The organism is Alcaligenes sp. DN25 (assembly GCF_023674485.1).
Classification (GTDB): Bacteria; Pseudomonadota; Gammaproteobacteria; order Burkholderiales; family Burkholderiaceae_B; genus Alcaligenes; species Alcaligenes phenolicus.
Map to the genome: position 1 here is coordinate 3,938,620 of NZ_CP098408.1, position 115,343 is coordinate 4,053,962.

The 115,343-nt window shown below is 56.6% G+C and carries 97 protein-coding genes and 1 pseudogene (2 of these 98 only partly in view); 25 read left to right on the top strand and 73 right to left on the bottom strand.

Translation table 11 applies throughout. The features are described from left to right. The 3 genes from NBV64_RS18145 to NBV64_RS18155 form a co-directional block, all read right to left on the bottom strand. Positions 1-304: the 5' portion of a putative Na+/H+ antiporter gene (locus NBV64_RS18145; protein WP_009457459.1), read on the bottom strand. It extends 956 nt beyond the left edge of the window; the window shows 304 of its 1,260 coding nt (coding positions 1-304); it begins with the start codon at positions 302-304; its stop codon lies off the left edge, out of view. Between the two features lie 43 nt (positions 305-347). Further along, positions 348-1,292, bottom strand: coding sequence for a 4-hydroxybenzoate octaprenyltransferase (gene ubiA / locus NBV64_RS18150; RefSeq protein ID WP_009457445.1), 945 nt, complete (start codon positions 1,290-1,292; stop codon positions 348-350). Positions 1,293-1,502: 210 nt separating this feature from the next. Beyond that, the gene (locus NBV64_RS18155) at positions 1,503-2,699 is read right to left on the bottom strand and encodes an aminotransferase-like domain-containing protein (RefSeq protein ID WP_250756290.1); all 1,197 of its coding nucleotides are present in this window, start codon (positions 2,697-2,699) and stop codon (positions 1,503-1,505) included. A gap of 295 nt (positions 2,700-2,994) precedes the next feature. On the opposite strand from NBV64_RS18155, the gene NBV64_RS18160 reads away from it, so the two are divergent. The 3 genes from NBV64_RS18160 to NBV64_RS18170 are packed head-to-tail and all read left to right on the top strand — an operon-like array spanning position 2,995 to position 6,252. Next, complete coding sequence (locus tag NBV64_RS18160) at positions 2,995-3,600, top strand: HutD/Ves family protein (RefSeq protein WP_250756291.1); 606 nt, start codon at positions 2,995-2,997, stop codon at positions 3,598-3,600. A gap of 4 nt (positions 3,601-3,604) precedes the next feature. Beyond that, complete coding sequence (gene hutI, locus NBV64_RS18165; protein WP_009457440.1) at positions 3,605-4,834, top strand: imidazolonepropionase; 1,230 nt, start codon at positions 3,605-3,607, stop codon at positions 4,832-4,834. Beyond that, complete coding sequence (locus NBV64_RS18170) at positions 4,831-6,252, top strand: formimidoylglutamate deiminase (protein ID WP_250756292.1); 1,422 nt, start codon at positions 4,831-4,833, stop codon at positions 6,250-6,252. The genes hutI and NBV64_RS18170 overlap by 4 nt, the downstream gene beginning before the upstream one ends. An 11-nt stretch (positions 6,253-6,263) precedes the next feature. Here NBV64_RS18170 and NBV64_RS18175 read toward each other — a convergent pair whose 3' ends face one another. From NBV64_RS18175 to hutU, 4 genes and pseudogenes are all read right to left on the bottom strand, one after another. Continuing rightward, complete coding sequence (locus tag NBV64_RS18175; protein ID WP_031233072.1) at positions 6,264-6,566, bottom strand: helix-turn-helix domain-containing protein; 303 nt, start codon at positions 6,564-6,566, stop codon at positions 6,264-6,266. Further along, positions 6,553-6,933 (bottom strand): annotated as a pseudogene (locus NBV64_RS18180) (type II toxin-antitoxin system RelE/ParE family toxin); the annotation flags it as partial. The gene NBV64_RS18175 and the pseudogene NBV64_RS18180, both read right to left, overlap by 14 nt. 395 nt (positions 6,934-7,328) lie before the next feature. After that, a complete protein-coding gene (hutH, locus tag NBV64_RS18185; RefSeq protein ID WP_060185493.1) occupies positions 7,329-8,864 on the bottom strand; it encodes a histidine ammonia-lyase in 1,536 nt (511 codons plus the stop codon). Between the two features lie 18 nt (positions 8,865-8,882). After that, on the bottom strand, positions 8,883-10,613 hold the full coding sequence (gene hutU / locus NBV64_RS18190) for a urocanate hydratase (protein ID WP_009457426.1): 1,731 nt from the start codon (positions 10,611-10,613) through the stop codon (positions 8,883-8,885). A 315-nt stretch (positions 10,614-10,928) separates the two neighbouring features. Here hutU and hutC point away from each other — a divergent pair, with 315 nt between their 5' ends. Next, complete coding sequence (hutC, locus tag NBV64_RS18195) at positions 10,929-11,618, top strand: histidine utilization transcriptional repressor HutC (protein WP_230940569.1); 690 nt, start codon at positions 10,929-10,931, stop codon at positions 11,616-11,618. 133 nt (positions 11,619-11,751) lie between these two features. Here the strand turns inward: hutC and NBV64_RS18200 are convergent, their stop codons facing one another. Beyond that, on the bottom strand, positions 11,752-12,612 hold the full coding sequence (locus NBV64_RS18200; RefSeq protein WP_250756294.1) for an AraC family transcriptional regulator: 861 nt from the start codon (positions 12,610-12,612) through the stop codon (positions 11,752-11,754). A gap of 132 nt (positions 12,613-12,744) precedes the next feature. Between NBV64_RS18200 and NBV64_RS18205 the strand changes: the two genes are divergently transcribed. After that, positions 12,745-13,299 (top strand): GNAT family N-acetyltransferase, encoded by a 555-nt coding sequence (locus NBV64_RS18205; RefSeq protein WP_250756295.1) that lies wholly within the window; start codon positions 12,745-12,747, stop codon positions 13,297-13,299. Between the two features lie 127 nt (positions 13,300-13,426). Here the strand turns inward: NBV64_RS18205 and NBV64_RS18210 are convergent, their stop codons facing one another. Further along, the gene (locus NBV64_RS18210; RefSeq protein WP_250756296.1) at positions 13,427-14,938 is read right to left on the bottom strand and encodes an MFS transporter; all 1,512 of its coding nucleotides are present in this window, start codon (positions 14,936-14,938) and stop codon (positions 13,427-13,429) included. 169 nt (positions 14,939-15,107) lie between these two features. Between NBV64_RS18210 and NBV64_RS18215 the strand changes: the two genes are divergently transcribed. Further along, positions 15,108-15,989, top strand: a complete 882-nt coding sequence (locus NBV64_RS18215; protein WP_170978614.1) for a LysR family transcriptional regulator — start codon at positions 15,108-15,110, stop codon at positions 15,987-15,989. Between the two features lie 125 nt (positions 15,990-16,114). On the opposite strand, the gene NBV64_RS18220 is transcribed toward NBV64_RS18215, so the two are convergent. Then, entirely contained in the window at positions 16,115-16,606 is a 492-nt protein-coding gene (locus NBV64_RS18220; RefSeq protein ID WP_060185499.1) for a DUF2938 domain-containing protein, read from the bottom strand. Positions 16,607-16,688: 82 nt separating this feature from the next. Between NBV64_RS18220 and NBV64_RS18225 the strand changes: the two genes are divergently transcribed. Both NBV64_RS18225 and cml read left to right on the top strand, forming a co-directional pair. Continuing rightward, the gene (locus tag NBV64_RS18225; RefSeq protein ID WP_009457405.1) at positions 16,689-17,159 is read left to right on the top strand and encodes a helix-turn-helix domain-containing protein; all 471 of its coding nucleotides are present in this window, start codon (positions 16,689-16,691) and stop codon (positions 17,157-17,159) included. Between the two features lie 259 nt (positions 17,160-17,418). Further along, positions 17,419-18,618 carry a CmlA/FloR family chloramphenicol efflux MFS transporter gene (cml, locus tag NBV64_RS18230; RefSeq protein WP_250756297.1) on the top strand — a complete coding sequence of 400 codons (1,200 nt, stop codon included), beginning with the start codon at positions 17,419-17,421 and terminating at the stop codon, positions 18,616-18,618. Positions 18,619-19,135: 517 nt separating this feature from the next. Here cml and NBV64_RS18235 read toward each other — a convergent pair. Together NBV64_RS18235 and NBV64_RS18240 are read right to left on the bottom strand one after the other, a co-directional pair. Further along, on the bottom strand, positions 19,136-20,341 hold the full coding sequence (locus NBV64_RS18235; protein ID WP_250756298.1) for a 2Fe-2S iron-sulfur cluster-binding protein: 1,206 nt from the start codon (positions 20,339-20,341) through the stop codon (positions 19,136-19,138). 5 nt (positions 20,342-20,346) lie between these two features. Beyond that, positions 20,347-21,390 carry an aromatic ring-hydroxylating dioxygenase subunit alpha gene (locus NBV64_RS18240; protein WP_250756299.1) on the bottom strand — a complete coding sequence of 348 codons (1,044 nt, stop codon included), beginning with the start codon at positions 21,388-21,390 and terminating at the stop codon, positions 20,347-20,349. Positions 21,391-21,546: 156 nt separating this feature from the next. Between NBV64_RS18240 and NBV64_RS18245 the strand changes: the two genes are divergently transcribed. Continuing rightward, positions 21,547-22,497, top strand: a complete 951-nt coding sequence (locus tag NBV64_RS18245; protein WP_239054877.1) for a LysR substrate-binding domain-containing protein — start codon at positions 21,547-21,549, stop codon at positions 22,495-22,497. Between the two features lie 339 nt (positions 22,498-22,836). Here NBV64_RS18245 and NBV64_RS18250 read toward each other — a convergent pair whose 3' ends face one another. After that, positions 22,837-24,030, bottom strand: coding sequence for an amino acid aminotransferase (locus NBV64_RS18250; protein ID WP_042485435.1), 1,194 nt, complete (start codon positions 24,028-24,030; stop codon positions 22,837-22,839). A 476-nt stretch (positions 24,031-24,506) separates the two neighbouring features. Between NBV64_RS18250 and NBV64_RS18255 the strand changes: the two genes are divergently transcribed. Next, positions 24,507-25,256 carry a tyrosine-protein phosphatase gene (locus NBV64_RS18255; RefSeq protein WP_250756300.1) on the top strand — a complete coding sequence of 250 codons (750 nt, stop codon included), beginning with the start codon at positions 24,507-24,509 and terminating at the stop codon, positions 25,254-25,256. On the opposite strand, the gene NBV64_RS18260 is transcribed toward NBV64_RS18255, so the two are convergent. The 8 genes from NBV64_RS18260 to NBV64_RS18295 form a co-directional block, all read right to left on the bottom strand. Continuing rightward, on the bottom strand, positions 25,253-26,353 hold the full coding sequence (locus NBV64_RS18260; RefSeq protein WP_009457382.1) for an MBL fold metallo-hydrolase: 1,101 nt from the start codon (positions 26,351-26,353) through the stop codon (positions 25,253-25,255). The genes NBV64_RS18255 and NBV64_RS18260 overlap by 4 nt on opposite strands. Positions 26,354-26,701: 348 nt before the next feature. Continuing rightward, on the bottom strand, positions 26,702-27,808 hold the full coding sequence (locus tag NBV64_RS18265; protein ID WP_035269660.1) for a hypothetical protein: 1,107 nt from the start codon (positions 27,806-27,808) through the stop codon (positions 26,702-26,704). A gap of 26 nt (positions 27,809-27,834) precedes the next feature. Beyond that, on the bottom strand, positions 27,835-28,857 hold the full coding sequence (locus NBV64_RS18270) for a Nif3-like dinuclear metal center hexameric protein (protein WP_009457381.1): 1,023 nt from the start codon (positions 28,855-28,857) through the stop codon (positions 27,835-27,837). Between the two features lie 248 nt (positions 28,858-29,105). After that, positions 29,106-29,456 carry a hypothetical protein gene (locus NBV64_RS18275; protein WP_009457380.1) on the bottom strand — a complete coding sequence of 117 codons (351 nt, stop codon included), beginning with the start codon at positions 29,454-29,456 and terminating at the stop codon, positions 29,106-29,108. 41 nt (positions 29,457-29,497) lie between these two features. Beyond that, positions 29,498-30,442: an ornithine cyclodeaminase family protein gene (locus NBV64_RS18280; protein WP_250756301.1), complete on the bottom strand. Its 945-nt coding sequence runs from the start codon at positions 30,440-30,442 to the stop codon at positions 29,498-29,500. Between the two features lie 11 nt (positions 30,443-30,453). Next, complete coding sequence (locus NBV64_RS18285; RefSeq protein WP_009457378.1) at positions 30,454-30,732, bottom strand: 2Fe-2S iron-sulfur cluster-binding protein; 279 nt, start codon at positions 30,730-30,732, stop codon at positions 30,454-30,456. An 11-nt stretch (positions 30,733-30,743) separates the two neighbouring features. Continuing rightward, on the bottom strand, positions 30,744-31,088 hold the full coding sequence (locus NBV64_RS18290) for a hypothetical protein (protein ID WP_009457377.1): 345 nt from the start codon (positions 31,086-31,088) through the stop codon (positions 30,744-30,746). Next, a complete protein-coding gene (locus tag NBV64_RS18295) occupies positions 31,088-31,396 on the bottom strand; it encodes a 2Fe-2S iron-sulfur cluster-binding protein (protein ID WP_009457376.1) in 309 nt (102 codons plus the stop codon). Before NBV64_RS18295 ends, NBV64_RS18290 begins: the two co-directional genes overlap by 1 nt. Before the next feature lie 202 nt (positions 31,397-31,598). Between NBV64_RS18295 and NBV64_RS18300 the strand changes: the two genes are divergently transcribed. Beyond that, the gene (locus NBV64_RS18300) at positions 31,599-31,790 is read left to right on the top strand and encodes a hypothetical protein (RefSeq protein ID WP_009457375.1); all 192 of its coding nucleotides are present in this window, start codon (positions 31,599-31,601) and stop codon (positions 31,788-31,790) included. On the opposite strand, the gene NBV64_RS18305 is transcribed toward NBV64_RS18300, so the two are convergent. The 6 genes from NBV64_RS18305 to NBV64_RS18330 form a co-directional block, all read right to left on the bottom strand. Further along, positions 31,787-32,821, bottom strand: a complete 1,035-nt coding sequence (locus NBV64_RS18305; RefSeq protein ID WP_009457374.1) for a 2Fe-2S iron-sulfur cluster-binding protein — start codon at positions 32,819-32,821, stop codon at positions 31,787-31,789. The two genes, NBV64_RS18300 and NBV64_RS18305, sit on opposite strands and share 4 nt — an antisense overlap. Before the next feature lie 20 nt (positions 32,822-32,841). Then, entirely contained in the window at positions 32,842-33,321 is a 480-nt protein-coding gene (locus NBV64_RS18310; RefSeq protein ID WP_022983673.1) for a GlcG/HbpS family heme-binding protein, read from the bottom strand. A 31-nt stretch (positions 33,322-33,352) separates the two neighbouring features. Continuing rightward, positions 33,353-34,813, bottom strand: a complete 1,461-nt coding sequence (locus NBV64_RS18315; protein ID WP_060185515.1) for an aldehyde dehydrogenase family protein — start codon at positions 34,811-34,813, stop codon at positions 33,353-33,355. Positions 34,814-34,873: 60 nt separating this feature from the next. Then, positions 34,874-35,608: an iron-containing redox enzyme family protein gene (locus tag NBV64_RS18320; RefSeq protein ID WP_022983674.1), complete on the bottom strand. Its 735-nt coding sequence runs from the start codon at positions 35,606-35,608 to the stop codon at positions 34,874-34,876. A 123-nt stretch (positions 35,609-35,731) separates the two neighbouring features. Then, positions 35,732-37,204: a gamma-glutamyltransferase family protein gene (locus tag NBV64_RS18325; protein WP_250756302.1), complete on the bottom strand. Its 1,473-nt coding sequence runs from the start codon at positions 37,202-37,204 to the stop codon at positions 35,732-35,734. 5 nt (positions 37,205-37,209) lie between these two features. Beyond that, a complete protein-coding gene (locus tag NBV64_RS18330; protein WP_009461936.1) occupies positions 37,210-38,727 on the bottom strand; it encodes a hypothetical protein in 1,518 nt (505 codons plus the stop codon). Between the two features lie 169 nt (positions 38,728-38,896). Here NBV64_RS18330 and NBV64_RS18335 point away from each other — a divergent pair, with 169 nt between their 5' ends. Both NBV64_RS18335 and NBV64_RS18340 read left to right on the top strand, forming a co-directional pair. Then, positions 38,897-39,631 carry a sulfite exporter TauE/SafE family protein gene (locus NBV64_RS18335; protein ID WP_250756303.1) on the top strand — a complete coding sequence of 245 codons (735 nt, stop codon included), beginning with the start codon at positions 38,897-38,899 and terminating at the stop codon, positions 39,629-39,631. 100 nt (positions 39,632-39,731) lie between these two features. Next, entirely contained in the window at positions 39,732-40,439 is a 708-nt protein-coding gene (locus NBV64_RS18340; RefSeq protein ID WP_009461948.1) for a GntR family transcriptional regulator, read from the top strand. Here NBV64_RS18340 and NBV64_RS18345 read toward each other — a convergent pair whose 3' ends face one another. From NBV64_RS18345 to NBV64_RS18355, 3 genes are all read right to left on the bottom strand, one after another. After that, positions 40,440-41,030, bottom strand: coding sequence for a TetR/AcrR family transcriptional regulator (locus tag NBV64_RS18345; protein ID WP_226349680.1), 591 nt, complete (start codon positions 41,028-41,030; stop codon positions 40,440-40,442). A 63-nt stretch (positions 41,031-41,093) separates the two neighbouring features. Next, positions 41,094-42,329 carry a multidrug effflux MFS transporter gene (locus NBV64_RS18350; RefSeq protein WP_009461953.1) on the bottom strand — a complete coding sequence of 412 codons (1,236 nt, stop codon included), beginning with the start codon at positions 42,327-42,329 and terminating at the stop codon, positions 41,094-41,096. A gap of 183 nt (positions 42,330-42,512) precedes the next feature. Next, complete coding sequence (locus NBV64_RS18355) at positions 42,513-43,061, bottom strand: ferritin-like domain-containing protein (protein WP_009461955.1); 549 nt, start codon at positions 43,059-43,061, stop codon at positions 42,513-42,515. Positions 43,062-43,614: 553 nt separating this feature from the next. On the opposite strand from NBV64_RS18355, the gene NBV64_RS18360 reads away from it, so the two are divergent. After that, positions 43,615-44,148: a Chromate resistance protein ChrB gene (locus NBV64_RS18360; RefSeq protein ID WP_250756304.1), complete on the top strand. Its 534-nt coding sequence runs from the start codon at positions 43,615-43,617 to the stop codon at positions 44,146-44,148. Beyond that, positions 44,108-45,358 (top strand): MFS transporter, encoded by a 1,251-nt coding sequence (locus NBV64_RS18365; protein ID WP_425541742.1) that lies wholly within the window; start codon positions 44,108-44,110, stop codon positions 45,356-45,358. The genes NBV64_RS18360 and NBV64_RS18365 overlap by 41 nt, the downstream gene beginning before the upstream one ends. Before the next feature lie 40 nt (positions 45,359-45,398). Here the strand turns inward: NBV64_RS18365 and NBV64_RS18370 are convergent, their stop codons facing one another. From NBV64_RS18370 to NBV64_RS18395, 6 genes are all read right to left on the bottom strand, one after another. Next, complete coding sequence (locus NBV64_RS18370; RefSeq protein ID WP_009461960.1) at positions 45,399-45,785, bottom strand: RidA family protein; 387 nt, start codon at positions 45,783-45,785, stop codon at positions 45,399-45,401. 57 nt (positions 45,786-45,842) lie between these two features. Continuing rightward, positions 45,843-46,817 (bottom strand): Bug family tripartite tricarboxylate transporter substrate binding protein, encoded by a 975-nt coding sequence (locus NBV64_RS18375; RefSeq protein ID WP_250756305.1) that lies wholly within the window; start codon positions 46,815-46,817, stop codon positions 45,843-45,845. A gap of 11 nt (positions 46,818-46,828) precedes the next feature. Beyond that, entirely contained in the window at positions 46,829-47,746 is a 918-nt protein-coding gene (locus NBV64_RS18380) for a fumarylacetoacetate hydrolase family protein (protein WP_250756306.1), read from the bottom strand. Between the two features lie 14 nt (positions 47,747-47,760). Further along, positions 47,761-48,420: a GntR family transcriptional regulator gene (locus NBV64_RS18385; RefSeq protein ID WP_009461966.1), complete on the bottom strand. Its 660-nt coding sequence runs from the start codon at positions 48,418-48,420 to the stop codon at positions 47,761-47,763. A gap of 146 nt (positions 48,421-48,566) precedes the next feature. Then, positions 48,567-49,082: a single-stranded DNA-binding protein gene (gene ssb, locus NBV64_RS18390; RefSeq protein WP_035269622.1), complete on the bottom strand. Its 516-nt coding sequence runs from the start codon at positions 49,080-49,082 to the stop codon at positions 48,567-48,569. Positions 49,083-49,341: 259 nt separating this feature from the next. Next, positions 49,342-50,553 carry an MFS transporter gene (locus NBV64_RS18395; RefSeq protein WP_022983677.1) on the bottom strand — a complete coding sequence of 404 codons (1,212 nt, stop codon included), beginning with the start codon at positions 50,551-50,553 and terminating at the stop codon, positions 49,342-49,344. 111 nt (positions 50,554-50,664) lie between these two features. On the opposite strand from NBV64_RS18395, the gene uvrA reads away from it, so the two are divergent. After that, positions 50,665-53,628 (top strand): excinuclease ABC subunit UvrA, encoded by a 2,964-nt coding sequence (gene uvrA / locus NBV64_RS18400; protein ID WP_250757272.1) that lies wholly within the window; start codon positions 50,665-50,667, stop codon positions 53,626-53,628. A gap of 148 nt (positions 53,629-53,776) precedes the next feature. On the opposite strand, the gene NBV64_RS18405 is transcribed toward uvrA, so the two are convergent. Genes NBV64_RS18405 through NBV64_RS18415 form a run of 3 tightly spaced genes read right to left on the bottom strand, consistent with a single transcriptional unit; the run spans position 53,777 to position 56,601 of the window. After that, positions 53,777-54,901, bottom strand: a complete 1,125-nt coding sequence (locus NBV64_RS18405) for a deoxyguanosinetriphosphate triphosphohydrolase (RefSeq protein ID WP_009461973.1) — start codon at positions 54,899-54,901, stop codon at positions 53,777-53,779. A gap of 5 nt (positions 54,902-54,906) precedes the next feature. Then, positions 54,907-55,995, bottom strand: a complete 1,089-nt coding sequence (gene aroB / locus NBV64_RS18410; RefSeq protein WP_022983678.1) for a 3-dehydroquinate synthase — start codon at positions 55,993-55,995, stop codon at positions 54,907-54,909. After that, on the bottom strand, positions 55,996-56,601 hold the full coding sequence (locus NBV64_RS18415; RefSeq protein ID WP_009461975.1) for a shikimate kinase: 606 nt from the start codon (positions 56,599-56,601) through the stop codon (positions 55,996-55,998). It abuts the gene before it with no gap. A gap of 119 nt (positions 56,602-56,720) precedes the next feature. Here NBV64_RS18415 and NBV64_RS18420 point away from each other — a divergent pair, with 119 nt between their 5' ends. The 4 genes from NBV64_RS18420 to NBV64_RS18435 all read left to right on the top strand — a co-directional run bounded on the left by NBV64_RS18420 (position 56,721) and on the right by NBV64_RS18435 (position 63,821). After that, positions 56,721-59,168 carry a penicillin-binding protein 1A gene (locus NBV64_RS18420; protein WP_250756307.1) on the top strand — a complete coding sequence of 816 codons (2,448 nt, stop codon included), beginning with the start codon at positions 56,721-56,723 and terminating at the stop codon, positions 59,166-59,168. Positions 59,169-59,264: 96 nt separating this feature from the next. After that, positions 59,265-59,399 (top strand): LPS translocon maturation chaperone LptM, encoded by a 135-nt coding sequence (gene lptM / locus NBV64_RS18425; protein ID WP_080655585.1) that lies wholly within the window; start codon positions 59,265-59,267, stop codon positions 59,397-59,399. 41 nt (positions 59,400-59,440) lie between these two features. Next, entirely contained in the window at positions 59,441-60,709 is a 1,269-nt protein-coding gene (gene lysA, locus NBV64_RS18430; protein ID WP_250756308.1) for a diaminopimelate decarboxylase, read from the top strand. 199 nt (positions 60,710-60,908) lie between these two features. Next, positions 60,909-63,821, top strand: coding sequence for an EAL domain-containing protein (locus tag NBV64_RS18435; protein ID WP_250756309.1), 2,913 nt, complete (start codon positions 60,909-60,911; stop codon positions 63,819-63,821). A gap of 643 nt (positions 63,822-64,464) precedes the next feature. Here NBV64_RS18435 and ccsB read toward each other — a convergent pair. From ccsB to NBV64_RS18450, 3 genes are all read right to left on the bottom strand, one after another. Beyond that, on the bottom strand, positions 64,465-65,823 hold the full coding sequence (ccsB, locus tag NBV64_RS18440) for a c-type cytochrome biogenesis protein CcsB (RefSeq protein WP_009459951.1): 1,359 nt from the start codon (positions 65,821-65,823) through the stop codon (positions 64,465-64,467). Positions 65,824-65,838: 15 nt separating this feature from the next. Next, complete coding sequence (locus tag NBV64_RS18445; RefSeq protein ID WP_250756310.1) at positions 65,839-67,881, bottom strand: cytochrome c biogenesis protein ResB; 2,043 nt, start codon at positions 67,879-67,881, stop codon at positions 65,839-65,841. 226 nt (positions 67,882-68,107) lie between these two features. Next, the gene (locus NBV64_RS18450) at positions 68,108-68,812 is read right to left on the bottom strand and encodes a c-type cytochrome (RefSeq protein ID WP_031232587.1); all 705 of its coding nucleotides are present in this window, start codon (positions 68,810-68,812) and stop codon (positions 68,108-68,110) included. Positions 68,813-68,969: 157 nt separating this feature from the next. Here NBV64_RS18450 and yihA point away from each other — a divergent pair, with 157 nt between their 5' ends. Both yihA and hemB read left to right on the top strand, forming a co-directional pair. After that, positions 68,970-69,593 (top strand): ribosome biogenesis GTP-binding protein YihA/YsxC, encoded by a 624-nt coding sequence (gene yihA / locus NBV64_RS18455; protein WP_009459957.1) that lies wholly within the window; start codon positions 68,970-68,972, stop codon positions 69,591-69,593. After that, positions 69,590-70,609 (top strand): porphobilinogen synthase, encoded by a 1,020-nt coding sequence (gene hemB, locus NBV64_RS18460; RefSeq protein ID WP_022983335.1) that lies wholly within the window; start codon positions 69,590-69,592, stop codon positions 70,607-70,609. The genes yihA and hemB overlap by 4 nt, the downstream gene beginning before the upstream one ends. Before the next feature lie 118 nt (positions 70,610-70,727). On the opposite strand, the gene dsbD is transcribed toward hemB, so the two are convergent. From dsbD to NBV64_RS18615, 31 genes are all read right to left on the bottom strand, one after another. After that, complete coding sequence (dsbD, locus tag NBV64_RS18465; protein WP_250756311.1) at positions 70,728-72,653, bottom strand: protein-disulfide reductase DsbD; 1,926 nt, start codon at positions 72,651-72,653, stop codon at positions 70,728-70,730. Between the two features lie 37 nt (positions 72,654-72,690). Then, positions 72,691-73,077, bottom strand: a complete 387-nt coding sequence (cutA, locus tag NBV64_RS18470) for a divalent-cation tolerance protein CutA (protein ID WP_009459966.1) — start codon at positions 73,075-73,077, stop codon at positions 72,691-72,693. A gap of 46 nt (positions 73,078-73,123) precedes the next feature. Continuing rightward, positions 73,124-74,098: an AraC family transcriptional regulator gene (locus NBV64_RS18475; RefSeq protein ID WP_250756312.1), complete on the bottom strand. Its 975-nt coding sequence runs from the start codon at positions 74,096-74,098 to the stop codon at positions 73,124-73,126. A gap of 123 nt (positions 74,099-74,221) precedes the next feature. Continuing rightward, on the bottom strand, positions 74,222-74,767 hold the full coding sequence (locus NBV64_RS18480) for a flavin reductase family protein (protein ID WP_009459970.1): 546 nt from the start codon (positions 74,765-74,767) through the stop codon (positions 74,222-74,224). A gap of 123 nt (positions 74,768-74,890) precedes the next feature. Beyond that, positions 74,891-75,976: an LLM class flavin-dependent oxidoreductase gene (locus NBV64_RS18485; RefSeq protein WP_250756313.1), complete on the bottom strand. Its 1,086-nt coding sequence runs from the start codon at positions 75,974-75,976 to the stop codon at positions 74,891-74,893. 494 nt (positions 75,977-76,470) lie between these two features. Then, a complete protein-coding gene (rplQ, locus tag NBV64_RS18490; RefSeq protein ID WP_003805334.1) occupies positions 76,471-76,857 on the bottom strand; it encodes a 50S ribosomal protein L17 in 387 nt (128 codons plus the stop codon). A 202-nt stretch (positions 76,858-77,059) separates the two neighbouring features. Continuing rightward, on the bottom strand, positions 77,060-78,043 hold the full coding sequence (locus NBV64_RS18495; protein ID WP_003805337.1) for a DNA-directed RNA polymerase subunit alpha: 984 nt from the start codon (positions 78,041-78,043) through the stop codon (positions 77,060-77,062). 153 nt (positions 78,044-78,196) lie between these two features. Continuing rightward, positions 78,197-78,820, bottom strand: coding sequence for a 30S ribosomal protein S4 (gene rpsD / locus NBV64_RS18500; protein WP_009459976.1), 624 nt, complete (start codon positions 78,818-78,820; stop codon positions 78,197-78,199). Positions 78,821-78,831: 11 nt separating this feature from the next. Next, the gene (gene rpsK / locus NBV64_RS18505) at positions 78,832-79,230 is read right to left on the bottom strand and encodes a 30S ribosomal protein S11 (RefSeq protein ID WP_003805343.1); all 399 of its coding nucleotides are present in this window, start codon (positions 79,228-79,230) and stop codon (positions 78,832-78,834) included. Between the two features lie 14 nt (positions 79,231-79,244). Continuing rightward, the gene (gene rpsM / locus NBV64_RS18510) at positions 79,245-79,610 is read right to left on the bottom strand and encodes a 30S ribosomal protein S13 (protein ID WP_003805346.1); all 366 of its coding nucleotides are present in this window, start codon (positions 79,608-79,610) and stop codon (positions 79,245-79,247) included. Positions 79,611-79,646: 36 nt separating this feature from the next. Next, the gene (gene rpmJ, locus NBV64_RS18515; protein ID WP_003805360.1) at positions 79,647-79,760 is read right to left on the bottom strand and encodes a 50S ribosomal protein L36; all 114 of its coding nucleotides are present in this window, start codon (positions 79,758-79,760) and stop codon (positions 79,647-79,649) included. Positions 79,761-79,792: 32 nt separating this feature from the next. After that, positions 79,793-80,011: a translation initiation factor IF-1 gene (gene infA, locus NBV64_RS18520; protein ID WP_003805361.1), complete on the bottom strand. Its 219-nt coding sequence runs from the start codon at positions 80,009-80,011 to the stop codon at positions 79,793-79,795. A gap of 9 nt (positions 80,012-80,020) precedes the next feature. Beyond that, the gene (secY, locus tag NBV64_RS18525) at positions 80,021-81,346 is read right to left on the bottom strand and encodes a preprotein translocase subunit SecY (protein ID WP_003805363.1); all 1,326 of its coding nucleotides are present in this window, start codon (positions 81,344-81,346) and stop codon (positions 80,021-80,023) included. Positions 81,347-81,358: 12 nt separating this feature from the next. Next, on the bottom strand, positions 81,359-81,799 hold the full coding sequence (gene rplO / locus NBV64_RS18530; RefSeq protein ID WP_022983333.1) for a 50S ribosomal protein L15: 441 nt from the start codon (positions 81,797-81,799) through the stop codon (positions 81,359-81,361). An 11-nt stretch (positions 81,800-81,810) separates the two neighbouring features. Continuing rightward, positions 81,811-81,996, bottom strand: a complete 186-nt coding sequence (rpmD, locus tag NBV64_RS18535) for a 50S ribosomal protein L30 (RefSeq protein WP_003805366.1) — start codon at positions 81,994-81,996, stop codon at positions 81,811-81,813. Positions 81,997-81,999: 3 nt separating this feature from the next. Beyond that, positions 82,000-82,521, bottom strand: coding sequence for a 30S ribosomal protein S5 (gene rpsE, locus NBV64_RS18540; RefSeq protein ID WP_003805367.1), 522 nt, complete (start codon positions 82,519-82,521; stop codon positions 82,000-82,002). Positions 82,522-82,533: 12 nt separating this feature from the next. After that, entirely contained in the window at positions 82,534-82,887 is a 354-nt protein-coding gene (rplR, locus tag NBV64_RS18545) for a 50S ribosomal protein L18 (protein ID WP_009459977.1), read from the bottom strand. Between the two features lie 21 nt (positions 82,888-82,908). Continuing rightward, positions 82,909-83,442 carry a 50S ribosomal protein L6 gene (gene rplF / locus NBV64_RS18550; protein ID WP_009459978.1) on the bottom strand — a complete coding sequence of 178 codons (534 nt, stop codon included), beginning with the start codon at positions 83,440-83,442 and terminating at the stop codon, positions 82,909-82,911. A gap of 12 nt (positions 83,443-83,454) precedes the next feature. Continuing rightward, positions 83,455-83,850, bottom strand: coding sequence for a 30S ribosomal protein S8 (gene rpsH / locus NBV64_RS18555; RefSeq protein WP_009459979.1), 396 nt, complete (start codon positions 83,848-83,850; stop codon positions 83,455-83,457). Positions 83,851-83,861: 11 nt separating this feature from the next. After that, positions 83,862-84,167 (bottom strand): 30S ribosomal protein S14, encoded by a 306-nt coding sequence (gene rpsN / locus NBV64_RS18560; RefSeq protein WP_003805371.1) that lies wholly within the window; start codon positions 84,165-84,167, stop codon positions 83,862-83,864. A gap of 10 nt (positions 84,168-84,177) precedes the next feature. Beyond that, complete coding sequence (gene rplE / locus NBV64_RS18565) at positions 84,178-84,717, bottom strand: 50S ribosomal protein L5 (RefSeq protein WP_009459981.1); 540 nt, start codon at positions 84,715-84,717, stop codon at positions 84,178-84,180. A gap of 12 nt (positions 84,718-84,729) precedes the next feature. Beyond that, the gene (gene rplX, locus NBV64_RS18570) at positions 84,730-85,050 is read right to left on the bottom strand and encodes a 50S ribosomal protein L24 (protein WP_003805373.1); all 321 of its coding nucleotides are present in this window, start codon (positions 85,048-85,050) and stop codon (positions 84,730-84,732) included. Between the two features lie 13 nt (positions 85,051-85,063). Continuing rightward, positions 85,064-85,432 (bottom strand): 50S ribosomal protein L14, encoded by a 369-nt coding sequence (gene rplN, locus NBV64_RS18575; protein ID WP_003805375.1) that lies wholly within the window; start codon positions 85,430-85,432, stop codon positions 85,064-85,066. 278 nt (positions 85,433-85,710) lie between these two features. Beyond that, complete coding sequence (locus NBV64_RS18580) at positions 85,711-87,651, bottom strand: bifunctional diguanylate cyclase/phosphodiesterase (RefSeq protein ID WP_031232581.1); 1,941 nt, start codon at positions 87,649-87,651, stop codon at positions 85,711-85,713. Positions 87,652-87,752: 101 nt separating this feature from the next. Beyond that, a complete protein-coding gene (locus NBV64_RS18585; protein ID WP_250756314.1) occupies positions 87,753-88,385 on the bottom strand; it encodes a transglutaminase-like cysteine peptidase in 633 nt (210 codons plus the stop codon). A 425-nt stretch (positions 88,386-88,810) separates the two neighbouring features. Next, positions 88,811-104,062 carry an Ig-like domain-containing protein gene (locus tag NBV64_RS18590; protein ID WP_250756316.1) on the bottom strand — a complete coding sequence of 5,084 codons (15,252 nt, stop codon included), beginning with the start codon at positions 104,060-104,062 and terminating at the stop codon, positions 88,811-88,813. Between the two features lie 175 nt (positions 104,063-104,237). Then, entirely contained in the window at positions 104,238-104,852 is a 615-nt protein-coding gene (locus NBV64_RS18595; protein WP_250756318.1) for a response regulator transcription factor, read from the bottom strand. Between the two features lie 108 nt (positions 104,853-104,960). Then, complete coding sequence (locus NBV64_RS18600; RefSeq protein WP_230940577.1) at positions 104,961-106,247, bottom strand: HlyD family type I secretion periplasmic adaptor subunit; 1,287 nt, start codon at positions 106,245-106,247, stop codon at positions 104,961-104,963. A 71-nt stretch (positions 106,248-106,318) separates the two neighbouring features. Further along, positions 106,319-108,502, bottom strand: a complete 2,184-nt coding sequence (locus NBV64_RS18605; protein ID WP_338129240.1) for a type I secretion system permease/ATPase — start codon at positions 108,500-108,502, stop codon at positions 106,319-106,321. Continuing rightward, complete coding sequence (locus NBV64_RS18610; RefSeq protein ID WP_022983326.1) at positions 108,486-108,707, bottom strand: hypothetical protein; 222 nt, start codon at positions 108,705-108,707, stop codon at positions 108,486-108,488. Before NBV64_RS18610 ends, NBV64_RS18605 begins: the two co-directional genes overlap by 17 nt. Before the next feature lie 43 nt (positions 108,708-108,750). Then, complete coding sequence (locus NBV64_RS18615) at positions 108,751-110,268, bottom strand: TolC family outer membrane protein (RefSeq protein WP_080747981.1); 1,518 nt, start codon at positions 110,266-110,268, stop codon at positions 108,751-108,753. An 849-nt stretch (positions 110,269-111,117) separates the two neighbouring features. Between NBV64_RS18615 and NBV64_RS18620 the strand changes: the two genes are divergently transcribed. The 3 genes from NBV64_RS18620 to NBV64_RS18630 all read left to right on the top strand — a co-directional run. After that, complete coding sequence (locus NBV64_RS18620; protein WP_035269583.1) at positions 111,118-112,545, top strand: NAD-dependent succinate-semialdehyde dehydrogenase; 1,428 nt, start codon at positions 111,118-111,120, stop codon at positions 112,543-112,545. A gap of 106 nt (positions 112,546-112,651) precedes the next feature. Further along, positions 112,652-113,305, top strand: a complete 654-nt coding sequence (locus NBV64_RS18625) for a TetR/AcrR family transcriptional regulator (RefSeq protein ID WP_094198158.1) — start codon at positions 112,652-112,654, stop codon at positions 113,303-113,305. A 211-nt stretch (positions 113,306-113,516) separates the two neighbouring features. Continuing rightward, positions 113,517-115,343, top strand: the 5' portion of a protein-coding gene (locus tag NBV64_RS18630; protein ID WP_250756319.1) for an acyl-CoA dehydrogenase. 519 nt of this gene lie beyond the right edge of the window; the window shows 1,827 of its 2,346 coding nt (coding positions 1-1,827); the start codon lies at positions 113,517-113,519; its stop codon lies off the right edge, out of view.

Consider the following 115,343-nt stretch of genomic DNA (forward strand, 5'->3'; position numbering starts at 1 on the left):
TCACCAGTTCCAGAATCGGGCGGCTGGCGGCAACCACCATGATCGCGAACACGAACATGGGTTCGGTGAAGTTGCGGGTTTCCAGATACTCGATAGCGGACTGCAAATCCACAAAAACGGCCATATAGGCCACCAGCACACAGGCCCAGACGCCAAACACGGCCTCGACCTCGGACAACATGTGCCACAGCCCTGAGTGGCTGCCGCCTTTATTGGCCAGGCGGGCAAATACCGGAACCGAGAAGGTGTGGACGATGGCAATGGCAAATAGCGCCGTTGCGACATACTCAAGAGGAGAGGCCATTCTTCAAACCTTTAAAGCTTTACGTAAATTGCTTGAACACGGATCAAGCCAGGCTGATCGTGCCAGCCAAAGCGGCCACCACCAGCAACACACCAACCCAGATGTTGGCACGGAAAAGGCGCAGGCCTCGTTCGGGATAGCGCACGTCAAACTGCCGCATCTGCCACAGCAGATGAATGCCGATGACGGCCATCACCATGTAATACAAAATCCGCTCGTTCAGCAGAAAACCGCCCACCAGCCAGCAGGCCATGGCGGCGATGTAAAAACCGCTGATCCAGGTTTTGCCTGCCTCGCGGAAACGCAGAGCCGTGGAGTGCAGGCCCAGCTTGGTATCGTCAGCCATGTCGATATAGGCATAGATGGAGTCGTAGCCCACCTGCCACAAAATCGCGCCCACCCACATCAGGATGGCGCCAAAAGGCACCATGTTCTGCGTATCGGACCAGGCCATCAACATGCCCCAGTTAAAGCAGATACCCAGAACCACTTGCGGCCAGTAGGTAAAGCGCTTGCACAGGGGGTAAATCATCACGATCGGGAACAGGGCCAGTGCCAGCCAACGGCTGTACTCATTGATAGCCAGCAGCAGCAAGGCACACACGGCCATCTGCGCCAGCACGAAGATCACCGCCTGACGCATGGTGATCTGGCCGCTGGTCAAGGGCCGGAAACGGGTACGTTCAACCTGATGGTCGAAGTTACGGTCCGCCATATCGTTAAAGCAGCAGCCAATACCGCGCATCAACAAGGCGCCCAGAGAAAAGATCACCAAACGCCACAGGGTAGGAATACCGTCCGCTGCCTGCACCAGAGCGGCCAGAGCGGGCAAGAGGGTCAGCCAGGTGCCCACAGGCCGATCCAGCCTACACAAACGGGCATACGGCCCCCAGGATGCTGGCAAATAGCGAGCCACCCAGTCATTGTTGGGGCGCATATCGGACAGATCAGGACGCGGGGAAGATTCCGAAGCGGATGGAGATGTCATAGAGGTAAAACCTAAATCCAGGCCTCAAGCCATAGACTGAAAACAGGCATACCCTCTGGCAGAGGGTATGCGGTGGATTCCAGGAATCTGTTCATGCTCTGTGAGCAAGCAAAACGCAATGGCCGGCGCTGAAAACCACAGCGCTGGCCGGGCCAGCGCATGAAAAGACGCAGACCCATCAGTCTGCGTCCCTTGCCTGCCAAACGGCGATCAGGCTTCCTTGATGAGTTTACCCAAGATGGCGATGCCTTCGCGAATTTTTTCCTCGGGCACGGTGGCAAAGCTCAGGCGCAGGGTGTTGCGTTTGACGTCCTTGCCGGCGTAGAAAGGTTCGCCCGGAACAAAGGCCACCAGGTTCTCAATGGCCTTTTGCAGCAGGGCCGTCGCATCCACGTGCTCGGGCAAGGTCACCCAAATGAACATGCCGCCTTCGGGACGGGTCCATTGGGCCGTCGTCGGGAAGTTCTTGTCCATGGCTTCCAGCATGATGGCACACTGCTTCTGGTAAATATCGCGCACTTTGGGCAGGTGCTTTTCCAGGAAACCGTTATGTACGGCTTCGTAAACAGCCATTTGCGTCAGTGTGGAGGTGTGCAAGTCCGTGGCCTGCTTGATCTGCACCAGTTTGTCGATGATCTTGGCGGGAGCCACGATGTAGCCCAGACGCAAACCAGGAGCCAGCACTTTGGAGAAGGTACCCAGGCGTATCACGGTAGCACCGGCTTTGCGGCCCAAGGACAGCAGGCTGGGCAGACGCTCGCCGGCGTAACGCAGTTCACCGTAGGGATCGTCCTCGACGATCGGGATATGCGCAGCCGCACATCGCTCCACCAGGTCCTGACGACGCTCCAGAGGCAGGCGCAGGCCGGTGGGGTTCTGGAAGTTGGGCAATGCGTACAGCAAACGGGCGCCCATGGCTTCAGGAGCCGACACGTACTCGGGGATCATGCCCTGGCCATCGGTAGGAATAGCCACGAAAGAAGGGTTGTACACAGACAGAGCCTGCAAAGCGCCCAGATAAGTAGGCGACTCCACCAGCACCTTGCTGCCTTCATCAATGAACAGCTTGCCCAGCATGTCCAGGGCTTGCTGCGAACCGTTCACCAGCAGGATTTCGTCGGCGTCCACAGGGGCGCCTTCGGCGCTCATTTGCTCTGCCAGCCATTGGCGCAGGGGCAGATAGCCTTCCGTCGTGGTGTATTGCAGTGCCACACGGCCCTGCTCGCTCAGTACCTTGTTGAACGCGCTTTGCATTTCCTCGACAGGAAAGCCGACTGGAGTGGGCAGACCGCCCGCAAAGGAAATAATCTCGGGACGCGCAGTGACCTTGAGAATTTCACGAATTGCGGAGCCACTCAGTTTCTGGGCACGTTGGGAAAAGGTAAAAGACTGCGAGAGGGTATCCATGATTCGGGGAAGTCCTGAAGAAGAACGATTAAATACTTCATATGCAAACTTTCCAGCTTGCAATAAATAACGCAGGATGCCGAAAAAACCAGGCATCCTGCACCTTTGAATGAATTATGACTCGGGTTTATTAGCGTATACCTTGCCACCAAGCGGCTTGCAGCGCAAGTAGCTCAAGGGTTTGTGCTCGGGATTTACCCTGAAAAAACAGCCTGCCCCTCCAGACGATCGTCGCGCTTTGTCTATACTCAGCTATTGTATATACAATTAAAAATCCGTCCGGAGCCATGCCACCATGAGCCAGCCCCACCCTGCCACTTTGCTTCGCTTGCTAAACATCAGCAGCCTGCCCGCGCAGCCCTGGAAAAACGGTGGCGGCACCACGCGCGAGGTGCTTTGCCATCCCGAACATTCCGGCTATGAGCACTTTGACTGGCGCATCAGCCTGGCCCAGGTCCAGACCTCCGGCGATTTTTCCCGCTTCCCCGGCATAGACCGACACATCATGTTGATCGAGGGCGACAACATGCAGTTGATTCACGAGCAAGATATCCATGTGCTGCATCCATTCCAGCCCTACGCCTTCGCTGGCGAGGACAAGATGGCCTGTTTGTTACCACTCGGTCCGACACAGGACTTGAACCTGATGCTGCGCCGGGGCCGAGCCCAAGGCAGCTTGCACGCATGGCAAGGACGAAACGACTCCATGAAATTGGCCGCTGGTACGCATTTTCTGTACGCACCGCAAGGCGGCTATCAACTCCAGGCCGACACACACAGCTGGACCCTGGGCGCCGGGCAAGCCCTGACAGGCAGCACACCCGCCCCCTTGTCCCTGCAACTGCAGGCCGACCCTGCTGATGCCCCGCTGGTCTACGCCTATATAGCTCCCACGGAATGAAATGATGAGCTACACACTTTGGACCGATTTACGCCTGGCCCCCACCGCCGACCCCGAGTACGTCATCGAAGATGCCTGCCTGGTTGTACAGGCGGACCGTATCGCCTGGATGGGCCCACGTCATGACCTGCCTGCGCAGTGGCAAGACGCCACTCAAGAACACAAGCTGGGAAACCGCTGGGTCACCCCCGGGCTGATCGACTGCCACACCCATCTGGTCTACGGCGACAACCGCGCCCAGGAATTTGCCTTGCGGCTGGCAGGGGCCTCCTATGAAGAAATCGCCCGTCAGGGTGGCGGCATTGTGTCCTCCGTCAAAGCGACGCGCTCCCTGAGCGAGGACCAACTGCTGGCCCAAGCCCTGCGCCGACTGGATGCCTTGCTGGACGAAGGCGTCACCGCGATTGAAATCAAATCCGGCTACGGTCTGAATCTGGAGAGCGAGCGCAAAATGCTGCGTATCGCCCGCCGTCTGGGCGAGCTGCGCCCGGTCACGGTGCGCACCACCTTTTTAGGTGCCCATGCCCTGCCCCCTGAATTTGCCGGGCAAACCGATGCCTATCTGGATTTGGTCTGCGATCAAATGCTGCCCACTCTGGCACAAGAAGGACTGATCGACGCGGTTGACGTCTTTTGCGAGCGTATTGCCTTCGACCTGAAGCAGTCCGAACGTGTTTTGAAAGCGGCCCAAGCACTGGGCCTGCCCGTCAAGATGCACGCCGAGCAGCTCTCCAATCTGGGCGGCACGGAAATGGCGACCCGCTACCAGGCCCTGTCCACCGACCATCTGGAATACCTGGATGAAGCAGGCGTCATCGCCATGAAAAAAGCGGGAACCGTGGCCGTGCTACTGCCCGGCGCCTACTACTTTCTACGCGAAACCCAGTTACCCCCGATTGAACTGCTGCGCAAACACGGCGTACCGATGGCCCTGTCCACTGACAGCAACCCCGGCACGTCCCCCTGTGCATCCCTATTACTGATGCTGAACATGGGCAGCACGCTTTTCAGGCTGACTGTCCCCGAAGCCCTGGCAGGAGTCACCCGCCATGCTGCTCAGGCCTTGGGTGCCCCTGACATCAGTGGTGAACTCAGCATCGGATCCCGCGCCGACTTTGTCGCCTGGGACATAGACTCCCTGCCCGAACTGGCCTACTGGCTGGGCCTGCCACGCTGCGCCCTGGTCGTATACCAAGGCACAATCAGCCGTGACCTGCGTAAGGAATCGCCATGAGCATCCCCCGAAAACATGAAGCGCTCTGGGCCCCTTGGGCCTATCTGGACGGCCAGTGGCAAGCGAATGTACTGCTGCGCTGGGACCAGGACGGCACACTGACAGACGTTCTGCCCGAAGCCAGTCAGCAGGCTATAGACGCGGCGGGCTTCGTCCACACAGCGCAAGGTGCCGTACTGCCGGGCATGCCCAATCTGCATTCACATGCTTTTCAAAGTGCCATGGCCGGGCTGACTGAATTCCGGGGGCAAGGCCAGGACAGCTTCTGGAGCTGGCGCGACCTGATGTACCGCTTCGCTGCCCGTCTGGAGCCCGAGCACATGCAGGCCATTGCCCAATGGCTCTATATACAGATGCTGAAAGCGGGCTACACCAGCGTGTGCGAGTTCCATTACCTGCATCACCAGCGCGACGGCCAGAATTACGCACCCATAGGCCTGCTGGCCCAAGGCGTCATGGAGGCGGCCAGCGCCAGCGGTCTGGCCATTACCATGCTGCCCGTGCTGTACCAGTACAGCGATTTCGGCAGCAAGGCGCCGCGTCAGGATCAACAGCGCTTTTTGAATAGCCCTACGCAGTTGCTGTACCTGCTGGAGTCTCTGCACAACAGCCACCCCTTGAGTGCTGACCGGCGTTACGGAGTTGCACCCCACTCCCTGCGCGCTGCCAACGTTGGTTCTATCAGTACCTTAATCGACGGCCTGCACAGCCTGCCCTCACGCCACCCGATTCACATTCACATTGCCGAACAGATGGCCGAAGTACTGGCCTGCCGGGACATCAAAGGCAGCAGTCCGGTGGCCTATCTCTATGACAACTTCAATGTGGACGAACGCTGGTGCCTGGTCCACGCCACTCATATTGACGAGCAGGAGCGCAAGCAAATTGCCCGCAGCGGTGCCGTAGCAGGTTTGTGTCCAAGCACCGAGGCGAATCTGGGTGATGGCCTGTTCCCTGCCGCCGCCTTTCTGGCGGAGCAAGGACGAATGGGCATAGGTTCAGACAGCCACATCTGCGTAGACTGGCGCGCCGAACTGCGCTTGCTGGAATATGGTCAACGATTGATCAGCCAGCAACGCAATGTGCTGACTTCGTCCCAACAACCTTTCGTCGCGGACTACTTGTTTGGCACCTGCGCACGTGGTGGCGCACAGGCGTCCGGGCGAGCCAGCGGGCAATTAAGCCCCGGTCATCAGGCAGATTTAATGGTGATTGACCTGGAGCACCCCAGTCTGGCGGGGCTGGATAAGCAGCATTGGCTGTCGGCTCTGGTCTTTTCCGAACGCGCTCACGCCAACCCGATTCGTGATGTATTCGTCAGTGGTAAGGCCTGTGTGACAGAGGGCCATCATCCTCAGGAAGAGGCGGCATTTGCGGCTTATAAAAAAACATTGAGCAGTCTACTGAACAAGGCTTAGGTACAAAAAAATCAAATGATGGCCTGTAAGCCCTTGTCAGCAATGATATTCAGCAGCTTGAGTGCCGGGCCAGTGGGATGGGTTTCACCTTGCTCCCACTTGCGTATGGTCGATGCCGTAGTATGCAAATAAAGCGCAAATATCGGCTGGCTGAACTTCAAGCCTTCTCGCAGCCGCTTGATGTCGGCCGCATCGAACTCCCGAACTGGCGGTGGACAAATTGCGTCAAACTCGCGCATCGTCACCTTGCCGATCGCTCCTGCCTCCTGGAGCGCCTCCAGGTCGCCGCGTAGCGATTCGATGATCTTGCTCACAATGCACCTCCAATAACACGTCAGCCTGCAATGCATTCAACAAGGCTTCAGGCGACAAGCCCAGGAACACCTTCCCTACAAATTGCAGCGCTTTCTTCTCATCCGGCGTGATGTTCCCCTTGTCGCTCTTGGAGAACCCATGCAGGAACACATAACGGCTACCTATTCTGGCCGAAAGCAAGCTGCGATAGCCGCCGCTTTTGCCACCACCAGGGCGAGCTACCCGCTTCTTGTATAAGGCGCCACCCAAGTCCACATCGATCAGACCGCTTTCCATCTCCTGAACTGCCTTGCACAAGGCAATATCAGGCAGCTTCTCGGCCGCCTGCCATCGCGCAAAGTCTTTGCGCTTGAGAACGCGCGTCATATCGACCTCCAAACTATACCCGTATCGGGCACACTTATCAATCTCTCGTCGTGGAGCAGCCAATTCGCCATCCGCTCGCCCATCCCACGCGGGCTTATCCTCCTTGTGAACATAGCGCATGCACATCGCCACAGCCATGTGACTTGTGAGCTTTATATCCATCTTGATTGGCACGCCTCAGTTGGCAATACAGGCCGTCGCTCGATAACAGATACCGTGCCTGCCTACGTAGGGGACGCAGCAGCCGTCGTGTTCACCGTGGACTTATGTCAGCAGGGCGTAGTCCAGAGAAATGCAATGCTGGGTCGCCGTGAAGCAAAAAAATCCCTGGCGTGGGGACCCATGCCAGGGACAAGTTCGTGGAGACAAAAACAATCAGCAGTACTTCATGAAAACTAGAAAAGATCAGCCGCCGTCGCCGCCAGGCTCTCATCCAGCACCAAGGCTTTCAGGGCCTCGATATCGGGAGCCAAGTAACGGTCCTGATCGTAAAAAGGCACGGCCTGACGAATCGCATCCTGCACCTTCTTCAAGCGCTCGGAAGTCAGCAAAGGCGCATGAAAATCAATGCCTTGTGCCGCGCACAGCAATTCAATTGCCACAATCGCGGCCGTGTTCTGTGCCATGTCTTCCAGACGGCGCGCTGCAAAGGTTGCCATGCTGACGTGGTCTTCCTGATTAGCCGAAGTAGGCAGACTATCCACACTGGCAGGATGTGCCAGCGACTTGTTTTCCGAAGCCAGGGCCGCTGCGGTCACATGGGCAATCATGAAGCCCGAATTCAAACCCGCAGAAGGCACCAGGAACGGTGGCAAACCAGAGATGCTGGCATCAATCAACAAAGCGACTCGACGCTCTGCCAAGGCACCAATTTCAGCAATAGCCAGAGCCAAGCCATCGGCAGCAAACGCAACCGGCTCGGCGTGGAAATTACCTCCGGAAATCACCTGATCCGGCTCGCCATTCTTGCCGGGAAACACCAGCGGGTTATCCGTGACAGCATTGGCTTCCGTCAACAGGCTGCGTTCGTTCTGTGTGATCAGATCCTGAATCGCACCCATGACCTGGGGCTGACAGCGCAAGCTGTAGGGGTCCTGCACCTTGTTGTCATTGTCGCGATGCGACTGACGAATCTGGCTGCCAGCCAGCAGCTCCCGGTACAGGCGAGCCGCATAAATTTGCCCCGGCTGTCCACGGACCTCATGGATGCGCGCATCAAAAGGCGCGTCACTGCCTTTGGCGGCGTCCACGCTCAAGGCACCGGCCAGAATCGCATTGCGGAACAAGGTCTGGGTGCGGAACAGGCCGTTCAGGGCCAGGGCCGTAGATACTTGCGTACCATTGATCAGCGCCAGCCCTTCCTTGGCAGCCAGCACAATGGGAGTGATACCCGCCTTGGCCAAAGCCTGCTGGGCTGGCATCCATTCGCCCTGCCACTTGGCCTGCCCTTCCCCGATCAGCGTCAAGGTCATGTGCGACAAGGGCGCCAGATCACCCGATGCCCCCACCGAACCCTTGGACGGGATGAAAGGCACCACGCCCGCATTCAGAATATCCAGCAAGGTCGTAACCACATGCGAACGTATGCCCGAAAAGCCGCGCGCCAAGCTGGCAATTTTCATGGCCATGATCAAGCGGGCCACTGCATCGGACACCGGCTCGCCCACCCCCACGGAGTGCGACAGAATCAGGTTCTTTTGCAGTTGCTCCAGATCATGGTCGGGAATGCGTTGCTGGGCCAGCTTGCCAAAGCCGGTATTGATGCCATAAGCCGGATTACCTTCCCGGATGATCTTGGCCACAATGGCCGAGGACGCATCCATGGCCCCGATCGCCTCTGGTGGCAGAGTCAGAACAGTCGGTTCCTGCCAGATTTGGCGCAGTTGTGCCAAAGTCAGTGCGCCGGGAGAAAGCTCGATACTCTTGCTCATTTATCTGTCCTGTTTTTCTTACTTGATCATGGGCAATGTCAGCCCGAAATTCTTGGCCGTTTGAATCGCCAGCTCGTAGCCGGCATCCGCATGACGCATCACACCACTGGCGCAATCGTTAATCAAGACCCGCTCCAGACGGGCCGCAGCCTGCTCACTACCGTCAGCCACAATCACCATGCCAGCATGCTGGCTGTAGCCCATGCCCACCCCGCCCCCGTGGTGCAGCGAAACCCAGCTGGCCCCGCCGGCGGTATTCAACAAGGCATTCAACAAAGGCCAGTCCGACACGGCATCCGTGCCATCACGCATGCTTTCAGTTTCGCGGTTGGGGCTGGCCACCGAGCCTGTATCCAAGTGGTCGCGGCCAATCACAATGGGCGCTTTCAGCTCGCCCTTACGCACCATTTCGTTAAAGGCCAGACCAGCGCGGTGACGCTCGCCCAGTCCCAGCCAGCAAATGCGTGCCGGCAAGCCCTGGAAAGCAATGCGTTCCTGCGCCATGTCCAGCCAGCGATGCACGTGCTGATTGTCAGGGAACAGCTCTTTGATTTTTTGATCGGTTTTGTAGATGTCCTCCGGGTCGCCTGACAAGGCCACCCAACGGAACGGGCCTTTGCCCTCGCAAAACAAGGGGCGAATGTAGGCAGGCACAAAGCCAGGGAAATCGAAGGCATTGGCCACGCCTTCATCAAACGCAACTTGGCGAATGTTATTGCCGTAGTCCACAACCGGAATACCCATTTTCTGGAAATCCAGCATGGCTTGTACATGAACTGTGCAAGACTTGGCAGCCGCTTGTTGAATGCGGACGTGTTGGGCCGGATCTTTCTGCGCCGCCTGCCACTGTTCCACCGTCCAGCCTGACGGCAAATAGCCATTGAGCAGATCGTGGGCAGAGGTCTGGTCCGTCACCAGATCAGGTTTCAAACCACCCGCTTGGGCACGTCGCACCAGTTCGGGCAGTACATCGGCAGCATTACCCAGCAAGCCAATCGACACCGCTTCCTTGGCGACCGTGTGTTGGGCAATCAACTCCAGCGCATGATCCAGATCCCGCGCCTGTTTATCCAGATAACGGGTCTGCAAACGGAAGTCGATACTGCTTTGCTTGCATTCAATCGTCAGCGATACAGCCCCGGCAAAGGTTGCCGCCAAAGGCTGTGCGCCGCCCATGCCGCCCAGACCAGCAGTCAGAATCCAGCGCCCGGCCAGCGAACCACCAAAATGCTGACGACCTGCTTCAGCAAAAGTCTCGTACGTGCCTTGCACAATGCCCTGGCTACCAATGTAGATCCAGCTACCCGCCGTCATCTGCCCATACATGAACAAACCGGCCTGATCCAGCTCGTGAAACTTCTCCCAGGTAGCCCATTTGGGCACCAGATTCGAGTTGGCCAGCAGCACACGCGGCGCATCGCTATGAGTACGGAATACACCCACCGGCTTGCCGGACTGAATCAGCAAGGTCTGGTCATCCTCCAACTGGCGCAAGCTGGCCAGAATCTGGTCATAGCACTCCCAGTTCCGGGCTGCACGCCCGATGCCGCCGTACACCACCAGATGCTGGGGGTTCTCGGCCACAGCCGGGTCCAGGTTGTTCTGAATCATGCGGTACGCGGCTTCCGCCACCCAGTTCTTGCAGCTGAGCTGGGTACCCGTAGGGGCATGAATCTGCCGCTCAGGATCGAAACGGGGATCGTGGCTGGCCGCCAAAGTGTGATGATCAGGCATGGTGATGTCCTCCATCTGAGGTGTCTCTGGATACGCGCTGGTTCTATCTGGCAGGCTGTTTCCACACCCGAAGGGCAGGTCCTGGCGCCGACAAAACAACGGTTTTCTTGTAAGCTCATGCCAATGTATAGTCATTTTTCCAAGTTGTCTATACATATAAAGAGAGCCTTGCATAAGCCCGTGAATGCGAGCATGGGAATGCATCACTCGCGGCCTGGTACACGACCTCAGATCTGGCCTGCGCGAGACTCTTTTGAGTGTGAACACGTCCTACAGGAAAGCATAAAAATGGATGTCCGCCAGACGAGCCATTCGTCAACTGAACCAAGCATGCCCGCCTACCTGCAAATCAAGAATTTTGTGCTGGAGAAAATCCAGTCCGGCCAATGGCGTGAAGGTGATCTGATCCCCACTGAACTGGCTTTATGCGAACAATTTGGCGTGTCGCGCATGACGGTCAACCGCGCGCTGCGGGAGTTGACGAATGATGAGCTGCTGGTCCGCATCAAAGGCTCGGGCACCTACGTCGCGCAGCCCAAATTCCAGTCCACCCTGATCGAGATACGCAGCATCGCGCAAGACATACGGGAGCGCGGCCACCAACACAGTTGCCAAGTGCTGAGCATGGAGCGGCTGCAGGCCAGCCCGGCTCAAGCGCGGCTATATGGCATTGCACCGGGCGCAGCGCTGTTTCATTCCATTATTGTTCATGCCGAAAACGGCTTGCCTATCCAGTACGAAGATCGTCTGGTGGACGCGCAAATGGCGCCGGATTACATGGAGCAGGACTGGAGCCAGATCACACCTAATGAGTACTTGGTGCGCGTTGCCCCCTTGCCAACCGGCTTTTACAGCATTGAAGTGCTGGTGCCGCCCGCCGGAATCGCGCAGGCCCTGCACATGAAAGAGCAGCAACCCTGTCTGGTGATGGACCGCCGCACTTTTTCCAGCGAGCAGTTCACAACTCACGCCAGGCTGTGGCATCCAGGGGATCGCTACAAATTCACTGGCAAGATGTGAGCCGTAAATCTGCTCTGCCTAGAGTTTGACTCCCAAACGCATCGATCAGGCGCACAGGCTTCTGGCCTCCTGAGTCATACACCATCGCCATTTTCTTGTCGCATTGACCTGGCATGACTAACCCTTGAGCTGATCACTTGCCAAGCACACCGGAACGAGCCTGCTCATGCTGGCGATAGCGGGTCAACGACAAGCCTGTATGGCGCTTGAAGTACCGGCACAGATAAGAGGGATCCTCAAAATTCAGCTGATCAGCAATCTGCCCGATCGCCAGCTGGCTGTAGGAAAGCAGCGCCTTGATCTCCAGAACCACTTGCCTGTCGATCAAGGCCTTGGGGCTGTCGTTAAAAAACTGTTTGCTCAGCTGGGACAGATAAAACGGGGTGATGTTGAGCGCATCGGCATAAAACTTCACCTCTCTGTGCTGCCGGCATTGCTGGCCAACCAGTTCCCAAAACCGCCAGCTGATCATTTCCTGACGGCTGAACGGCTGGCCGCCCTGATACTCGGACGGAATCTGCTGGGCAATATGTAGAAAGAAATTCTGCAGCTGATTACGCAGCATGATGTGCTGATGCAGCGTGCTGGTCTGCACAATCTCGTGCAGTTGCAGCAACCAGGCCGCCAGTAAAGCTCGATCTCTCTGCGGAGGCACACACCGCGGATTGTCGTGCAGGAACACGAACAAGGAATTAGGCAGCTGATAAGCCACTTCTGACGCCAGGTTCTTGGGCATCAACAGAAAAAACACCTTGAAACCGCGTGAGCGCCGTCTCAGCAAGGTAATCGTATCTTCGGCCAGCACCAGCACATCATGGGCCCGTACGACCTGATCCTTGAAGTTCAAGCTCACCAAAGCACGACCCGACAGGCAGATCATCAAGGTCATATAGGCATGACCGAAAGACAAAGGCATTCCCACGCCTTCGGCCAGCGTGGTCTGGCCTGTCAGCCAGCTATCTTTGGCGCTGAATAGTTGTGGAATCTGATGCATGGTGTTCCTCTGCCCTTCATGGCCCGGCAACCGACAGGACTTGCTAAAAGTACCGAAACTACCAAGGTCCTGCTCTGTTCGCCAAACCAGCCAGCTTCTATTCTGTTTTCTGCTGAATGGTGAGTAAAGAAAATGACACTTCAAACAGAAAGACTTATTTTACGCCCCTGGCAGGACACCGATGCCAAGGACTTGTACGAATACGCCAAAGACGAGCGAGTTGGCCCGATTGCAGGTTGGCCGGTGCATACCAGCGTTGAGGAAAGTGCCGAAATTATCCGCACAGTTTTCAATATGCCCGAAGTGTATGCCGTCGAGCACAAAGTTAATGGCCGAGCTGTCGGTTGCATCGGCATCCTGATCGGCAAGAACAGCAACTTCGAGATCGGCGAAGAAGAAGGCGAAATTGCCTATTGGATTGGCGTGCCCTACTGGGGCCAGGGCTTGATCCCCGAGGCCATGCGCGAGGTGATGCGACACGCTTTTGAAACGCTGAAGCTGAAAGCACTGTGGTGCGGCTACTTTGCCAACAATGCCCAATCGCAGATTGCGCAAAGCAAGTGTGGCTTTCGCCATCATCACACCGAAGAAAACAAGTACAACCAGTTCCTGCAGGACTACCGGACTGAGCACATCAGCCGCATTACTGCTGAAGAATGGTTGTCCTTGCCCAAACAACAGGCCTGAACACCCGTCGTAACCCACACCCACGCCGCCGCTGTGGGTGTAGAACGGCCCCCAAAACCTGGATACCTGTCCCAGGCGTTTGGGGCCCGTTCACCTTGGGCATCGCGTGCAGCGCACGCGGTGTCTTCTAGGCCGTTTGCAAAGCGTGCTTGGGCTGTCGCAACAAGACAAAGAGCAGACCGGCAATCAAGGCCGCCAGGCCTGCCAGCGCATGCAGCACCGTCAAAAATGAAGCGGCATAACTGGCAGTCAATTGCGCTTCCAAACCAGGCAGCTGTTGCGCGGCCAACTGCAATTCACCCAAAGCCGCCCGACTGGCCGCTTCCAGAACCGCTGCTTGTGTAAACGTAGTGCTGCCTACACTCAGGTGCTGCTGAATCAAGGTAGCCAGCAGCACGCTGACCACGGCAATGGCCACACCATCCGCAGAGATTCGCACCGTATTGAAGATACCCGTCGCCATTCCAACCCGATCCGGGCTGACCACACTGACCGCCATCCCGTCCATCAAGCCCCAGGGCAAACCGATACCCACGCCGATCAGCAATAAAGGCAGATGCAGGGCTGGACCGCCACCTGCCTCAAAGCCTTCAGCCAGAGTCCATAAACCCACGGCCACCAGAAGCAAACCCAGGCTGGACAAGGTGCCTGCCGATAGCCAGCGAGTCAGCAAGGCCGCCACAAAAGGCACGATCAACAAAGGCGCAGCCAGCCAAACCATCATCTGCCCGGCCTGCAATGCACCGTAACCATCAATACCCATAAAGCGACCGGGCAACAACACAATCAGCACGATGAACAGGAATGCAGGGGCTGCAGCCAAAGCCTGCACACCCACAAAGCCGGGGTCACGAAAGAAACTCAAATCAATCATGGGCTGCGTAACGCGGCGCTCTATGCAGACAAAGCCCACAAAGGCGACAACAAACGCCAGCAGGGTGGACAGCACCCAGCTATCGGACCAGCCCCGTTCCGGGATCAGCAACATGCCATAAGTAAACAGGCCCAAAGCCAGCGTAAAGCTGATGGCACCCGGCCAGTCCAATGCACCCTGCGAGCCGCCCTGACTGGGCTTGGTACTGATCAGAACCAGCAACAAACCGACCACGCCAATAGCCCCGGTCGCGTAGAACACGCCTTGCCATTGCAGCGCCTCCACAATCCAGCCGAAAAACCAGGGACCAAAAGACAGCCCCAGCCCGAAAGACGTGCCTAACAAGCTGAACGCCCGCGCCCGTGCACGTCCTTCAAACAAGGGAGCCAGGGAGGACATGGCAGCGGCAAAAGCGGCGGCACCGCCCAGGCCCTGCATCATGCGCAAAATATCAATCCAGAACACGGAGGGCATGAAAGGAATGGCAATGGTAAAGGCGCAAAACCACAGCATGCCAATCAGCCAGATGCGGCGCTGGCCGTAAATGTCCGTCAGGCTGCCTGACACCATCATGGCACCGCCGTAACTCAGGATGTACGCGTTCATGATCCAGCTCAGCTGGGCGGCACTACCACCTAACTCTGCACTGATGGCCGACAGCACCACTGCCGGGCCGGTGAAGCACAAGGGGATCAATAAAGCCGTTAAACAGGCTGACAATAATTGCAGCCGACGCATGGCCGGCGATGAAGAAGAGGAAAGCATGGTTCTCATTGACTGCTAAAGCGTGCGTGCCCAACAGAAATGAACACGGCGTGAAATACCCGCATGATCGGGGTCGATTTCAGGAGCTTAAGCATCACCCCATCAAAGAAAAATACACTACAGTTATTAATACTTAGGAAATAAATTCTTAAATAGAGTCGGCACCATGATGGAAAACCTGAGCAATATCGGCCTGTTCGTACGCGTGGCGGAACGCCTGAGCTTTTCGGCCGTGGCCCGCGAATCCGGCCTGTCGCCCTCCACAGTAGGCAAGTCCATCGCCCGCCTGGAAGAGCGGCTGAAAGTGCGCCTGTTTCACCGCAGCACCCGCACTCTGGCCCTGACTGCCGACGGCAAGGTTTTTCTGGAGCGATGCAGACGCATCTTGAGTGAAATCGAGGCGGCAGAACTGGAAATGTCCCAAGCCAGTGAAATGCCGCGTGGCACCTTGCGAATCAGCTTGCCGCGCTACAGCGGCCTGTTTCAACAGGCCATCAGCCACTTCATGCAGCGTTATCCGGCTGTAGAACTGGATCTGGACTTTTCTGACCGTCTGGTCGATGTGATTGGCGAAGGTTTTGATGCCGCCATCCGTGCCAGTGCCTTGAGTGATTCAGGCCTGATGCGCCGCCGTCTGTGCACGTTCCGTCGCGTCCTGGCTGCCTCCCCCGAATATCTACAAGAGCATGGTCGCCCCTTGCACGCCAAAGATCTGCAACACCATGCCTGCCTGCACTACCGCTTCCCCAATACCGGGCGGCTGGAACAATGGCCAATTTCCGAAACTCAGGACGTACCCGAGCTGCCCCGCACACTGGTCTGCAATAGCGTGGAAATGCGGGTGCATCTGAGCTTGCAAGGGCAAGGCATCGCTTGCCTGCCAGATTTCACCGTGGGCGAGCATTTAAGCAGCGGACGGCTGCAAACCATTCTGGATGAATGCACCCATAACACCGTGCCACTGTGGATTGTCTGGCCTGCCAGCCGCAACCTGTCGCCCAAGCTGCGCGCCTTTATTGATTGCATGAGCGAGGCGGTTTTCCAGACCTAACCAAACACATACTGCTAGTGCCTCCTGCTCAGTCCCCGGTCAGCTCGGAAGCGGCATCCTGGGACTGGCTGACGCACAAAAAGAGCAGGCCACCCATGACAGAGGCCCCAACAAATGACATCTCCTTAAGCCACCTGCTTGATCAGCAAGGCCGCAAGGTACATGCCCAAACCAAAAACCGCGTGTGTCAGCAGGCTGCGCAAGCGGTTGGTCCAAGGCGTGGGGGTACGCGAGGCCGCCACTCCGGCTCCCATGGCGGGCTGCATGACAAAAAAGGGCATCACGACCGTAGCCATGCCCACCATGACGGCGGGCAACCAGCGGGGATCTTGCAGCCACTCAGTGCCGTAAACCGCAAGCAACAAAAAGGCGAAAACAATGCCCACAGCATAGTGAATGAACCAGCCCCAGGCAGACTCTCCCGCAATCGGCTCAGCCTTGCCGATACTGCTGTGTGCGATCTGGCCACGCAGCAAATGCCCGGCCCAGCGCCCCACCATGGCGTAGTTCAGCGTGGCAACGCCCATCGCCCTTTGAATCAGGCCCCAGATATCCATGAAAATAGTGGCTCCGACTCCGATCAGAATCACATGCACCCATTCATTGATCGACAACATTGGCAATCCTTTCCGTTGATAAGCACTTTGTTTTTTGAGCAATCATAGAAGTTGAAGTCAACTTCAAGTCAACAGGTACAAGATGGATATTTCAGAAGTTGCCAAGCAAACCGGCTTACCCTCCTCCACCGTGCGTTACTACGAGAAAGAAGGCCTGATCCGTGCAGTCAGCGCCCCCGGAGAACGGCGTCGTTTTACGCCCCAAGTACTGGATCAACTGGCCTTGATTGCCTTGGGGCAAGCGGGCGGTTTGTCGCTGGAAGAAATACGGGCCATGCTGCCTCCCGATGGTTCTGCGCAGGTGGACAGGCAATTGCTGCTATCCAAGGCCGATCAACTGGATGCCACCATCAAGCGCCTGAAAGCCATGAGCGAAGGTTTGCGCCACGCCGCGCACTGCTCTGCCGCCAACCATACGCAGTGCCCGACATTCCAGCGTTTGCTGAAAGCCGCCGCCATCCGGGTGAAGAAGAACAAGACCAGCGGCTCCAGAGAAGCGATGTCGCGTCTTGCCAAAACGATGTCGGGCATAAAAACAACCACCACAAGCTGACGCTTCAAGGCTGTAAGAACCTCCCCCTATAATGAGCAATTGTCGCAGCAAGGCCAGGCCAGCCGCCACCTTAAAGTATCCAATCCGCGACACACCAACAAACGATTATGAGAGGAGCCGTCTGCATGACGAGCACTAAGTCAGCAACTGAGTAAGCCGCAACAAGCTCTGGTCTTGTTGCGGCGTTCTGTACTTCCAATCCCGCTGATTGATAACAAACAGACGCCGCCCGATTTCTTTTTCGAGTGGTAATTTTGTTATGTCTTCCTCACGCTCTTCCTGGGCTTATACGCTGCCGGCTGCCCTGCTGCTGATGGCGCCCTTTGACATCCTCGCCTCCCTGGGGATGGATATTTACCTGCCCGTCGTCCCGACCATGCCGGAAATTCTAGGTACGACCCCAGCCATCATCCAGCTGACCCTTAGCCTTTACATGCTGCTATTGGGTGCGGGGCAACTGATCTTTGGCCCCCTTTCGGATCGCATAGGCCGACGACCTGTTTTGCTGACAGGGGCCGCCCTGTTTGTGTTGGCCTCAACCGCCGCTGCCTTGTCCAATTCCGCCTGGGCTTTTGTTGGTTTTCGGGTGCTGCAGGCACTGGGGGCTTCGGCCACCCTTGTGGCCCTGTTTGCCACAGTGCGCGATGTGTATGCAGACCGCCCCGAAGGGGTAGTGATCTATAGCCTGTTCAGCTCCATCCTGGCATTCGTACCCGCCTTGGGGCCTATTGCAGGTGCTCTGATTGCCCGCATGGGAGGATGGCAAGCCATCTTCCTGAGTTTGGCAGCGATGGGGCTCATAGCCTGGATCCATGCGCTGTGCAGATGGCAGGAGACCCGACCTGCCAAACCGCTGCATTCCCAGCAGCGCGCACTGGCCGTCTTCAAGAGTCCGGCCTTCTGGGTCTATACCCTGGGCTTCTCCACCGGGATGGGGACATTTTTTGTTTACTTCTCGACCGCGCCCCGAGTCTTGATCGGACAAGCTGGCTATTCAGAAGTGAATTTCAGCCTGGCCTTTGCCAGTGTTGCCCTGGTGATGATTGCCACCACCCGCCTGTCCAAAACCTTTGTGGCTCGCTGGGGAACGGCCGGGAGCCTGAGACGCGGTATGGGTTTGATCGCCCTAGCCGCCCTGTTGCTGGCAGCAGGACAACTCCTGCTGGAACCCTCCTTTAGCAGCTTTATCCTGCCCATGTGGCTAGCCGCCATGGGCATTGTGATGACGGTATCCGTCACCGCCAATGGCGCCTTGGCCCAGTTCAATGATGTAGCCGGTTCCGCCGTGGCAATCTACTTCTGCGTGGAAAGCCTGATCGTTAGCGTGTTCGGTACCGTAGCTGTGACCTTGCTGGGCGGGGATACGGCATGGCCACTGGTGGTCTTTGGGCTGGGAATGAGCAGTGTGGTTTTGCTTGCATTGATGTTGCTGGAGGCAAGGCCCAAACGCGAGGTTTAAGGTTAAAAAAGGAAGGCTTTCGATAAGCCTTCCCTTCATTTAGATCACCCGTCGTCACTGTTCATGAATAATGTCAGGAGCGAGCTACGGCGGACGACAATGCAATCAGACGTACTCAATTCTGTGTGTCGCCAGCCATCCCCAAACTCAAGTCATACGTCACCCACGCTGTTGCCTGAGTCAAACCATCGTATAGCCTGCGCGCCTATACATTGTCCTGCGCCGTAATCCAGCGCAGGAACGGCCAGCCCGCTTTGCCTACTCCCTGGTGACCTTGCCCGATGCGACACAAAAAGCAGAGGTCCGTGCCTTTAGTGATTGGATAAGCGAGCAAGCCCAGCTATAGCAAGGTAGCCAGCCTATGTAGGACCACCACTTCAACAGTCCTCATGTCCACACCCCCTGCTCCAGACATCGACAATTCGCCTGACTTCCAACAAGGAAGCATATGATTTTTTTGAAAAAAAACCCCGTCCCAAAAGGACGGGGCAAACCTCAACAAGCAATTGAAAAACTCTTAAGGTAATTCCACGGCCACCGGACCACGGGGACGGGAACAGCACAACAAGACTTTGCCCTCTGGCACAGGGTCCAGCGGCTCTTCAAAATAGTCGACCTCGCCCGATACCAGAGTGCACATGCAGGTATTGCACAGACCCGCCCGGCAATTGAAGTCCGGACTCAAGCCCGTTTCTTCCGCCAGATCCAGCAAGGAGGGGCAGTCCTCATGCCATTGGGCCTGGCGGCCATCGGGCAGGAATGTCACCGTCTGCGCCGCATCTTCCGCTGCTGTCGCGGCTCCCCTTACTGCTTCTACAGGCGAATCCAGCTCCAACACATTCGCATCGACACGACTGGAGGGGGCAGGCTGGACCTGATCCTGAACCGCACTGGCTGCAACATCATCCGCCAAGGTGTTTTCCAGCACCGTCGCCGGGCCAAAAAACTCGTAGTGAATGCGCTCACGTGCCACACCCAGACTACGCAGCACACCATAATTGCTCTGCATGAAGGCACTGGGCCCACACAGGTAAAATTCGTAATCATCCAGTGGCAGCCAACGCTGCAACTGCTCACGTGTAATCAGTCCCGTCACATGGTGCAAACCGGCTTGCTCATCATGTTCAGTCGGGTTGCGATAGCAGAAGTAAAGCTGCACGCCTTCGCGTTGTGCCACCAGCTCACGCATCTCATCGGCAAAGGCATGCACCGCGCTGTTATCGCATGCATGAATCACATACACCTTACGCTGGCTGCGTTTAAGTAGACGATGCAGCATGGCCAGCAAAGGGGTCTGGCCCACGCCACCGCTTAGCAACACCACAGGCCGCTGGCTGCTCTCGTCCAGCACGAACTCGCCCATAGGGCCGGCCGCATTCAACACATCACCTGGCTGCACGTGTTGATGCAGCCAGGTGGAAGCCACACCATCGGCCACGTTCAAGCCTGCCGGAGCCTTCTCGTGTTTGACGGAGATACGCAAACGATCCGTGCAGTCTGGGTCCCCCGACACGCTGTAATTACGCAGCACAGTTTGCCCGTCAATCTCCAGACGGAACACCAGATACTGGCCTGGCTGATAAGGTGGCACAACACCGTCCACTGGCTCCAGCACAAACGAAGTAATCACGTCGCTTTCGCGCAGCTTTTCCAGTACCCGATAGTCCCGAAAACGTCGGTTGGCTGCGGCTTCGGTGGGCACAGGTGATGCAGTCGTATTCATCGCACTCAAGCCGTTGTTGTCTCGCTGGCGACAGCTTGTTCAGCCTGGATTATCTGGCTGATCTTGCGACGGAAGCGCAAGGGACCAGAATCCAAGGGCAAGTCCAAAGCGGCAGGACGCTCTTTCAGGGCTTTATGCACTTCTTCCAGAACCACTTTGTCTTCCAGGAAAGCGTGGCGCACGTCTTCGTTGAAAATCTTGGAGATGGCCTCGTCATCCGGGCTGAAATTGCGCAGCTGGAACCAGAAGTAGCGGGTGTGTTCTTCGTCGATAGGCGTCAGGAAGTTATAGGAGTCCATCAGGAAAACGTCCTGGTGGTACTCGCTGGGCTCCTCGGTAGCCGCACCGGCGGGCAGGAAGATGGCCTTGATCACGGCCAGCGACGGGAAACGCACTTCGTATTGCTGCTTGCGGTCGCAATTGCCTTCAAATTTCACAAACTGCTTGTAAAACGGCGCAACTTCCACATTTTTGGACCAGCGCGAGACCGTCACGCCATTGTCCTCAACCTTCACCGTCAAGGGCAGGCCGATGATGTCGGGGCTACCAAACGAGCTTTGGTGTACCCAGGACACGTGCGAAGGGTCCAGCAAATTGTCCGTGACGTACAGGTAATTGCAGTCCAGTTCCATGGCGTCGCCACGGTTCACACCCCATTCGGGATTCTCCCACTCGGGGATGTCGATCAGTTTGGACGGATCAGCCAACTCAGGATCACCCATCCAGACCCAGACCAGGCCAAAACGCTCCGTACAGGGGTAGCTGCGCACCACCGCGCTTCTAGGGATTTGCGCCACACCGGGTGCCTTGGTACAGGAGCCGCTGCAATCAAACGTCAGGCCGTGGTAGCCACATTCCACCTGGTCGCCAATCAAGCGGCCTTTGGACAAAGGCAGGCGACGGTGTGGACAGGAATCTTCCAAGGCCACGGGCTGGCCGTCTTCGCGGCGATACAGCACCAGGTTTTCGCTAAGCATACGCACAGGCTGCAAGCTGCGACCGAGCTGTGTAGCCAATGCGCCTACATACCAGGCATTGCGTACAAACATGATTTACCCCCAACTCTAAATGCGGTGCATGATGGCTGAACGAGCCCATTCATGTTCTCTTGTTTGTCATGATAGTCGCAATCAAATTCAGCCTACTATCCATATCGTTTAGAATTTCTAAAGTTAAATTACTTTTCTGGACGGGGTCTGATCATCATGGATACCTTGCCTCCCTTACGTGCATTGCAAGTCTTTGAGACGCTGGGCCATAGCCAAAGCCTGCAAGAAGCCGCCCGTCGTCTGAAAATTACTCCCGGTGCCATCAGCCAGCAATTACGTTTGCTGGAAGACTCGCTGGGCTGCAGCCTGACTTACAAAGAAGGCAAACGCTTGCGACTGACAGCGGCGGGGGTGCGCTTTCATGAAATCTGTACACAGGCATTTGAGCTATTACGCGACGGCCAGCAAGAAATGGAGCGGTCGCGCAACACCAGCCTGCTTTCGATCAGCGCTTTGCCGTCCATGCTTAAAACCTGGATGGCACCGCTGGCATTTCAATGGCAGGAACAGTACGACCCGGAGCTGACACTGCATCTGAAAGGCAGCCATGCCGAGCCCGATCTGGAAGCCGAGCAAATCGACTTTCGGATTACCTACGGTCAGGCCGCCGCCCGCCCCCGCAGCTTTACCGAGCTGTATACAGACCGTGTCGTTCCCGCCTGCAGCCCGACCCTGCTCCAAGGGCAAGCCGCTTTGCGGCATCCCCGTGACTTATTGAGCTATCCCTTGCTGTCCTCGGACTGGCAGCCACGCTTTACCTCGCCCCCCTCCTGGCGCGACTGGTTTGAGTCCTTGGAGATAGATATAGGCGATACGCCACTGGACCGCTTCCGGGTTTTTTCTCTGTCGCACATGGCGCTGGAGTCTGCGGTGGCCGGTCAGGGTTTTGTATTGGCGCAATGCTCGATGATAGAAAAGGAAGTACGCAGCGGGCAGCTAATCCTGCCCTTCTCCCATTCCTTGCCTCTGCCCTGGCCCTATGTGCTGACCCGACGGGCGGGTGCATTTGAGTCACCTCATAGCCAGGATTTCCATCGCTATTTGTTGAACCGGGCGCGGCAGCAGGAGCAGATCAATCAGGAACTGCTGCTGCAAGCATTAGCCTGAGCAATGTCGCAGCACGACGAAACACGGCTGGATTGCCGATAGACCTTGCTCGCCTGGCCGTGGCTAAGCACTAAACCATTGAGTGCTTCAGCTATATAAGCGCAGGGCTGTTCGATGGCTTAGCTCTACACCGTTCCACTTTTCAGTTCAGGCTCAAGCACCCAGCCAGGTGAGCAAAACAAGTCGAGCGCCTGGATCAGACAAGTACGCATAAGCGCTTTCTACCACGCAATCCACGCAGTTGCGGATGCATTTCCAGCATCAACAAAAAAGCGTGTTTACCGCCCCAGAAGGGGCCATAAACACGCTCTTTAATCCTGCTGGAAAGACGTCAGTGTCTTAGGCCACCACAGCAGCCAGCGACTCCGCGAAGTAATCCACGTTGGACTGGTTCAGACCTGGCACGCTGATGCGGCCCGACTCCAGCACGTACACGCCAAAATCGTCACGCAGTTTCTGGATCTGCTCTTTGGTCAGGCCGGTGTAGCAGAACATGCCTTGCTGTTTGACGAAGTAGCTGCTGTCGTATTGGGGAGCCAGCTCTTTCAGACGATCGTGCACACGCTGACGCATGGCAGCGATACGCTGACGCATGGTTTCCACATCTGCCGTCCACTCGGCCAGCAAGGACTCATCGGACAAGATGGTGGCAATGGCCTGACCACCGTGCGATGGCGGGTTGGAGTAGATGCGACGCACCACGGCCTTGAGCTGACCCAGAACACGATCGGCTTCATCCGCGCTCTGGCACACCACCGACAAGCCACCGCAGCGCTCGGAGTAGTAGGAGAAGTTTTTGGAGAAGGAGTTGGCCAGCAAGAACGTCAGGCCAGCATCGACCATGGCGCGCACGGCGAAAGCGTCTTCGTCCAGGCTACGGCCAAAACCCTGGTAAGCCATGTCCAGGAAAGGGATCAGCTTGCGCTGTTGCAGCACAGGGATCAGTTGCAGCCACTGCTCGTCGCTCAGATCAGCCCCGGTGGGGTTATGACAGCAGGGGTGCAGCAAGACAATGCTGTGCTCGGGCAGGACGGAAATGTCTTCCATCAGGCCGGTGAAATCCAGACCGCGCGTGGCTGGATCGTAATAACGGTAGGTGTGGGTAGGAATGCCCGATCCACGGAAGATGGAGTGGTGATTATCCCAGGCTGGATCGCTGATCCACATTTCACTATTGGGGTAGGCTTCGTGCAGGAAGTCGCCACCCACTTTCAAGGCCCCCGAACCGCCCAATGTCTGAATGGTCGCAACACGACCTTCTTGCAGCACTTTGCTGTCGGCGCCAAAAACCAGTTTTTGCACGGCGCTGCGGTAGGAAGCTAAACCTTCAATAGGCAGATAGCCACGGGGCTGGCCCTTGGCCGCCCATTGTTCTTCAGCCCGGCGAGCCACATCCAGCAAAGGCAGACGGCCTTGGTCGTCGTAATACAAACCAATGGTCAGGTTGACCTTGCGATCGCGCGGATCGGCGTGAAATGCCTCGTTCAAACGGAAAATCGGATCGCCACCATAGGCCTGCAAATGCTCAAACATGCTTGTTCCTTGAAAAATTACGGTTGTGGGCCGCCCGGGCTGATCGCCGGTCTATTCAAATAACCATTGACCTTATACCTTGGGCCTACTTTAGCCAATATCATGGGGCTCTTTTTGCAGCACATGAGCACGCGAGCGATGCGTGAATGCGTCATCAGACTTGTCCCCCCCTTGGCTCGGCACGGCACCTGTTCTTGTCTAGTCGGTGCAGGCTGTCAAACGCCAGCGTCACCTTGAAGTCTGTTCACATTTTCAGCAAACCGAAGCCTCAAGAACGTGAACGCGGTGTACCAGCCTGTCTGCCTGGGCCTTGCCAGCAAAGAATATACATGGCTTTCTGAGGATACAGAACCGTGCACTTGCATTCATTGTGCTTTCGGTCCTCCCGCACTCCCCAGCTGTCACCGCATTGTCATATGCAGATCCCGTCCAAGACCGTTAACATGGGACTTTCACCGTTTCAACAGGAGTCCGCCGTGTCCGTATCGCCGCTGCCCAGTTCCCTATCCTGCCCTTTAGAAGGGGCCAGCAACTTCCGTGATATTGGCGGCTATGCCACAGACTCCGGCTCCTTTCGTAAAGGTCGCGTCTACCGTTCGGACCATTTGGCGGATTTAAGCAGCCAGGACCTGGACACCCTGCAAGAGCTGGGTATTGCCTGCTCACTGGATTTCCGGGGTGCACATGAGCGCAAACGCTCTCCCTACCAGTACAGTTTTCTGACCAGTCATGCGCTGACCGTCGAACCCACCGTATTGCCTGATTTTCTGGACATGCTTGCCAAAGGCGAAGTGGGCGTCAAAGCTGCCTACGGCACCATGAACAAGACCTACACGGAATTCGTGACTGGTCATGCCGCTACGTTTGGACGGGTCTTTGACCAGTTGCTGGAAACCGATACCCCTGTCGTCATGCACTGCACGGCGGGGAAAGATCGCACCGGCTTTGCCGTCGCCCTACTGCACCGCGCCACTGGCGTACACCCTGATGATGTGATGCACGACTATCTGCTGACCAATCAGTTCTTCCGCCGCCCCAATCTGCCCGATAACCGTGGCATCAGCGAGGAAGTGCTGGATATTCTCTGGGGCGTCCAGCCCGAGTTTCTGGAAACCGCCTTCAAGACGATTGATGAAACGCATGGCAATCTGGAGAACTTCCTCCAGAACGCCTTGAAGCTCAGCCCCGCTCGACGCGAAGCCTTGCTGGAACGCTACACCGCTTAAACCACGCCTACGGAGGTCGCTGGTAGTTCCCAGTGACCTTCCAGGCTCAGGGCCGGTCCCATCACATTGCGCCAGGTCGGCAAATCATGCATTTGCGTGAACAAAGGCATGCAATAGCGTGGCTGCACCATGTCCACCAGCCAGCGTAAATCCGTCAAACGCGGATGCACATTCCAGCACAAGGTATGCGTGCCACGTGGTGCATGGGGAGCCACATAGCCGGTGTGAATCAACAAGCGCTCGCCAGACTGGGCATTGGGGTCCGCAACCCGCGCCTGGTGCTCGCGAATCAACTCCCCTGCCTTGCCCTGACAGCCGTCCGGCTCACCGGCCAGCAGCAGGTGCGCTTGCGGATCAAACGTAGCCGCACGCGGCATCAACTCACGCAAGGATTGCTGCACACCCGGCAACAACAAGTCACTGCTTTGGCTGATCATGCGGGTCAGGTTTTCGTAGCAGGACGCGTCCATGCTCCAGTCCTCAAAACCTTGCTGCTGGCGCCACAAGGCAATCTCTATCGCCCGACCTGACGGCGGCACGGGCAACAAGGCAGGATGCGACTCCAGCAAAGACTCCAGAATGCTCCAGGCCACGTGATGAGACTGATCGTACAAACCGTAAGATGCATCCAGCAAAGCCAGATACGCAGGTGGTGGCAAATCGAAGGGGAACAACAGGGATTCGCAGGAAAAGTCCCCGCTATAAAACAGGCCGCCGCCCACATCCAGATGCAACCAGACACCACCCAAAGCATGTCCAGACAAGCCGGTACGCACGGCAATATCGCCGATATAGGTCGTGCCACGGGTTGGCAGCTCACGCCAGATCCGCCCAGCAGGCAGGCTGCGCGCCGTAGAGGCCGTGGCATATATAGGTATGTGTTCAGGCAGCTTGGACAAGGAGCCAATATGATCCTGATGATCGTGCGTCACCAGAATGGCGTCTACCTCCAGCCCTTGATACCAGTCGCACACCTGCCCAGGATACAAAGGCCCGCCGGCATCCAGCAGCAATCGCAAGCCACATGCCTGCACTAAAATGGCGGCTGGCGCTTTGCCTCCATAGCCGCTTAACACCGTCACCAGGGTCTGGTTCATGCTCCGTCCCCTACAAGGCATTCAGGCCAATACATCGCCAAGCCACACCCGGCATCCTGCTTTGCAGCACGGCGCAACACCGGACACAAAAGCAAAGCATCAATAAGCGCAATGGGCCGCAGCGCACGCTGCCGGACAGAAAAAGGCATCAACTTAAAGAACCAGAGTCACCGAGGTGCCCTGCCTTAAAAAGACTACGACAGGCTCAGGTTAAACAAGTGTTCTTTCAGCCCTGTTACAGTTTTATGGCAGTTCGATGGCAGCCACCACGCCTGGAGAAAACAGACAAAATAAAAAAAGAGCGCCAACATCAGCGCTCCTAAAGTGGGGGGAACTACAAACAGGAACTCAGACAATCAAAGGCGTGAGAAACACAGCCAGTACCACTGCCGTCAACAAGCGCATCACAATGCCCAGAACGGCGGCCAGCATGACTTCTTTTTCATTCAGATCCGAGCATTCAGCCCAGACCACCGGAATCTGTCCAAAGACGGCCGACAGCGGCAATCCCGAAGAAGCCAGTACGAAGGAACCCACCACCAGAGATGGATCCAGTGTTGCAGCCATCGCCTGCAACTTGCCCATTGCCAAAGTGGGGCTGACCAGCATCGCCAGCACGCCGGTTTCAGGATGAATATTCAGCGCAAGCAGACCGCGCTCAAGCACATCGCTGATAGGTGCCCAAATGCCGATATGTTCAAGCAAACCAATGACACAGAACACCAGGGCCACAGCCGGGATCAGGATCAGCAGCAACAGTTCCACTCCTTCGCGGGCGGCCTTGAACAGCATGGGCGCAAAATCGATATTCGGTGTGAAACGGGGGGCTGCCAACAGATCCACCGAGCGAACATTGCGGTAAACCAGCCGCGACAGCAATAAGGGAGACAGCAACAAGGGGCCGAAGATCGCAATCAGCACCACGGCAAAAACATTCACTCCGGCAAAGGTCAAAGCCATCATGCCCAGCATGAATGTCGAGAACGACTGCTGAGACTGCACCATCGTGGCTACCGCAATCTTTTGCTCGTCCTTGGTTGCACCAGCCTGCCGCAACAAAGGCCCCGAAATACGACCAGCGGCGTTGATATCGCCAAAAATGTTGTACACGCTGGGAATAATGACGGCCGGATTGATTCCAATGGCCCGCATCGCCGGCATGAACACTCGCATCATGGCATCGGTAAAACCCAAACGCTCCAGCAAGCGTCCAATGATGACGCTGATAATGACAGCCACCCCAACCTGCCCGGTCAAAAATACATCCACCACCACGGGCTTGACCTTGTTGAGCACCGTATCAAACGCGCCCGACAAGGTAGCGGGAAAGAAAAACAGCGTCAGCATGGCGAGCAGCAGCAAGCCCAGGCCCACCGCCTCGATACGCTCCATGGGCCGACGGCCCGCAGGCGCTACATGCACTACTTTGTCTATTTCTATTGTTTTGTTATCCATGTCTCTCTCCGTTCAGGAAGCTGGACCTACTGGAAGCTCAACACGTTCTTGCCCATCAAATGAGCCGTCGAAAAATGCTGGGCGTATTCACGCAGGCGGGCCCCGCCCACCTGGTGCACAGGCGTGGACGTCACCCGATCACGGAACATGACCACCTCGACGCCATCGAGCAAGGCACTCAAGGCATAGGCCAAGGGCAGGCCATTCTCCAGGATCTCCAGCACGTGGCTATTGCCCACCAGGAAATTCAGACCCAATTCACGAGCACATTCGATAAGCGCATGACCGTCGTAGACCCGGCTGATAGAGGCCAGCACCGTGTCAACGCCCGGGTTCTCGGCCACCGCCTGACGCAGATGGTCGGGGCTGAATCCCGTATGCGGAAAAATGTGCAAAATACGACCGACGCGACTGTTGCGCTCCCCTAGCCGAATCGCACCACGCGTCAAGGTGCTGGTCTCCAGAATGTGTTCATTGCCCTTGATGCGGCGTTCGGCCTGCAAGACCTGATCCTCCAGATCCAGCCCCATGAAGCCGTCAAGCCGATCCAGCATGTCGCCCAAAGTGCTCACCCCATCCAATGGTTCGCCCACGAACATCACATTGCCATGAATGCCTCCATAGGCAATATCGCTTTTCGCTACTTTGTGGCCATGCAGATACGCGATGCCCGGATGCAGACCATGAAACGCCTCATGACATTCCAGGGCAGCCACCCCATACAGGTCCAGGTAATCCTTCAGGGTCACGCCCCCGCAACTGGCGGCATCGGCAATCGGATGATGCGCAACAATGGCGTCCACCCCGGTTGCGCCCGCCAGCTCAATGCTCAATTCGGACATGGTCATGCACACCGCCACCTTGCGCACTTCCTTGTTAGGGTCCCCATGAATCAGCCCTGGAATTTCCAGTACTTCCTTGCCGTAAATTCCAGAGGACTTCCAGATCACGAAGGGATGGTGGCCGCATTTGACCTCATCCATACAGGACACCATGCGTCCCCCCGTAATTACGTTCAATGCATCCAGCAAATCGGCTACATAGGCCATGATTTTGTCTCCAAATAAAAAGCCGGCCTCGGGCCCTGGGAAATCCCAGAGTCCGAGGCCGGCGGTATGCGAGCACTTCCTGTCGGCAACTTCCCCAAGCGGACCTGTCAGGGCCTGAGCTTGGCTCCAAAGCAAATTGCACATCCGGCAATCCACTTCGGACGGAAGGACAACAAGACTGTCTACCAGTCAGCTTCTTTTTATCGGTTCGGAATTCAGGGCAACGGTTCTCACCAATGCCACTGCATTCACACTCCTTTTTGCAACAACACCATGGTGGAAGACAATTGCGCCGCGGCGTCGTAGTCCTTGAATATGGCCACCACATCCAGGCCATACTCATCCACCAAAACCTGCTTCATCTCCTTTTTGAAGGCCTTGATCAGATACAGATCCGCCAGATCAGCAATATGTGTATTTTCACGGCTCAACGTCTGCAAGGCAGGCTGGCGTTTATGAACCGCCAACATGCTGATCCGATCCTCCAGCACATCAATCTTCAGCGTCACGACACCTGATGCAAAAATACTGCTGTTGATGCGGTTGTAGTCCCGGGTCAGTGCCTGCTTGAATTCGCCTAAAGAAGAAAAGCCTGCCATCCCCATTGCCTACCCCCAACATGCTTGAATTATTGTCGTTTTCAGTGTGCAGCAAGCGCCTCCTGCGCTGTCTTGCCAAGCTGATGGCGGCGATACGCCAACCCAGCGACGGCAATATCTTCAATCGCCACACCCACTGATTTATACACGCAAATTCCCTGTGCGTCGTAGCCTTGTCCCCGGTCTAATTGCAACCAATCGCTTAACTCGCACAACTTGTCCGAAACGCCGCAATCGGACGCGGCCAGAATCAGGTCCCCCGCCTCCGCAAGAGTCTGCTCACCCCACTCCACCACAATCTTGCCTGCCCGCTGCAGGCAGGCATCATCCAATTCCCGCGCTGTTGGCAAACTGGAGCCAACGGCGGCGACAAAGCAGCCTGGCTTCAGGCTGCGTCCATCAAACAGGGGGGCGCGACTGCGGCTGGCCGTGACCAGAATATCCGCCTGTGCGGCGATCTCTTCCGCTCGGGCGGCTCGCACAGGCACACCACACTCCAGCTCCAGCTGGTGGCAGCGCTTCTCATCGACATTCGGGCTCCACACCAGCACACGTTGCAAATCAAAGGTCTGGCAAAACTGCAGGGCATGCGCCATCCCCTGGGCACCCAGACCCAGCACTCCCAAGGTTTGCGAATGGGGATTGGCGCCACGCTGTGCTGCCAGTACCGAGCAGGCTGCAGTACGCCACTGCGTGATGGCGCCAGCATCCAAGGTGGCCAAAGCCTGTCCGCTCAGTGCATCAAACAGCACAATGACAAAATTGAATGCGCCATGCACGGTCGTATAAATCTTGGCACCCGCCACTTGCTGGCCTGGGATGACCGCGCCCAAGGTCGACAAACGGGTATCGCCCACCTGCGTGCGTACACGACGCTGCTGGGCCGCCTGGCCCTGCCCAAACTCGATGAAAGCCTGCTCCAGCACCTCCTGTACGGCAGGCGCATCAAGCAGCTCGTGTAGTTGCTGATCGGTCAAATGCAGCATGGCCGCTCCTTTTACCAGCTCACCGTAACATCACCACGAACAAAGGTCTGGCACGCCATACGAAAACCCTCTGCCAGATCCTGCTCGGACAAATGCTTGTGTTCCTTGGCCTTGACCTCATCCGTATTGCTCAGCCCTTCCGTAATTCGGCATTTGCAGGTGCCGCAGATCCCGCCCCCGCACTTGAACGGGATGCCACCGCGCTCACGGATGGAAACCCGCAGCAAGTTACTGTTCTCGGCGGCAGACACCACCAAATCATTATTCGACGCAAATGTAATCTGAACCATATTCTGCTACCTCAGGATTGCTGCTGTGCCGGGGTCTGTGCCCCTGCCTGGTGTCCGTCAAGCTCACACTGACGCAATTCGGCTTGTATGCTGCCAAAGTGCGTCAATCCGGCCAGTTCTTCATAAGCCTGTTCGACTGTTGCAAACTTTTCCATTTGCCGGGTAGGGATGTCATTGACCGTGCCATTTGGCGTCTCTTCCACAATGCGAACGCGCGAACCTTCCTGAATACGCGCAATGACAAACACCGCCTTGAAACGACCCTGAAAATGGTATTCATAGGCCGCCACCATCTCCACGCCCACGCCCGGTTCCGTGCGGTATTCCCCTGGCTTGCTGGTCAGCACCACATACATCACTGCACCTCCTGTGTTTCAGCTTGCTCCAGAACGATGTCCTGATTAATCCATAGCTGACAGGCCAGCCGCCAGCCCTGATCCAGTCGCTCGCCCAATTGTTTTTTCTCTTTCCAGTTGGCCGCTGGCAAATGCTCGCCCCCCTCCAGAACACGGCAGGCACACTTAGCGCACTTGCCCATGCCACAACCGTAGGTCAAATGCGGAAAGGGAAATTGCTTGATACCCGCCCGGACCACCAGATTGGTGTTCTCCTGCACCTCACCCACATGCGTCTGGCCGTTTTTATGAAAAGTAATGGTTGGCATGAAACCTCCTGCTGGCTGCCGATAATGCGACCGGATTGCGAGCCCTGACCGCCTGAAAAAACCAAGAACGGTATACCAAGATAAAAACCGCAACCTTCAAGCAACAGTTTTTCTTGTTTTTAGACACAAATATCCGTCAATTTGAGTAGAAACCCCTATTGCGGTATACTTAATTCAATTCAAACCCATTAACGAGATCATCATGAAAACCCCCGTCGAACTTCGCTATCTGCAGCGTCCCGTCGGCGAGCAGTTGCTGCCACACTTGGCCCAGCGCAAGCATCTGCGCCGTCGTATCCCGCTCATCAATCTGCCTTCGCTGACTGAACTGTTTGGCGGCCGCAAGAAGCGCGACCCCGAAGCCGGTCAGGACCAACTCCCACACCGAGCCTAGACAAGAGAAGGCTCTGCCGAGCTGGGATCAGACTGAAAGTTGAAGGCGTCGGCATACATGAACTGCTCATTGGCGCCATGCTCCTTGAACAAACCACGGGCCTGCTCAATCATCACGGGCGAGCCACACAAGTAAATGGCATGCTCTGACAGGTCAGGTTCATCCCGGCACACCTGTTGCTGCACATAGCCGCGCGCGCCTTGCCAACTCTCGTCAGCATGGGAGAGCACAGGGACAAAACGGAACTCGCACAAGCGCTCAGCCCAAGATTCAATCTCCTGGGCCAGATACAGGTCTTCGGGCCGATTCATTCCCCAATACAGGCTGACAGGCGGGCAATCATCCTTGTCCAGCAAGGACTCCAGAATCGCCTTGATGGGGGCAATGCCAGTTCCGGTTGCCACCATGACCATGGGTCGCCAGTCGCGCTCACGCCAATAGAACACGCCCAAGGGCAGTTCCAGCAGCAGCTCGTCGCCGGCTTTCAGGGTCGGCAAACATACCTGGGTGAAACGCCCACCCTCCACTTCCCGCACATGCAATTCAATGCGCCCCTGTGCGGCATCGGCATTGGCCATGGAAAAACTGCGTGCATGCCCGTCCTCGAACAAGATGTTCAGATACTGACCTGGACGGAACGACACTTGCACGTCCTGCGGCAACTGTAAAATCAGACGCCAGATCCCCTGACATGCCCTTTCCACGCTGTGAACCTGCGCCCGGACTTGCCGGGTTTCAGGCAAGTCATCTCGATGTGCGGCCAGACTGATCTCAATATCGGCATCGAGCCGTGCCTGGCAGGCGGCGGCATGGCCCTGCTCGTGTTCCTCATCAGCAATGCTCATGGGCAGGCAGTCATCCTCATAACAAACCTTCCCACGGGTGACCTGAATGCGGCAGGTCCCGCAGCCACCAAACTCGCAGTCGCTATAAATGCGCACGCCTTGGCGCTGGGCGGCCTGCAAGATGGTCTCTTGCGGTTCTACCCAAAACTGCTCGCCGGTTTCCTTGATATCGACACGATGGGCCATGACCCGTCCTCCTGATGCCACTATTTCTTGATGTCCGCCTGAACCAGCACGTCCAGACCCTCTGCCTTCAAGGCCTCGGCCAAGGCCTGCAAGCCAGCAACACCGGCTGCCGTATCCTGCTCGCCGTTACCACCGCTCAGGCCTATGCCACCAATGACTTCGCCGTTGACCACGATGGGGTAGCCGCCTACAAAAGCAGCAAAGCGACCTTCAAAGCTCAACTGAATCCCGAAGGCTTCGTTACCCGGCAAGGCGGGGCCATTAGGCGGCGTGGTGAACAAATGGGTGGAGCGCTTGTGGCCTGCAGCGGTAAACGCCTTGTTCCAGGCAATCTGGGCGCCGGTAATACGTGCCCCATCCATGCGCTCCATCACGATGGGGTAGCCCCCTTCGTCAACCACGCAAACGGTCTCCAGCACGCCAATCTCCTTGGATTTGGCAATCGCCGCGTCCACCATCAAGCGCGCTTCGCGCTGTTCGAGACGTAGGATCTTTTTCATATGTCTTCTCAGTATTTCGGGTTAATAAAATTCAGATACCGCGATACACGGTCTTGATCTGGGTATAGAACTCCAGGCCCGCCCGGCCCGACTCGCGGAAGGTGGAGGTGCTGGACTGTTTCAGTCCACCAAAGGGAGCATTGATCAAGTTGCCGGTTGTGGTGCGATTGATCTTGACTGTCCCGGCTTCAATGTCGTTGGCAAAGCGATGCGCATAGTCGGCACTGCGCGTCACAATGGCGGCCGACAAGCCGTATTCGGTGTCATTGGCCATGGCCAGCGCCTGCTCGTAGGAATCGATTTCCAGCAAGGCAATCACCGGGCCAAAAATCTCTTCGCGGGCAATACGCATCTGCTGGGTCACGTCTGTGAACAAAGCCGGACGCATGAACAGGCCCCGTGCGTAGTCACCTTCGGTCAAACGTTCGCCGCCCAGTAAATGGGTGGCTTCCTGCTTGCCGATGGCCACATATTCCAGAATGCTTTCCAGTTGGCTTTCGGTGGCAATCGGGCCCAGATCGGGGTTGCCATTCAAACCATTACCCACGGTCAAAGCGCTGACTTTCTCTACCAGGCGCCGCGTGAATTCTTCTTTGACCTGACGATGCACCAGCACGCGGCTGGTTCCTGTGCAGGCCTGGCCGCTCAAGGAGAATCCGCCTTGAACCACCAGTTTGACGGCCAGATCCAGATCGGCGTCTTCCATGACAATCAAGGGATTTTTGCCACCCAGCTCCATTTGAGTCCGGGTGCTCATGCGTGCCTGACGACAAATGTCTTCACCCGCCTGGGTCGAACCAGTAAACGAAATAGCGCGTACCTGAGGAGATTGCACCAGCGTGGGCCCCACTTCACTGGCCCTGCCATGCACCAGATTCAGCACACCCGCCGGAATCCCGGCTTGCGCAAAGGCTTCGCACAGGTAATAGCCCGTCAAAGGTGTGTCGGATGAAGGCTTGAACACGACGGTATTACCGGTGATCAAGGCGGGGGCAATTTTGCGTGCCGGGATGGAGATAGGGAAATTCCAGGGCGCAATCACGGACACCACGCCCAATGGTTCACGCTGGGTGTACACCAGTTGCTGCGCATCATCCTGGGGGAAGGTCTCGCCGGTATAGGTCTGGCCTTCAACCGCATAAAAACGCAAGGTCTGGGCCGAGCGCCCGACTTCCATCTTGCTTTGCGCCAGCGTTTTGCCCTCTTCTCGCGTCAGGCCCTGAGCGATACGGTCCACATTGGCATCAAGCCAGGCTGCCGCCGCATTCAGCACACGAGCTCGAGCGGAGATAGGCGTGGCTCGCCATCCTGCAAAGGCAGCCTGAGCAGCTGCAACAGCCGCCTTTGCGTCCTCAGCCGTGGACAATGGGAAAGCCCCCACTACATCATCACGATCGGCCGGATTCAGATTGGGCTGCGTACGCCCGCTCTGGCTGGGCAGCCACTGCCCATCAATGTAATTGTCGAAAACGACGTCCTTGAGATTGTCCACCGCTGTACTTCCTTGTTTCTAGGTCGGCGGGCAGCCCATCTGCCCGCTCGGCTGTCTGGCTCAGGCTGCTTCCAGCTGAAGTTCTTGCAGGCTGATTTCGTCTTTGACGTAATCGTTGTACAAGGAGGTGGTATACAGTAGACGCATCTCGGCGCCAATTTCGCAGATGCGCAGGCAACGCTGTTGCAGCTCTACGGTATTGGCGTGCTCAAGAACGATCTGGTAGCCGCGCTCGCCATGAATCTCGTCGGACACGATATGCAGATCGAAAAACTCCACTTCTTCATCGGTGAAGCCGTATTTTTCACGCAGGGTCGGTGTCTGCTTGCGGTAAATGGAGGGCACCTGAGACTCCAGACCCACGACTAGCCCTGCAACGGCAACAACGGGGTCTTCACGCATGGCAATGGCGTAACACCAGGCCTGCAAGGCGCGGGTGGTGGCATTCATATTGTCAGGATCTTCGATCCGAGCCCGTGTCGTGCCACACGCTTCGCCAAAGCGGATCAACAGGTCTGTGTGACGGTCGCCCCCAATTTCCTCTTCATACATATTGGCCAGCAAGAAGTCTTTGGCTTCTACGTATTCGGCGGGGGTGCGGGCATACAGATAGCCCAGGTAGTCAGCAAAAGGGCCGACATAGTGGTAATGGTTTTCAGCCCAGCGAGCCAGATGCTCACGGCTTAATTTGCCGCTGGCCCAGGCAATGCTGAAAGGGGAAGTATTGGCACTTTTCCCTTTAATGGCGGTTTCCAATGCGGTGCGAAATTCATCGCGATTCAGCAGTTTTTCCATGACTGTTTCCTTGTTGAAAGACGTCGCCCTGACAGCAGCCGACGAAAGATGAGGTTTGGATTATTTAAGTATATTGTATACCGTCTACTATTTTAGAAAGTAGGGAATAACCCTGCCCGATTATCAATCCAGCGCCACGCACCCATCTTTGCGTGGGTCAGAAACAGCCTGCAAACGACCGTCCACCAAGCGCTCGACGGCCTGAGCGCCGCCAAAATCGCTGCGACCAGCCAGCTCGCCTACGCCTTTATCGGGTGACACATACCCGTATTCACGCAGGAAGGCCGCCCGGCTTGCATCAAAGCCGTCTTCCAGGGCCAGCCGCCCAGCCCCCTCCAAACGCCAGCGCGGTGCAAACAAGGCTTTCTCCAAAGGCCAGCCATCACGCAGAACACGAGTCCATATCTGTATCTGGCCTTGGGGTTGCATCAAACCACCCACCACACCCAACCCCATATGGAACTGACCCGACTTCAAGGCCAAAGACGGAACAACCGTGTGATAAGGGCGTTTTCCCGGCCCAGGGCCATTCACATGCCCAGGCTCGGAGAAACCGAAACCCCGGTTTTGCAGCACAAATCCACAGCCGGGCACGGCATACGCAGAGCCGAATCGTTTAAAAATGCTGGACATGAACGTCACCGCCAACCCGTCTGCATCGACCACAACCGTGCAAACCGTATTGCCTGCCGGATCACACACGACCCGTGAAGCCTGAACCATCGCCGCTTCGGTCGCCTTGACCAGTTCCAGCTCCGCCGCATCCTGGTCAACAGGGCGTTTCCAGGCGCGTTGCACGGCGTCCAGGACTGCCACCCCATGCGTGTTGGGGGGACATTCATAAAGACTGAACTCTCCCAGCGATGCGCTGACAGGCTCGCAAAAAAACCCTTTATGGAGGCGAAAGTCCTCAGCCCTCAACAGCCCCTGTACCTGCTCCATTGCCTGCTCTGCTTGCTGCGCGGGACGCCCCAGATAGAAAGCATCGGGGCCTTGCGTGGCGATGTCCTGCAAGACAGCTGCCAGTTCAGGGTTCAGGTATTGCTCCCCCGCCCTGGGCGGCTTGCCCGCCCTATAAAGGGCGGCACACACGGGATCGCGGTGCAGTACAAAATCAAAGATTTGCCATTCACGCGCCGCCACCGGCGCTACCGCAAAACCTTCCCGCGCTGCCTGAATGGCAGGCTGAAACAAGCAGGCCCAGTCCAGACGGCCATAGCGCTGGTGCATATCCCACCACCCTCGCACCAGGCCAGGCGTGGTAATGGACAACACATGACGCTCCGGAATCCGTCCCCCAGGCAAAGCCTGAACATGCTCAGCCTTCAACAGCAGGGGCGCCGCTCCGCTGCCGTTATAAGCCACTGGCATACTGTCGGGCGATGCAATCATGGCCAACAGATCGCCACCAATGCCTGTCGCCATAGGTTCGACAACCCCCATGACAGCATCGGCAGCAATAGCCGCATCCACTGCACTACCCTTGAGTTCCAGCATGGCCTGCGCGGCCCGCACCGCCAAGGGGTGCCCGGCAGCAACGGCCCAATGTTTCCCCAAGCCCTGCTTTTCACCGGCGCGATAGGCTGTCGTACTCATATCGCTCATCCGAACACCAGCACAGCGCAAATTGTTGACAGGGCCATCCCCGCCAGCACAGGAACCGTCAGGGCTCGCACCAGATCCAGCACATGCACTCGGGCAAAGCCCGCCACGGCAATCAATGAAGACCAGGCAATCAAAGTGCCACCGCCAGTCCAGATAGCACCGATCTGTCCTACCGCAGCCAAGGTTTCAACCTCCAGCCCGGATACCGGGCTCAAGGCCGAGGCCAGGGTTCCTGTCAATGGCAGGCCCGAGAAGCCCGAGCCATCAATGCCCGAGATCATGCCTACCAACAGAACACCAAAAGCCACCAGAAAATGATTGTCCGGAATCAGATGCTGCCCCGCCGAGATCAGCTCGAACAGCAGACTGGGTGTTTGTTCCAGTGGGGTGCCCAAAATGGCAGACGTTGCTTCACTGGCGCCCAGGAAGAAGAAACCGGCGATGGGCAGCACCGAACCCATGGCGCGAAAGGCGAATACAAAACCATCGGTCATATGATCCGGGCAGGTGTCCAGCATGCGACGCGGCCCTTCTGCCATACAGGTGGCAATCATCATCAACACAAAGGCCACGCCCCCTACCAAACCGGCGGCGTCGCCACCCCGCAGGACAGGCAAGGACGGGATAAAGCGGGGCAACAGCATGATGCCAATCACCGCCAGAAACGCCAGTGGCGTAATCCAGGCCAGAATGCGCGAATAGCGCTCTTCCTTGGGGCTCAGGCCGGGATGCACCGTGTGTTCATTACCCGCCGTGCCACGAGCAATCTCGGCCTTGTCATACGTCCCTTGGGATTCCACTTCATCCAGGGTGCTATCCGGCGCCTGGCGCATCCAGGCATCCAGCAAACGGCTATCTGCCGGTTTGAAATAGCGGCGCATCAGCAAAAATGTCAACGTCAACGCAACGCCACCGGTAATCCAGGAAAGCACCAGCGCACGATCCGCCAGCACGGCAACATCGGCTCCGACACCGGCTGCCTTGGCGCTGATGCCAGGAGCAACGCCAATGATGTAGTCGGACGACAGCGCCATGCCCTGCCCACAGATGGCGATAGCCATCGCCCCGACCAGGGGAGGCAAGCCAGCCGCAATCGCCGCCGGCAGCAAAATGGCCGACACCAGAGGTACAGCGGGTGTAGGCCAGAAGAACAGGGAAATAAAGTAGGTAGCCGCCGCAATCATCAGAAAGGACGAGGCACTATTGACCATGACCTTGCGGAAGGGGGCCACCATCTTCACATCGGCCTCCAGCCTCTTTAACGAGTTCAGCAGGGCAGTCATGAACGTGATTACCAGGAAAATATTGAACAGTTCCTGGGCCGCCACAAAGCTGGCTGAAAAAATACTGATGAAGCCTTGGATAGGGCTGCCAGTCATGGCGGTGACGACCGCCAAGGTGCCAATCACCGATGGCACCACCACATTGGCCCGGAAAATCATCGTAATGATGATGACCAGAACGCTGATCAAATAAGCCCAGTGCGCCGCACTGAGCACCACGTCGCTTTGCATGTATCCCCCTTCCTTCTCTTTTTTCTGAATATCGAGCACATCTGAAACGGTATACTATCTTCAATTGTGATTTCGAATCAGAAAAAACTATCAAAAACTGGGGAAAACTCTAAGAGTTTTATGCTTGAAACACTTAGATTGAATACCTTATACAAATGAAGAGGAAACTATGGCGGCTTTGATTGATCTGGTGGACCCGCTCTCCTGGCTGCTCATGGCTTTGCTGGTTGTGTTGGCCGCCTTTTTGCAAGGCGTTGGCGGAGTTGGGTTTGCAATGCTGGTCGCGCCGATTGCCGCCTTGATATTTCCGCAGTTGGTTCCAGGCCCTCTACTGGCCTTGGGTGGCAGCGTCTCTTTGCTGGCGGCCTTGCGAGAGCGTCAACATATCGTGCCCGATGTGGTTGTCTGTGCACTGGGTGGCCGTGCCACCGGATCGATCATTGCCATACTGGCCATGACACAACTACCCATAGAGGCGGTGAATCTGGGTTTTGCCCTGGCCATTCTGGCCGCAGTCGCACTGAGTGCCTGGGGCTTGCGCATCCTGCCTTCCAAACGAAACATGATCCTGGCGGGCATTGCCTCGGGCATCATGGGAACCCTGACCTCGGTAGGCGCTCCCGCTCTGGCAATTGCCATGCAAAACCTGGCTCCTGCACAGCTACGCGCCTCATTGGGTCTTATTCTGTTTTTAGGGGCAAGCCTGTCCTTGATCCTGCTTGTGGTGGCTGGCCTGTTCTCCTGGCAACAGGCAATGCTCAGCATTGTGCTCTACCCCTTCATGCTGCTGGGCTTCGCCTTATCAGGACGATGGCGTCATAAAGTCAGCATGCCGCTAATGCGTAGACTGCTATTGGGGATTTGTTCGCTAAGCGCCGTGGTCTTGATCGCCCGCAGCGTGTGATGAGGATGCTTAGGCCGCAAACTGTATACCATATTCAGAAAAATGCGCTCACACCGTATAATCGTGGCTGGCCCTTTTGCCCAATTGCACAGGTCGCACCATGAATATCCCCAGTTTCAGCCTTCCCAACACCCTTTCCGGCGCGGAAAGCCGTCGCTTGGGCGATCAACATGCGTCATTGTTTGCGGTTATCCGTGACCAATTGCGCGAGCGCATCTTGAGCGGAGAATTTCATCCGGGGGATCGCCTTGTAGAAGGTAAATTGGCTAGCGAACTGGGCGTCTCGCGTATTCCGGTACGGGAAGCCCTGCGCGAGCTGGCCTCAGAAGGTCTGGTCACGATCGAACCACGACGTGGGGCCTCAGTGGCTATCCTGTCGACCGAGATTGCCTACAACATGGCTGAAGTGCGCGCCACGCTCGAAGGATTGAATGCAAAACTGGCCGCCCAACGCCGGGACCCAGCCAATATCGAAAAGCTGCAAACCATTCTGAGCCAGGGCCATGAAGCCATGGATGCCGGCAATCTGGATTTGCTCAAATCCCTGAACCGCCAGTTTCATGAAACCCTGGCCACCATGTCGGGCAATATTGTTCTGACCGAGCTCATGCGCTCCCTGCGTGACCGCACCGCCCTGTTATTTGCGCCCAGCAATTTGCAGCGCATCCGCCAAAACTGGGAAGATCACTCCCAGATCCTCAATGCGGTTGTGGCCGGTAATGGTGATCTGGCCAACCTGCTGGCCACCCAACACGTGCACAATGCAGCCAAAGCCTATCAGGACGCCCAGAACGGCGAGAAAACCTGATCAGGCCGGGCGGCCTGCTCTCAAGGCCGCCTCAAATACCCTCCAGACCGATGCCAGACGCCGCTGGTATTTGTGCGCACCACCAAACAGAAGCTCGCTTTGCAGACTGTCGATCAAGGCCATGTACGTCATGGCCAGGGTCTCCACGCTCAAACCTGTTTCCGATTTGGCCAAAGCGGACTGTGCCAAGGCTTGATGGATGATGCGTTCCAGATCGTCCATGAACACATGCATGGGCTGCATCACCACATCGTACAAATGCACAGGCGGCGCAAACAAGGTGCGAATCCAGAAACGCACTTGATGTGATTGCTCAAAGCGCTCCTGTATCCCTTCCAGGTACGCTCGCAACTGCTCCTTGATGTCATCGCCTCCCTGCAGAACTTGACGGGCGTGGTTCAGCTCATCGTCCACAATCTTCGGAATCAGGTTCAGAAACAGCTCGTCCTTGTTGCGGAAATGGGCGTAAACCGAGGGCTTCTTGATGCCGACATCAGCGGCAATCTCGTTCATGGTGGTGGCATCGAAGCCCTGAACAGCAAAGCGCGCCAACGCGGCATCCTGCAGTTTTTCAGTCGTGGTTTTGCTCACAGTCCAACAGCTCTCAGTCAAAGGCCAATGATCAGGGCCGCTTTCGCGGCCCGCAGCAACTGCCTATTTTACAACCCCCAGCTCACTGACTGATCGGGTCACCGTGCGGCAACGGCCAGCCAGAACATACAGAACAATAGCCAACAGACCGCAGCCACCAATTGCCACAGGCAAAACCTGCGGCCCAGGCATGGCCAGACTGACGATATAGCCCACCACCGCCGAAATCAGGTAATGGAACATGCCCATCAAGGCTGCAGCCGTCCCAGCCTGTGGGCCAGCCACATCCATGGTCAAGGCCGTCACGTTGCCAAACACCATGCCTAAAGAGCCCACCGAAACAGCAATCAAGGCGGCATACAGAATCAGGCCCGCGACATCAGCTTGCACCACCACATACAGGAGCAGAGCCGAGGCCGTATGGACAATCAGTCCCAAAGCCAGCACCCGAGAGGTGGGCATCCCGGCCTTCAACAAATAATTGCTGACGACCCCACCCAGAACCAGCGCCACCGAGTTACCGGCAAACACATAGCTGAATACGGCCGGCGACAAGGAAAAATGCTGCGTGAACACAAAAGCCGAGCCGCTGATGTAGACAAACAAGGCAGCCAGTGCGAAACCACCGGAGCCGGTATATGCCATGAAAGCCTTGTTACCCAGCTCGCGACCGTAGGCGCGAACAATATGACCGGGGTTCAAAGGCACACGCTGGCTCACGGGCAGCGAATCCGGTATGGCTTTAAGTCCCCAGAGCAGCCCCATCGTCCCTAATGCCGCCAGCATCCAGAAAATGGCACGCCAGTCTGCATGGCTCAACAGGTAGGCACCCAGAATGGGGGCCACAATCGGTGCAATCATCATCACCTGCATCAGCAGGGAAAAGATGCTTGCCGACTCTTTTACATCGCACAAGTCCGCCACAATGGCACGCGGTGTGACCAAGCCCGCTGCGGCGCCTAACGCCTGGATAAAACGCGCCGCCAACAAGGCTTCAACCGATGTGGCCAAAGCGCCAAAAACCGAGCCCACCACAAAAATAACCACGCCCAGCAGCAAGGGCACTCGACGCCCGAAGCGATCCAGCAAAGGGCCGTAAATACCTTGGCCCAAGGCCAGGCCTGCCAGAAACACCGACAAGGTTTGCTGAATCCGGCCGGGGGAAGCCCCCAGCTCCTGCGCAATGGCAGGCATGCCCGGCAAATACATATCAATGGCCATGGCATCCAATGCCGTCAACAAGGCCAGCAACAAGATCAAGGGCCAGGCCAGGCTTCTGGCACGTGACAGCTCGCTCATGTCACACCCTCTACACTGCGGAAGGACAGAAATTCAAACACGCTCACACCCCCGTATATAGCGACGTCAATCAAAGCTACCTACCGATAGGTAGGAAAGCCGCTACTGTACTCCTTTTCAGAATTCAGGCAGAAAAAAACCCCGGAAAATACCGGGGTTTTGGTGGGCACCTGCGCAAATTACTTAGATATCCAGCAGATCGCCCATGTCGTCGGCGTGCTCTTCTTCCACCGCCATGATTTCAACCAGCATCTGGCGAGTGGTCGGGTCGGTGTCGCCAATGCGCTCGATCATCTGACGATAGGACTCGATGGCAATACGCTCGGCAATCAGGTTGGCGCGAATCATGGATTTGATATCGTCGCTATCGTCGTACTCTGCATGGCTACGCTGGACCAGATTGGCCGGGTTGAAATCCGGCTCGCCGTTCAATTGCACAATACGTTCGGCAATGCGGTCGGCATGCTCGGCTTCTTGCTGGGCATGTTCCAGAAACTCGGCTTTGATAGGCTCATTGTTCAAGCCGGTAGCGGTGAAGTAGTGGCGCTTGTAGCGCATCACACAGACCAGCTCGGTGGCCAGGGCCTCATTGAGCATCTGAATGATTTCTTCACGATTACCCTTGTAGCCGGATGCCACCGCCCCGTCGTCCACAAACTTCTTGGCAGCTGCACGGATAGCGGCAACATCGATTGGACCTTGGCTTGCTTGGACTGCTTTCTGCTTACTCATTGCATTCCTCCGTATTGATTCCCACCGCGAAAGTGCGGCGCTGTATCGCGCAACAACCGGAAACGAACACACTGACCTCATAACCAACAAGAGCTTGTCCAAGGACAAGCGCTTTACCTAAACCTGGGCTTGAAGTCTGCACGCTGCTTGTGGTTGAGACCGGTCGTGCAAGAAACTGAACAAAGTGGATAGGTGTTGTCATGGTAGCGATTGCTCCTTGGCTTGGAAAGCGCAAAACCGCGGCTACCAGTAGCAAACAGACCGGCCTTTCAAGGCCAGAAAACCACAAACCAGGCCGTCTGAAAACAGTTCAACCTCACACGGCATGCGGGCTTGGCACGAAATTTTTTACTGGTTTTCCCCAAGATAAAGAGCCGCGTTCTTGTTCAAGCAGAGATACAAGACCAAACACTTGGATACAGAATCCGGCCTCCGTTCAGACGGCAGCAGGCAGAACCGGGGTCAGCGCTCATACCTCACTGCTTCTTTTTGTATTCATTCAATTCAATTAATATGAAACGGCCGTTACTTTAAAATCAAGAATATGACTTCAATGAGCTGGCTGTTACTGACCTATAAAGTCCCCCCTGAACCTAGTGCAAAACGGCTGGCCTTATGGCGGCGCCTGAAAGCGCTGGGTGCGGTGTATCTGCAAAACGGGGTATGTGTCCTGCCCAAAACCGACGAGCATGTGCGCCGTCTGAAGGTGCTGGAAAACGACATCACGACCATGGAAGGTGAATGCGTCTTGCTGGAGACCATTGCTCTGGACAAGGCACAAGAGGACAAAGTCATCGCCCGTTTTACGGACGACCGCAACGAGCAGTACCAGGAACTGCTGGGCCGTTGCAAAGACTTCGAGGCCGAAATCGACAAGGAAATTTCGATTCAGAAATTCACCTACGCCGAACTGGACGAAGAAGAAACCGATCTGAAGAAGCTGGAAAACTGGTACGAGAAAATCCAGAAACTGGATTTTTATGGCGCCCCCCTGGCACAGCTTGCTCAAGAGCGCCTGCAAGAGTGCAAGGCACGGCTGGATGCGTATGCCCAAATGGTCTATGACGCTCATGAAGAAAACCGCTAATCCCGCGCTTACCCCGACGGCCGACGCCTCCCGTGCCAAAATCCACCGCAGCGTCTGGGCACTGGGCTTTGTGTCCATGTTCATGGATATTTCCTCGGAGCTGATCCACGCCCTGCTGCCCATTTATATGGTCACCGTCATGGGTACATCGGTACTGGCGGTCGGTTTTATTGAAGGCATTGCCGAGGCCACCGCCTCCATCATGAAGGTGTTTTCCGGAGCGGTCAGCGACCGTTTTGGAAAGCGCAAACTGCTGGCAGTAATTGGCTATGGCCTGGCCGCCCTGACCAAACCCATTTTTCCACTGGCGAACTCGCTGGACTGGCTGGTCGGTGCCCGCTTTGTAGACCGCATCGGCAAAGGCATACGCGGTGCGCCGCGTGATGCTTTGGTCGCCGATGTCACCCCGCCGGAAATGCGAGGTGCCGCCTACGGCTTGCGTCAGACCCTGGATACCATTGGTGCTTTTGTTGGCCCCTTGCTGGCTATCGGCCTGATGTGGTGGACCGCCAACAACTACCAGCTGATCTTCTGGATCGCCGTGCTGCCTGCTTTTATAGCCATCGCTATCCTGGTGTTCTTTGTGCGCGAACCCAAACTGCCCGCCAACACCCGCCCCCGCAAATTGCCTCTGAATCGGGAAGACCTCGGCCGCTTGGGTTCCCGCTACTGGTGGGTTGTCGCTATCGGTCTGGCCTTTACCCTGGCCCGTTTCAGTGAAGCCTTCCTGATCCTGCGGGGTGAAGCCAGCGGTTTGCCGCCCATGTGGGCTCCTGCGGTCCTGGTCGTCATGGGCGTGGCCTTTTCTCTGTCTGCCTACCCTGCAGGTGTGCTGTCGGATCGCATGCGCAAGACTGATCTGCTCTTGATCGGCGTAGCTCTTCTCATTGCAGCCGATCTGGTACTGGCCTTCGTTCCAGGTCTGCTTGGCCTGGGCCTGGGCGTTGCCTTGTGGGGCCTGCATATGGGCTTTACCCAAGGCCTGTTCAACGTCTTGATCGCTGACAGCGCCCCTGCCGAACTGCGCGGCACCGCCTTTGGCATGTTCCACCTGCTAACCGGTATCGCTCTGCTGCTGGCCAGCGTCATTGCCGGCGTGCTCTGGGACACCATAGGTTTCCAAGGCACCTTTGCCGCTGGTGCAATCTTTGCGGTTTTAACTGGCCTAGGTTTGATTAGCTTGCGACGTTCCGCTCAAGGAGCGTTTTGAATAAAAAAGGCCGACTTCATGTCGGCCTTTTTTCATTTCATCATTCCGCGACGGCGGCGATGCATTCAATTTCCAGCAGGAACAAGGGGTTCCCCATATCCGCCGCAATCGTGGTGCGGGCCGGGTATTCGCCGTCCTTGAAGTAAGTACGATAGATCTCGTTCATGCGGGCAAAGTCACCGGCGTTCTTCAGAATCACATTGGCTTTGACGATATGGTCCAGGCTGGAGCCTGCTTCTTCCAGCAGGGCTTTCACATTGGCCATGACCTGGTGCATCTGTGCGTCGAAGTCGTTTTCAGCGATCTGGCGATCATCAAAAAAACCTGGCTGGCCCGACACAAACACAAAGCCATTGGATCGCACAGCAGGCGACAAGGGGGCACGAGGGGGAGTCACTTTGTCGGAACGGATAATTTCTTTGATCATATTCATCTCCTGATTAGTAGCTTGAGCTCTCTGGGCTCTTTCGTATTCGTTAAGGGTTTACTGCACGCTGGCGCCGGAGGCTTTTACCACTTTGGCGGCCATTTCCATTTCAGACTTCAGATACTCGGCAAACTCGGCCGACGTCGTACCCGCAGGTTCCAGTCCTTGGGCCAATAAGCGTTCACGAATTTCGGGCAGGTTCACAATACGGACAAATTCAGCACTCAGCTTCTCCACAATCGATGCTGGGGTACCAGAAGGCACTATCACGCCATACCAGGAGTTGGAGTTCATATTGTCCACGCCTGCTCCTTTGAAAGTAGGCACTTCGGGGATAGATTCCAGACGAGTATCGTTCGCCAAAGCAATTGCACGCAGCTTGCCGGATTTCACGTGGGGCAAAACATCAGGCGTGTTGGCAAACATCATGTCTACATGACCCCCCAGCAAATCGTTCAAAGCTGGGGCCTGGCCTTTGTACGGAATATGCAGCACATCAATCTTGGCTTCCGCTTTCAAGCGTTCAATCGCGATATGCGGTGATGTACCTGCACCAAAGGACGCAAAGGACAGCTCGCCCGGTTTGGATTTCGCTGTCGCAATGACATCCGCCAGGCTCTTGACCGGCACATCCGGGTTCGCCACCAGCAGGTGCGGCGTGTAGGCCACCCAGCTAACCGGCGTAAAGTCCTTCACCGAGTCGTAACGCAGGTTGTCGTACAGGCTGGGATTGATGGCAAAACTGTTTGCCACCATCCCCAGGGTGTAGCCATCCGGCGCGGCGCGGGCCACGATTTCCGTACCAATCACCGTACCGGCACCGGGCTTGTTGTCGATGATGACGGGCTGTTTGAAGTCATCCGACATTTTCTGCGCCAGACTGCGGGTCAGGTTATCCAGCGTGCCGCCCGCCGGGAACGGAACAATGATGGTGATGGGTTTGGTGGGATATTCCTGTGCCGACACAAGCGAGGGCACAGCCGTTAAAGCGCTTAATACAGCCACGCCTGACAGGATTAATTTAAAGCGCATAGTCGTCAACCTTACTCAATAGTAGTGACCAGCTCGCCTATAGCGGGGATACGAGCTTTGATGACATCGCCTGGTTCCAAAGAGCGTGGAGGCTGCATGGCAAAGCCAACCCCGGAGGGCGTGCCTGTTGCAATAATGTCCCCAGGCTCCAAGGTCATGCCCGCCGACAACTGGGCGATGATGTTGGACACATCGAACAACATGTCCGACGTATTGGCCGATTGGCGTAGCTCGCCATTCACTTCCAATTCAAGATCCAGCGCGTTGGGGTCGGCAATGGAGGTCTTCAATGCCACTACCGGCCCAATCGGGCAGGTGCCGTCCAGTGACTTGCCCTTGAACCACTGACCATGCAGCGCTTGCAGATCACGCGCCGTAATATCGTTGATCACCGTGTAGCCAAAGACATAATCCAACGCGTCTTCAACTGGAATGTCCCGGCCTTCCTTGCCGATCACAATGCCCAGCTCCACTTCATAATCCAGCATCTTTGTGTGAGCCGCATGGCGGCTGACCAGGGCCTGATGCCCCACCACCGTGGTTGGCGGTTTGCTGAAGAACTCCAGGGCTTTGGGGAAGTCATCCGCCGCACGACCACGTGCCAGATTGCCTTCCACGATATGGGCGCGGTAATTGCGCCCCACACAGAAAATGTTTTTGGCCGGATTCGGGACAGGAGCCAGAAAGCACAGATCTGAAGCAGCATGGACGGGAGCCTTGGCCTGGCTTGCCTGCTCCATCAAAAGCTGCAGGCTGATCAGGATCTCATCGCCCATAAAAATAGCGTCGATGACTTCAGTGGGAGCCTGCCGAGCACGTAAAGGATGCTCGTACATCCCCCAGGCCTGTGTCAGATCCACCACCCGATCATCGTCCAGCATGCCGCCCAAATGCGTTTCCCCTGCGGCTACAAAGGTCAGTAACTTCATGACAGCAAACCTTCTTATCGGATGTTGTTGGAACTGTTCAAGGTTTGCGTCAGCAGCCCTTGAACGTGCTCGCGCGCCAGACGATCTGCCAGCGCTGCGTCCCGTTTTTCAATCGCGTCGATCATGGCCAGGTGCTCGGCCAAAGACTCGTGCGCACGTTTCAGGCGCTCGATGGTTTTGGTCTTGAGCATGTCGCGGTGCCCAAAGGACTTCCATACCTTCTCCAGCAAGCTATTTGCAGCCAGACGCATGATGGCCGCGTGGAATTCCACATTGGCTGCCGCATATTCGCTGACACGCTCTTCCACATTGTCTTGATTGAAGGGCGCAAACAGCGCCCGCAAGGCATCCACATCCCGCTGCGAGGCATTCAAGGCGGCTTCACGCGCCGCAAAGGCTTCCAGTTCAATGCGCAGCTTCAGCCATTCGATGTAGTCCTGCTTGGTCAAGGGTGAGAGCAAGGCACCGCGCCGAGGCTCCATGGTCAAAATGCCTTCCTGCCCCAGACGCAGCAGTGCTTCGCGCACCGGCGTGCGGCTGACATTGAGCATCTTGGCCAGTTCTTCTTCCCGAACCCGCACGGGCTCATCAATGTTTTTCACCAGGCCAAGAACGTGAGCACGCACCGACTCATAGACCCCATCGCTGTGACTTGCTGTTTTGATCGTGGTCATTGCTTTCCTATTTTGCATTCATTTTTTATAGATTGTATACAAGATTGAATATCGGTACACATTAGTGTTTGTACGAACGAAAAAAAACCCGGCAAGCACGATGCTTGCCGGGGTTTTTGAACTTCAGTCCCCCTAAGGGCTAAGCCTTAGAACGGAATATCGTCATCCATATCGGCCAGATTGTCCGACATAGGAGCGTTATTACGTGGGGCCTGTTGTTGCTGCTGTTGTTGAGGCGCTGGACGCTGAGCCCGTTGCGGCGCAGGTGCACCACCGCCGCCACCGTATTCGCCACCACCCATGCTGCCGCCGCCCATATCACCACCATCACGGCCGCCCAGCATTTGCATTTGCTCGGCGATGATTTCCGTGGTGAAACGCTCCTGACCGTCCTGGCCTGTCCATTTACGGGTGCGCAGACGACCTTCTACGTAGACGGGACGGCCTTTGCGCAGGTACTCACCTGCAATTTCAGCCAGACGGTTGTAGAACACCACACGGTGCCATTCGGTTTCCTCACGGCGTTCGCCAGAGGTACGGTCTTTCCACTGCGAAGTCGTGGCAATGGAAATATTGCAGATGGCCGAGCCTTCTGCGCTGTAGCGTACTTCTGGGTCGCGGCCAAGATTGCCCACCAGAATGACTTTATTTACCGATGCCATGAAAAAATCCTGTAGTCAAAAATTCTAAATCAAGCCGTATTATCGTGGATTCGTGCCTTAATTAACACTCCCTCCCCGCTCCGGGAAGGGCAGTTTTATCCATGCCATCGATCCTGTTACGGCACCTTGAACGGCGTATATGGCTAAGCACCTGATGGTGTCACCTGTTCCGCCCAGCTCTTGATTCTTGCGGCCAATCCAGCCACTTTACTTGTTGCTGCCTGCCACGTCTTTGCACAAGCGTAACAGGCAATGCCTTTTAATATTTGTCTTTGAAACCACGCGCTGTCAGCAACCAGAGCAAAGCCAGAGCAGCTCCGGTCCACAAGACCCATTGGGTGAGCCCTCGCCCTGCCAGGATGCCGCCGATCAGGCCGCCGGCAAACACGCCCAGGGACTGGGAGGTGTTGTAAAAACCCAGCGCCAATCCTTTGTATTCTGGTGGCGCCACACGCGACACCAAGGAAGGCTGCAAGGCTTCCAGCACATTAAAGCCGATGAAGAAAAACGTCAGCGCGGCCACCATGGGAACCAGCGAATCGCGCGCCCATGGCATCACGGCCAGCACCACAATCAGCAGCAACACAGACAGTTCCAGCGCATGCTTGTGACGCTTGCGGGTCTCTGTCCAGAACACCGCAGGAACCATCAGCACAAAAGAAACCAGAATAACGGGCAGGTACACCTTCCACAAATCCTGAGTACCGTAGCCACCCAAGGTCGCCAGAATGCCCGGTACGACGATGAACAGGGACATCAGGATAAAGTGCAGACAGAACACGCCAAAGTTCAGGCGCAGCAAGTCCAAATGACGCAACACCTGTCCGGCGGTAACCTGCACAATCGAGGCTGGTGCTTTAGGCGCGCTGGGCACGACAAAAGCGGCAATCAACAAGCAGACAAAGCCCAGCAAACTGATGGCCCAGAACAGTCCCGACAAACCAAATTGCCCCACCAGCACTGGCGAGAGCACCAGCGAGACAGCAAAAGACAGCCCAATGGAGCCACCCACCATCGCCATGGCACGTGTGCGCACTTCGGGACGGGTGGAGTCGGCAACCCAGGCGGAAATGGCTGCTGAAACTGCCCCCAGACCTTGAATACAGCGGCCTACCGTCACCCAGTCAATATTCTGGGCCAGCGCGGAGATCACCCCACCGATCACGAACAAGGCCATGCCGATGACGATAATCGGTCGGCGTCCGAAGCGATCCGATGCCATCCCCAAGGGGATCTGCAAGACAGCCTGCGTCAGACCATAGGCCCCCAATGCCAGACCCACACGGGCGGCATCGTTGCCGCCGGGCAAGGAGTGCGCGGCCACTGCAAAGACCGGGGTCAGCAAAAACAGACCCAGCATTCGACAGGCAAACAACAGGGCAAGCAGGATGCTGGCCTTGCGCTCTTGCTGAGTCAGACTCAGGCGCGCTGGGCGCGATCCGGCCGTATTCATGGTTTGGTGTGTACTCATTTAATACTCTGTCACAACTGGGCTAGCAGAGAGCCCGGATACCCGTTCACATAAATTCTGACGCAACGCGCTATAGTAGCAAGTTGCCTTTTGACAAGCCTAAATAAAGCGATGGAAGCCATCCGCATTCGTGGTGCCCGTACCCACAACCTGAAAAATGTCTCCGTAGACCTGCCACGCCACCAGTTGGTCGTGCTGACGGGGCTGTCCGGTTCTGGAAAATCCTCTCTAGCCTTCGACACTTTGTATGCCGAAGGCCAGCGGCGCTATGTGGAAAGCCTGTCCGCTTATGCACGTCAGTTCTTGCAACTGATGGACAAGCCAGATGTGGACTTGATCGAAGGTTTGTCGCCTGCCATTGCCATCGAGCAAAAGGCAGCAGGCCATAACCCGCGTTCCACCGTGGGGACCACTACCGAAATCCACGATTATTTGCGCCTATTGTACGCGCGGGTCGGGACTCCTTACTGCCCGGAACACCACTTGGCCTTGCAGGCTCATAGCGTGAGCCAGATGGTAGACCAGATTCTGCAATGGGAACCTGAAACCCGTATTGCTGTGCTGGCACCCATGCACCGTGGCCTGGTTGGTGACCTGCAGCTTGAACTGCGCGGCCTGCAAGCCCAAGGCTTTGTACGGGTACGCGTCGATGGCGAGATCTCCAGCATTGAAGATCTGCCCGCACTCAATGCCCAACAGGCACACGACCTGGACCTGGTCATAGACCGTCTGCGCATTCGGCCCGATAGCCAGCAGCGTCTGGCAGAAAGCCTGGAAACCGCCCTGTCCACCAGCAATGGCCGTTGTCTGGTGGTCAATCTGGACAATGGAGTGGAGCAGCCCTATTCCAGCCACTACGCCTGCCCAGTCTGTGACTACTCCCTGCCCGAGCTGGAGCCACGCCTGTTCAGCTTCAACAATCCGGCAGGTGCCTGCCCGGACTGTAGTGGCTTGGGGCAAGTAGATGTATTTGATCCTGAACGCGTGGTGGCCTTCCCGGAACTGAGTCTGGCGGGCGGTGCCATTGCGGGCTGGGACCGACGCAATGCCTTTACCTACACCTTGCTGACCAGTCTGGCGGCTCATTATCACTTTGATATAGAGGCTCCCTTCGAGTCTCTACCCGAAGAACTGCGCCGCACCGTGCTGTATGGCTCCGGCGCGGAGGAAATTCCCTTTCTCTATTTGAATGAGAAGGGCCGCACCACGGTAAAAACGCACCCATTTGAAGGGGTGATTCCGAATCTGCAGCGTCGCTGGGCGGAAACCGATTCCAGCGCCGTGCGCGAGGAACTGAACAAGCTGCGTCGCACCCAGACCTGCCCGGCCTGCCATGGCGCACGTCTGCGTCTGGAGGCGCGTCACGTCCGCATTGGGGACGATCCAGTTCCCAACCATGCGGGGTGCAAGCATCATGCAGGCACCGCGCCTGCCAACTCGGCAACCCTCAATGTCGACCAGCTGTCTGACAATGCCGCACAATGCACGCAGACTCACTCCGCAGCGCAAGGACAAGCCAAAGGACTGGCCATTTATGAAGTCGAAGCCCTGGCCCTGTCCGACTGCCTGGCCTGGTTCGAGCGCCTGTCGCTGACGGGTGCGAAAAAAGAAATTGCCGACCGCATCGTGCGTGAAATCCGCCTGCGGCTGGAGTTTTTGAACAATGTGGGTCTGAACTACCTGTCTCTGGACCGCAGCGCCGACACCATTTCCGGTGGCGAGGCCCAGCGCATTCGTCTGGCCAGCCAGATCGGTTCCGGTCTGACCGGCGTGATGTACGTGCTGGACGAGCCTTCCATTGGCCTGCACCAGCGCGATAACGACAAGCTGATCCAGACCTTGCAGCACCTGCGGGACCTGGGCAATAGCGTGATCGTGGTCGAGCACGACGAGGACATGATACGCACCGCCGACTATGTCATCGACATGGGCCCCGGCGCAGGTGAGCATGGTGGTCAAATTACCGCTCAAGGCTCGCCCGCAGAGCTGGCCCAGAACCCCGACTCTCTGACCGGTCAGTACCTGTCTGGCAAGCGTCAGATTGCCGTGCCCAAACGACGTCCTGTTGATGACAGCCTGAACTGGCTGCGTCTGTATGGTGCCAGCGGCAATAACCTGAAGTCCGTTGATCTGGCGATTCCAGCTGGACGACTGGTCTGCATTACCGGCGTGTCCGGTTCGGGCAAATCCACGCTGATCAACGACACGCTGGCAACCGCCTTCTCGCATTTGCTGCACCGTGCCCACGCCGAACCGGCGCCCTACGATCGTATGGAAGGGCTGGAGCATTTCGACAAGATCATCAACGTCGATCAAACCCCGATTGGTCGTACCCCACGCAGTAATCCAGCCACCTACACGGGCATGTTCACGGCCATTCGTGAGCTGTTCGCCAGCGTGCCCGAGGCGCGTTTGCGTGGCTACGACCCAGGCCGCTTCTCCTTTAACGTTAAAGGCGGCCGCTGCGAGGCCTGCCAGGGCGATGGCGTGGTCAAGGTAGAGATGCACTTCCTGCCGGACGTCTATGTGCCTTGTGATGTCTGCCAGGGCCGTCGCTACAACCGTGAAACGCTGGACATTCGCTACCGAGGCCGCAATATCAGCGAAGTGCTGGACCTGACGGTTGAGCAGGCGCTGGAATACTTTGATGCGGTGCCAGCGGTCGCGCGTAAATTGACTACCTTGATTGATGTGGGCTTGTCCTACATCCGCCTGGGTCAAAGCGCGACTACCCTGTCTGGTGGTGAGGCGCAGCGGGTGAAATTGTCACTGGAGCTGTCCAAGCGCAGTACCGGTCAAACCTTATATGTGCTGGACGAGCCCACAACCGGCCTGCACTTCCAGGACATTGCTGTCTTGCTGGAAGTGCTGGACAAACTGGTTGAGTCGGGCAATAGCGTGGTCGTAATTGAGCACAATCTGGATGTGATCAAAACGGCAGACTGGATTGTGGACATGGGACCGGAAGGTGGCCAGGGCGGTGGGCAGATTGTGGTGCAAGGCACCCCGGAGACTGTTGCCGCTTGCGAGCAAAGCCATACCGGGCGCTATCTGAAGCCTTTATTGCAGCGCTAAAGGCTGTCTCTCTTAAAAGACCACGCTGTTCAGGCCTCGAGCACCAAAACATGGTTTTTTGGCGCTTTATCAATGAAGAAGAGCTCCTGAACAGCACACGGCTACTGGCCAATAGCAGGTCGCGTAACTCCACCACAGGCTGCAAGAGCTACATCTTGAAGATAGCGTCGTGCTCGCGAATGGCATGGCGGTCCGTCATGCCAGCGATGTAATCAGCAATGGCACGGGCCTGAGCAATCGGGTCTTCACGGCGATGCTCCGCCGCCAGCAAACGAGGATCGTCCAGAAAAGCGTGGAACAGTTCACGCACAATATTCTGCGCCTTGCTCATCATGCGCACCACCTTGTAGTGGCGATACAGATTCGCGTGCAAGAAGCGTTTTAGCTCATCAGCCTGCGCCCGCATCTCTGGCGAGAATCCGGCCAAACGGGGCAAATGACGAATCGCATCCACGCTGTCCGGGCGATGCTCTTCCAGCTTGGCGCGCGTGGTTTCCGTTAAATCCACCACTAGCGTGTTGATCATGCCGCGGATAATCTCCGCCACCAAACGTTGACCGCTCAAGCCCGGATATTGGGCTTGTACATGCTCGTAATGACTGTTGAACAGGCGCAGTTCCAGCAATTGTTCCAAGCGGATCAGGCCGGAGCGCAAACCGTCATCAATATCGTGATTGTTGTAAGCAATTTCATCGGCCAGATTGGCCATTTGAGCTTCCAGCGACGGTTGGGTACGATCAATAAAGCGCTGGCCGACCTCGCCCAATTCACGGGCGTGCTTCAGCGAACAATGCTTCAAAATCCCCTCGCGGGTTTCAAAACACAGGTTCAGGCCATTGAAGGCGGCATAGCGCTCTTCCAGCTCGTCCACCACCCGCAGACTTTGCAGATTGTGCTCAAAGCCCCCGGCCTCGGGACGCAGGCTTTGCATGCAGCTATTCAAGGTGTCCTGACCTGCATGGCCAAAAGGAGTGTGGCCCAGATCATGGGCCAGGGAGATCGCTTCGATAAGGTCTTCGTGCAAACCCAGATTGCGGGCAATGGCCCGCGCCAGCTGGGCCACTTCCAGACTATGCGTCAATCGTGTTCGGAATAAATCACCTTCGTGGTTAATGAAAACCTGGGTTTTGTATTCCAACAAGCGAAAGGCATTGCAGTGAATGATCCGGTCGCGGTCCCGCTGAAAGGCGTTACGGCCTTGGGGCGCTGCCTCTGCATAACGCCGACCGCGGGACTGTTCAGGGTGACAGGCATAAGCGGCAAGCATTTGCATAGGTTTTACTCCTGTTCCACCGTTGTAAAGCGGGCCAATGCCTGGCGTACCACATCAGGCGCGACCGCCTGCACCTTGGCATGGCCTAATTTATCCAGCAGCACAAAACGCAGCTGGCCACCTTCATTTTTCTTGTCCACCTGCATCAATTCCAGCCAACGGTCCGCAGGCCATTGTGGTGGAGTGATCGGACATCCGCTGGCTTGCACCAGGGCCTTGATACGGGCCACATCCTGAGCGGGCAAGCCGCAAACCAGGGCGGAGAGCTCGGCAGCCATAATCATGCCGCAGCCCACGGCTTCACCATGCAGCCATTGGCCGTAGCCCATGCCGGACTCGATCGCGTGGCCAAAAGTGTGACCAAAGTTCAAAATGGCGCGCAGACCAGATTCGCGTTCGTCCTGGGAAACGACTTCAGCCTTGACCTCGCAGGAGCGACGAATCGCATAGACGATTTGTTCTTGTTCCAGCGTACGCATGGGCGCAATCTGCTCTTCACACCAGTTGAAGAAGTCCAGGTCGTAAATCATGCCGTATTTGATAACCTCCGCCAGACCGGCGGAGATCTCACGAGCAGGCAAAGTCTTGAGTACGTCCGTATCCACCTCTACAGCGATAGGCTGGTAGAACGCGCCCACCATATTCTTGCCCAGCGGGTGGTTGATCGCCGTCTTGCCGCCCACCGAGGAGTCCACCTGCGCCAGCAAGGTCGTCGGCACTTGCACAAAGCGCACACCCCGCATGAAGCAGGCCGCAGCAAAACCGGCCATATCGCCGATAACGCCACCGCCCAAGGCCACAATCAGGGCCTTGCGATCCAGGTGACCGCCCAGCAGCGCGTCAAAAATCAGGTTCAGGGATTCCCAGTTCTTGTAGGCTTCGCCATCGGGCAGCTCGATCACATGAACAGGCTTGCCGGTTGCAGCCAGGGCTTCCTTTGCAGGTGCCAGGTACAGGGCGGCCACCGTAGGATTGGTGACGATTGCAATGGCAGACGTATCGGCTGGCACCGTGTCTGCAAGATGCGCCAGACGCCCGGCGGCGATATGGATGGGATAAGCGCCACCCTGGGCGTCAACATGCACTACAGACATTTAGCAACCTCGTTCTTTCAACAGGGACAATAAGTGGCGCACCGCATGATGAACTGGCGCCGAGCCAGTTTCAAAGCGGACATCCGCCACTTCTTCATAGAGGGGTTCGCGCGCTTGCAACAGTTCCTGGATGCGGGCGCGTGGGTCCGCTGTTTGCAACAGCGGCCGGTTACGGTCTCGGGCCACGCGACGGTACAGCTCGTCTACAGTGGCACACAAGTACACTACGATACCGCGATCTTTGATGATCTGGCGATTGGCCTCGGACAAAATGGCCCCGCCCCCCGTTGCCAGCACAATACCGGTCTGGCGCGAACAAATATCGAGCACCGCAGATTCGCGTTTGCGGAACCCTTGCTCGCCTTCGAACTCAAAGATAGTGGCCACTCGCACACCGCTACGGGCTTCCAGCTCGTGGTCCAGGTCCATAAACTCGCGCTTGAGTTCCCGCGCCAATTGGCGACCAATGGTCGTTTTACCGGCTCCCATCATGCCTACCAAAATAATGGGGCGTGGGCCAGTCTGTTGTAAATGGAGCAGCTCGGCGTCTGTTAAGGGATCAGGATGTTCTACAGGCATCAGCTCAGCGGGTAAAGAGTGGTTCATTTGTGTATTATCCCATTAGCCTTCCCTAAGCACAGTCCGCTTGCTTAGTATTATTTTGTTACATTGATACTTGGTTTGAGGCCCAGTCCTGCTGCGTTTGGACTTTAAAATCAGCCCTAATGAGTTCCTCTTCCCGCTCCCCCAATTCTAAACCCGAGCAAAGCTCCGGTTCCTGGCTTGCCCGCCTCATCATCAAGACCTCGGTCTTTTTTGTGGGGCTTGGTCTGTGTGCCGTCCTGCTCGGGTCGCTTGCGCTGGCTTTGGCCTGGCCAAACCTGCCTGACCTTAGCGCCATGATCGACTACCGCCCCCGAGTGCCGCTGCGCATTTACACGGCGGATAAGGTATTGATCGGCGAATTTGGTGAAGAACGCCGCAATGTGTTGCGTTTTGACGAAATTCCCGATGTCATGAAATCGGCCATTCTGGCGGCCGAGGACGATCGCTTCTACCAACACGGCGGTATTGACTGGATGGGTGTTGGCCGCGCTGCCTTGGCCAACATGACCCATATGTCCAAGACCCAGGGGGCCAGCACAATCACCATGCAGGTAGCGCGTAACTTCTACCTGTCATCGGAAAAGACCTATACCCGCAAGTTCTACGAACTGCTGCTGACCTTCAAGATTGAAGCCACGCTAACCAAAGACCAGATCCTGGATCTGTACATGAACCAGATCTATCTGGGACATCGTGCTTATGGTTTTGCAGCAGCCTCACGAACATATCTAGGCAAGCAACTGGGCGAAATCACCACAGCAGAAGCCGCCATGCTGGCCGGTATTCCCAAAGCCCCCTCGCGCTTCAACCCCATTGCCAACTTCGAGCGTGCCAAAACTCGCCAAGCCTATGTGCTGGGCCGCATGCGTACCCTGGGCTACATCACTGAGCAGGAATACCAGGACGCGATGGCACAGGAAATCGTCGTGAAATCGGCTCTGGGTACGCCTGCAGGTGGCTACGCCATCCACGGTGAATACGCAGCTGAACTGGCTCGCCAACTGCTGTACGGCGTCTACCAGGACAATGTGTACTCGCGCGGCTTCAATATCTACACCACGATCAAGTCCACCGACCAGGAAGCGGCTTACCTGGCCGTACGCAACGGTATTCTGGATTACACCCGTCGTGCTCCTTACACCGGCCCGCAAGGCCAGGTGGATCTGCCTGCCGGTATTGAAAACGATCACGCCCAGCTGGACTCCATTCTGGATGACTTGCAGGACAAGTACCCCGACACAGGCGACTTGCTGACCGGTGTGGTGCTCGATGCCAGCCCCAACCAGATTCGCGTGGCCCGTACCGCCCAGCAAATTATTGATGTCAACGACAAGCGCGCCCTGAAGATTGTCGCTCGTGGCCTGGTGAAAAACGCCAAGGCAGACGTGCGCATTCAGCGCGGTTCCGTGGTCTATCTGTTCCGCAATGGCGATTACTGGGAAGTGATCAATATGCCTGCGGTGCAAGCGGCTTTTGTGTCGGTACGCCCGCAAGACGGCGCTATCCAGGCCATGGTGGGCGGTTTCCACTTCTCGGACGGGAAGTTCAACCGCGTCACGCAAGCCTGGCGTCAACCCGGCTCGGCCTTCAAGCCCTTCATCTACGCCTCCTCGCTGGAGCGTGGTCTGACTCCAGCCACGCAGATTTCGGACGAACCTTTTGTTCTGACGGCTGCCCAGACCGGCTCCAAGCCCTGGACACCCAAGAACTACGGTCGCACCTACGAGCCCATGCTGACCATGCGCCAAGGCTTGTATAAATCCAAAAACATGGTGTCCATCCGTATCATGCAGGCCGTCGGTCCCAAGTATGTGCAGGAATACGTGACCCGCTTTGGTTTCGACAAAGCCCGTCAGCCCGCCGTGCTGCCACTGGCTCTGGGTGCCGGTAGCGTAACGCCTCTGCAAATGGCCGGTGCCTACTCGGTCTTTGCCAATGGCGGTTACCGCACCGAGCCCTACCTGATCGATTACGTAACCGACAGCACCAACAAAGTCATCATGCGTGCCAAGCCCATTGTGGCCGGTGATGCGGCTGCCCGTGCCATCGACCCCCGTACGGCTTACGTCATGAACGATTTGCTGCGCGGTGTGGCAACTTCCGGTACTGGTGCCCGCTCCTCGCGCGAATTGAAGCGTACGGACATTGGTGGCAAGACAGGGACCACCAACGATTCCCAGGACGCCTGGTTTGCCGGTTACACGCCAGATCTGGTCGGTATTGCCTGGATGGGCTTTGACAAGCCACGCAGCCTGGGTTCGGGTGAAACCGGCGGTGGCGCTTCCATGCCTATCTGGATCAACTACATGCGCGCCGCGCTGAAAGACAAGCCTATCGTGCCTCCAGGCCCCATGCCTTCCGGCCTGTCGCGCATCAACGGGGACTTCTACTTTGACGAATTCCCACCCGGACAAGCGATTGCCCGTGTTGGTCTGCCCGCTCCAGGTGACGGTGCCCTGCAACAAGGCGGTAGCGATCAAAGCGACGGTATTGGCGACCTGCTGCGGCAACTGGACTCTGACTCCGGTTCTTCTGGCACGCAAGCCCAGCCCTTCGTCCCCTTCTAAATCCAGTACCCAAACGCCGGCCTAGCCGGCGTTTTTTATGCTTTGTCCCTCACAATGGCATAATGCTCTGCATTGTCCGCACTAGCTCAACACCTTATGAACAAACTACGTTCCTCCCGCCTGCTGGCCTTGCTGGCACTTAGCGTTTTTCTTAGCGCTTGCGGCTACAAAGGCCCCTTGTACCACCCTCCTGCGCAGGAAGCAGCGGACGCCCAAACAGCGCCGCGCTGATTTCCGCCCTGCTCGCTTAACCTCTGTTATTTGACGACACCATGACCGTTGCACCTCACTTCCAATTTCAGAACAACACGCTGCACGCCGAGCAAGTTCCCCTGAACAAGCTGGCTGAAGAATTCGGCACCCCTCTGTATGTGTATTCCCGCCAAGCCTTGCGCGACGCCTGGGAGTCCTATCGAGTGGCAGGCCAGGACCGCAAGTTGTTGGTGTGCTATGGCATGAAGGCCAATTCCAACCTGGCCATTCTGCAAGAATTCGCCCGTCTGGGTACCGGCTTTGACATTGTTTCGGGCGGTGAGCTGGCCCGTGTCATCGCCGCCGGTGGCGATCCAGGCAAAGTGGTGTTCTCCGGTGTCGGCAAACAGGTTTGGGAAATTGAAGCTGCCCTGAAAGCAGGCGTGAAGTGCTTCAACGTCGAATCCGAAGGCGAGCTGGAGCGCGTTGCACAGGTTGCTGAACGCATGGATGTGAAAGCGCCTGTTTCCTTGCGCGTGAATCCGGACGTGGATGCTCGCACCCATCCCTACATTTCCACCGGGCTGAAAGACAACAAGTTCGGCGTGCCTATTGATCAGGCTCCCCGCATCTATGCACGCGCCCAAGAGCTGCCCAGCCTGAATATTGTGGGTGTCGACTGTCATATCGGCTCGCAGATTACCGAAGTCAGCCCCTATCTGGATGCGCTGGACAAGCTGATCAAGCTGATCCTGGCCCTGAAAGAGCAAGGAGTGAACCTGACTCACCTGGATTTGGGCGGCGGTCTGGGCATTCGCTACACCGACGAAACCCTGGTGACCCCAACCCAGCTGCTGACCGAAGTATTCGCCGCTCTGGACAAGAATGGCCTGGGCCATCTGGAAATCGTGCTGGAACCCGGCCGCTCCATGGTGGGCAATGCCGGTGTGCTGCTCAGCCGCGTGGAATACCTCAAGCATGGCGAGACCAAAAACTTCGCCATCATTGATGCCGCGATGAACGACTTGATTCGCCCCACCCTGTACGATGCCTGGCACAGTGTGGAAGCGGTAGAGCCTCGTCCAGTGACCGAGGAGACCCCCCGCTACGATCTGGTTGGCCCTATCTGCGAAAGCGGTGACTGGCTGGCACGTGACCGTCAACTGGCGCTGGAACAGGACGACTTGATCGCCATCATGTCCGCCGGTGCCTATGCCTTTACCATGGCCAGCCAGTACAACACCCGCCCCCGTGCGGCTGAAATTCTGGTCGACGGCGATCAGGTTCATGTGATCCGCCCCCGCGAAAGCCTGGAAAGTTTGTTTGCCACCGAACGATTGCTCCCTTAAAGGCGGGCAAGAATGCAGGTAACAACCATTCAGCCTTAAAGAACTCTCGAATCTGACCGTAAAACAGGCCGGGACTGCGCTGCCATCAGCAGGCATCGCAGTCCCGGCCTGTTGCGTACTGTCCTAGCCAGGAACGCACAGATTTCGCTGTCAGTGGCCAGACAGTTCGATGGTAAGCGCTGGAGGCTGTACCACCATCATGACCACCCCAGGGATACCGACACACGGCTTTGAGCCTGTTACTTCGGCCAGCGAGCGCCTGATTCGCGGCTTGAGTCTTTACGTCATCCCTTTGTTTCTGATCATGCTCACTTTATGGGCATTACTGTTCCTGCCGAATCGCTACCCTACCGTTCCCGGTCAAAGTTTGGGCATTCAGGCGCTGGCCAGCCAGCAAGAGCATGCGGATCCAGAGTTACTGACGCAATTGGAAAATGCCCCGACCCGGCAACGATTGCACCTGAGCGAGCCCCATTGGCTGCTGCTGACCCTGCCCGCCCCCTTCCCCCAGCAGGACCAGGTCCTGCACTTTCCGGCCTCCCCGATTTCTTCGCTGCACTGCCAAGACGCCCGCAGCGGCCAAGCCCTGCGTAACAGTGAGCTGGACCCGCCTACCCCGCTGTCACCCGCCCCGGTAAAAAGCTACACCCTGGAATTAGGCCAGGCGAACCACCCCGACACCGTGCTGTGCCGTGTCGAGACCTCCCGCCCCACCCTCCTGCAAGCTCAGCTCTGGGCCAGCGCTGACGTCACCAACTCCTCGATCCGTCTTAGCCGTGGCATAGGGCTGCTGGAAGGCGGCTTGCTGACCATGGCCATGTTCATGCTGGTGCTGGCCGCCACCAACCGCGCCTGGATCTACCTGCTGCTGTCAGTCTGGTTGATTGGCAACCTGCGCCTGGGTTCGATGGCCATGGGCTGGGATACCCAGTGGCTAGGCCAGATTCTGCCCTCGCAGTACATGCCGGTGCTGCGTCAGGTGACCATCGCCTGCTACTTCATCCTAAGCTATTCCCTGTTTACGGTATTGCTGGGCAACTCGATTACCACCGCCCGCCTGCAACGCTTGCTGCCTACGGTGGGCATACTGGGCCTGATCCTGTTACCCGTGTCCCTGCTGGCCCCGGCGTCCGTGTTCCAGCCCGTCATGTGGGTCAGCACCATCTACGCGCTGTGCTGCGTGTCTGCCGTGCTGCTGTCCATCCTCCTGCACACCCGCTCGCGCATCTTGCTCTGGCAGCTGGTGCTGCTCAGCATGGCCCTGTGCATGCTGATTTCAGCCATCTTTCTGGTGACCTTTGGTCGCTCCAGCTTTGTAGAGAACTTCAACGGTGTCATCGCCTTCCTGCTCTCCAATCTGATGGTGGCCCTGGCCGTAGGTGAACGCTTGCGAGAAGACCGCAGCGAATCCCTGCGCGCCCGTAACGAACTCATGGCCCACTACCTGCTGACTCCCGTCGGCATGTTCACCCTGAACGAATCCGGCGTCTTTCTGCGCATCAGTCCCATTCTGGCGCGCATGCTCAACATAGACGCAGACCCGAACGAAAGCACCATACACTGGACCAATTTCTTTCCCGAACAAGACTGGAAAGCTGTCGCCCAAAACACACAAAATGGTCAGGACGTGACCATTACCTACTACGACGCCGATGCCCAGCCCTGCCAATTTGCCTTGCGTGTGGCCATCGTCAATCAGTGCATTGAAGGATCTCTGCAAGACATCACCGCCCGTGCCGAGACCTACCGCCAACTGCGCCTGATGGCCGACAACGATCCGGTTACCAATGTCCTGAACCAGCGCGGTATCGAAAAAGCACTGGACGGCCTGCTCAGCCGCAGCCAGGACGACAAACCCTGCCTGCTGGCCTACCTGGACCTGAACCACATCAAATATGTGAACGGCACCTTCGGCCATTCCTCGGGTGATGCCCTGCTGCTGAAAGTCTGCGAGCAACTGGAATCCGTCCTGCGCAGCAAAGACAAGATTGGCCGCATCGGCAACGACGAATTTGTCATCATCTTTGAAGACTGCGAACCCGACCAGGCTCGCACTCTGGCCAATAGCGTGCTGGAATCGCTGAACAAAAGCCCCTTGCTGGCTGGCAACCGCAGTTTCAACCTGCGCAGCACACTGGGGCTGGTCGAAGTCGCCCCCGGCATGGCTCCGCAAGAAGCCATCTCCGCCGCCAGCCGAGCTGCCCGCGACGCCCGCCGCCTGCATCAGGACATGATTATCTACGGGCAGGACTCCAACGTCCTGCAAGAACACGCCGAAGAACTACGTTTATTTGAAGAGCTGGAAGGTGGCTCTTCTCGCGCGCTATACCTGGAAATGCAGCCTATCGCTGCCTTGCGTCGCCCCATGGACAGCCTGAACTTCGAGGCCTTGCTGCGCGTGCGCGACTCCTCTGGCCAGCTCATCCCTACCGGCCGCATCATCGCAGCAGCAGAAGAAAGCGGCACCATCACCATCATCGATAAATGGGTGTTCTCCGCCACCCTGGAATGGATGTCCAAACACGAAGCCCAGTTGAGCAAGACCCAATGGGTCACCATCAACCTGAGCGGCGTGTCCCTGAACGACGACACCTTCATCAAATGGCTCTTCGACATCCTGGCCCGATTCGAACACCTGGCCCGCCGACTGTGTGTAGAAATCACCGAAGGCGTCGCGCTGGACGACCTGGAGCACACACGTAATTTCATGCGTCGCCTGCAGAAAATGGGCGTGCGCATCGCACTGGATGACTTTGGAGCGGGGTACACCTCCTTCTCCTACCTGCGCGAACTGCCCGCCGATGCCATCAAGATCGACGGTGCCCTGATTTGCGACATGCTGAAAAAAGAAACCAACGTCGCCATTGTCCGAACCATTGTTGAACTGGCCAACAACCTGGGCATGATCAGCATCGCCGAATGGGTCGAAGACGTCCCCACCCTGAAAGCCCTGCAAGAACTGGGCGTAGACTACGTACAAGGCTTCATCATCTCCAAAGCCTGCACCCCTGCAGACCTGCTCAAAGCCCAAGCCATGACCGACTTGGTCAACGACCCGGCAGCCCGCCAGTTCCTGATCGAATCCCAGGATAAATTCCCGCCCGCCATGTAACTCAAATAGCTACCCAAGGCCCACAGAGGGCCTGACCGCTCAACAAGAAGAAATAGGCGAATCCAGCTCCAAGCCCCGCTTCGAATCAGCCGCAGCGTGCAACGCAAGCTCAGACATGATGAAAGCAACAGAGGCTACTTCTTTGGCAACCCTGCAGGTGGATAAGCCTGTATTGAACCCAGCTCTGGATACACAGATAGGGATGGCTCATAAATAAACACTGTGAGCCGCTGGTGTGCGGGTCGGGGTCTCGGGGCGATTCAGAGTGCTTGCCGCGGGCAGAAGATCGCGTAGGGGTTCAAGCACCCTGCTGTTTGAGCACGACGCTTATGGTTTGTCCGGGGGGACAAACCATCGTGCGAGTTCAGGATGCGCCCTACGCGATCTTCTGCCAAGGGCACCGGTGCGCAGCACCGGCAAGCGCTCAAGCCCCGACACCCCGACCCGCACACCAGCGGCGTCTCCCAGCGCTTATGTCACCCCACAAAGCACCATTCAAGCCCCTACCAGGCACCCGCCCCTAAAAGAACAAATAAACAGCCACAAAAAAACCCGAGTCCGGCACTCAGCCAAACTCGGGTTTCCCAATTCTACAACCGCCATTCCGAAGCCCAAACACAAGCACCCCAGAACAGCAGAAACCTTACAGCTCCCCGTAGGAATGCAGCCCCGACAAGAACATATTCACGCCCAAGAACGCAAAGCTGGTAATCAGCAGCCCACCCAGCGCCCAATACGCTGCCATCGTGCCACGCAGCCCTTTAAGCAAGCGCAAGTGCAACCAAGCCGCATAGTTCAGCCACACAATCAAAGCCCAAGTCTCTTTCGGGTCCCACTGCCAGTAAGTGCCCCAAGCATCAGCGGCCCACAAAGCCCCCAACACCGTTGCCACCGTAAAGAAGGCAAAACCCACCGCAATCGCCCGGTACATGATGTCATCAAGCACCTCCAGCGAAGGCAGCTTGCGCGAAATCGGACCACGGAAATACAGAATCGTACCCACGATCACGCTACCGATACCGAAATACAGCATCCAGGTAGGCGACAACTCGCGCGAACCAAAAATCATGGGCTCGGCACACAGAATCGCACCCAGCAAAAACACCGGAATCAGCTTGGCACGCGAACGCGTCTCGCCATTTTCCTTAACCAGATACGCAAAACCCACCATGGCCGCCAACGAGAACGTACCGTAACCAATAAAGTTGGCCGGCACGTGTAACTTCATCCACCAGCTTTTCAGCGCAGGCACCAAAGGCTGGATCTGGTGTGCATCACGCGTGAAGGAATACCACAGCAGAAAAATAACCAGCGAGCTGATCGCCAACAGCACAAAGCCACCCAAGGCACGCGTGTTGTAACGACGCTCGTAATACATGTAGAACAAGGCAGTAATCAGCGCCAGCAGCACAAACACTTCATACAGATTGCTGACCGGGATATGACCGATGTCCGGACCCAACAAGTGACCTTCGCGCCAGCGCACCAGCAAACCCGTCATCCCGGCATAGATCGCCGCCCAGGTCAGCCCCGACCCCATCCAGGCCGCCGTATTACTGAAAAAACCAGCCCAGTACATCACCGTAGCCAGAATGAACAGCGCGCACATCCACAAAATGGCGGACTGGGAAGAGAACAAATACTTCAGCAGAAAAACCGAATCGGCCTTTTCAATATCGCCGGTGCCCAAACCATCACCCGTGCTGTACAGCCAGACCGCCAGCAAAGCCGTCAAACCAGACAACACCAGCAGCGTGCGCAGCGGACGCCACAACCACCCCAGCCAGGCCACAAACGGCACGAAAGCCACCAGAATGATCTTTTCGTAGTAATCCATACTGGTGCTGTACACATTGAGCGCATACGCCGCACCCAAAGCCAGTGCCACCAGAAACAGCACATCCGTCCAGTCCGGACGGCCACGGATACCGCGCCGGTCACCACTGGAAGCGATATTGTCTTGCCACATCGAGGGAGTGGCCGAAGAAAGGGTCTGCGCCATAGTAGCTACACCTTGTCAGACAGATAGCCGGTTGAACGCCGCTTTAAGGCGATCAAACTCGAGGTTAAAGTCCAAGTTGCGACGTTGAGATGTCATGGCAGCCATGACACTGCTTCCTTGGTTGTGAGGGCGAATCCAGACCCACACACGGCGATCCCGGATATAGAACATCGAGAACACGCCAATAATCAGAAACAAGCAACCCAAATACACAATGTACATGCCTGGGCTGCGCGCCACCTGGAATACGCTGGCTTGAACTTGCTCAAAGCTGTCCAAGGTCAACATAACCGGTGCCGGGTAATCAGGCAGGTTGGCAAACGCCAGTACAGCAGACTGAATCCAGCGATTGGCATCGCTATTTTCCTGACTGTAATCCAACTCCGGCAAACCTTGTTGCTGCCTGATCAAGTCACGCAATTCCGACAGTGTGAACTGAATCATGGGAATTGCAAAACCCAGAATACGCTCGCGCTCGGCCTCGGGGACACGGCTGATCAAGCCATCAAAACCGGCACGCACAAACGTCTGCAAAGCAGTTCTGGACGCGGAGAGCATCAGCTCTTTTTGCTCGGGCGACGAAGAGTTACGCTCGGCAAAGCGCTCGGCCGCCTGGGTCACCAGGGCCTCGTTCTGCGTGGCCGCACGCAAATCCATGAATTCTTTCAAGGAACCCTTGTCGTCAGCCGGGAAACGCACATAGCGGAACGGCTCGGCGGGCGAAAAGCGCATACCGGCCAGAAACACCAGGGTGCCATCCAGCTCCACCGGCAGCATGTAGTTCACAAACTCGCGGGACTGGCCCTGATCGTCGATCAAGCGATAGTTCACGCTGGGGCCGACGTTCTTCAGATGCTGATCTTTCTTGTTGGCAGCGCTACCAGTAACAGCGGCCACGTGCTCAATCATGGCCTTGGGCTGAGGATCACCCTCACTCAGGTTTTCCACGTTGATGGGGCGCAGCTCGGTCAACTGAACCGTCAAAGCGTGTTCGTTGGGGCTTTCCTGGGCCGCAATGCCTACGGTTTCGCCCACTTTGCCATTTAGCGCAAAGGTCCTGGAACCAGGGCCTACCAAGGGATAGCCCTTCAGGCTGAGGATACTGCCGCCATCGTCAAAACCGGACTGGTAAACCGTGACCCCCTTGTAGCGCAGCGGCTCGTTCACCTCGATGGTGCGCTCGAACGTATCGCCCGTGACGGGATCGGTAACTTCCACTTCACTCTTGAAGCTGCTGGGCATGCCAGTTGAGTAGTACTCCACCAGGAAACGCTTGAGTTCCAGAGCAAAAGGCAAGGGCTGAATCAGGGCGCCTTCACCGGAATTGACCACGGCAGTAGCCGTACGGGCTCCCTCTGGCACCAGCATATTGGCGCGGAAGCTGGGATTGCCCAAGCCCAGTCGACCCGACTCGGGCACCTGGGAAATCAGCATGTTTTCAGTAATGGGCTGTTTACCACCCAGCCACACCTGCAGGCGCACGGGCAATTCGCTGTCGAGCAGGCCGCCCACACAGATCACCACAATCGCCAAGTGGGCAAAAATGTAACCCAGCTTGTTGGCGCTGCCCTTCTTGGCTGCCATCATCATGCTGCCGTCGTCATCCTGACGCACGCGCACGGCGTAACCCTGGGACTGCAACCAGCCTTGCACCTGCTCGCGATTATGTTCGGGAGCACCGGCGCTTTCCAGTTCAACACGGTGGGGAAAGGCTTTCAGACTGCCGCCGCGCACATGCTCTTTGAACGTGCGCATTTCACGGATCATCTTGGGGGCATTACGAATGACGCACAGCGTGGTCGAGACCACCAGAAACGTCATGATGACCATGAACCAGCCACTGTTGTAGATGGACCAGATCGAAAAATGGTCGAAAAATTCAAACCAGTACGGCCCGAATTGATCGATATACGTATTGGCGGGCTGATTTTGCGCCAGAACAGTGCCGATCAGACTAGCTACGCAAATGAACATCAGCAAGCTGATGGCAAAGCGCATCGAACCGAGCAATTCCAGAAAATCGGCCGCAAAGCGACGTACGGGGGATACTTTTTTCACAAAGGCTAGCTTAGGAGGTGGGGGGTTTCACCGGAAACATCCAGACTTTGAACGCAGAACGCGCACAAAGTTCGATCGCTGGACAAAACACCAACACGAGACCCGGCCCAAATCGGCACTGCCCGTTGTTAAGGCTCCCAAACTGCCATGACTATCAGGAAGCTGGGGCCAAAAAGCGAATGTCAGGCTTCAGACAGTCAGGGGGCCAATGGCCCCCTTGGGCTGATTAACGCAGGCCAGCTGCGAAATCTGACACGGCTGCAATGTCGGCGTCCGACATGCGATCCGCGATGTCATGCATCATCGGGCCATTGGCACGGTCGCCGCTGCGGAACAATTTGAGCTGTTCGGCAATGTAGCCAGGGTGCTGGCCAGCCAGACGGGGGAACTGACCGGGCATACCAGCGCCATCAGGCGAGTGGCAAGCGGCACAGGCCGCAACACCGCGCTCGGGCAAACCGCCGCGCCAGATCTTCTGGCCACGTTCCATGGTGTCTTCTTTGGTAGCGTTAGCTGCCTGATCCCAGTTCACGGGCTGTTGGGACAGGAAGAAAGCCACGTTTTGCATGTCTTCTTCGGTCATGCCGGCAGCAATGGCGGTCATCAGGCTGTTGGCGCCTTCAGGGCCGCGACGGGAAGGCACAGACTTCTCGTCCTTGGCACGGAAATCGTGCAGCTGCTTGACCAGGTACTCGTACGGCTGGTGAGCCAGCGACGGGTTGACCGGAATAATACTGTTGCCGCCATCCCCGTGACAGGTCACACAGGCCAGCACGCCACGCGACATCTCACCTTGCAGGTAGAGCTGCTCGCCTTTGGCGGCATCTGGCTTGGGCAGACCAGCTGCATTGGCCACGTTAGCGGTAAAAACCACAGAGCAAGCCATCGTCAGGCTGCTTGCGATAACGACTCGGGAAAGCGCACGCTTCATTTGGACCTCGATAATCGCGAATCAATCGGGGTGCCGCATGCGCCCCGCAAAAGCCACCGTAAGCCGCTGGTCAGTACCCAGTGGACTACGACATTACTGTTTCAAATCGAGAGATTATACAATAGGCGCTGAACCAATATGGAATTACGCTGCAACCATGTCGATACTGCACCGCGCTCACTTCACGATTTCAGCTGCTCAGATCGATCAGCTGCCTCCTCCCGGACCGCCAGAGGTCTGTTTTGTGGGGCGCTCCAATGCGGGCAAATCCTCGGCCATCAATGTGTTGGCCAACCAACGGAAACTGGCTTTTTCCAGTAAAACGCCGGGACGAACACGCCTGATCAATATGTTCGGTATCCCCGACCCGCTCTCGCCGGGCGACTTTCTGGGCCACCTGGTGGACTTGCCCGGCTACGGCTACGCCGCCGTGGCGCGCCACGAAAAGCAGGACTGGGCCGAAATTCTGGGCGAGTACCTGGTCTCCCGCCCCTCGATTGCCGGCATTGTGTTGCTAATCGACATCCGACGCGGCGTGACCGACCTGGATATGCGTCTGGCCGACTGGATTGCACCTACCGGCAAGCCCGTACTGGCTCTTTTGACCAAGGCCGACAAACTGCCGTATGGTCAACGCATCAAGGCGGTGGCCGAAGTGCGCCGCCAACTCCGGGAAATTGGCGCCCTGCATGCGCTGCCCTTCTCCTCCACTGATCGTATCGGCTTGCCCGAAGCGACCGAATGCATCGAAAACTGGATTTCTCCGAAGGTTGTTCCATGACTCGTTTTATTCCTCCTGCCGACTTTCCAAACACTCGCCTGCGCCGTAACCGCCGCGACGAGTTTTCCCGCCGTCTGGTGCGTGAAAACCGCCTGTCCACAGACGACCTGATCTACCCGGTCTTTGTGCGTGAAGGCGAGAGAGTTCAGGAGCAAGTGGGCTCCATGCCCGGCGTCATGCGCTATTCGCCTGATGAACTGATGCGCGTGGCCGAACAGTGTCTGGAGCTGGGCATCCCCGTGTTGTCCCTGTTCCCGTCCATCGACCCGTCCCTGAAAACGCCGGATGGCAGCGAAGCCGCCAACCCGAACGGCCTGATTCCGCGCGTGGTGGGCATGCTCAAGCAGCAATTCCCCGAGCTGGGCGTGCTGACTGACGTGGCTCTGGACCCCTACACCAGCCATGGCCAGGACGGCATTCTGGACGAAGCCGGTCACATCCTGAACGAAGAGACGGTCGCCATGCTGATCCGCCAGGCCCAGACGCAAGCCCAGGCTGGCGTGGACATTGTGGCCCCCAGCGACATGATGGACGGCCGCATCGGCTCCATCCGCGCTGCTCTGGACAAGGACCAGTTCATCCACACCCGCATCATGGCTTACTCGGCCAAGTACGCCAGCGCCTTCTACGGCCCCTTCCGCGACGCGGTGGGCTCGGCTGCCAATCTGGGCCGTTCCAACAAGAACACCTACCAGATGGACCCCGCCAACCGTAACGAAGCCCTGCGCGAAGTGGCCGCCGATATCCGCGAAGGTGCCGATATGGTCATGGTCAAACCTGGCCTGCCTTACCTGGACATCCTGCGCGACGTAAAAGACGCCTTTGGCATGCCAACCTACGCCTACCAAGTCAGTGGCGAGTACGCGATGATCAAGGCTGCCGCCCAGAACGGCTGGCTGGATCACGACAAGGTAATGATGGAGTCTCTGCTGGCATTCAAGCGCGCTGGTGGCGACGGCATTCTGACCTATTTCGCCATCGAAGCCGCCAAGCTGATGCGCGAACAGAACTGCTGATTCACATCAATCAGAACGCAAAAAACGCAGCCTGTGAGCTGCGTTTTTTGTTGTGTGTACGCGACGATCTGTCGTCTGTTAAGCCCTGATAAGCCCTATTCGGGGCAAATCAGGAACTTCAGGCACCGGCCAGAACCTCATCCAGCACCTTGGAAAAGCGACTGGCATCCTGAAAACCGATCACGCGCAATTGTTCCAGCTGTTTGCCCTTGGAATCGAAAAACATGATGCCGGGAGGGCCAAACAGGCGGAAATGTTTCAGCAACTCCCTGTCCTCGGGAGTGTTGGCTGTCACATCCACCTGCAGCAAATCAAACTGTGCCATACGCTGTGCAACCGCAGGATCACTGAACGTGAAATTCTCCATTTCAATGCAGGACACACACCAGTCTGCGTAGAAATCCAGCATGACGGGGCGGGTGGTCTTGGCCAGACGTTCTTCCAGCTCCTGCAAGGTGAGTACGCGCTGGAACTCCACTTTGCCTTGAGCGGCTGCCACCGTACCGGACGATTTCAGCCCTTCCAGTGGACGAATCACGCTAGGACGACCCAGGGCAATACTGATCATCATCATGATGGCCCAGACCGCCAGCATCATGCCTACGCCCTGGCGCAAACCCGACCAAGGTGTGCGCGCTGCCGTACCGCGCCCAAATGCACCCAACAAGGCCGCGGCCCACAAAGCCAAAACGACCCAGCCAAAGACCGCGATCGTGCCAGACATCAAGGGCGATACCATCCACCAGGCCGTAGCCAACAGCAAGACACCAAATGCGGTTTTGACACTTTCCATCCAGGCACCGGCCTTGGGCAACACACTGCCAGAACCCGCGCCCACAATCAGCAGCAACACGCCCGACCCCCAGGCCAAGGCGAACAGAGCCGAGCCGCCCAGGACCACATCACCCGTCTGCGAGATAAACAGCAGCACACCCGCCAAAGGCGCTGCTACGCAAGGGCCGACGATCAGCGCAGACAGCATGCCCATCAGGAACACGCCACCCATCTGCCCGCCCGGCAAACGGTTCATGGTTTCATTCAGGCGATTTTGCAGCGCTGCCGGGGCCTGAACCGTAAACACATCCAGCATGGACAAGGCCAGCACCACCAGGATCAGGGCGAACAAGCCCAAAACCCACGGGTTCTGCAACCAGCTTGCCAAGCCTGCGCCCAGCAAACCTGCCGCCACACCCAGCAAGGTGTAGACCAGAGACAAGCCCAGCACAAAGGCAAAAGCCATTTTCAAACCATGCCAGCGCGATGGCGCAGGCTGATTACGGCCCGCAATGATGGACAGCAAAATCGGCACCATCGGCAAGACGCAAGGTGTAAAGGACAGCAGCAAGCCGAACACAAAGCTCAGCAGCACAATCTGGCCCCAACCAGCTTGCTTGAGGTAATCCGCCAGGCCCACATCACTCAAACTCAATGCCGACGCTACATCACCTGTGCTGGCAGCGGTGGCGGTGGAAGTTGTGCCTGCGGTGTCTGTTTTCTGACCCGAGCCTTCACCCGGCGCAGGCACCGACACCACACCGAAGGGGCCTGCCACTTCCCAGCCCTGTCCGGTGGGGATCAGGGTCAAGGTTTGCGTAGAGGGGGAATAGCACAGGCCAGCATCGGCACAACCCTGGCTGACTACATCAATTTTCAGATCCTGGCCCGTACCGCTATCGGCCAGAACAGGCACTCGCAGAGTGACCGAGTTGCGGTAGACCTCCATGACTTCGTCAAAGGTAGGGTCGTACACCTTTTCGCCATCGGGAAGCTGGGGAGTACCCAAATGCTCGGCCTTCTCGGTCGAGATCCCGAAGCGCTTGCGATACATATAGTATTCAGGCGCAATCTGGAAATGGATATCCAGCTGATCGGGCTGGCTCATGGCCGCGGTCAGTACAAAAGCCTGTTCCGGGTCCAGAAACTCTTCTTCTGCCTGCGCCGTCAATGGCGTTGCCAGCCAGGCCAGCATCAGGACAAAGAAAACAGCAAACCACGCGCCAAGACGCTGGGCAGAAAACGGAGAACGCTTCAAAGACAAAGGCACAAATCTATTCCGGTTTTTTAGGCTGGGCTATCTGAGATCACGCTGGACGCGTCTGGGTGCGGACCCAATCCAGATAAGCGGTGAAACCACCAACAACCGGAAGCACAATCAATTCAGGCAGTTCGTAAGGATGCTGCTCTCGCAAGCGATCTGCCAGTTCCGGTAGCCGGGCCACTGTGGTTTTGAAAGTCAGCGTGATTTCCTCATCACCCTGTAACTCCCCTTGCCACATGTACATAGACAAACTGGCGGGCGCAAGGTTCGCACAAGCGGCAATTCCATCTTCAACCAGGTGATGAGCCAGGTATTTGGCCAGCATCATATCGGGCACCGTCGTCTGCACCAGCACCAATTGCTGTGCATCCAGATCGGGCAAGGTCAAGGCCAGTTTAGGTTTGGAACTGGAGGAATTCTCAGAGGACATGCAGGGCTCCTAATCAAGCCCTTAGTGTAGCGCCGGATGCCGGCTCTTAGATGCTGGACCGAGGTCGAGTCAGGCCGCTTAATGTTTCAGAGGGGCGCTCGCCATAGCGATAGCGATAATCAGCAGAGAACTGTCCCAGGTGGGTAAAGCCACAGGCCAGGGCCACCTCGGTGACTGACATGCCACCTTCTTGCAAATATCGGCGGGCCGCTTCCAGACGCATCTGCTTTAGACGCGCCATCGGTGCGACACCCAAATGTTCCCGGAACCCCGCATACAGACTGCGCACACTAACACCTGCCGCTTGGGCTATATCGCCAATCGTGATGGGCTGGCCGGTCTGACTTTCCATGAAATCCAGGGCACGTCGCAAAACATGCGGCAAGGCTGCCGCGGTCTTATGGGCGGGCTGATTGTGCTGGTGCAGCTCGAACAAGGCATAAATCAGGGTCTGCTCGAATTGGCGTACCTGACGGGGCTGATCAAACAAAGAGCCGTCCGACACTTCGGCAAACTGCCAATCCAGCAAGCGGCGCAAACTGGCTCCGCCAGGCGCATCCAAAGGAATGGAAGGCTGAAACTCCAAGGGGCCGCGTACAGGCTGCGCAAAATAATCCTGATAGTGACGCTCCAGCCCTTGGCGTCCAATACGCACAAACAGCTTATCGGCCTCCAGACTATGTTCCATGCTGAAGTCTTGAGTCGGGCTGATGATGGAAGCCAGACGCGAGGTAGACGCGAAACGTCCGTGCGCCGTATGAATCTGCTCTTGTCCCGACAGAGGGATTTGCAAGAGATAGAAGTCGTCCAGTGGCTGGGGCTGAATCTGCACCTGCGCGCCATAGCGCAAACGACCATAGGCCACATCCTGGCCTTGGCGTAGATACAAGCGTGCATTCAGACGCTGACGAGTATCCGCCAGGGTCAGACTATGCGGGCAGAAAACCTGGGAGATATAGTGCTGAACGCAGTCCACATCCTGCGAATGCAGCTGGGCATAGCGATTCAGTATGGTGGTCATGAGCGTCGCAACAAGCGATAAAAAAAGCTGTGCCTTAGTGTGGCACAGCCTCTTGCACTGCAACATCGAGACTATCCCTAGGCCCGGCTAAGGTGCCAAGACAGAGACAGCGATCCCGACGATTTACTGGCCCTGAAAGCGGCCAAAACGTCCCTGCCAATACAGCAAAGGCGAATCCTGTGCCTGCTCGGCATGGTGCACCTGCAAGACACGGCCCAATACCAAAGCATGGCTATGACGTTCAATTACTTCCACGATCTGGCAGGCCAAAGCGGCAGGAGCTTGTCGTGCCAACCAGATACCGTGCTCGGTACGCAGCCAATCATGTCCGGCATAACGCGCATCCCCTTGCTCGCCTTTGAAACCGGCAAACTGCAAAGCCATGCCTGCCTGCTCGACACCCAGAATATTCACACCGAACAGGCCACTGTCACGCATTAAAGGCCAGGACGAGGAGCTTTGATTCACACAGACCAGTACCTCTGCCGGATCTGCGGCTACCGAGGTGACCGACGTTGCCGTCAGGCCGCTACGCTGGCCCTGGTGTTCGACCGTAATCACATTGGCCGTGCCACCCAGATGGCGCATAGCAAGTTTGAACTGCTCGGCAGAAACTCCAGGCGCGTGCAGCGCTTGGTCTGTCGGCAAGGAAGCCAATTCCACAGGCATGATTCACCCTTTTTTAATCTTATGGGCAGCACAGTCATCAGGACGGTGCTGCCTGCGTGGCGTACGTGAACTGGCTATCCCCCAGAGCAAACCCAAGCCTGCCCGATAGCCAGAAAATCGCTCTTAGCGAATGCCACGCTGCTGCAACAAAGGCAGCACAGTATCACGGAAATAAGGAAATTCCTTTACATAGTCCACAAAGGACAAGGTTGTTCCCCGGAAACCGGCTTCGTGCAACGCACACAAACCGTCAGCCACTTGCTCGGGCGTACCCACCAGCGGGAAGCCACCATGGCCCGCGGCCATACGCTCGCGAATCTGCTCCAGCAGCTCGTGCGGGAAGGAATGGGCGTGGGCAAACTGCAAATTCATCAGGTTATCCACGGCACCATTGTCGATATTGGCCATGATGCGTTCCCACTCGGCCTTGGCCTCGGCTTGCGTCGGGCGGCACACCACGTGCGAGAAGGTCATCACATCAACCTTGCGGCCTTGCGCTTGGCCTTGTGCCTTGAGTGCAGCCACTTCCTTTCTGGAGCGCTCCAACTCCATGGCAGGCGTGAACAGGAAGTTCGCGTTGCGGCTGGCGAACTCGCGGCCCTGACCGGAACCAGCCGCGTTAAAGATAGGCGGATCAAATTCAGGGCGGGGGTTGCCGTAGACGCCTTTGGCCTGAAAGTACTTGCCATCCCAATCGAAGCGACCGTCTTGGTGCCAGATCTTCTTGATCAAATCGAACCACTCTTGTGCATAGCCATAGCGGGTTTCGTGATCATCAGGCAACTTCACACCCAAAGCGTCGTACTCGGGCTTGTTCCAGCCAGCCACAATATTCAGACCGACACGGTTGCCGCTCATCTGCGCCATAGTGGCGATCTGCTTGGCGATCACAACGGGGTGGTTCGCAACGGTGTGCACAGTGGCAAACACGCTGATATTGCGAGTATTGGCCAGCAAGGCCGTCGCCCAGGTGACAGTTTCCAGTACATAGCCGTGGAAATCGGTTTCGCCACCGTAACCAATCCAACGGGCGATAGGCAGCATGAAGTCGATCCCAGCATCGTCCAGCAGCTTGCCCAACTTCAGATTGTTTTCCCACGTAGCCTGCCAGCGATCGGGCAAGGTCGATACCGTCATGCCACCACCGCAGTTGGTAGCAAAGGTTCCCAGCAGAAACTTATCGTGTGTGAGCAATGTATTCTGTGCCATCGCCAGTCTCCTGAAAATCGTTGTTCTTTACAGCTCACCACCATGGCGAAGCTGACATAGCGCAGATTTTAGGGATTGGCTTTACGGCCCACTATCGGATCACTGCCGGTTTTATCAATTGCCTGCAATTATTTGAACTTTAAAGCTCTACAGGCCACCCAACCTATCAAAAACCCTTATATAACAGCGGCTTGTCGCGTTTTCAAAACTGTTTTTCGGTCAATGAACCCTGCTTTACACCTTCACACTGTACTGAAACGGAGTCCACGCTCTGGCTCAAGCCCACGCTTGGACTTATATGATGGGTAGGCTTGGCACTAAGCCTGGGGCAAAAGCAAAACGAAGGTGGGAAACAAGGCCAGCAGCAACAGCAGCAACAAGGTTAAGGCCTTCCCAAAAACGCCCAGCCCGTGATGAACAAAACCCCGCGCCGCCAATAAAAAAACGGACTCCTGAGAGTCCGTTTTCAATACTACTGTAGAAACAAGCGGCGCTTATTCAGCAGCGGCTTCTTCCTGAACTTCTGGACGATCCACCAGCTCCATGAATGCCATAGGAGCATTGTCACCCTGACGGAAACCCATTTTCAGGATGCGGGTGTAGCCGCCGTTACGCTCTTGGTAACGTGGGCCGAAAACTTCAAACAGCTTGGTCACTGCATCGCGGTCGCGCAGACGGGCGAAAGCCAGACGACGGTTTGCCAAGGTTGGGTTTTTAGCCAAAGTGATCAGAGGCTCAACCACGCGGCGCAGCTCTTTAGCTTTAGGCAGGGTGGTTTTGATGGCTTCGTGAGTCAGCAGGGACACGGACATGTTGCGGAACATGGCCAAACGGTGGCTGCTGGTACGATTCAGTTTACGTAGACCGTGACGGTGACGCATGATGATTTTCCTAAATAATGAATCTAATTGGCACGCCGCTTATGCGACATGCGTAAATCCGGTTCTTCTATCAGCTAAGCTGCGGACCAGATGGACAGCGCAAAACAATAGCACATTTTCAGCCGCCACCTACACTTTTTGCAGGTGTACAACACCAGAAAAAGTGTAAGCGGCGTCTAAGTACGTCTGTCTTGCTTACTACTTATGGACGCTCAAGACCCAGTGGTGGCCAGTTTTCGAGCTTCATGCCCAAAGTCAGGCCACGTGCAGCCAACACTTCCTTGATTTCGTTCAAGGACTTGCGACCCAGGTTTGGAGTCTTCAACAGTTCGTTTTCGGTACGCTGGATCAGATCGCCGATGTAGTAGATATTTTCGGCTTTCAGGCAGTTTGCGGAACGAACCGTCAGTTCCAGATCGTCGACAGGACGCAGCAACACAGGATCGATCTGTGGAGCGCCACGCACTGGAGCTTCGTAGGCATCGCCCACACCTTCCAGAGCAGCAAACACAGAGATTTGATCCATCAGGATGCGAGCGGACTGGCGCACGGCTTCCTCGGGCGAGATCACGCCGTTGGTTTCAATGTCCAGAACAAGCTTGTCCAGGTCAGTACGCTGTTCCACACGGGCGTTTTCGACCGCGTAGCTAACACGACGCACTGGGCTGTAGGAGGCGTCCAGCACGATACGACCGATCGTGTGGGTGCGATCATCAGCCAGGGCGCGCACGTTACCAGGAACGTAGCCACGGCCTTGCTCAACCTTGATTTGCATTTCCAGCTTGCCGTCGTCGGTCAGGGTGGCAATCACATGATTGGGGTTGATGATTTCAACGTCGTGCGGCAATTCGATGTCGCTGGCCAGAACTTGGCCGGCGCCTTCCTTGCGCAGGATCAGGGTAACTTCTTCACGGCTGTGCAGCTTGAAGACCACGCCCTTCAGGTTCATCAAGATATCAACCACGTCCTCGCCCACGCCTGGCAGCGTGGAATACTCGTGCACCACACCGGTAATCTGCACTTCAGTGGGTGCATAGCCGGTCATGGAGGACAGCAAGATACGACGCAGTGCGTTGCCCAGAGTGTGGCCGTAGCCGCGCTCGAAAGGCTCCATGATCACCTTGGCGTGATTTTTGCTGATCGGTTCAACTTCGATGGAACGGGGTTTCAAAAAACCTTGAGACATTCGATTTCCTTTTCAATACCCTCGGCTCGTTACACCGATAAGGCTGACGGAAACTGGCAAAGCCAGCGGGATAGTATCGCAAAGCCCACTTGCCGAAAATCGGGAAGTGGGCCTGCGATTACTGCATTGCGTAAGAGGTCTTCGCGTACAAAATTAACGCGAGTACAACTCAACAACCAGCGATTCGTTGATGTCTTGAGCGACATCAGCGCGATCAGGAGCTTGCTTGAACACGCCGGACAGCTTGGCGGTGTCAACTTCTACCCACTGAGGCAAGCCAATGCCCGTAGCCAGATCCAGGGATTCCTTGATACGGCCTTGGGATTTAGCTTTTTCGCGCACGGAAACAACGTCACCAGCCTTGATCAGCATGGAAGCGATGTCAGCGGTGTGACCATTGACTTCGATTGCACGGTGGTTCACCAGCTGACGTGCTTCTGCACGTGTAGAGCCAAAGCCCATGCGGTAAACCACGTTGTCCAGACGCGATTCCAGCAATTGAATCAGCGTTTCACCGGTGTTGCCACGACGGCGGTCAGCTTCAACGTAGTACTTGCGGAACTGCTTTTCCAGCACGCCGTACATACGCTTGAGCTTTTGCTTTTCGCGCAGCTGCAGACCGAAGTCAGACGTACGAGCACCGGAGGTGCGGCCGTGCTGACCAGGACGCGATTCCAGTTTGCACTTGGAATCCAGCGAGCGACGGGCGCTCTTCAAAAACAGATCGGTACCCTCGCGACGCGAGAGCTTGCATTTTGGTCCAATATAACGAGCCACTTCGCTTCCCCTTAGATGCGACGACGCTTGGGCGGACGGCAGCCGTTATGCGGAACCGGTGTGATGTCTGCAATGCTGGTGATCTTGATACCCAGAGCATTCAGAGCACGCACAGACGATTCACGGCCTGGACCGGGGCCCTTGATGCGAACTTCAAGATTTTTAATACCGTATTCCATGGCAGTACGGCCGGCTGTTTCAGCGGCAACCTGCGCGGCAAACGGCGTGGATTTACGAGAGCCTTTAAAGCCCGCGCCACCCGACGTAGCCCAGGACAATGCGTTGCCCTGACGGTCAGTAATGGTGATGATCGTGTTGTTAAAAGAAGCGTGGACGTGAGCAATCCCGTCCGACACGCTTTTTTTGACTTTCTTGCGTGCGCGTGAAGCGCTGCTAGAAGCTTTGGCCATCTTCTATTCCTCGATTATTTCTTCAGGGACGCGGCGGCGCGACGCGGACCTTTACGGGTGCGAGCGTTAGTGCGTGTACGTTGGCCGCGCACTGGCAGACCGCGACGATGACGCATGCCACGGTAAGTTCCCAAGTCAGCCAAACGCTTGATCGAGAGCTGAACTTCACGACGCAGGTCACCTTCTACGGTGAACAGGCCGATCTGTTCGCGAATGCGCTCGAGTTCCGCGTCGGTCAGATCTTTGACCTTCTTGGAGTATTCAATACCCGATGCTTCGCAAATCTTGCGAGCGCGGGTGCGACCGATGCCGAAAATCGCGGTAAGACCGATTTCGGCGTGTTGATGCGGCGGGATGTTAATGCCGGCAATACGGGCCATGGTTATTCCTTGTTAAATCGGTTGCGTTTCGGCAACTTAGCCTTGACGCTGCTTATGACGTGGATCGGTGCAGATGACACGCACCACGCCATGACGTTTAATGATTTTGCAGTTGCGGCAGATCCGCTTTACTGATGCCATTACCTTCATGGTTTGACTCCTAGTTTCCTGTAACCGGCCGCTTATTTGGAGCGGAACACAATTCGTGCTCGGGATAGATCATAGGGCGTGAGCTCCACAGTGACCTTATCGCCCGGCAGAATCCGGATATAGTGCATACGCATTTTGCCTGAAATGTATCCGAGCACTACGTGACCATTTTCCAGCTTGACGCGAAAAGTTGCGTTGGGAAGGTTCTCAAGAACCTGTCCCTGCATTTGAATGACGTCGTCCTTTGCCATTTTCGTGAATTACCGCATCGGCAAGCTCGAGCCTTTGAAGTTAGCCTTCTTGAGCAGCGAGTCGTATTGTTGTGACATGACATAGGCCTGGGCCTGCGCCATGAAGTCCATGGTTACTACAACAATAATCAGCAAGGATGTGCCGCCAAAATAGAACGGTACATTCCAGCGCATTTGCAAGAACTCTGGTACCAAACACACCAAGGTAATGTAGATCGCACCGGCCAAAGTCAGACGCATCAAGATCTTGTCGATATAACGCGCTGTCTGATCACCGGGACGAATCCCTGGTACGAAGGCTCCACTCTTTTTCAGGTTGTCTGCAGTTTCGCGGCTGTTGAACACCAGGGCCGTGTAGAAAAAGCAGAACAAAATGATCAGCGCGGAGAACAAAGTAATGTAAAGCGGCTGACGCGGCGACAAAGCAGCCTCGATTTCACGCAACCAACCCAGACCGGGTGTGCTGGAGAACCAATTAGCAATTGTCGCTGGCAACAGAATGATGGACGAAGCGAAGATCGGAGGGATCACGCCAGCCATGTTCAGTTTCAGCGGCAAATGCGAGCTTTGACCACCATAGATACGGTTACCTACTTGCCGTTTGGCGTAGTTGACCGTGATACGACGCTGACCACGCTCGACAAAGACGACGAAGTACGTGACGGCGGCTACTAAAACGAGGATAAACAGTGCCGATAGAATCGACATGGAATCCGTACGCACCAGATCAAGCATACCGCCCAAAGCATTAGGCAGACCCGCTACGATACCGGCGAAGATCAGGATGGAAATACCATTACCCAATCCACGTTCAGTGATTTGTTCACCCAGCCACATGACGAACATGGTGCCAGTGACCAGTGTTACCACTGTCGTGAAGCGAAACAGCATCCCTGGGTCGATAACCAGACCGGGCTGCGATTCTAGAGCGATGGAAATCCCAACTCCCTGGAACAAAGCCAAAAAGACCGTTCCGTAACGGGTGTATTGCGTGATCTTGCGACGACCCGACTCACCCTCTTTCTTGATTGCTTCCAGCGTGGGCACCACAGCGGTCATCAATTGCATGATGATGGACGCAGAGATGTAGGGCATGATTCCCAGTGCGAACACTGAGAATCGCTCTAAAGCACCACCGGAGAACATATTAAACAAACCCAGAATACCACTCTGGTTTTGAGTAAACAGTTCGGACAAGGCATCAGGATTGATGCCTGGTACCGGAATGTGCGTACCCAAGCGGTAGACAATCAGGGCGAGCAACAGGAAAACGAGACGACGTTTCAAATCGCCGTAGCGCGGACCCGACTTACTCTGTGCCTGAGCTTTTGCCACCGTGACCCCTTTTTATTCCAGCGAGCCGCCGGCTGCTTCGATCGCGGCGCGAGCGCCGGCCGTTGCATTAATGCCTTTCAGCGCAACTTTACGGGAAAGTTCACCGGACTTGATGACTTTAGCGTAACGCACCATTTGGCCAACCACGCCAGCCTGCTTCAGTGCCTGGACGTCGATAACTTCGGCATCCATTTTTTGCAGTTCGGACAGACGTACTTCTGCGTACAGGTGGTCGTCCAGGGTGGTGAAACCACGCTTGGGCAAACGACGTTGCAAAGGCATTTGACCGCCTTCGAAACCGACTTTATGAAAACCACCCGAGCGGGATTTCTGGCCTTTATGACCACGTCCGCCGGTTTTGCCCAAGCCGGAACCGACACCGCGACCAACACGACGTGCTGCGTGTTTGGCGCCAGCGGCGGGCTTGAGATTGTTCAATTGCAATTCAGACATCCCGATTCCTTTCAGGCTTCCGAGACCGTAACCAGATAATCCACCTTGCGGATCATCCCACGAACCTCAGGAGTATCAACCAATACACGGCTGGTGTTGACTCGGCGCAGACCCAGGCCGCGAACGGTGTCGCGATGGCTTTGCTTTGTGCCGATGACCGAACGCACCAACGTAACTTTGATTTGTTTCTGTGCCATGACTTACCCCAGAATTTCTTCAACTGTCTTGCCGCGCTTGGCAGCAATGTCAGCAGGTGTCGAGCAAGCACGCAAACCGTTCAATGTAGCGCGAACCATGTTGTATGGGTTGCTGGAACCCAGGCTCTTGGCTACGACGTTGCGCACGCCCATCACTTCGAAGATAGCGCGCATTGGGCCACCGGCGATAACGCCAGTACCTTCAGCTGCGGGAGAGATCAGAACGGTGGCTGCACCGTGCTTACCAACTACGGTGTGATGCAAGGTGCCGTTCTTCAGAGGCACTTTGATCAGACCACGACGGGCCTGTTCCATTGCCTTCTGAACAGCAACGGGTACTTCGCGGGCCTTGCCCTTACCCATGCCGATGCGACCATCGCCATCACCGACCACGGCCAGCGAAGCAAAGCTCATGGTGCGACCACCTTTAACGACTTTGCTGACGCGGTTGACCGCAATCATCTTTTCTTTCAGGCCGTCATCGCGCTCTTGCTCTGGAGCCTGTCTGCCTTGTGCTTTAGCCATTTGATAATTCCTTTAGAATTTCAAGCCGGCTTCACGCGCGGCCTCGGCCAGCGCTTTCACGCGGCCATGGTAACGGAAGCCCGAGCGGTCAAAAGCAACCGTCTCGATGCCCGCAGCCTTCGCCTTTTCGGCGACGCGCTTGCCAACCAGGCTGGCTGCCGCTACGTTGCTGCCAACGGCCAATTCTTTGCGAACTTCGGTCTCGACAGTGGAAGCACTGACCAGAACGCGGTCGCCTTCGGGCGAGATGATGCTCGCGTAAATATGCGTATTCGTGCGATGCACCGACAGGCGGTGTACGCGCAGCTCGGCGATCTTGCGGCGAGTAGCCACTGCACGACGCATACGGGATTGTTTCTTGTCCATGATTCGTCCTTGCCTGCGGGCTTATTTCTTCTTGGTTTCCTTGAGGATGACGCGTTCGCCGACGTAACGTACACCTTTGCCTTTGTAAGGCTCTGGTGGACGATAGCCACGAATTTCTGCGGCAACCTGACCAACCACCTGCTTGTTCGAGCCCTTGATCACGACTTCCGTCGGAGTTGGGCACTCGGCTTTGATGCCTTCAGGCAGGTCGTGCACGATGTCGTGCGAGAAACCCAGTTGCAACTTCAAGGCATTACCCTGGACGGAGGCACGGAAGCCCACGCCAACCAGACTCAGCTTGCGTTCGAAACCGGCGCTCACGCCAACAACCATGTTGTTGACCAGTTGGCGCACGGTGCCGGACATTGCGTTTGCGTGACGAGTTTCGTTCGCAGGCACAAAAGACAGCTGACCGTCTTGAAGTTCAATAGTGACGTCGCCAGTCAGAGTTTGAACCAAAGTGCCCAGAGGGCCTTTGACCGTGATCTGATCAGCGGCAATGGTCGTTTCTACGCCTTTAGGCAGGGAAACGGGATACTTAGCGATACGTGACATATGATGTTCTCCTTATGCCACGTAGCACAGCACTTCGCCACCGACGCCAGCTGCACGTGCTTTGCGATCGGTCATCACGCCGCGAGACGTGGACACGATAGCAACACCCAAGCCGTTCATGACTTGAGGGATGTGTGTGCTGCCTTTGTAGATGCGCAGTCCAGGACGCGAAACGCGGTCGATGCGCTCGATGACTGGCTGGCCGGCATAGTATTTCAGGGTGACTTCCAGTTCTGGCTTGGCTTTTTCGCCAACGATACGGAAATCTTCGATGTAGCCTTCGTCTTTCAGCACAGCAGCAATAGCTGCTTTCAGCTTCGAGGAGGGCATGCTGACCGATGTCTTGTTGACCATTTGCGCGTTACGCACGCGGGTCAACATATCGGCGATTGGATCGCTCATGCTCATGTGTATTTCTCCTACCAGCTGGCCTTGGTCATACCGGGGATCTCGCCGCGCATTGCCATTTCGCGCACTTTATGGCGAGTCAAACCGAATTTCTTGAAAACACCACGAGGGCGACCGGTGATAACGCAGCGGTTGCGTTGACGGGTCGGGTTCGCGTTGCGTGGCAATTGTTGCAACTGCAAACGAGCTTCGTAGCGCTCTTCGTCAGACTTGGACTGGTCGTCAATGATCGCTTTCAGTGCTGCACGCTTGGCGGCGAATTTCTCAGCCAGCTTGGCGCGCTTGATGTCGCGATTGATGAGGGAAAGTTTAGCCACGTTGCGCCCCTTAGTTGCGGAACGGGAAGCTGAACGCGCTAAGCAGCGCCTTGGCCTCTTCGTCCGTCTTGGCAGAAGTAGTGATGCTGATGTTCAGACCACGCACTGCGTCGATTTTGTCGTACTCGATTTCGGGGAAAATGATTTGCTCTTTAACCCCCATGTTGTAGTTGCCACGGCCGTCAAACGCACGACCCGACACACCACGGAAGTCACGAACGCGTGGCAGAGCCACAGCGACCAGACGATCCAGGAATTCGTACATGCGTTGACCGCGCAGGGTCACCATACAACCGATCGGGTAATCTTCGCGAATCTTAAAACCGGCAATAGCTTTGCGGGTTTTCGTGATAACGGGCTTCTGACCAGCAATTTTGGTCATGTCCGATACCGCGTTCTCGATAATCTTCTTGTCAGCAACCGCTTCCGAGACACCCATGTTCAGAGTGATCTTGGTGATGCGGGGTACTTCCATAATGCTCTTGTACTCGAACTGCTTTTGCAGATCGGCAACCACTTTTTCGCGGTAGAACTCTTGTAAACGTGCCATGTTATCCGCCCCTTAAGCCTTGGCGCCAACGGCTTTGCCGCTGGAACGATAAACACGCGTCTTCTGACCGTCGATCACCTGGATACCAACGCGGTCGCCCTTGCCGGTTTCCGGGTTGAACAGTGCAACGTTCGAGATGTGGATAGGCATGGTCTTGTCGACGATACCACCCTGCGTGCCAGCCATAGGATTGGCTTTAACGTGTTTTTTGACTACGTTGATGCCTTCCACGATGACGTGGTCTGCATCGACGCGTTGCAGTACTGTGCCACGGCGTTTTTTATCACGGCCGGTCAGCACAATAACTTCGTCGCCTTTACGAATTTTTTGCATTTTTTCGCGCTCCTTACAGCACTTCGGGAGCCAAGGACACGATCTTCATGAACTTCTCGGTACGCAGTTCACGCGTAACGGGTCCGAAGATACGGGTGCCGATGGGTTCCAGCTTGGCATTGAGCAATACGGCGGCATTGCCACCGAAACGAATCAGCGAACCGTCTTTACGGCGCACGCCCTTAGCGGTACGAACCACTACAGCGTTGTAGATTTCGCCTTTTTTGACGCGTCCGCGCGGGGCCGCTTCTTTAACGGTAACTTTGATGATGTCACCAATTGCGGCATAACGGCGCTTCGAGCCGCCCAGCACCTTGATGCACATTACGGAACGCGCACCTGTGTTGTCGGCCACGTCCAGCGTGGTCTGCATTTGAATCATGATTTTTCCTGTTCCAACTTAATTGCAACGATCCAGTCAAAATGACTGGGTCACACAACCAGTTTTGGTCCCGTCAGATTCGGATCCAGCCAGTTCGATACCGTAAACCCGATCTCGATCTGGTCCGGCAAGCCGAACCCTAGGTTGAAATCTTGCGAGAGACAAAACGTTGTATTACCAACTTCAATCCGGATAGGCGACTAAGCCTCTCCGGTCAAAATAAAGAGGTAAGCCACATATAATAGCAAATAAACCCCAGAAAAACAAGGATTTATTTGCTAAGGCCTTGGCACGACGGCGTTTTCACGCAACAGCTCGTCCAGCTGGGCACTATTGCTGCCTCGGGTTACCCGGCGCAAACCTATCCCCAATTCCTGCAGGCTCTGCAGGAACGCTGTCAGCAAATGTCGGCCACCCACCTCGGCCTGCAGCGTCTGGGCGCGCTCATCGTCCAGGACAATATATTTGAGTGCCATCATGTGCAACCACAGAATCGATTCGGGCTGCTCCAGAACACGACGCAGACCAAATTGCACACCCAAGGGCCGCAATTTATCCACGAAAGCAACCGTTTCCACATCGTGCTCACTCAGGCAATAAGCATCCAGTTCAATAATCAGACGCCGCGTCTTGTCACCGGCCTTGGCCAGAACCTCAGCCACCTGATCTGCAAATCCAGGCTTGATCACCGATGCCCAGGAGACACGGACACTCAAACTGCCCTCGTTATCGGCTAACCAGTCGCTTGCCAGCTCCATCGTACGCAAGTCACACTGCCCCGACAGACCCAGACGCACCGCCACCGGAATGAACAAATAGGCAGGCAAACTGGCCTGTCCCGGTTGCTCGGGCAACAAATTCAGGGTTGCATCGTGAATCTGGCCCGCTTGCCCCCAGACTTCAACGCCCGGCTTCACACTCAATTCAATCCGGCCTTGCTCCAGACCACGCTCAATACGTGAATGCCATTCCTGCTCACCAATGGAAGAGCTCGCCTCGGAGTGAACCCCTTCAGACGGACGGTATTCCACTTCCTGATGCCCTGCCCCTTCGGCGCGCATCAAGGCATTGTCCAAACGCGTCATCACGGCGCTGAGCGAGTCCTGACCTTCATAGTTCGTCATCGCCATGGACCAACGGCACAAACTGCCATCGGGCAGAGGCTGGCGCAATTCCTGCAAGGCAGTACGCAGTTCCTGGGCAAAGCCCATCACTTGAGGACCCATCTGGCCCTTGAGCAGCACGATAAAATCAGAACCATTCAAGCGCGCCAGATTGCCCGCGTCCATGCCATTTTTCTGCAATAGCTCCGTACAACGCTGAGTCACCAGCTTCAGCCAGGCATCCACCGCGTCACGAGATAGGGAGGTATTCAATGGCAGCAAGTCCCGCTGACGGAATAACAGCACATGGCCGCCCTCTTCCTGTTGCAGCACCTGACGGAACATATTCACGAAGTACTTGCGATTGGCCAGGCCCGTGACCGGATCGCAGTTCAACTCCAGCTGTAACTGCTCGATTCGGGCATTTTGCTCCTGGCTGCTGACACGAATACGTTTTTGCACCGTGCTTAAGGTATGCGTGACGGCTTCCAGCTCGGGGATCGTGCGCACTTTCTTGCGGCTGGGTACAGACTCGCTTTGATCCATCTGTTGCAGCTCGAACTGGACGTGTTCACGCAAAGCCCGGCGCAACCAGGCCATGACCATCAATACAAACACACCCCAGGCAACCCCGGCGCCCAGCACCAACAAGGTGACGCGCACAAAGCTTTTCCACAAACTGGCGCGGGCGTACTCGTCAGCAGGTTTTACTTCGATCGTACCAATCTGATTCCAGCCATTACTGACATGAGCCGAGGCCACGGGTACATCAATCGGCAAAGAGTTGGCGAACCACGCGGGCGAAGATCCGCTGATCTGTGTTTCTTGCTGAGCACTACGCTCCACCAGGACCGTATCGGAGGTGTCAATAAAGCGGATACGCTCAAACTGCCCGGTATCGTACAAGGCGGCAATCAAAAGCTCCTGCGTCACCGGGTCCTGGTTGCTGGGCTGGGACAAGGTCAAGGCCAGCGAAGTCGCGGCCGACTCACCCTGCGCCTGCAACTGACTGCTTAAATACTGCCTTGCCGAGTCGACGCTGAACCACAGCGTGCCAATCAAGATAGCAAGAATCGCGCACGAGACACTTAGCAGGAGCTGTTTAAGTAAAGACATAGCGCTTCCGTATATTCCATAAATTCTGGTCTAGCCCACCCGACAAGGGTGTCCTGAGGTCTGTTTCCATTTGGTGCTCTAGCCCAAGGGCCGGCACATCATCAAGGAACAAAACCTTCCTTACGCATTTTTTCCAACAAACCACGCCACCGGCTGATACTGTCCACCGAACCTTTCTGGGCATTACCCACATACACCCCTTGCGAATTGAAGCTGAACACAGGGGTCAAATCAGGACGCTGGCTGGCGGGGCGAATAGAGCCACTTAAATTATCCAGCAGCAAAGGCTCGGCCTGGGGCGTGGGATAGTAGCCCAGAACCATGTGCGCAATGCTTTGCCCACCTACTTGAGCCCGCACGTAAATCAATCGCAGTTTTTCATTGGGCACACCCAAGTGCAACAAGGAAAAATACTTGCCGATGACAAAGTCCTCACAGTCACCCGCCGCTTTGCCCAAAGTCTCGATGGGCGTGGCCCAATAGTCCAGCTGGCCCCAAATATGAATGTCCTCGCCAGCCATCACATTCATATTCCAGAAATCATTGACGGCCTCCAGCCGACGACGCTCGCTTAAACCACGGGCGGACTCCAGATTGGCCATCCACCGATCCACGGCAGTCCCGGCACGGGCCCCAAAGCGGGAAACGGCGGTCTGGCGAATCTTGCTGACCTCGAACTGCAAGGCAGGCGCCGACAAGGGCAGCCACACCACAACCAGCAGTGCGACCAGCACAAACAGCGCAATCCTAGATCGAAGAAAAAGGCGTAGCCAGGCAAGAGACAAGAGCACGTCAATCCCAAATAAGCAAATCCTTATAACGGCGTTATAGCTTGCCTATTTAGTGAACGCTTGGCAATCGACAAAGCGTCTGAACCCTCTATATATAGAGCAGGCTGTTAAAGGATCTTGAATCACTCCTGCAAAAAGAAACAGCTGATCTACAAAACCGCAGAGCCAACGCCTACCAGCTCAACCTGGCCAGCCGTTCTGCTGCATGCACCCTCTTTCCTGCAGCCACATCAAAGATCATAGTCATAAATGCCAAGCACCCACTATTGGCGCTGACGACAAGCTGCAGACATAAAAAACCCCACAAACCCAAAAAGGCTTGTGGGGCTTGGGCACTACCCGCAGATAGTGCCTATCCAGTGAACAGTTTAGAAATCAGAAGACTTCAAAGTACCGTCTTTGAGCGAGTTGGCGATCTGGGCTGCCTTCTCTGCGTCAAAGTCGATGTTGTCCAGAATGATCTTCTGATCGATCTGGCCATTACCTTGAGAGCTGATACCGATTTCCATCTTGCCGTTATCCGAGCTGCCTACCGTCAGGTACTGGCTCAGGTTACCGTCGTTGACGTCGTGGCCCGACAGCAAATCAGTGATATCCAAGGTGTCGGTACCCAAATCACCAAAGTCCATCACGTAATCCACAGCCGGTTTGCTGCTGGTACCTTCATCACCCTTGTTCCATATGAAGGTGTCATCACCCTCGCCGCCGAACATGATGTCGTCGCCAGCACCGCCGATCAGCATATCGTTGCCACCTTGGCCGTACAGGATGTCGTTACCAGCACCACCATCAAGGATGTCGTTACCACCGCGCTTGTCACCATCAACATTGAAGTTAGCGTGGTTTTCCTTGATGTACTCGTACAGATCATTACCTGTTGCTGGAGTACCGCCGTTCTTCATTTGCAAGAACACTTCCAGCGCCTTCAAGCCTGAGCCGTCAGGCAGGTTGTCTGGACGACCACCCACTTCATGCCATGGCAACACATCTCCATCGGTATTGACAGTATCACCAAAGATGATGTCGTTGCCGTCACCACCAATGATGTGATCATTACCAACGGGGGCTGGATCGTTCGTTACCGAACCACCCTTCAAGGCTGCATCCAGGTCTTCCTTGGTGTTGACGATGTCGACCTTGTTAACCTCTGTCCAATCTTGAGGATTGCCGGAGGACAACAGCGTTACGTCATCAATGTAGACCTTGTAGTTACTGCTGCTGGAACGATCGTCCACCAGGAACTCGAAGCGGTATTGGCCTTCGCCCACGGGCTTGGTCGTGATGGTGCCGGAGCTACCTGGACGACCACCTTCCTGCACAACTTCCCAGTTACCTGTCTTCTCGTTGTACTTCTGCAGTTGCCACTTGAAGACGTCGGCACTGTTACGGCCGCTTTCAGCATAGTGGAAGCTCAACTTGCCATAGCTGCCCGCCGCAACGGTCATACCTGGGCCACGAACGGTAGTCGCGGTATCGCCATTGCGGCTGTAGGTATCCGTAATTTCCAATCGGTTATCAGGATACCAAGTGCTACCCTGGTTCTTGACTCCAACTGTGCCGTTACCGCCGACCTTGTTCCAACCGTCATGACGGCCGTTTTCAAAGTCAGTCACGTCCGCGGTGCCACGAACAACGTCAACAACCTCAGTACCCGTGTTGTCGTATTTGCGCAGGACATCCACGCTGACGTCGTTACCAATACCCACGGCGTAAACCTTGCTACCCGAAGAGGTAACCAGGCTGTCGTAGGCTGCCTTACCACGCGAATCAGCCGTAGGATCGTAACCGCTACCAGCACCTTGGCCAGTACCGTACTGGGTTGGGTTACCGTCAGTCAGGAAGTACGTAACGTTTTCATAAGCGTTGCCGTACTTGTCGACTGCAGGTGCATCGCCAGTCTTGAACCATGCTTCAGCGGCCTTGAAGGCTGCTTCGTAGTTGGTACCACCCACGCTGGAGTTCCAGCTGGAGTTGTAGCCGTTCAAGGTATCAATCGAATTGAGCAGATTGATCAAATCGGCATGAGTCAGGTCCTTGAAGACCATAGGCGTATCAGCCTTGGTACCAAAGCCAATAATGCTCAAGTTCACCGTGCCGCCTTCATGGTTGGCCAAGCTTTCAGCCAAGGTCGTCAGCGCAGCCTTGAGCAACTGCATACGGTTCATATTGTCCGTACCAGAGGCTTCCTTCATGCTGTTGGAACGGTCAACCAGGATGGCAATGTTGTAGCTCTGGCCGTGAACGATGTTCTCTTGCACACCGCCGCGGTCACCAATAATGACGTCGTCGCCCACGCCACCATTCGGATTGCCACCACCGTTACCATCAACAATCAGTTGATCCACATCCAGCGTGTATGGACCGGAGTCGTTGGCAGACGCACTGTTGCCAGCCGAGTCTGTCGTCGTCACTTTGGCGTCAACCGTGTCGTTCTTCAACAGATCCTGTACAGGTACTGGGATCTTGAAGGTCAGATCATTGCCAACAGTACCGGTGTATTCCTTGCCACCGATAGTCAGAGTCACGGTATCGCCGGGCTGTACATCCTTGCCAACCGTACCGGTCACATCAATCGTACCCTTGCCGTCACCAGCCTCATTGTGATCCAGCACACCGTCACCGGCGATCGGGTCCAACGTGATCTCGGCTTCAGGCAATGTGGTCTGCACACCGTAGTCGCGGTCAGCTTCAGCACTAGCGCTGTTACCGGCGTCGTCCTTGGTCTCGACCTTGGCGTGGACGTTGTCATCCAGAGCCAGCTCGGAGCCAGGAACATTCACGTTCCAGGTCTTGCCATCGGTATTAACCGTGGTGGTGTAATCCTTGCCGTTCACGGTCACGGTCACGGTATCACCGGCCTTCACATCCTTGCCAACCGTACCAGTGATGGTGATGGTGGACTCGGACTCAGCCTTGTTGATCACGTCGTCACCCGCAATGGTGTCGATCGTGATCGCAGCTTCTGGCAGGTCGGTATCGACACCGTAGCCGCGGTCAGCTTCAGCCGAAGCGGGGTTACCGGCGGCGTCTTCAGTCTCGACCTTGGCGTGAACATTGCTGTCCTGAGCCAGTTCGGTACCAGGAACGTCCACGTTCCAGGTCTTGCCATCAGCGTTCACGGTGGTGGTGTAGTCCTTGCCGTTCACGGTCACAGTCACCGTGTCGCCAGCCTTCACATCCTTGCCAACCGTACCAGTAATGGTCACGTCGGCTTCGGACTCGGCCTTGTTGATCACATCGTCACCGGCAATGGTGTCGATCGTGATCGCAGCTTCAGGCAGATCGGTGTCTACACCGTAGCCACGGTCGGCTTCAGCGCTTGCTGGGTTACCGGCAGCGTCTTCCGTTTCCACCTTGGCGTGTACGTTCGAATCTTGGGCCAGTTCGGTACCAGGAACGTCCACGTTCCAGGTCTTGCCATCGGCGTTCACGGTGGTCGTGTAGTCCTTACCGTTCACGGTCACAGTGACGGTGTCACCGGCCTTGACGTCCTTACCCACAGTACCGGTAACAGTGACATTCCCTTCCGACTCGGCCTTGTTGATTACGTCGTCACCGGCAATGGTGTCGATCGTGATCGCAGCTTCAGGCAGATCGGTGTCTACACCGTAGCCACGGTCGGCTTCAGCGCTCGCTGGGTTACCGGCGGCGTCTTCGGTCTCGACCTTGGCGTGAACATTGCTGTCCTGAGCCAGTTCGGTGCCAGGAACGTCCACGTTCCAGGTCTTGCCGTCAGCGTTAACGGTGGTGGTGTAGTCCTTACCGTTCACGGTCACAGTGACGGTGTCACCGGCCTTGACGTCCTTACCCACAGTACCGGTAACAGTGACATTCCCTTCCGACTCGGCCTTGTTGATTACGTCGTCACCGGCAATGGTGTCGATCGTGATCGAAGCTTCTGGCAGGTCGGTATCCACACCGTAGCCACGGTCGGCTTCAGCGCTCGCTGGGTTACCGGCGGCGTCTTCGGTCTCGACCTTGGCGTGAACATTGCTGTCCTGGGCCAGTTCGGTACCAGGAACGTCCACGTTCCAGGTCTTGCCGTCGGCGTTAACGGTGGTGGTGTAGTCCTTACCGTTCACGGTCACAGTCACCGTGTCGCCAGCCTTCACATCCTTGCCAACCGTACCAGTGATGGTCACGTCGGCTTCGGACTCGGCCTTGTTGACCACGTCGTCACCGGCAATGGTGTCGATGGTAATCGCAGCTTCAGGCAGATCGGTATCCACACCGTAGCCACGGTCGGCTTCAGCCGAAGCGGGGTTACCGGCAGCGTCTTCCGTTTCCACCTTGGCGTGAACATTGCTGTCCTGGGCCAGTTCGGTACCAGGAACGTCCACGTTCCAGGTCTTGCCGTCAGCGTTAACGGTGGTGGTGTAGTCCTTACCGTTCACGGTCACAGTGACCGTGTCGCCAGCCTTCACATCCTTGCCAACCGTACCAGTAATGGTCACGTCGGCTTCGGACTCGGCCTTGTTGATCACATCGTCACCGGCAATGGTGTCGATCGTGATCGCAGCTTCAGGCAGATCGGTGTCTACACCGTAGCCACGGTCGGCTTCAGCGCTCGCTGGGTTACCGGCGGCGTCTTCGGTCTCGACCTTGGCGTGTACGTTCGAATCTTGGGCCAGTTCGGTACCAGGAACGTCCACGTTCCAGGTCTTGCCGTCGGCGTTAACGGTGGTGGTGTAGTCCTTACCGTTCACGGTCACAGTCACCGTGTCGCCAGCCTTCACATCCTTGCCAACCGTACCAGTAATGGTCACGTCAGACTCGGACTCGGCCTTGTTGACCACGTCGTCACCGGCAATGGTGTCGATGGTAATCGCAGCTTCGGGCAGATCGGTATCCACACCGTAGCCACGGTCGGCTTCAGCGCTCGCTGGGTTACCGGCGGCGTCTTCGGTCTCGACCTTGGCGTGAACATTGCTGTCCTGGGCCAGTTCGGTGCCAGGAACGTCCACGTTCCAGGTCTTGCCGTCAGCGTTAACGGTGGTGGTGTAGTCCTTGCCGTTCACGGTCACAGTCACCGTGTCGCCAGCCTTCACATCCTTGCCAACCGTACCAGTGATGGTCACGTCAGACTCGGACTCAGCCTTGTTGACCACGTCGTCACCGGCAATGGTGTCGATGGTGATCGAAGCTTCTGGCAGGTCGGTATCCACACCGTAGCCACGGTCGGCTTCAGCGCTCGCTGGGTTACCGGCGGCGTCTTCGGTCTCGACCTTGGCGTGAACATTGCTGTCCTGGGCCAGTTCGGTGCCAGGAACGTCCACGTTCCAGGTCTTGCCGTCAGCGTTAACGGTGGTGGTGTAGTCCTTGCCGTTCACGGTCACAGTCACCGTGTCGCCAGCCTTCACATCCTTGCCAACCGTACCAGTAATGGTCACGTCAGACTCGGACTCGGCCTTGTTGACCACGTCGTCACCGGCAATGGTGTCGATGGTAATCGCAGCTTCGGGCAGATCGGTGTCGACACCGTAGCCACGGTCGGCTTCAGCGCTCGCTGGGTTACCGGCGGCGTCTTCGGTCTCGACCTTGGCGTGAACATTGCTGTCCTGGGCCAGTTCGGTACCAGGAACGTCCACGTTCCAGGTCTTGCCGTCGGCGTTAACGGTGGTGGTGTAGTCCTTACCGTTCACGGTCACAGTCACCGTGTCGCCAGCCTTCACATCCTTGCCAACCGTACCAGTAATGGTCACGTCAGACTCGGACTCGGCCTTGTTGACCACGTCGTCACCGGCAATGGTGTCGATGGTAATCGCAGCTTCGGGCAGATCGGTATCCACACCGTAGCCACGGTCGGCTTCAGCGCTCGCTGGGTTACCGGCGGCGTCTTCGGTCTCGACCTTGGCGTGAACATTGCTGTCCTGGGCCAGTTCGGTGCCAGGAACGTCCACGTTCCAGGTCTTGCCGTCAGCGTTAACGGTGGTGGTGTAGTCCTTGCCGTTCACGGTCACAGTCACCGTGTCGCCAGCCTTCACATCCTTGCCAACCGTACCAGTGATGGTCACGTCAGACTCGGACTCAGCCTTGTTGACCACGTCGTCACCGGCAATGGTGTCGATGGTGATCGAAGCTTCTGGCAGGTCGGTATCCACACCGTAGCCACGGTCGGCTTCAGCGCTCGCTGGGTTACCGGCGGCGTCTTCGGTCTCGACCTTGGCGTGAACATTGCTGTCCTGGGCCAGTTCGGTGCCAGGAACGTCCACGTTCCAGGTCTTGCCATCGGCGTTCACGGTGGTCGTGTAGTCCTTGCCGTTCACGGTCACAGTGACCGTGTCGCCAGCCTTCACATCCTTGCCAACCGTACCAGTGATGGTCACGTCGGCTTCGGACTCGGCCTTGTTGACCACGTCGTCACCGGCAATGGTGTCGATGGTAATCGCAGCTTCGGGCAGATCGGTATCCACACCGTAGCCACGGTCGGCTTCAGCGCTCGCTGGGTTACCGGCGGCGTCTTCGGTCTCGACCTTGGCGTGAACATTGCTGTCCTGAGCCAGTTCGGTGCCAGGAACGTCCACGTTCCAGGTCTTGCCATCGGCGTTAACGGTGGTCGTGTAGTCCTTACCATTGACCGTCACGGTCACGGTATCGCCAGCCTTGACGTCTTTACCCACGGTACCAGTGATGGTCACGTCAGACTCGGACTCGGCCTTGTTGATCACATCGTCACCGGCAATGGTGTCGATGGTAATCGCAGCTTCTGGCAGATCGGTATCCACACCGTAGCCACGGTCGGCTTCAGCGCTTGCTGGGTTACCGGCAGCGTCTTCCGTTTCCACCTTGGCGTGTACGTTCGAATCTTGGGCCAGTTCGGTACCAGGAACGTCCACGTTCCAGGTCTTGCCATCGGCGTTCACGGTGGTCGTGTAGTCCTTACCGTTCACGGTCACAGTGACGGTGTCACCGGCCTTGACGTCCTTACCCACAGTACCGGTAACAGTGACATTCCCTTCCGACTCGGCCTTGTTGATTACGTCGTCACCGGCAATGGTGTCGATCGTGATCGCAGCTTCTGGCAGATCGGTGTCTACACCGTAGCCACGGTCGGTTTCAGCGCTCGCTGGGTTACCGGCGGCGTCTTCGGTCTCGACCTTGGCGTGAACACTGCTGTCCTGAGCCAGTTCGGTACCAGGAACGTCCACGTTCCAGGTCTTGCCGTCGGCGTTAACGGTGGTCGTGTAGTCCTTACCATTGACCGTCACGGTCACGGTATCGCCAGCCTTGACGTCTTTACCCACGGTACCAGTGATGGTCACGTCAGACTCGGACTCGGCCTTGTTGATCACATCGTCACCGGCAATGGTGTCGATGGTAATCGCAGCTTCTGGCAGATCGGTATCCACACCGTAGCCACGGTCGGCTTCAGCGCTCGCTGGGTTACCGGCGGCGTCTTCGGTCTCGACCTTGGCGTGAACATTGCTGTCCTGAGCCAGTTCGGTGCCAGGAACGTCCACGTTCCAGGTCTTGCCGTCAGCGTTCACGGTGGTGGTGTAGTCCTTACCGTTCACGGTCACAGTGACGGTGTCACCGGCCTTGACGTCCTTACCCACAGTACCGGTAACAGTGACATTCCCTTCCGACTCGGCCTTGTTGATTACGTCGTCACCGGCAATGGTGTCGATCGTGATCGCAGCTTCTGGCAGATCGGTGTCTACACCGTAGCCACGGTCGGCTTCAGCGCTCGCTGGGTTACCGGCGGCGTCTTCGGTCTCGACCTTGGCGTGAACACTGCTGTCCTGAGCCAGTTCGGTACCAGGAACGTCCACGTTCCAGGTCTTGCCGTCGGCGTTAACGGTGGTCGTGTAGTCCTTACCATTGACCGTCACGGTCACGGTATCGCCAGCCTTGACGTCTTTACCCACGGTACCAGTGATGGTCACGTCAGACTCGGACTCGGCCTTGTTGATCACATCGTCACCGGCAATGGTGTCGATGGTAATCGCAGCTTCTGGCAGATCGGTATCCACACCGTAGCCACGGTCGGCTTCAGCGCTCGCTGGGTTACCGGCGGCGTCTTCGGTCTCGACCTTGGCGTGAACATTGCTGTCCTGAGCCAGTTCGGTGCCAGGAACGTCCACGTTCCAGGTCTTGCCGTCAGCGTTCACGGTGGTGGTGTAGTCCTTACCGTTCACGGTCACAGTGACGGTGTCACCGGCCTTGACGTCCTTACCCACAGTACCGGTAACAGTGACATTCCCTTCCGACTCGGCCTTGTTGATTACGTCGTCACCGGCAATGGTGTCGATCGTGATCGCAGCTTCTGGCAGATCGGTGTCTACACCGTAGCCACGGTCGGCTTCAGCGCTCGCTGGGTTACCGGCGGCGTCTTCGGTCTCGACCTTGGCGTGAACATTGCTGTCCTGGGCCAGTTCGGTACCAGGAACGTCCACGTTCCAGGTCTTGCCATCGGCGTTCACGGTGGTCGTGTAGTCCTTACCGTTCACGGTCACAGTGACGGTGTCACCGGCCTTGACGTCTTTACCCACAGTACCGGTAACAGTGACATCCCCTTCCGATTCAGCCTTGTTGATTACGTCGTCACCGGCAATGGTGTCGATCGTGATCGAAGCTTCAGGCAGATCGGTGTCGACGCCGTAGCCACGGTCGGCTTCAGCACTTGCTGGGTTACCGGCGGCGTCTTCGGTCTCGACCTTGGCGTGAACATTGCTGTCCTGAGCCAGTTCGGTGCCAGGAACGTCCACGTTCCAGGTCTTGCCGTCAGCGTTAACGGTGGTCGTGTAGTCCTTACCATTGACCGTCACGGTCACGGTATCGCCAGCCTTGACGTCTTTACCCACGGTACCAGTGATGGTCACGTCAGACTCGGACTCGGCCTTGTTGATCACATCGTCACCGGCAATGGTGTCGATGGTAATCGCAGCTTCGGGCAGATCGGTATCCACACCGTAGCCACGGTCGGCTTCAGCGCTCGCTGGGTTACCGGCAGCGTCTTCCGTTTCCACCTTGGCGTGAACATTGCTGTCCTGGGCCAGTTCGGTACCAGGAACGTCCACGTTCCAGGTCTTGCCATCGGCGTTCACGGTGGTCGTGTAGTCCTTACCGTTCACGGTCACAGTGACGGTGTCACCGGCCTTGACGTCTTTACCCACAGTACCGGTAACAGTGACATCCCCTTCCGATTCAGCCTTGTTGATTACGTCGTCACCGGCAATGGTGTCGATCGTGATCGAAGCTTCAGGCAGATCGGTGTCGACGCCGTAGCCACGGTCGGCTTCAGCGCTTGCTGGGTTACCGGCGGCGTCTTCGGTCTCGACCTTAGCGTGAACATTGCTGTCCTGAGCCAGTTCGGTGCCAGGAACGTCCACGTTCCAGGTCTTGCCGTCAGCGTTAACGGTGGTGGTGTAGTCCTTACCGTTCACGGTCACAGTCACCGTGTCGCCAGCCTTCACATCCTTGCCAACCGTACCAGTGATGGTCACGTCAGACTCGGACTCAGCCTTGTTGACCACGTCGTCACCGGCAATGGTGTCGATGGTGATCGAAGCTTCGGGCAGGTCGGTATCCACACCGTAGCCACGGTCGGCTTCAGCGCTCGCTGGGTTACCGGCGGCGTCTTCGGTCTCGACCTTGGCGTGAACATTGCTGTCCTGGGCCAGTTCGGTACCAGGAACGTCCACGTTCCAGGTCTTGCCGTCAGCGTTAACGGTGGTCGTGTAGTCCTTACCATTGACCGTCACGGTCACGGTATCGCCAGCCTTGACGTCTTTACCCACGGTACCAGTGATGGTCACGTCAGACTCGGACTCAGCCTTGTTGATTACGTCGTCGCCAGCAATGGTGTCGATGGTAATCGCAGCTTCAGGCAGATCGGTGTCGACACCGTAGCCACGGTCGGCTTCAGCGCTCGCTGGGTTACCGGCGGCGTCTTCGGTCTCGACCTTGGCATGAACATTGCTGTCCTGGGCCAGTTCGGTACCAGGAACGTCCACGTTCCAGGTCTTGCCGTCAGCGTTAACGGTGGTCGTGTAGTCCTTACCATTGACCGTCACGGTCACGGTATCGCCAGCCTTGACGTCTTTACCCACGGTACCAGTGATGGTCACGTCAGACTCGGACTCGGCCTTGTTGATCACATCGTCACCGGCAATGGTGTCGATCGTGATCGCAGCTTCAGGCAGATCGGTGTCTACACCGTAGCCACGGTCGGCTTCAGCGCTTGCTGGGTTACCGGCAGCGTCTTCCGTTTCCACCTTGGCGTGTACGTTCGAATCTTGGGCCAGTTCGGTACCAGGAACGTCCACGTTCCAGGTCTTGCCGTCGGCGTTAACGGTGGTGGTGTAGTCCTTGCCGTTCACGGTCACAGTGACCGTGTCGCCAGCCTTCACATCCTTGCCAACCGTACCAGTGATGGTCACGTCAGACTCGGACTCGGCCTTGTTGACCACGTCGTCACCGGCAATGGTGTCGATGGTAATCGCAGCTTCTGGCAGATCGGTGTCGACACCGTAGCCACGGTCGGCTTCAGCGCTCGCTGGGTTACCGGCGGCGTCTTCGGTCTCGACCTTGGCGTGTACGTTCGAATCTTGGGCCAGTTCGGTACCAGGAACGTCCACGTTCCAGGTCTTGCCATCGGCGTTCACGGTGGTCGTGTAGTCCTTGCCGTTCACGGTCACAGTGACCGTGTCGCCAGCCTTCACATCCTTGCCAACCGTACCAGTGATGGTCACGTCGGCTTCGGACTCGGCCTTGTTGACCACGTCGTCACCGGCAATGGTGTCGATGGTAATCGCAGCTTCGGGCAGATCGGTATCCACACCGTAGCCACGGTCGGCTTCAGCGCTCGCTGGGTTACCGGCGGCGTCTTCGGTCTCGACCTTGGCGTGTACGTTCGAATCTTGGGCCAGTTCGGTGCCAGGAACGTCCACGTTCCAGGTCTTGCCATCGGCGTTAACGGTGGTGGTGTAGTCCTTACCGTTCACGGTCACAGTCACCGTGTCGCCAGCCTTGACGTCTTTACCCACAGTACCGGTAACAGTGACATCCCCTTCCGATTCAGCCTTGTTGATTACGTCGTCACCGGCAATGGTATCGATCGTGATCGCAGCTTCAGGCAGATCGGTGTCTACACCGTAGCCACGGTCGGCTTCAGCGCTTGCTGGGTTACCGGCAGCGTCTTCCGTTTCCACCTTGGCGTGTACGTTCGAATCTTGGGCCAGTTCGGTACCAGGAACGTCCACGTTCCAGGTCTTGCCGTCGGCGTTAACGGTGGTCGTGTAGTCCTTACCATTGACCGTCACGGTCACGGTATCGCCAGCCTTCACATCCTTGCCAACCGTACCAGTGATGGTCACGTCAGACTCGGACTCAGCCTTGTTGATTACGTCGTCGCCAGCAATGGTGTCGATGGTAATCGCAGCTTCAGGCAGATCGGTGTCGACACCGTAGCCACGGTCGGCTTCAGCGCTCGCTGGGTTACCGGCGGCGTCTTCGGTCTCGACCTTGGCATGAACATTGCTGTCCTGGGCCAGTTCGGTACCAGGAACGTCCACGTTCCAGGTCTTGCCGTCAGCGTTAACGGTGGTCGTGTAGTCCTTACCATTGACCGTCACGGTCACGGTATCGCCAGCCTTGACGTCTTTACCCACGGTACCAGTGATGGTCACGTCAGACTCGGACTCGGCCTTGTTGATCACATCGTCACCGGCAATGGTGTCGATCGTGATCGCAGCTTCAGGCAGATCGGTGTCTACACCGTAGCCACGGTCGGCTTCAGCGCTTGCTGGGTTACCGGCAGCGTCTTCGGTCTCGACCTTGGCGTGAACATTGCTGTCCTGGGCCAGTTCGGTACCAGGAACGTCCACGTTCCAGGTCTTGCCATCGGTATTAACCGTGGTGGTGTAATCCTTGCCGTTCACGGTCACGGTCACGGTATCACCGGCCTTCACATCCTTGCCAACCGTACCAGTAATGGTCACGTCAGACTCGGACTCGGCCTTGTTGACCACGTCGTCACCGGCAATGGTGTCGATCGTGATCGCAGCTTCAGGCAGATCGGTGTCTACACCGTAGCCACGGTCGGCTTCAGCGCTCGCTGGGTTACCGGCGGCGTCTTCGGTCTCGACCTTGGCGTGTACGTTCGAATCTTGGGCCAGTTCGGTACCAGGAACGTCCACGTTCCAGGTCTTGCCATCGGCGTTAACGGTGGTCGTGTAGTCCTTGCCGTTCACGGTCACAGTGACCGTGTCGCCAGCCTTCACATCCTTGCCAACCGTACCAGTGATGGTCACGTCAGACTCGGACTCGGCCTTGTTGACCACGTCGTCACCGGCAATGGTGTCGATGGTAATCGCAGCTTCTGGCAGATCGGTGTCGACACCGTAGCCACGGTCGGCTTCAGCGCTCGCTGGGTTACCGGCGGCGTCTTCGGTCTCGACCTTGGCGTGTACGTTCGAATCTTGGGCCAGTTCGGTGCCAGGAACGTCCACGTGCCAGGTCTTGCCATCGGCGTTAACGGTGGTGGTGTAGTCCTTACCGTTCACGGTCACAGTCACCGTGTCGCCAGCCTTGACGTCTTTACCCACAGTACCGGTAACAGTGACATCCCCTTCCGATTCAGCCTTGTTGATTACGTCGTCACCGGCAATGGTGTCGATCGTGATCGCAGCTTCAGGCAGATCGGTGTCTACACCGTAGCCACGGTCGGCTTCAGCGCTTGCTGGGTTACCGGCAGCGTCTTCCGTTTCCACCTTGGCGTGAACATTGCTGTCCTGGGCCAGTTCGGTGCCAGGAACGTCCACGTTCCAGGTCTTGCCGTCAGCGTTAACGGTGGTGGTGTAGTCCTTGCCGTTCACGGTCACAGTCACCGTGTCGCCAGCCTTCACATCCTTGCCAACCGTACCAGTGATGGTCACGTCAGACTCGGACTCAGCCTTGTTGACCACGTCGTCACCGGCAATGGTGTCGATGGTGATCGAAGCTTCTGGCAGGTCGGTATCCACACCGTAGCCACGGTCGGCTTCAGCGCTCGCTGGGTTACCGGCGGCGTCTTCGGTCTCGACCTTGGCGTGAACATTGCTGTCCTGGGCCAGTTCGGTACCAGGAACGTCCACGTTCCAGGTCTTGCCGTCGGCGTTAACGGTGGTGGTGTAGTCCTTACCGTTCACGGTCACAGTGACCGTGTCGCCAGCCTTCACATCCTTGCCAACCGTACCAGTGATGGTCACGTCAGACTCGGACTCGGCCTTGTTGACCACGTCGTCACCGGCAATGGTGTCGATGGTAATCGCAGCTTCTGGCAGATCGGTGTCGACACCGTAGCCACGGTCGGCTTCAGCGCTCGCTGGGTTACCGGCGGCGTCTTCGGTCTCGACCTTGGCGTGAACATTGCTGTCCTGGGCCAGTTCGGTACCAGGAACGTCCACGTTCCAGGTCTTGCCGTCGGCGTTAACGGTGGTGGTGTAGTCCTTACCGTTCACGGTCACAGTGACCGTGTCGCCAGCCTTGACGTCTTTACCCACGGTACCAGTGATGGTCACGTCAGACTCGGACTCGGCCTTGTTGATTACGTCGTCGCCAGCAATGGTGTCGATGGTAATCGCAGCTTCTGGCAGGTCGGTGTCTACACCGTAGCCACGGTCGGCTTCAGCCGAAGCGGGGTTGCCCGCAGCGTCTTCAGTCTCAACCTTGGCATGTACGTTCGAATCTTGGGCCAGTTCGGTACCAGGAACGTCCACGTTCCAGGTCTTGCCATCGGCGTTCACGGTGGTGGTGTAGTCCTTACCGTTCACGGTCACAGTCACCGTGTCGCCAGCCTTCACATCCTTGCCAACCGTACCAGTGATGGTCACGTCAGACTCGGACTCGGCCTTGTTGACCACGTCGTCACCGGCAATGGTGTCGATCGTGATCGAAGCTTCGGGCAGGTCGGTGTCGACACCGTAGCCACGGTCGGCTTCAGCCGAAGCGGGGTTGCCTGCTTCGTCCTCAGTCGTAACCTTAGCGTCAACTTTAGCGTGACCCAGCAGGTCCACGCCTGGAACATTCACGTTCCACGTCTTGCCATCGGCATTAACCGTTGTAGTGAACTCTTTACCACCGATAGTGATAGTGACGGTGTCGCCGGCCTTGACGTCCTTGCCAACCGTACCGGAGATGGTCACGTCGGATTCGGACTCGGCCTTGTTAATGACGTCATCTTCAGCGATGACATTAATAGCGATCTCGGCTTCAGGAGGCGTAACGTCGACGTCGTAAGGCTTCTCGTCGGTCGCAGTCGTGGTGTTGCCGGCGTCGTCGGTCGTGGTGACTTTGGCTTCAACCTTGTCGTTGTTGACCAGCTCGGAACCAGGAACGTCCACGCTCCAGGTCTTGCCGTCCGGATTGACGGTGGTTTCGTATTCTTTACCGCCGACAGTCACAGTGACCTTGTCGCCAGGTTTGACGTCTTTACCAACCGTACCGGTGATCGTAACGTCGCCGCCCGACTCTTCCTTGTTGATCACGTCGTCGCCTGTGATCGGATCGATTTCGATCTCGGCTTCAGGAGGCGTAACGTCGACATCGTAAGGCTTCTCGTCGGTCGCCGTCGTGGTGTTGCCAGCGTCGTCAGTCGTGGTGACTTTGGCTTCAACCTTGTCGTTGTTGACCAGCTCGGAACCAGGAACGTCCACGCTCCAGGTCTTGCCGTCCGGGTTGACGGTGGTTTCGTATTCTTTACCGCCGACGGTCACAGTGACCTTGTCGCCAGGTTTGACGTCTTTACCAACCGTACCAGTAATAGTTACATCACCTTCGGACTCTTCCTTATTGATGACGCCGTCTTCAGTAATGGAATCGATGGTGATTTCAGCTTCTGGAGGCAGCGTGTCGACCGTGGTCGTGTCTTCGCCGCCGTTACCTGGGGTACCAACTTCGTTGGTGTAGCTACCGTCAGGCACTTTAACGGTGATTTCACCTTCGTAGTTCGGTGGGGGAACCAGCGTACCGGTCCAGGTCTTGGGATCTTTGTTGTCTGGTGTCAGACCTTCGATGCGACCGCCGCCGGTGACCACGATATCTTCGATATCAAAGCCAAATGGCACTTCAGTAAATGTGAAGGTAACGGTGCCGTCGTCATTGATCTTGACAGTAACGGAGGGGGGAACCAGAGGGCCGGCTTCTTCTTCGCCAGTACCGCTGTAGCCACCCAGGCGCACGTTTTCAACGGTGGGCACGCCAGGACGTGGGTATTCCAGGGCCAGAGGGCGTGTGGTTTCCACAATGCTGACCAGGCGGGTGAAGCTGCTGCCACCGCCTTCGCCACCACCGGTCAATACGGCAGCGGTTGGGTCAAGTTGGGAGAATGGGTCATCGCCAGCTTCCAGAGCGGCCAACACAGCCGTAATGGCTGGGTCGTTCGGGTTGGCCAGAGCAGCGGCTACTGGGTCCACATCGGTTTCTGCGATATCGCCGCTGACCAGGAAGGAGCGGTTATCGGAAATGGTCATCGATGGGCTGCCAGGGATCTCAAGCTCGACGCTGGCGCCGGTCTCGGTGATGATCTCGGCATTAACAGGGACGCGCATCCCTTCTTTGACAGCTACTTTGGAGCCATCGGCGGTACGGATCCATGCCGTACCTTCAACTCGTGTCACTAAAACAGTATCCAGTGCCATGACTGTCTGATTCCTAAAAAAAGACTGCCGCCAAGCAGCAGTCAGAAATGGACTTTCTTTGATCAGAGAATAGCGAGTTGGTCCGCTAGTCGATATTGGCGTCGCCGCCAGTTCGCTGTTTTATTTATTGTTATTGACCTTACTTAACAATACGAACGGGACGGCGAGCAGGGGTTTAGGCTATGCCGTGTACTTTTAGCGCCAACATCAAACGATCTGTTACATCCAGCTTTTCAAAAACCGCCTGCAGATGGGCGCGAACCGTTCTCTCGGTGATGCCCAGGTCCTTTGCAATCAGCTGATTGGAGTGGCCCAGCGAGGCGCGTTGCGCAACCTCGACTTCACGGCTGGTCAGGGTGCTTTCCCAGCCCGCCTTGGGTTCCAGACGACGGGTAACGTCGCTGAGCAAACGGCTCAGCAAGGACTCCCCAACCCAAACCTGCCCGCTAGCCACGTGGTCCAGCGCCTGCACCAGCAAAGGCGACGAGCTGTAGGCGTGAATGTAACCACGAGCCCCCAGGGCCAGTACGGCCTGACCTTCGCTATCCAAAGGACGTGGGCTGGCGACAATAATCTTCATGCCCTGCACAGCCTTGGACCATTGGGGATGAGTCCACAAAGCCAGGGCACTATCGACCACCACCAGATCACGCTGCTGTTGTTTCCAACGCAATAAATCGTCCATGCCCTGCCCTCTGGCGGGCAGCCAGGTGACCGAATCCAGATGACGCCAATGCTGCCACAACGCCTCATCGGCAGTCAGAAATAAAACCGAATTTACTTGTCGCATACCGCTTTTCCCTTACTGGTAACACGAGCTATATGCCATCAGCTCTTGGTCTGACTCGGGTGTTACACCTCTATCGTCAGCGCTACTCCCCCAACGGACCAATCAGCCTTAACGCTCTCTGAATGCGTTGGATCTGGCCCTGAGAATAGGTTTGAGTAAGTACTGCATAACAGTCCGCTTGCCAGTCATGATGTGCACTTCGGCCACCATACCGGGCAAGATTGGACGGTTATCGTCACCGACATACACCGTGTCCGTACGTACTTTAGCTATATAGAATGAATTGCCTTTTTCATCGGTAATGGTGTCGGCACTGGTCTGTTCCAGCACGCCGGGCAAGCCGCCATAAACAGCAAAGTCATAGGCGGTGAATTTGACCTCGGCAGTCTGGCCTGAGTGCAGAAACCCGATATCGCGCGGATTAATACGCACTTCCAACAGCAGGGTGTCGTCAGTAGGCACGATTTCCAGAATGTCTTTACCGGGCTGCACCACACCGCCGACCGTATTGGCAGACAGGGTCTTGATGGTGCCGCGCACGGGCGAGCGCACTTCAGCCAGGCGCACACGGTCGGCCAGGGCACGTTGGCCTTGCTCCAGGGAAGCCAGCTTGGCACGTGTTTCAGCCAGTTCGGTACGGGCCTGATTGCGGAAGGTAATTTCCACTTCACCAATCCGGTTCTGGGCTTCCTGAATCGAGGCCTGAATACGGCTGATCTGTGCCGTGGCTGCTTTTTGCTCACCGCAGTAACGAGCCACATCACGCTGCAGACGCAGCAAATCCACTTCGGACACCGCCCCGCTTTTGAGCAAAGGACGTGTCATTTGCAGTTCTTGCGAGGTCAGCCCGCAACTGGACGCGGCCTGATCACGATTGGCCTGCGTCTCACGCAATTCTTGTTGACGCTGGTTCAGCTGTTCCTGAGCCACCGAAATATTGGAGCGCAGCTCTTCGGTACGAGCCTGCCAGACGCGGCGTTCCATTTCTGCCAGATCAGGGGCTTTTTCCAGCACTTCACTGGGCATATCAAAGGGCTGATCGGCAGCAATCGCTTCCAGTCGAGCCGCCTTGGCCATCAAGGACAAGGACTCGGCTTCGTTCTCGCCCAAGGAGGACGAGGCACGGGTAGGATCGATACGCAACAGCACTTCGCCCGCTTCCACGGACTGGCCAGGACGCACCAGAATTTCTTCCACCACACCGCCGTCCAGACTTTGCACAATCTGGACCTGGCGAGATGGCACAACCTTGCCCTCGCCACGCACCACTTCATCAATGCTGGCAAAACTGGCCCAGACAATCAGCAGGCTGATGGCCAGCAAGGTCAACCAGATCAGCAGCGTGGAACCCCGTACATCTTGGTAACGAGCCGTCCACGATGCGTTTTTGAGCATATTGCTACCAGGAGGTGGGGAATTGGTGTCCTGGAGTTGCGCACGCACCCAATTGGTCAGGTTCTTTATTTTCATGCTGCACTCCGGGCCTTACCAATCTGCCCACTACGCAAGGCGGCAATGACCTGATCCTTAGGACCATCCGCCACAATACGCCCCATATCCATCACGATCAGGCGATCCACCAGCTCCAGCAAGGCGGTGCGGTGGGTCACCAGCACAACTGTCTTGCCCTCGCATTCTTTATGCAGGCTGCGACGCAGGGCTGATTCGCTCTGGTTATCCATATTGCTGCTGGGTTCATCCAGCAACAGAATGGACGGGTTACCGATCAAGGCACGAGCCACAGCGATAGCCTGACGCTGACCACCCGAGAGGGATTCGCCGCGTTCGCCAATCATCATGTCGTAGCCATCAGGATGACGTCGTGCGAAATCATCCACCCCTGCCTGACGAGCCGCTGCCAACATTTGATCGTCAGTTGCATAAGGCGTGCCCATCAGCAAATTGTGTTTCAAAGTGCCATAGAACAGTGTGGGGTCCTGCGAGACATAGCCCATGGAGCGACGCACGTCTGCCGGGTCAATCTGCTGGCTATCAATTCCGTCCAGCACAACGGTGCCGCCCGTCGGTTTGTACAGACCCAGGATCAGCTTGGACAAAGTGGTTTTGCCGGAGCCAATACGGCCGATAATCCCTATCTTCTCGCCAGCCTTCAAGGAAAAACTGACCTTATCCAGCACGTTCTGATTAGTGCCGGGATAGCTGAAACTAACGTTGCGGAACTCGATAGAGCCTTCCAGATAAGGGCGTGGCACAAAGTGACGCTCTTCAGGATGCTCTACCGGCATATTCATGTACGAATCCACCGAACCCAGGGAGGTACGGGCATTCTGATACTGCATCATCAAGCCAGCCACTTGCCCCAAAGGAGCCAGGCAACGGCCTGCAATCATGGAGGAAGCAATAATGCCCCCCATGGACAATTTGGTTTCCTGAACCAGATACACCCCGATAATCACCACGCTGATGGTGACCATCTGCTGCAGCATCTGCACCGTGTTCACGGTCAGGGTGGAAGTCATCTTGATGCGCGCACCCTGACGAGCCAGGTACTCGGTGGACTGCTCCCAATCGCGCTGCGCATTGCTTTGCGCATTCAGGACCTTCAAGGTTTCCATACCAGCCAGGGATTCGACCAGGCCAGCGTTACGCTGGGCAGCAGCCTGGAAGGTCTGTTTGGTCAGGCGTTCCATACGTGCCTGAGCAAACCAGGAAATACCCAGGATGATCACAATGGCCACAACGGGCGGAATCAGCATCCAGGGCGAGATCCAGGCCAGCACAGCCAAAAACAGCAGCACAAATGGCAAATCGACCAGTGTCGTCAAACTGGCCGAAGCGATAAAGTCGCGCACCGATTCAAAAGAGCGCAGATTGGCAGCAAAAGAGCCCACCGACGGCGGTCGGTTCTCCATGCGCAAGTCCAGCACCCGCTCCATAATCCGCGCAGACAACTGAATATCCACCCGTTTGCTGGCAGCATCAACTACATAGGCTCGCACACTGGAGAGCACCATGTTCATGACCAGCACCAGCCCAATCCCAATCGACAGCACCCACAGGGTTTCAATCGCTTTGTTGGGAACCACCCGGTCGTACACGTTCATGGTGTAGAGCGGAATGGCCAGCGCAAACAGATTGATCAGCAAGGCAGCGCCAATGGCGTCGCGATACAGACGCCAGTTTTGCACTACGGCTGTCCAGAACCAATGCTTGCCCTTCATGGGGGCCACACCATCTTTGGCACGCGCTTCGACACGGAAATCCGGCTGTACCACAGCCAACAGCCCGGAGTACTGCGCTTGCAGATCTTCCAGGCTGATTTCGCTGGGGCTACCACTTTCCGGGAAATGCACCCGGGCACGTTCTTCTTCCAGCCCCAGCAATACACATGCCCGGTTATTGTTCAGCAACAAAATAACCGGGAACAGATTGGTGTCGAGTTCGGTAAAGGCGCGGCGCCACACTCGGGCCGTGCAATGACCACGCGCGGCCGCTCGACTGAGCAAGGCAGGCGTCAAACGCCCACGCTGCAAAGGCAAGCCTGCAGACAAGTGCTGCGGCGTGCAAGGATTACCGTGGATACGGGTAATCTCTGCCAGGCAGGTCAGAAGAGGATCATCATGCGTCAGATGAGGCGGGATACTGTATTGCCCGCTTGCTTGTGTCGTGCTGTCAGATGAGTGGTTCATCGTCATTAATCAAATCCAGCGAATCCCGCAGGCGTTGACGGGTACGTTTGCGCTCGTTCAATTTGGCCAAGGCCTGGGGAGGCAGATCAGTCATACGAAGCACACCGTTAGCAACCAGTGCGTCAATCAAATCCTCCAGCACTCGGATAAAACTGGCATCCGAGACTGAGAGCTCTTGTTTGTAGTCATCTTCGTTCTGACTCATACGTGCCTCCCTTCACTATCCAATAACGCCAAGAAGCAGCTACTTACAGCCCGGCTGGTTTCTCGCGCAGGACTGGCGGAGCCATACCGTCGCGGTAATCAACAGAAACCGGGGTCAGGTTGCTGGTATCTGGAACAGGCGTCATACATGCCTTGAATGCCTCTTCGGGGAAGTCCAGCTTGGCGGCTTCTTCAGGCTGCTCCGAGTAAGGCTGGGACAGGCCAACTGCCGACACCAGACGGTGCGACAAGGTCAACCAACGGTATTCGGCTTGTTGCAGGTCGTAAGTGGCATTGGCCAGAGCGCGACGCGCATCAAACAGTTCGTTTTCCGTATCCAGCAAGTCCAGCAAGGAGCGCTGACCGATCTGGAACTGCTGCATGTAAGCAACGCGAACCTTGGACGTAGCCAGCTCGTGTTGTTTCAGGAATGGCAACTGAGCACGCAGGCGCTCGATGTTGTTCCAGGCCACGGCCAGATCCTGCTGTACGTTGCGGCAGGTGTAATCGCGCACGTCGCGGGCAGCGTACTGCTGAGCTGTGGTTTGACGGATGCGAGCAGCATCGGCACCACCACGGAACAGGTTGTACGACAGCATCAACTGCACGTTGCTACTTTGCGAGTTACGGTATGCGGAACCGGGAGGATCATTCTTGTCCTTGCCTGTCGCAGCACGGAATTCCAAAGTAGGCGACATGCGGCCTTGAGCCACGTGTTTGCCCGACTCAGCAGCTTGATACAAAGCCTGCTTAGCCAGAATCACGGGGCTGGTGCGCAAGGATGGCAAGAAGTCGGTGGTATTGGCAGGAATCGACTCGCTCAGGCTAGGGGCCGCTTGCATGACTTCAGGAGCAGCCACACCCACAATGCGACGGTAGCGTTGCAGCACGTCGTTCAGGTTGCCGGCCTCGGTCATCATGTTGCTTTGAGCCAGGGACTGGCGGCCATAAGCTTGTTCCAGGTCCACACCACGGCCCACGCCGGATGCCGAACGTTCCTGAATCTGGCTCAGGATGTTCATGTGCATGCCGTAGTTTTCACGGGCCAGCTTTTCCATTTCGCGGTAACGCAGCACATCAATGTGCGCGTTGGCCGCTTCCAAAGCCAGAGAATCTACCGAAGCCAGCAGCTCGTAGTAGGTAGCCAGTTTTTCGTAACCCAACTGACGAACCTGGTTGATCGAGGAGAAACCATCAAAAATCAACTGACGCAGTTGCAGGCTGTAGCCGCTGCGGGACCAGTCGGTAGACGGAGCACCGGAGGTGCTGCCACGCCACTCTTTGCCAACCCAACCCTGTGCATTGACCTCGGGCAACAAGGCGCCACGGCCAACGTTCTGACCTTCAAGCGCAGACTGGAAATCCTGGAAGCGAGCGCCAAGTTCAGGATTGGACATAATTGCCCGCTCAATACTGTCCTTGAAGCTCAAGCTGTTTTCCTGCTGGGCAAGCGCTGGTTGCGCCAGCAGTAGCGCTGTCAGCAGCGCACTTACCGTTAGAGTTTTCTTACCACGCACGTCGGCCTCCGTAAGATCCTGTGCCGCGTTCGCAACAGACGTCATTACGTCAGCGTCGCAACGCATTGCCAGATCAAATTTAAGTACAAAAATGAAAGAAGAATGGGTTCGGTGTGTCGCTCAAACAAAGCGAAAGAAACACCACCCGAGGGCCCAACACCTATGTATTGCACATGGGCTTTACATCTAAGACTGGTAAGTACATCGCCAGCCGCAGCAGTATGTTCATAATGGACCGGGGCAAGACAAGGCGGAGCTACAGGCTTCTGACCTGTATTCTTGGAGCATAACCTTGTGTCTGATTGTGACTTTTTACGTGATGCATAGTGAAACTCATCACGTAGATCACGGGACAAATTGTATCTTAGATTACAAGGAGCTTCGTGGACGACAATGTTAAAAATGATAAATAGCCCGTGATAAAAAAGGCAACAATACACTGAAATTAAACGATTTCGGGCGATTAGGCGCTTAAGCAATAACTGTTGCGCTTATCCCACGTGGCGCGATCGTTGGTAATAATCTACAAAAAACTTTCACCTTAATAAGCATTTAGGTTACATCAAGATAAAACCAGCTTATCACCAGGCGATAAAAATATTTTCATCGTTAAAAATATAACAATCGCTCACATTAAGAATGCTGCACTTGTAACGATTTCTTATTGCAGCTTGATGTCGGTTTTCATCTCTTTGTCAGACCTTCAAAAAGAGATATGAAATCAAAAACTTATAACGGTTTCTTGAAGGGCTCCCTGTTTCGCGCCCGTTTGTAGCTTCTCTGAACAATCCGTTGCTGCAATATCCGCCGCCCACGCTTGTCCCGTTTCTGCTCGCCCGATACCATCGAACGGTACGTATTTAGTTAGCAACACAGACAACTTGGAGGCCGCTCATGTATCAACACCTGGCCCTGTATATCAATGGTCAATTTCTGGATGGACAAGGTCGCCAGACCCAGGCCGTCATCAATCCTGCCAATGGCAGCACCTTGGGCCAACTGCCGCTGGCATCCCAGGCGGATCTGGACGCGGCTCTGAACGCCGCCCAGGACGCGTTCAAAAGCTGGCGTCACAGCTCGCCCATGGATCGCAGCGCGATCCTGCGCAAGGTCGCGGAACTGTCGCGTGAACGCGCCCAGGAAATTGGCCGCAATCTGACACTGGACCAAGGCAAGCCCTTGGCCGAGGCGGTAGGCGAAATCATGTCCTGCGCGGACCATGCGGATTGGCACGCCGAGGAGTGCCGCCGTATTTATGGCCGCGTCATCCCCGCCCGCAACCCCAAAGTGCAGCAAATGGTTCTGCGCGAGCCCATCGGGGTCTGCGCCGCCTTTACGCCCTGGAACTTTCCCTACAACCAGGCCATTCGCAAGATCTGCGCGGCTATCGGTGCTGGGTGCACGATTATTCTGAAAGGCCCCGAGGACTCCCCCAGTGCGGTCATGGCTATTGCCCAAGCCTTTCATGATGCGGGCCTGCCTCCGGGTGTACTAAATATTGTCTGGGGTGTGCCACAGGAGGTGTCGGACTACCTGATCCGCTCGCCCATCGTGCGTAAAGTCTCCTTTACCGGATCTGTACCTGTAGGCAAGCAACTGGCTGCACTGGCCGGTGCCCATATGAAACGCATCACCATGGAATTGGGCGGTCACTCGCCTGTGCTGGTCCTGCCTGATGCCGATGTAGCCCGCGCTGCTCGTCAGCTGGCTCGTTTCAAAATTCGCAATGCTGGTCAGGTGTGCATTTCACCCACGCGTTTTTATATCCACGACGATATCTACACTACATTTGTGGACCGCTTCACCGAAGAGCTGGCCAATGTAAAAGTGGGCGATGGTCTGGACCCGGATACGCAAATGGGGCCCTTGGCTCACGAGCGCCGCCTGCCCATGATGCAAAAGTTTGTCGACAACGCCCGCTCTCTGGGTGGCAAAGTGTTGCTGGGAGGTGAACAGATCAAGCGCGATGGTTTCTTTTTCTCGCCCACAGTGCTGACGGATTTGCCCGACGATGCACTGGTCATGACCGAAGAGCCATTTGGCCCCATCGCCCCCTTGACGCGCTACAGCGATCTGGACGATGCCATCGCCCGTGCCAACAGCCTGCCCTACGGTTTGTCGGCCTATGCCTTTACACAATCCTTGCAAGACGCGCATCGACTGGGCACAGAACTGGAATCCGGTATGGTCAATATCAATCACTTCGGCAGTTCCCTGCCCGAGACTCCGTTTGGCGGCGTCAAGGACAGCGGCATTGGCAGCGAAGGCGGTGCCGAAACCTTTGACGGATACTTAGTCACCAAATTTGTGACCCAGATCTAAGACTGGCTCCTGGCCCCGCTTTGCGGGGCTAGGGTGAACCCCTACTGTACTAACTGCGCATTCCCGTTACATTATTCAAACACTCGTTTGAAATTAGGAAATAACGGTGAAACGCTCTGATCGGACACAGTCCGCCATTCTCGATGCAGCCGAACATCTTTTCGCGCTGTATGGCCACGAAAATACCTCCATGCGCCAGATTACGGCGCAAGCCAAGGTGAACCTGTCGGCTGTCAATTATCACTTTGGCAGTAAAGACGGACTGACACAGGCCGTGTTCCAGCGCCGCCTGAACAGCATCAATCAAGAGCGCCTGGAAAAACTGGCGTTTTATCGCCAGCAAGCCGGTGAAGGTCCTTTGAAAGCATCCCAGGTGGTGGATGCCTTTTTTGGCCCACTGATCCGCCTGGCAGGTTCAGGCAACGGCACCCCACGCTCGTTCATTCCTTTGCCGGGGCAGGACCGCCCGGCGCCGCAGGATTTCATTCAGTCCATCTGTTGGGACGAACAAGTCGCCATCTTCCTGCCCTTCAAGCAGGCTTTGCATGAAGCTCTGCCTACCGTGCCTGAAGAAGAAATCATCTGGCGATTCCATTTCATGCTGGGTGCCACCTCGTATGCCTTAATGGGCACCCAATCACTGCGTCGGGCTTTGCAATTACCCCTTAGCGACAGCCCGGAAAGTGAGCAACAACTGCAACAGCGCTTGATGAGTTTCCTGCTGGGTGGATTACGAGCTCCTTTACCCGCCAGCACCTGAGCTGAACGGCCCTGACCACCAAGCTACACCACGGTGAACCGCGCCCCTCTCTTAGGGGCAGCAAGTCGAAGGTGCAGCATGAGGGGGTTTTACCGCCGGGCCGCTCCCAAAGCTCGGCGCCCCCGGTAAAAAGTGCCCCCTCGGGGGCAACAGGCCGAAGGCGCAGCGTGGGGGCCTTCTTCTTTTTTTTCTGAGCTAGTCCGGAGTTGCTATGTTTGTGACCTTGCTATTGATAGTGCTAGTGCTTGGCTGCGTCTACGTTCTCAAAAACCGGAATCTACGCACCAAGTGGCTAAGCCGCCCAATCTACCGCGCCTTTTCCAGCGTTCTGCCTGCCATGTCCCAAACCGAGCGCGATGCGCTGGAAGCAGGTACGGTCTGGTGGGAAAGTGAGCTGTTTCGCGGCAAACCCAACTGGAATACCCTGAGCTCTTATCCGGCCTACCGGCTCACCGATGAAGAGCGCCAGTTCATGGACAATGAAGTCAATGTGGCTTGCGCCATGATTGACGACTGGCAAGTCAGCCAGGAAGACTTCGACATGCCTGCCGAGGTCTGGAACTACCTGAAAGAAAACCGCTTCTTCAGCCTGATTATTCCCAAGGAATACGGCGGTCGCGGTTTTTCGGCGCAAGCGCACTCGGCGGTTGTCGCCAAGCTCTCCACCCGTAACTCGGCCTTGTCCGTCTCGGTCATGGTGCCCAACTCGCTGGGCCCGGCAGAACTGCTGCTGCACTACGGTACCGACGAGCAGAAACAACACTATCTGCCCCGCTTGGCTGATGGCCGTGACATCCCCGCTTTCGCACTGACCAGCCCTTGGGCCGGTTCAGACGCCGCCTCTATTCCTGACGTAGGGATTGTCTGCAAGGGCGAATGGGAAGGTCAAGAAGTGCTGGGCATGCGCGTCACCTGGGACAAACGCTACATCACCCTGGCTCCGGTTTGCACCTTGTTGGGTCTGGCCTTCCGCCTATATGACCCGGACGGTTTGCTGGGTGGCGAAAAAGACATTGGCATTACCTGCGCCCTGGTTCCAAGCGACCACCCCGGCGTGGACACTGGCCGTCGTCACTTCCCCTTGAACGCCATGTTCATGAACGGCCCCACCCGTGGCAAAGACGTGTTCATGCCGCTGGAGTTCATCATTGGTGGCCCCGCCATGGCTGGCCAAGGCTGGCGCATGTTGATGGAATGTCTGGCTGCTGGCCGCTCCATCTCTCTACCCTCCTCCTTTACTGGCATGGCCAAACTGACCAGCCGCGCCGTGGGCGGTTACTCCGCCGTCCGTACCCAGTTCCGCAGCGCCATCAGTAAATTTGAAGGTGTGGAAGAAGCACTGGCTCGCATTGCCGGCCATACCTATGCGATGGATGCCGCCCGCACCATGACGGCTGCTGCCGTGGACCTGGGCGAGAAACCTTCTGTCGTCTCGGCCATCGTCAAATACCACGTCACCGAGCGTGGTCGCATTGTAGTGAACGACGGTATGGATGTGATTGGTGGTAAAGGCATTTGCCTTGGCCCCTCCAACTTCCTGGGCCGGGCTTACCAGCAAATTCCCGTCGGCATTACGGTGGAAGGCGCCAATATTCTGACGCGCAGCCTGATCATCTTTGGCCAAGGCGCGATCCGTTGCCATCCTTTCATCCTTGAAGAGATGACAGCCGCCCTGAACCCTGACCGCGAAGCCGGTTTGCGTAAATTTGACCAGGCTTTCTGGGCACACATCCGCTACACACTGGCCAATACAGGCCGCTCCTTCTGGCTGGGCCTGGGTGGCTGGCGCTTGCTAAGTGGCCCTACCGGCACTTCCAACGCCATGCACACCTACTACAGCCAGGCCAGCCGTTACAGTGCTGCTTTCTCCCTGCTGGCCGATGCCTCCATGCTGGTTCTGGGTGGTTCCCTGAAAATGCGCGAGCGCCTGTCCTCGCGTCTGGGGGATGTGCTGTCCGAGCTGTACATGCTAAGCGCCGTGCTCAAGCGTTACCAAGACGAAGGCCGTCAACAGGAAGATGCACCTCTGGCTCACTGG

Coding starts and splice junctions, on each gene's coding strand:
- ubiA (WP_009457445.1), bottom strand. CDS start 1,292: ATGACATCTCCATCCGCTTCGGAATCTTCCCCGCGTCCTGATCTGTCC.
- NBV64_RS18155 (WP_250756290.1), bottom strand. CDS start 2,699: ATGGATACCCTCTCGCAGTCTTTTACCTTTTCCCAACGTGCCCAGAAA.
- NBV64_RS18160 (WP_250756291.1), top strand. CDS start 2,995: ATGAGCCAGCCCCACCCTGCCACTTTGCTTCGCTTGCTAAACATCAGC.
- hutI (WP_009457440.1), top strand. CDS start 3,605: ATGAGCTACACACTTTGGACCGATTTACGCCTGGCCCCCACCGCCGAC.
- NBV64_RS18170 (WP_250756292.1), top strand. CDS start 4,831: ATGAGCATCCCCCGAAAACATGAAGCGCTCTGGGCCCCTTGGGCCTAT.
- hutH (WP_060185493.1), bottom strand. CDS start 8,864: ATGAGCAAGAGTATCGAGCTTTCTCCCGGCGCACTGACTTTGGCACAA.
- hutU (WP_009457426.1), bottom strand. CDS start 10,613: ATGGAGGACATCACCATGCCTGATCATCACACTTTGGCGGCCAGCCAC.
- hutC (WP_230940569.1), top strand. CDS start 10,929: ATGCCCGCCTACCTGCAAATCAAGAATTTTGTGCTGGAGAAAATCCAG.
- NBV64_RS18200 (WP_250756294.1), bottom strand. CDS start 12,612: ATGCATCAGATTCCACAACTATTCAGCGCCAAAGATAGCTGGCTGACA.
- NBV64_RS18205 (WP_250756295.1), top strand. CDS start 12,745: ATGACACTTCAAACAGAAAGACTTATTTTACGCCCCTGGCAGGACACC.
- NBV64_RS18210 (WP_250756296.1), bottom strand. CDS start 14,938: ATGCTTTCCTCTTCTTCATCGCCGGCCATGCGTCGGCTGCAATTATTG.
- NBV64_RS18215 (WP_170978614.1), top strand. CDS start 15,108: ATGGAAAACCTGAGCAATATCGGCCTGTTCGTACGCGTGGCGGAACGC.
- NBV64_RS18220 (WP_060185499.1), bottom strand. CDS start 16,606: ATGTTGTCGATCAATGAATGGGTGCATGTGATTCTGATCGGAGTCGGA.
- NBV64_RS18225 (WP_009457405.1), top strand. CDS start 16,689: ATGGATATTTCAGAAGTTGCCAAGCAAACCGGCTTACCCTCCTCCACC.
- cml (WP_250756297.1), top strand. CDS start 17,419: ATGTCTTCCTCACGCTCTTCCTGGGCTTATACGCTGCCGGCTGCCCTG.
- NBV64_RS18235 (WP_250756298.1), bottom strand. CDS start 20,341: ATGAATACGACTGCATCACCTGTGCCCACCGAAGCCGCAGCCAACCGA.
- NBV64_RS18240 (WP_250756299.1), bottom strand. CDS start 21,390: ATGTTTGTACGCAATGCCTGGTATGTAGGCGCATTGGCTACACAGCTC.
- NBV64_RS18245 (WP_239054877.1), top strand. CDS start 21,547: ATGGATACCTTGCCTCCCTTACGTGCATTGCAAGTCTTTGAGACGCTG.
- NBV64_RS18250 (WP_042485435.1), bottom strand. CDS start 24,030: ATGTTTGAGCATTTGCAGGCCTATGGTGGCGATCCGATTTTCCGTTTG.
- NBV64_RS18260 (WP_009457382.1), bottom strand. CDS start 26,353: ATGAACCAGACCCTGGTGACGGTGTTAAGCGGCTATGGAGGCAAAGCG.
- NBV64_RS18265 (WP_035269660.1), bottom strand. CDS start 27,808: ATGGATAACAAAACAATAGAAATAGACAAAGTAGTGCATGTAGCGCCT.
- NBV64_RS18270 (WP_009457381.1), bottom strand. CDS start 28,857: ATGGCCTATGTAGCCGATTTGCTGGATGCATTGAACGTAATTACGGGG.
- NBV64_RS18275 (WP_009457380.1), bottom strand. CDS start 29,456: ATGGCAGGCTTTTCTTCTTTAGGCGAATTCAAGCAGGCACTGACCCGG.
- NBV64_RS18280 (WP_250756301.1), bottom strand. CDS start 30,442: ATGCTGCATTTGACCGATCAGCAACTACACGAGCTGCTTGATGCGCCT.
- NBV64_RS18285 (WP_009457378.1), bottom strand. CDS start 30,732: ATGGTTCAGATTACATTTGCGTCGAATAATGATTTGGTGGTGTCTGCC.
- NBV64_RS18290 (WP_009457377.1), bottom strand. CDS start 31,088: ATGTATGTGGTGCTGACCAGCAAGCCAGGGGAATACCGCACGGAACCG.
- NBV64_RS18295 (WP_009457376.1), bottom strand. CDS start 31,396: ATGCCAACCATTACTTTTCATAAAAACGGCCAGACGCATGTGGGTGAG.
- NBV64_RS18300 (WP_009457375.1), top strand. CDS start 31,599: ATGAAAACCCCCGTCGAACTTCGCTATCTGCAGCGTCCCGTCGGCGAG.
- NBV64_RS18305 (WP_009457374.1), bottom strand. CDS start 32,821: ATGGCCCATCGTGTCGATATCAAGGAAACCGGCGAGCAGTTTTGGGTA.
- NBV64_RS18310 (WP_022983673.1), bottom strand. CDS start 33,321: ATGAAAAAGATCCTACGTCTCGAACAGCGCGAAGCGCGCTTGATGGTG.
- NBV64_RS18320 (WP_022983674.1), bottom strand. CDS start 35,608: ATGGAAAAACTGCTGAATCGCGATGAATTTCGCACCGCATTGGAAACC.
- NBV64_RS18325 (WP_250756302.1), bottom strand. CDS start 37,204: ATGAGTACGACAGCCTATCGCGCCGGTGAAAAGCAGGGCTTGGGGAAA.
- NBV64_RS18330 (WP_009461936.1), bottom strand. CDS start 38,727: ATGCAAAGCGACGTGGTGCTCAGTGCGGCGCACTGGGCTTATTTGATC.
- NBV64_RS18335 (WP_250756303.1), top strand. CDS start 38,897: ATGGCGGCTTTGATTGATCTGGTGGACCCGCTCTCCTGGCTGCTCATG.
- NBV64_RS18340 (WP_009461948.1), top strand. CDS start 39,732: ATGAATATCCCCAGTTTCAGCCTTCCCAACACCCTTTCCGGCGCGGAA.
- NBV64_RS18350 (WP_009461953.1), bottom strand. CDS start 42,329: ATGAGCGAGCTGTCACGTGCCAGAAGCCTGGCCTGGCCCTTGATCTTG.
- NBV64_RS18355 (WP_009461955.1), bottom strand. CDS start 43,061: ATGAGTAAGCAGAAAGCAGTCCAAGCAAGCCAAGGTCCAATCGATGTT.
- NBV64_RS18360 (WP_250756304.1), top strand. CDS start 43,615: ATGAGCTGGCTGTTACTGACCTATAAAGTCCCCCCTGAACCTAGTGCA.
- NBV64_RS18365 (WP_425541742.1), top strand. CDS start 44,108: ATGCCCAAATGGTCTATGACGCTCATGAAGAAAACCGCTAATCCCGCG.
- NBV64_RS18370 (WP_009461960.1), bottom strand. CDS start 45,785: ATGATCAAAGAAATTATCCGTTCCGACAAAGTGACTCCCCCTCGTGCC.
- NBV64_RS18375 (WP_250756305.1), bottom strand. CDS start 46,817: ATGCGCTTTAAATTAATCCTGTCAGGCGTGGCTGTATTAAGCGCTTTA.
- NBV64_RS18380 (WP_250756306.1), bottom strand. CDS start 47,746: ATGAAGTTACTGACCTTTGTAGCCGCAGGGGAAACGCATTTGGGCGGC.
- NBV64_RS18385 (WP_009461966.1), bottom strand. CDS start 48,420: ATGACCACGATCAAAACAGCAAGTCACAGCGATGGGGTCTATGAGTCG.
- ssb (WP_035269622.1), bottom strand. CDS start 49,082: ATGGCATCGGTAAATAAAGTCATTCTGGTGGGCAATCTTGGCCGCGAC.
- NBV64_RS18395 (WP_022983677.1), bottom strand. CDS start 50,553: ATGAGTACACACCAAACCATGAATACGGCCGGATCGCGCCCAGCGCGC.
- uvrA (WP_250757272.1), top strand. CDS start 50,665: ATGGAAGCCATCCGCATTCGTGGTGCCCGTACCCACAACCTGAAAAAT.
- NBV64_RS18405 (WP_009461973.1), bottom strand. CDS start 54,901: ATGCAAATGCTTGCCGCTTATGCCTGTCACCCTGAACAGTCCCGCGGT.
- aroB (WP_022983678.1), bottom strand. CDS start 55,995: ATGTCTGTAGTGCATGTTGACGCCCAGGGTGGCGCTTATCCCATCCAT.
- NBV64_RS18415 (WP_009461975.1), bottom strand. CDS start 56,601: ATGAACCACTCTTTACCCGCTGAGCTGATGCCTGTAGAACATCCTGAT.
- NBV64_RS18420 (WP_250756307.1), top strand. CDS start 56,721: ATGAGTTCCTCTTCCCGCTCCCCCAATTCTAAACCCGAGCAAAGCTCC.
- lptM (WP_080655585.1), top strand. CDS start 59,265: ATGAACAAACTACGTTCCTCCCGCCTGCTGGCCTTGCTGGCACTTAGC.
- lysA (WP_250756308.1), top strand. CDS start 59,441: ATGACCGTTGCACCTCACTTCCAATTTCAGAACAACACGCTGCACGCC.
- NBV64_RS18435 (WP_250756309.1), top strand. CDS start 60,909: ATGACCACCCCAGGGATACCGACACACGGCTTTGAGCCTGTTACTTCG.
- ccsB (WP_009459951.1), bottom strand. CDS start 65,823: ATGGCGCAGACCCTTTCTTCGGCCACTCCCTCGATGTGGCAAGACAAT.
- NBV64_RS18450 (WP_031232587.1), bottom strand. CDS start 68,812: ATGAAGCGTGCGCTTTCCCGAGTCGTTATCGCAAGCAGCCTGACGATG.
- yihA (WP_009459957.1), top strand. CDS start 68,970: ATGTCGATACTGCACCGCGCTCACTTCACGATTTCAGCTGCTCAGATC.
- hemB (WP_022983335.1), top strand. CDS start 69,590: ATGACTCGTTTTATTCCTCCTGCCGACTTTCCAAACACTCGCCTGCGC.
- cutA (WP_009459966.1), bottom strand. CDS start 73,077: ATGTCCTCTGAGAATTCCTCCAGTTCCAAACCTAAACTGGCCTTGACC.
- NBV64_RS18475 (WP_250756312.1), bottom strand. CDS start 74,098: ATGACCACCATACTGAATCGCTATGCCCAGCTGCATTCGCAGGATGTG.
- NBV64_RS18480 (WP_009459970.1), bottom strand. CDS start 74,767: ATGCCTGTGGAATTGGCTTCCTTGCCGACAGACCAAGCGCTGCACGCG.
- NBV64_RS18485 (WP_250756313.1), bottom strand. CDS start 75,976: ATGGCACAGAATACATTGCTCACACACGATAAGTTTCTGCTGGGAACC.
- rplQ (WP_003805334.1), bottom strand. CDS start 76,857: ATGCGTCACCGTCACGGTCTACGTAAACTGAATCGTACCAGCAGCCAC.
- NBV64_RS18495 (WP_003805337.1), bottom strand. CDS start 78,043: ATGTCTCAAGGTTTTTTGAAACCCCGTTCCATCGAAGTTGAACCGATC.
- rpsK (WP_003805343.1), bottom strand. CDS start 79,230: ATGGCCAAAGCTTCTAGCAGCGCTTCACGCGCACGCAAGAAAGTCAAA.
- rpsM (WP_003805346.1), bottom strand. CDS start 79,610: ATGGCCCGTATTGCCGGCATTAACATCCCGCCGCATCAACACGCCGAA.
- rpmJ (WP_003805360.1), bottom strand. CDS start 79,760: ATGAAGGTAATGGCATCAGTAAAGCGGATCTGCCGCAACTGCAAAATC.
- infA (WP_003805361.1), bottom strand. CDS start 80,011: ATGGCAAAGGACGACGTCATTCAAATGCAGGGACAGGTTCTTGAGAAC.
- rplO (WP_022983333.1), bottom strand. CDS start 81,799: ATGTCTGAATTGCAATTGAACAATCTCAAGCCCGCCGCTGGCGCCAAA.
- rpmD (WP_003805366.1), bottom strand. CDS start 81,996: ATGGCACAGAAACAAATCAAAGTTACGTTGGTGCGTTCGGTCATCGGC.
- rpsE (WP_003805367.1), bottom strand. CDS start 82,521: ATGGCTAAAGCACAAGGCAGACAGGCTCCAGAGCAAGAGCGCGATGAC.
- rplR (WP_009459977.1), bottom strand. CDS start 82,887: ATGGACAAGAAACAATCCCGTATGCGTCGTGCAGTGGCTACTCGCCGC.
- rplF (WP_009459978.1), bottom strand. CDS start 83,442: ATGTCACGTATCGCTAAGTATCCCGTTTCCCTGCCTAAAGGCGTAGAA.
- rpsH (WP_009459979.1), bottom strand. CDS start 83,850: ATGAGCATGAGCGATCCAATCGCCGATATGTTGACCCGCGTGCGTAAC.
- rplE (WP_009459981.1), bottom strand. CDS start 84,717: ATGGCACGTTTACAAGAGTTCTACCGCGAAAAAGTGGTTGCCGATCTG.
- rplX (WP_003805373.1), bottom strand. CDS start 85,050: ATGCAAAAAATTCGTAAAGGCGACGAAGTTATTGTGCTGACCGGCCGT.
- rplN (WP_003805375.1), bottom strand. CDS start 85,432: ATGATTCAAATGCAGACCACGCTGGACGTGGCCGACAACACAGGTGCG.
- NBV64_RS18580 (WP_031232581.1), bottom strand. CDS start 87,651: ATGTCTTTACTTAAACAGCTCCTGCTAAGTGTCTCGTGCGCGATTCTT.
- NBV64_RS18590 (WP_250756316.1), bottom strand. CDS start 104,062: ATGGCACTGGATACTGTTTTAGTGACACGAGTTGAAGGTACGGCATGG.
- NBV64_RS18595 (WP_250756318.1), bottom strand. CDS start 104,852: ATGCGACAAGTAAATTCGGTTTTATTTCTGACTGCCGATGAGGCGTTG.
- NBV64_RS18600 (WP_230940577.1), bottom strand. CDS start 106,247: ATGCTCAAAAACGCATCGTGGACGGCTCGTTACCAAGATGTACGGGGT.
- NBV64_RS18605 (WP_338129240.1), bottom strand. CDS start 108,502: ATGAACCACTCATCTGACAGCACGACACAAGCAAGCGGGCAATACAGT.
- NBV64_RS18610 (WP_022983326.1), bottom strand. CDS start 108,707: ATGAGTCAGAACGAAGATGACTACAAACAAGAGCTCTCAGTCTCGGAT.
- NBV64_RS18615 (WP_080747981.1), bottom strand. CDS start 110,268: ATGACGTCTGTTGCGAACGCGGCACAGGATCTTACGGAGGCCGACGTG.
- NBV64_RS18620 (WP_035269583.1), top strand. CDS start 111,118: ATGTATCAACACCTGGCCCTGTATATCAATGGTCAATTTCTGGATGGA.